Source organism: Pseudocolwellia antarctica, assembly GCF_049933045.1.
In the GTDB taxonomy this organism is placed as follows: Bacteria; Pseudomonadota; Gammaproteobacteria; order Enterobacterales; family Alteromonadaceae; genus Pseudocolwellia.
This window is the reverse complement of record NZ_CP187926.1, coordinates 4,325,357-4,440,699: the sequence shown is the minus strand read 5'-3', so window position 1 is coordinate 4,440,699 and position 115,343 is coordinate 4,325,357. Positions and strand designations below refer to the sequence as shown.

Annotated in this window: 107 protein-coding genes and 1 other RNA gene (1 of these 108 cut by a window edge); 54 read left to right on the top strand and 54 right to left on the bottom strand. The window is 36.2% G+C overall.

Annotated features, from left to right (window positions below; all coding sequences use genetic code 11):
* Positions 1-19: 19 nt before the first annotated feature.
* The 4 genes from ACPUVN_RS19305 to ACPUVN_RS19290 are packed head-to-tail and all read left to right on the top strand — an operon-like array spanning position 20 to position 3,606.
* On the top strand, positions 20-619 hold the full coding sequence (locus tag ACPUVN_RS19305; RefSeq protein WP_426369680.1) for a PepSY-associated TM helix domain-containing protein: 600 nt from the start codon (positions 20-22) through the stop codon (positions 617-619).
* Positions 620-642: 23 nt separating this feature from the next.
* Complete coding sequence (locus ACPUVN_RS19300) at positions 643-1,176, top strand: DUF2271 domain-containing protein (RefSeq protein ID WP_426369679.1); 534 nt, start codon at positions 643-645, stop codon at positions 1,174-1,176.
* 46 nt (positions 1,177-1,222) lie between these two features.
* Entirely contained in the window at positions 1,223-2,056 is an 834-nt protein-coding gene (locus ACPUVN_RS19295; protein WP_426369678.1) for a DUF4198 domain-containing protein, read from the top strand.
* 44 nt (positions 2,057-2,100) lie between these two features.
* Positions 2,101-3,606: a flavodoxin domain-containing protein gene (locus tag ACPUVN_RS19290; protein ID WP_426369677.1), complete on the top strand. Its 1,506-nt coding sequence runs from the start codon at positions 2,101-2,103 to the stop codon at positions 3,604-3,606.
* A 299-nt stretch (positions 3,607-3,905) separates the two neighbouring features.
* Here the strand turns inward: ACPUVN_RS19290 and rnk are convergent, their stop codons facing one another.
* The gene (gene rnk / locus ACPUVN_RS19285; protein WP_426369676.1) at positions 3,906-4,316 is read right to left on the bottom strand and encodes a nucleoside diphosphate kinase regulator; all 411 of its coding nucleotides are present in this window, start codon (positions 4,314-4,316) and stop codon (positions 3,906-3,908) included.
* Between the two features lie 345 nt (positions 4,317-4,661).
* Here rnk and ACPUVN_RS19280 point away from each other — a divergent pair, with 345 nt between their 5' ends.
* On the top strand, positions 4,662-4,871 hold the full coding sequence (locus ACPUVN_RS19280; RefSeq protein WP_426358675.1) for a hypothetical protein: 210 nt from the start codon (positions 4,662-4,664) through the stop codon (positions 4,869-4,871).
* A gap of 87 nt (positions 4,872-4,958) precedes the next feature.
* On the opposite strand, the gene ACPUVN_RS19275 is transcribed toward ACPUVN_RS19280, so the two are convergent.
* Positions 4,959-6,338: an ATP-binding cassette domain-containing protein gene (locus ACPUVN_RS19275; RefSeq protein ID WP_426369675.1), complete on the bottom strand. Its 1,380-nt coding sequence runs from the start codon at positions 6,336-6,338 to the stop codon at positions 4,959-4,961.
* Positions 6,339-6,629: 291 nt separating this feature from the next.
* On the opposite strand from ACPUVN_RS19275, the gene ACPUVN_RS19270 reads away from it, so the two are divergent.
* The 5 genes from ACPUVN_RS19270 (at position 6,630) to yghU (ending at position 11,429) form a co-directional block, all read left to right on the top strand.
* The gene (locus ACPUVN_RS19270) at positions 6,630-7,292 is read left to right on the top strand and encodes a DsbA family oxidoreductase (protein ID WP_426369674.1); all 663 of its coding nucleotides are present in this window, start codon (positions 6,630-6,632) and stop codon (positions 7,290-7,292) included.
* A gap of 48 nt (positions 7,293-7,340) precedes the next feature.
* The gene (locus ACPUVN_RS19265; RefSeq protein WP_426369673.1) at positions 7,341-8,030 is read left to right on the top strand and encodes a haloacid dehalogenase type II; all 690 of its coding nucleotides are present in this window, start codon (positions 7,341-7,343) and stop codon (positions 8,028-8,030) included.
* Complete coding sequence (locus ACPUVN_RS19260) at positions 8,030-9,319, top strand: YbfB/YjiJ family MFS transporter (protein ID WP_426358679.1); 1,290 nt, start codon at positions 8,030-8,032, stop codon at positions 9,317-9,319. Before ACPUVN_RS19265 ends, ACPUVN_RS19260 begins: the two co-directional genes overlap by 1 nt.
* A gap of 549 nt (positions 9,320-9,868) precedes the next feature.
* Positions 9,869-10,543 carry a glutathione S-transferase family protein gene (locus ACPUVN_RS19255; protein WP_426358680.1) on the top strand — a complete coding sequence of 225 codons (675 nt, stop codon included), beginning with the start codon at positions 9,869-9,871 and terminating at the stop codon, positions 10,541-10,543.
* Between the two features lie 28 nt (positions 10,544-10,571).
* Positions 10,572-11,429, top strand: coding sequence for a glutathione-dependent disulfide-bond oxidoreductase (yghU, locus tag ACPUVN_RS19250; RefSeq protein ID WP_426369672.1), 858 nt, complete (start codon positions 10,572-10,574; stop codon positions 11,427-11,429).
* A 597-nt stretch (positions 11,430-12,026) separates the two neighbouring features.
* Here yghU and ACPUVN_RS19245 read toward each other — a convergent pair.
* The gene (locus tag ACPUVN_RS19245) at positions 12,027-12,752 is read right to left on the bottom strand and encodes a DUF1499 domain-containing protein (RefSeq protein WP_426369671.1); all 726 of its coding nucleotides are present in this window, start codon (positions 12,750-12,752) and stop codon (positions 12,027-12,029) included.
* A 590-nt stretch (positions 12,753-13,342) separates the two neighbouring features.
* Between ACPUVN_RS19245 and hppD the strand changes: the two genes are divergently transcribed.
* The 3 genes from hppD (at position 13,343) to fahA (ending at position 16,378) form a co-directional block, all read left to right on the top strand.
* Positions 13,343-14,416: a 4-hydroxyphenylpyruvate dioxygenase gene (gene hppD / locus ACPUVN_RS19240; RefSeq protein ID WP_426369670.1), complete on the top strand. Its 1,074-nt coding sequence runs from the start codon at positions 13,343-13,345 to the stop codon at positions 14,414-14,416.
* A gap of 95 nt (positions 14,417-14,511) precedes the next feature.
* A complete protein-coding gene (locus tag ACPUVN_RS19235) occupies positions 14,512-15,042 on the top strand; it encodes a VOC family protein (RefSeq protein WP_426369669.1) in 531 nt (176 codons plus the stop codon).
* 16 nt (positions 15,043-15,058) lie between these two features.
* The gene (gene fahA, locus ACPUVN_RS19230; RefSeq protein WP_426369668.1) at positions 15,059-16,378 is read left to right on the top strand and encodes a fumarylacetoacetase; all 1,320 of its coding nucleotides are present in this window, start codon (positions 15,059-15,061) and stop codon (positions 16,376-16,378) included.
* A gap of 126 nt (positions 16,379-16,504) precedes the next feature.
* Here fahA and ACPUVN_RS19225 read toward each other — a convergent pair whose 3' ends face one another.
* The 3 genes from ACPUVN_RS19225 to ACPUVN_RS19215 all read right to left on the bottom strand — a co-directional run bounded on the left by ACPUVN_RS19225 (position 16,505) and on the right by ACPUVN_RS19215 (position 19,692).
* On the bottom strand, positions 16,505-16,942 hold the full coding sequence (locus ACPUVN_RS19225) for a MarR family winged helix-turn-helix transcriptional regulator (protein WP_426358686.1): 438 nt from the start codon (positions 16,940-16,942) through the stop codon (positions 16,505-16,507).
* Positions 16,943-17,082: 140 nt separating this feature from the next.
* Positions 17,083-17,832: an IS5 family transposase gene (locus ACPUVN_RS19220; RefSeq protein ID WP_426358621.1), complete on the bottom strand. Its 750-nt coding sequence runs from the start codon at positions 17,830-17,832 to the stop codon at positions 17,083-17,085.
* Positions 17,833-17,976: 144 nt separating this feature from the next.
* The gene (locus tag ACPUVN_RS19215; RefSeq protein WP_426369667.1) at positions 17,977-19,692 is read right to left on the bottom strand and encodes a protein adenylyltransferase SelO; all 1,716 of its coding nucleotides are present in this window, start codon (positions 19,690-19,692) and stop codon (positions 17,977-17,979) included.
* Positions 19,693-20,166: 474 nt separating this feature from the next.
* Here ACPUVN_RS19215 and ACPUVN_RS19210 point away from each other — a divergent pair, with 474 nt between their 5' ends.
* The gene (locus ACPUVN_RS19210) at positions 20,167-22,239 is read left to right on the top strand and encodes a TonB-dependent receptor family protein (RefSeq protein ID WP_426369666.1); all 2,073 of its coding nucleotides are present in this window, start codon (positions 20,167-20,169) and stop codon (positions 22,237-22,239) included.
* Between the two features lie 685 nt (positions 22,240-22,924).
* Here ACPUVN_RS19210 and rnpB read toward each other — a convergent pair.
* Positions 22,925-23,336, bottom strand: an RNA gene (gene rnpB / locus ACPUVN_RS19205) — RNase P RNA component class A.
* A gap of 117 nt (positions 23,337-23,453) precedes the next feature.
* Positions 23,454-24,302 (bottom strand): 16S rRNA (cytidine(1402)-2'-O)-methyltransferase, encoded by an 849-nt coding sequence (gene rsmI / locus ACPUVN_RS19200; RefSeq protein WP_426358701.1) that lies wholly within the window; start codon positions 24,300-24,302, stop codon positions 23,454-23,456.
* A gap of 79 nt (positions 24,303-24,381) precedes the next feature.
* Between rsmI and ACPUVN_RS19195 the strand changes: the two genes are divergently transcribed.
* From ACPUVN_RS19195 to ACPUVN_RS19180, 4 genes are read left to right on the top strand one after another with little or no spacing between them, the layout of a single operon-like run.
* Entirely contained in the window at positions 24,382-26,226 is a 1,845-nt protein-coding gene (locus tag ACPUVN_RS19195) for a penicillin-binding protein activator (RefSeq protein ID WP_426358702.1), read from the top strand.
* Positions 26,195-26,587 (top strand): YraN family protein, encoded by a 393-nt coding sequence (locus ACPUVN_RS19190; protein ID WP_426358703.1) that lies wholly within the window; start codon positions 26,195-26,197, stop codon positions 26,585-26,587. Before ACPUVN_RS19195 ends, ACPUVN_RS19190 begins: the two co-directional genes overlap by 32 nt.
* Positions 26,588-26,610: 23 nt before the next feature.
* Complete coding sequence (locus tag ACPUVN_RS19185; protein WP_426358705.1) at positions 26,611-27,201, top strand: phosphoheptose isomerase; 591 nt, start codon at positions 26,611-26,613, stop codon at positions 27,199-27,201.
* Between the two features lies 1 nt (position 27,202).
* Complete coding sequence (locus ACPUVN_RS19180) at positions 27,203-27,772, top strand: BON domain-containing protein (protein ID WP_426358706.1); 570 nt, start codon at positions 27,203-27,205, stop codon at positions 27,770-27,772.
* 116 nt (positions 27,773-27,888) lie between these two features.
* On the opposite strand, the gene ACPUVN_RS19175 is transcribed toward ACPUVN_RS19180, so the two are convergent.
* The 8 genes from ACPUVN_RS19175 to zapE form a co-directional block, all read right to left on the bottom strand.
* On the bottom strand, positions 27,889-28,347 hold the full coding sequence (locus ACPUVN_RS19175; RefSeq protein ID WP_426358707.1) for a ClpXP protease specificity-enhancing factor: 459 nt from the start codon (positions 28,345-28,347) through the stop codon (positions 27,889-27,891).
* Complete coding sequence (sspA, locus tag ACPUVN_RS19170) at positions 28,347-28,988, bottom strand: stringent starvation protein SspA (protein WP_426358708.1); 642 nt, start codon at positions 28,986-28,988, stop codon at positions 28,347-28,349. The genes ACPUVN_RS19175 and sspA overlap by 1 nt, the downstream gene beginning before the upstream one ends.
* Positions 28,989-29,074: 86 nt before the next feature.
* Positions 29,075-29,773, bottom strand: coding sequence for a cytochrome c1 (locus ACPUVN_RS19165; protein ID WP_426369665.1), 699 nt, complete (start codon positions 29,771-29,773; stop codon positions 29,075-29,077).
* A complete protein-coding gene (locus ACPUVN_RS19160) occupies positions 29,773-31,035 on the bottom strand; it encodes a cytochrome b (protein WP_426358710.1) in 1,263 nt (420 codons plus the stop codon). The genes ACPUVN_RS19165 and ACPUVN_RS19160 overlap by 1 nt, the downstream gene beginning before the upstream one ends.
* Entirely contained in the window at positions 31,035-31,625 is a 591-nt protein-coding gene (petA, locus tag ACPUVN_RS19155; RefSeq protein WP_426358711.1) for a ubiquinol-cytochrome c reductase iron-sulfur subunit, read from the bottom strand. The genes ACPUVN_RS19160 and petA overlap by 1 nt, the downstream gene beginning before the upstream one ends.
* A gap of 555 nt (positions 31,626-32,180) precedes the next feature.
* The gene (rpsI, locus tag ACPUVN_RS19150) at positions 32,181-32,573 is read right to left on the bottom strand and encodes a 30S ribosomal protein S9 (RefSeq protein WP_426358712.1); all 393 of its coding nucleotides are present in this window, start codon (positions 32,571-32,573) and stop codon (positions 32,181-32,183) included.
* 3 nt (positions 32,574-32,576) lie between these two features.
* Entirely contained in the window at positions 32,577-33,005 is a 429-nt protein-coding gene (gene rplM / locus ACPUVN_RS19145) for a 50S ribosomal protein L13 (protein WP_426358713.1), read from the bottom strand.
* A 200-nt stretch (positions 33,006-33,205) separates the two neighbouring features.
* On the bottom strand, positions 33,206-34,321 hold the full coding sequence (gene zapE, locus ACPUVN_RS19140) for a cell division protein ZapE (protein WP_426358714.1): 1,116 nt from the start codon (positions 34,319-34,321) through the stop codon (positions 33,206-33,208).
* 194 nt (positions 34,322-34,515) lie between these two features.
* Here zapE and ACPUVN_RS19135 point away from each other — a divergent pair, with 194 nt between their 5' ends.
* Together ACPUVN_RS19135 and ACPUVN_RS19130 are read left to right on the top strand one after the other, a co-directional pair.
* Entirely contained in the window at positions 34,516-34,992 is a 477-nt protein-coding gene (locus tag ACPUVN_RS19135) for a YhcB family protein (RefSeq protein ID WP_426369664.1), read from the top strand.
* 73 nt (positions 34,993-35,065) lie between these two features.
* Complete coding sequence (locus ACPUVN_RS19130) at positions 35,066-36,421, top strand: Do family serine endopeptidase (protein WP_426358718.1); 1,356 nt, start codon at positions 35,066-35,068, stop codon at positions 36,419-36,421.
* Positions 36,422-36,560: 139 nt separating this feature from the next.
* On the opposite strand, the gene hemE is transcribed toward ACPUVN_RS19130, so the two are convergent.
* The gene (hemE, locus tag ACPUVN_RS19125; RefSeq protein WP_426358720.1) at positions 36,561-37,631 is read right to left on the bottom strand and encodes a uroporphyrinogen decarboxylase; all 1,071 of its coding nucleotides are present in this window, start codon (positions 37,629-37,631) and stop codon (positions 36,561-36,563) included.
* Positions 37,632-38,283: 652 nt separating this feature from the next.
* Here hemE and ACPUVN_RS19120 point away from each other — a divergent pair.
* Positions 38,284-38,769, top strand: coding sequence for an LEA type 2 family protein (locus tag ACPUVN_RS19120; protein WP_426369663.1), 486 nt, complete (start codon positions 38,284-38,286; stop codon positions 38,767-38,769).
* Between the two features lie 302 nt (positions 38,770-39,071).
* On the opposite strand, the gene ACPUVN_RS19115 is transcribed toward ACPUVN_RS19120, so the two are convergent.
* From ACPUVN_RS19115 to ACPUVN_RS19095, 5 genes are all read right to left on the bottom strand, one after another.
* Entirely contained in the window at positions 39,072-41,621 is a 2,550-nt protein-coding gene (locus tag ACPUVN_RS19115) for a glycoside hydrolase family 3 N-terminal domain-containing protein (RefSeq protein WP_426369662.1), read from the bottom strand.
* A 186-nt stretch (positions 41,622-41,807) separates the two neighbouring features.
* A complete protein-coding gene (locus ACPUVN_RS19110; protein WP_426369661.1) occupies positions 41,808-43,328 on the bottom strand; it encodes a tryptophan halogenase family protein in 1,521 nt (506 codons plus the stop codon).
* 87 nt (positions 43,329-43,415) lie between these two features.
* Positions 43,416-46,610 (bottom strand): TonB-dependent receptor, encoded by a 3,195-nt coding sequence (locus ACPUVN_RS19105; RefSeq protein ID WP_426369660.1) that lies wholly within the window; start codon positions 46,608-46,610, stop codon positions 43,416-43,418.
* Between the two features lie 124 nt (positions 46,611-46,734).
* Positions 46,735-47,613, bottom strand: coding sequence for a glycoside hydrolase family 5 protein (locus ACPUVN_RS19100; RefSeq protein ID WP_426369659.1), 879 nt, complete (start codon positions 47,611-47,613; stop codon positions 46,735-46,737).
* Positions 47,573-47,848: a hypothetical protein gene (locus tag ACPUVN_RS19095; protein ID WP_426369658.1), complete on the bottom strand. Its 276-nt coding sequence runs from the start codon at positions 47,846-47,848 to the stop codon at positions 47,573-47,575. Before ACPUVN_RS19095 ends, ACPUVN_RS19100 begins: the two co-directional genes overlap by 41 nt.
* 371 nt (positions 47,849-48,219) lie before the next feature.
* Between ACPUVN_RS19095 and ACPUVN_RS19090 the strand changes: the two genes are divergently transcribed.
* From ACPUVN_RS19090 to ACPUVN_RS19045, 10 genes are all read left to right on the top strand, one after another.
* Complete coding sequence (locus ACPUVN_RS19090) at positions 48,220-49,332, top strand: helix-turn-helix domain-containing protein (protein WP_426358730.1); 1,113 nt, start codon at positions 48,220-48,222, stop codon at positions 49,330-49,332.
* A gap of 622 nt (positions 49,333-49,954) precedes the next feature.
* The gene (locus ACPUVN_RS19085) at positions 49,955-52,948 is read left to right on the top strand and encodes a TonB-dependent receptor (protein ID WP_426369657.1); all 2,994 of its coding nucleotides are present in this window, start codon (positions 49,955-49,957) and stop codon (positions 52,946-52,948) included.
* A 221-nt stretch (positions 52,949-53,169) separates the two neighbouring features.
* On the top strand, positions 53,170-54,645 hold the full coding sequence (locus ACPUVN_RS19080) for a tryptophan halogenase family protein (RefSeq protein ID WP_426369656.1): 1,476 nt from the start codon (positions 53,170-53,172) through the stop codon (positions 54,643-54,645).
* Between the two features lie 146 nt (positions 54,646-54,791).
* Positions 54,792-56,624, top strand: coding sequence for a glycoside hydrolase family 2 protein (locus ACPUVN_RS19075; protein WP_426369655.1), 1,833 nt, complete (start codon positions 54,792-54,794; stop codon positions 56,622-56,624).
* Between the two features lie 154 nt (positions 56,625-56,778).
* A complete protein-coding gene (gene uxaC / locus ACPUVN_RS19070; protein WP_426369654.1) occupies positions 56,779-58,176 on the top strand; it encodes a glucuronate isomerase in 1,398 nt (465 codons plus the stop codon).
* Positions 58,177-58,292: 116 nt separating this feature from the next.
* Positions 58,293-59,732 carry a sugar porter family MFS transporter gene (locus tag ACPUVN_RS19065; RefSeq protein ID WP_426358740.1) on the top strand — a complete coding sequence of 480 codons (1,440 nt, stop codon included), beginning with the start codon at positions 58,293-58,295 and terminating at the stop codon, positions 59,730-59,732.
* A gap of 252 nt (positions 59,733-59,984) precedes the next feature.
* Complete coding sequence (locus tag ACPUVN_RS19060) at positions 59,985-60,980, top strand: TRAP transporter substrate-binding protein (RefSeq protein WP_426358742.1); 996 nt, start codon at positions 59,985-59,987, stop codon at positions 60,978-60,980.
* Positions 60,980-61,477, top strand: coding sequence for a TRAP transporter small permease (locus tag ACPUVN_RS19055; protein WP_426358744.1), 498 nt, complete (start codon positions 60,980-60,982; stop codon positions 61,475-61,477). Before ACPUVN_RS19060 ends, ACPUVN_RS19055 begins: the two co-directional genes overlap by 1 nt.
* On the top strand, positions 61,478-62,776 hold the full coding sequence (locus tag ACPUVN_RS19050) for a TRAP transporter large permease (protein ID WP_426358746.1): 1,299 nt from the start codon (positions 61,478-61,480) through the stop codon (positions 62,774-62,776).
* Positions 62,777-63,028: 252 nt separating this feature from the next.
* Positions 63,029-64,003, top strand: coding sequence for a S1/P1 nuclease (locus tag ACPUVN_RS19045; protein WP_426369653.1), 975 nt, complete (start codon positions 63,029-63,031; stop codon positions 64,001-64,003).
* Between the two features lie 145 nt (positions 64,004-64,148).
* On the opposite strand, the gene fkpA is transcribed toward ACPUVN_RS19045, so the two are convergent.
* Positions 64,149-64,901 (bottom strand): FKBP-type peptidyl-prolyl cis-trans isomerase, encoded by a 753-nt coding sequence (gene fkpA, locus ACPUVN_RS19040; protein ID WP_426358748.1) that lies wholly within the window; start codon positions 64,899-64,901, stop codon positions 64,149-64,151.
* A 164-nt stretch (positions 64,902-65,065) separates the two neighbouring features.
* On the opposite strand from fkpA, the gene ACPUVN_RS19035 reads away from it, so the two are divergent.
* Both ACPUVN_RS19035 and ACPUVN_RS19030 read left to right on the top strand, forming a co-directional pair.
* Positions 65,066-66,007 (top strand): WD40 repeat domain-containing protein, encoded by a 942-nt coding sequence (locus ACPUVN_RS19035; protein ID WP_426358749.1) that lies wholly within the window; start codon positions 65,066-65,068, stop codon positions 66,005-66,007.
* 1 nt (position 66,008) lies between these two features.
* Positions 66,009-66,233, top strand: coding sequence for a SlyX family protein (locus tag ACPUVN_RS19030; protein ID WP_426358750.1), 225 nt, complete (start codon positions 66,009-66,011; stop codon positions 66,231-66,233).
* A gap of 137 nt (positions 66,234-66,370) precedes the next feature.
* On the opposite strand, the gene ACPUVN_RS19025 is transcribed toward ACPUVN_RS19030, so the two are convergent.
* Entirely contained in the window at positions 66,371-66,565 is a 195-nt protein-coding gene (locus ACPUVN_RS19025) for a YheV family putative zinc ribbon protein (RefSeq protein ID WP_426369652.1), read from the bottom strand.
* A 103-nt stretch (positions 66,566-66,668) separates the two neighbouring features.
* On the opposite strand from ACPUVN_RS19025, the gene ACPUVN_RS19020 reads away from it, so the two are divergent.
* From ACPUVN_RS19020 to ACPUVN_RS19000, 5 genes are all read left to right on the top strand, one after another.
* The gene (locus ACPUVN_RS19020; RefSeq protein ID WP_426369651.1) at positions 66,669-68,573 is read left to right on the top strand and encodes an ATP-binding cassette domain-containing protein; all 1,905 of its coding nucleotides are present in this window, start codon (positions 66,669-66,671) and stop codon (positions 68,571-68,573) included.
* Between the two features lie 241 nt (positions 68,574-68,814).
* Positions 68,815-69,555, top strand: coding sequence for a tetratricopeptide repeat protein (locus ACPUVN_RS19015; RefSeq protein WP_426358754.1), 741 nt, complete (start codon positions 68,815-68,817; stop codon positions 69,553-69,555).
* A gap of 340 nt (positions 69,556-69,895) precedes the next feature.
* On the top strand, positions 69,896-70,024 hold the full coding sequence (locus tag ACPUVN_RS19010; RefSeq protein ID WP_369686659.1) for a DUF3149 domain-containing protein: 129 nt from the start codon (positions 69,896-69,898) through the stop codon (positions 70,022-70,024).
* A 130-nt stretch (positions 70,025-70,154) separates the two neighbouring features.
* Positions 70,155-71,126, top strand: coding sequence for a hydrolase (locus tag ACPUVN_RS19005; RefSeq protein WP_426369650.1), 972 nt, complete (start codon positions 70,155-70,157; stop codon positions 71,124-71,126).
* Positions 71,123-71,359, top strand: coding sequence for a YheU family protein (locus ACPUVN_RS19000; RefSeq protein ID WP_426358759.1), 237 nt, complete (start codon positions 71,123-71,125; stop codon positions 71,357-71,359). The genes ACPUVN_RS19005 and ACPUVN_RS19000 overlap by 4 nt, the downstream gene beginning before the upstream one ends.
* Before the next feature lie 72 nt (positions 71,360-71,431).
* Here ACPUVN_RS19000 and cysQ read toward each other — a convergent pair whose 3' ends face one another.
* The 3 genes from cysQ to tnpA all read right to left on the bottom strand — a co-directional run bounded on the left by cysQ (position 71,432) and on the right by tnpA (position 73,447).
* The gene (cysQ, locus tag ACPUVN_RS18995; protein WP_426358761.1) at positions 71,432-72,253 is read right to left on the bottom strand and encodes a 3'(2'),5'-bisphosphate nucleotidase CysQ; all 822 of its coding nucleotides are present in this window, start codon (positions 72,251-72,253) and stop codon (positions 71,432-71,434) included.
* Positions 72,246-72,800, bottom strand: coding sequence for an ADP compounds hydrolase NudE (nudE, locus tag ACPUVN_RS18990; protein WP_426369648.1), 555 nt, complete (start codon positions 72,798-72,800; stop codon positions 72,246-72,248). The genes cysQ and nudE overlap by 8 nt, the downstream gene beginning before the upstream one ends.
* 203 nt (positions 72,801-73,003) lie before the next feature.
* Positions 73,004-73,447, bottom strand: a complete 444-nt coding sequence (tnpA, locus tag ACPUVN_RS18985; protein WP_426357702.1) for an IS200/IS605 family transposase — start codon at positions 73,445-73,447, stop codon at positions 73,004-73,006.
* Between the two features lie 664 nt (positions 73,448-74,111).
* Between tnpA and ACPUVN_RS18980 the strand changes: the two genes are divergently transcribed.
* From ACPUVN_RS18980 to yrfG, 7 genes are all read left to right on the top strand, one after another.
* Positions 74,112-76,958, top strand: coding sequence for a TonB-dependent receptor domain-containing protein (locus ACPUVN_RS18980; protein ID WP_426369647.1), 2,847 nt, complete (start codon positions 74,112-74,114; stop codon positions 76,956-76,958).
* A gap of 135 nt (positions 76,959-77,093) precedes the next feature.
* Positions 77,094-78,275, top strand: coding sequence for a M14-type cytosolic carboxypeptidase (locus ACPUVN_RS18975; RefSeq protein ID WP_426369646.1), 1,182 nt, complete (start codon positions 77,094-77,096; stop codon positions 78,273-78,275).
* Between the two features lie 55 nt (positions 78,276-78,330).
* Positions 78,331-79,524 carry a M14 family metallopeptidase gene (locus ACPUVN_RS18970; protein WP_426369645.1) on the top strand — a complete coding sequence of 398 codons (1,194 nt, stop codon included), beginning with the start codon at positions 78,331-78,333 and terminating at the stop codon, positions 79,522-79,524.
* Between the two features lie 104 nt (positions 79,525-79,628).
* A complete protein-coding gene (locus tag ACPUVN_RS18965; protein WP_426369644.1) occupies positions 79,629-80,171 on the top strand; it encodes an RNA polymerase sigma factor in 543 nt (180 codons plus the stop codon).
* Positions 80,168-81,169 (top strand): FecR family protein, encoded by a 1,002-nt coding sequence (locus tag ACPUVN_RS18960; protein ID WP_426369643.1) that lies wholly within the window; start codon positions 80,168-80,170, stop codon positions 81,167-81,169. The genes ACPUVN_RS18965 and ACPUVN_RS18960 overlap by 4 nt, the downstream gene beginning before the upstream one ends.
* A 12-nt stretch (positions 81,170-81,181) precedes the next feature.
* On the top strand, positions 81,182-84,298 hold the full coding sequence (locus ACPUVN_RS18955; RefSeq protein WP_426369642.1) for a TonB-dependent receptor: 3,117 nt from the start codon (positions 81,182-81,184) through the stop codon (positions 84,296-84,298).
* Between the two features lie 90 nt (positions 84,299-84,388).
* Entirely contained in the window at positions 84,389-85,069 is a 681-nt protein-coding gene (gene yrfG / locus ACPUVN_RS18950; RefSeq protein ID WP_426369641.1) for a GMP/IMP nucleotidase, read from the top strand.
* Between the two features lie 26 nt (positions 85,070-85,095).
* Here the strand turns inward: yrfG and ACPUVN_RS18945 are convergent, their stop codons facing one another.
* The 12 genes from ACPUVN_RS18945 to gspC form a co-directional block, all read right to left on the bottom strand.
* Positions 85,096-85,842: a type II secretion system protein N gene (locus ACPUVN_RS18945; RefSeq protein WP_426358766.1), complete on the bottom strand. Its 747-nt coding sequence runs from the start codon at positions 85,840-85,842 to the stop codon at positions 85,096-85,098.
* A complete protein-coding gene (gspM, locus tag ACPUVN_RS18940) occupies positions 85,842-86,312 on the bottom strand; it encodes a type II secretion system protein GspM (RefSeq protein WP_426358767.1) in 471 nt (156 codons plus the stop codon). The genes ACPUVN_RS18945 and gspM overlap by 1 nt, the downstream gene beginning before the upstream one ends.
* The gene (gene gspL / locus ACPUVN_RS18935) at positions 86,312-87,610 is read right to left on the bottom strand and encodes a type II secretion system protein GspL (protein ID WP_426358768.1); all 1,299 of its coding nucleotides are present in this window, start codon (positions 87,608-87,610) and stop codon (positions 86,312-86,314) included. The genes gspM and gspL overlap by 1 nt, the downstream gene beginning before the upstream one ends.
* Positions 87,610-88,695 carry a type II secretion system minor pseudopilin GspK gene (gspK, locus tag ACPUVN_RS18930; RefSeq protein WP_426358769.1) on the bottom strand — a complete coding sequence of 362 codons (1,086 nt, stop codon included), beginning with the start codon at positions 88,693-88,695 and terminating at the stop codon, positions 87,610-87,612. The genes gspL and gspK overlap by 1 nt, the downstream gene beginning before the upstream one ends.
* Before the next feature lie 7 nt (positions 88,696-88,702).
* A complete protein-coding gene (gene gspJ, locus ACPUVN_RS18925) occupies positions 88,703-89,338 on the bottom strand; it encodes a type II secretion system minor pseudopilin GspJ (protein ID WP_426358770.1) in 636 nt (211 codons plus the stop codon).
* A complete protein-coding gene (gene gspI, locus ACPUVN_RS18920; RefSeq protein WP_426358771.1) occupies positions 89,338-89,730 on the bottom strand; it encodes a type II secretion system minor pseudopilin GspI in 393 nt (130 codons plus the stop codon). Before gspI ends, gspJ begins: the two co-directional genes overlap by 1 nt.
* Complete coding sequence (gspH, locus tag ACPUVN_RS18915) at positions 89,723-90,349, bottom strand: type II secretion system minor pseudopilin GspH (RefSeq protein ID WP_426358772.1); 627 nt, start codon at positions 90,347-90,349, stop codon at positions 89,723-89,725. The genes gspI and gspH overlap by 8 nt, the downstream gene beginning before the upstream one ends.
* Positions 90,350-90,369: 20 nt before the next feature.
* Entirely contained in the window at positions 90,370-90,837 is a 468-nt protein-coding gene (gspG, locus tag ACPUVN_RS18910) for a type II secretion system major pseudopilin GspG (RefSeq protein ID WP_426369640.1), read from the bottom strand.
* 58 nt (positions 90,838-90,895) lie between these two features.
* A complete protein-coding gene (gene gspF, locus ACPUVN_RS18905) occupies positions 90,896-92,119 on the bottom strand; it encodes a type II secretion system inner membrane protein GspF (RefSeq protein WP_426358773.1) in 1,224 nt (407 codons plus the stop codon).
* A gap of 14 nt (positions 92,120-92,133) precedes the next feature.
* Positions 92,134-93,669, bottom strand: a complete 1,536-nt coding sequence (gene gspE / locus ACPUVN_RS18900; RefSeq protein WP_426358774.1) for a type II secretion system ATPase GspE — start codon at positions 93,667-93,669, stop codon at positions 92,134-92,136.
* Positions 93,670-93,674: 5 nt separating this feature from the next.
* Positions 93,675-95,771 carry a type II secretion system secretin GspD gene (gene gspD, locus ACPUVN_RS18895; RefSeq protein WP_426358775.1) on the bottom strand — a complete coding sequence of 699 codons (2,097 nt, stop codon included), beginning with the start codon at positions 95,769-95,771 and terminating at the stop codon, positions 93,675-93,677.
* A 68-nt stretch (positions 95,772-95,839) separates the two neighbouring features.
* Entirely contained in the window at positions 95,840-96,787 is a 948-nt protein-coding gene (gene gspC / locus ACPUVN_RS18890; RefSeq protein WP_426369639.1) for a type II secretion system protein GspC, read from the bottom strand.
* 498 nt (positions 96,788-97,285) lie between these two features.
* On the opposite strand from gspC, the gene hslR reads away from it, so the two are divergent.
* Together hslR and hslO are read left to right on the top strand one after the other, a co-directional pair.
* A complete protein-coding gene (hslR, locus tag ACPUVN_RS18885) occupies positions 97,286-97,693 on the top strand; it encodes a ribosome-associated heat shock protein Hsp15 (protein WP_426369638.1) in 408 nt (135 codons plus the stop codon).
* A gap of 3 nt (positions 97,694-97,696) precedes the next feature.
* The gene (gene hslO, locus ACPUVN_RS18880) at positions 97,697-98,566 is read left to right on the top strand and encodes an Hsp33 family molecular chaperone HslO (RefSeq protein ID WP_426358778.1); all 870 of its coding nucleotides are present in this window, start codon (positions 97,697-97,699) and stop codon (positions 98,564-98,566) included.
* Positions 98,567-98,735: 169 nt separating this feature from the next.
* On the opposite strand, the gene ACPUVN_RS18875 is transcribed toward hslO, so the two are convergent.
* Positions 98,736-99,488 (bottom strand): TIGR04219 family outer membrane beta-barrel protein, encoded by a 753-nt coding sequence (locus ACPUVN_RS18875; protein ID WP_426358779.1) that lies wholly within the window; start codon positions 99,486-99,488, stop codon positions 98,736-98,738.
* Between the two features lie 15 nt (positions 99,489-99,503).
* Positions 99,504-100,496, bottom strand: coding sequence for a DUF2333 family protein (locus ACPUVN_RS18870; protein ID WP_426358780.1), 993 nt, complete (start codon positions 100,494-100,496; stop codon positions 99,504-99,506).
* 157 nt (positions 100,497-100,653) lie between these two features.
* On the opposite strand from ACPUVN_RS18870, the gene ACPUVN_RS18865 reads away from it, so the two are divergent.
* Positions 100,654-101,382: an enoyl-CoA hydratase-related protein gene (locus ACPUVN_RS18865; protein WP_426358781.1), complete on the top strand. Its 729-nt coding sequence runs from the start codon at positions 100,654-100,656 to the stop codon at positions 101,380-101,382.
* Between the two features lie 100 nt (positions 101,383-101,482).
* Here ACPUVN_RS18865 and ACPUVN_RS18860 read toward each other — a convergent pair whose 3' ends face one another.
* From ACPUVN_RS18860 to dusA, 5 genes are all read right to left on the bottom strand, one after another.
* Positions 101,483-101,848, bottom strand: coding sequence for a hypothetical protein (locus ACPUVN_RS18860; RefSeq protein WP_426358782.1), 366 nt, complete (start codon positions 101,846-101,848; stop codon positions 101,483-101,485).
* An 83-nt stretch (positions 101,849-101,931) separates the two neighbouring features.
* Positions 101,932-102,141 (bottom strand): PspC domain-containing protein, encoded by a 210-nt coding sequence (locus tag ACPUVN_RS18855; RefSeq protein ID WP_426358783.1) that lies wholly within the window; start codon positions 102,139-102,141, stop codon positions 101,932-101,934.
* 81 nt (positions 102,142-102,222) lie between these two features.
* The gene (locus tag ACPUVN_RS18850) at positions 102,223-102,762 is read right to left on the bottom strand and encodes a PspA/IM30 family protein (RefSeq protein ID WP_426369637.1); all 540 of its coding nucleotides are present in this window, start codon (positions 102,760-102,762) and stop codon (positions 102,223-102,225) included.
* Positions 102,740-102,886 carry a PspA/IM30 family protein gene (locus ACPUVN_RS18845; RefSeq protein ID WP_426369636.1) on the bottom strand — a complete coding sequence of 49 codons (147 nt, stop codon included), beginning with the start codon at positions 102,884-102,886 and terminating at the stop codon, positions 102,740-102,742. Before ACPUVN_RS18845 ends, ACPUVN_RS18850 begins: the two co-directional genes overlap by 23 nt.
* A 363-nt stretch (positions 102,887-103,249) precedes the next feature.
* The gene (gene dusA / locus ACPUVN_RS18840; RefSeq protein ID WP_426369635.1) at positions 103,250-104,260 is read right to left on the bottom strand and encodes a tRNA dihydrouridine(20/20a) synthase DusA; all 1,011 of its coding nucleotides are present in this window, start codon (positions 104,258-104,260) and stop codon (positions 103,250-103,252) included.
* A gap of 105 nt (positions 104,261-104,365) precedes the next feature.
* Between dusA and ACPUVN_RS18835 the strand changes: the two genes are divergently transcribed.
* Together ACPUVN_RS18835 and ACPUVN_RS18830 are read left to right on the top strand one after the other, a co-directional pair.
* The gene (locus ACPUVN_RS18835; protein ID WP_426369634.1) at positions 104,366-104,536 is read left to right on the top strand and encodes a hypothetical protein; all 171 of its coding nucleotides are present in this window, start codon (positions 104,366-104,368) and stop codon (positions 104,534-104,536) included.
* A gap of 113 nt (positions 104,537-104,649) precedes the next feature.
* The gene (locus tag ACPUVN_RS18830) at positions 104,650-105,108 is read left to right on the top strand and encodes a hypothetical protein (RefSeq protein WP_426369633.1); all 459 of its coding nucleotides are present in this window, start codon (positions 104,650-104,652) and stop codon (positions 105,106-105,108) included.
* A gap of 314 nt (positions 105,109-105,422) precedes the next feature.
* Here the strand turns inward: ACPUVN_RS18830 and ACPUVN_RS18825 are convergent, their stop codons facing one another.
* On the bottom strand, positions 105,423-105,716 hold the full coding sequence (locus ACPUVN_RS18825) for a Txe/YoeB family addiction module toxin (RefSeq protein WP_426369632.1): 294 nt from the start codon (positions 105,714-105,716) through the stop codon (positions 105,423-105,425).
* Positions 105,691-105,966 (bottom strand): type II toxin-antitoxin system Phd/YefM family antitoxin, encoded by a 276-nt coding sequence (locus ACPUVN_RS18820; protein ID WP_426369631.1) that lies wholly within the window; start codon positions 105,964-105,966, stop codon positions 105,691-105,693. Before ACPUVN_RS18820 ends, ACPUVN_RS18825 begins: the two co-directional genes overlap by 26 nt.
* 459 nt (positions 105,967-106,425) lie before the next feature.
* On the opposite strand from ACPUVN_RS18820, the gene ACPUVN_RS18815 reads away from it, so the two are divergent.
* Positions 106,426-106,635 (top strand): hypothetical protein, encoded by a 210-nt coding sequence (locus tag ACPUVN_RS18815; protein WP_426369630.1) that lies wholly within the window; start codon positions 106,426-106,428, stop codon positions 106,633-106,635.
* Between the two features lie 919 nt (positions 106,636-107,554).
* Positions 107,555-108,229, top strand: coding sequence for a DUF1223 domain-containing protein (locus tag ACPUVN_RS18810; RefSeq protein WP_426358793.1), 675 nt, complete (start codon positions 107,555-107,557; stop codon positions 108,227-108,229).
* A gap of 122 nt (positions 108,230-108,351) precedes the next feature.
* Here the strand turns inward: ACPUVN_RS18810 and ACPUVN_RS18805 are convergent, their stop codons facing one another.
* Positions 108,352-109,818: a methyl-accepting chemotaxis protein gene (locus tag ACPUVN_RS18805; RefSeq protein WP_426369629.1), complete on the bottom strand. Its 1,467-nt coding sequence runs from the start codon at positions 109,816-109,818 to the stop codon at positions 108,352-108,354.
* Positions 109,819-109,952: 134 nt separating this feature from the next.
* Positions 109,953-110,843 (bottom strand): LysR family transcriptional regulator, encoded by an 891-nt coding sequence (locus ACPUVN_RS18800; protein ID WP_426358795.1) that lies wholly within the window; start codon positions 110,841-110,843, stop codon positions 109,953-109,955.
* Positions 110,844-110,944: 101 nt separating this feature from the next.
* Between ACPUVN_RS18800 and ACPUVN_RS18795 the strand changes: the two genes are divergently transcribed.
* Positions 110,945-111,556 carry a LysE family translocator gene (locus ACPUVN_RS18795; protein WP_426358796.1) on the top strand — a complete coding sequence of 204 codons (612 nt, stop codon included), beginning with the start codon at positions 110,945-110,947 and terminating at the stop codon, positions 111,554-111,556.
* 16 nt (positions 111,557-111,572) lie between these two features.
* Here ACPUVN_RS18795 and ACPUVN_RS18790 read toward each other — a convergent pair whose 3' ends face one another.
* Both ACPUVN_RS18790 and ACPUVN_RS18785 read right to left on the bottom strand, forming a co-directional pair.
* On the bottom strand, positions 111,573-112,031 hold the full coding sequence (locus ACPUVN_RS18790) for a GNAT family N-acetyltransferase (protein WP_426358797.1): 459 nt from the start codon (positions 112,029-112,031) through the stop codon (positions 111,573-111,575).
* A gap of 6 nt (positions 112,032-112,037) precedes the next feature.
* Positions 112,038-112,457: a rhodanese-like domain-containing protein gene (locus ACPUVN_RS18785; protein WP_426369628.1), complete on the bottom strand. Its 420-nt coding sequence runs from the start codon at positions 112,455-112,457 to the stop codon at positions 112,038-112,040.
* Positions 112,458-112,710: 253 nt separating this feature from the next.
* On the opposite strand from ACPUVN_RS18785, the gene ACPUVN_RS18780 reads away from it, so the two are divergent.
* Positions 112,711-113,580, top strand: coding sequence for a LysR family transcriptional regulator (locus ACPUVN_RS18780; RefSeq protein WP_426358799.1), 870 nt, complete (start codon positions 112,711-112,713; stop codon positions 113,578-113,580).
* A 357-nt stretch (positions 113,581-113,937) separates the two neighbouring features.
* Here the strand turns inward: ACPUVN_RS18780 and ACPUVN_RS18775 are convergent, their stop codons facing one another.
* Both ACPUVN_RS18775 and ACPUVN_RS18770 read right to left on the bottom strand, forming a co-directional pair.
* Entirely contained in the window at positions 113,938-114,624 is a 687-nt protein-coding gene (locus tag ACPUVN_RS18775; protein ID WP_426358800.1) for a choice-of-anchor E domain-containing protein, read from the bottom strand.
* 624 nt (positions 114,625-115,248) lie between these two features.
* Positions 115,249-115,343, bottom strand: the final stretch of a protein-coding gene (locus tag ACPUVN_RS18770) for a choice-of-anchor E domain-containing protein (protein WP_426358801.1). 592 nt of this gene lie beyond the right edge of the window; 95 of the gene's 687 nt are visible here — the last part of the coding sequence; its start codon lies beyond the right edge, outside the window; the stop codon is at positions 115,249-115,251.

Genomic DNA, 115,343 nt, shown 5'->3' with positions numbered 1-115,343 from the left:
AAATGATGGATAATTTAGAATGAAGTTTTCATTAGGCAATGTGCGTCAGTGGCATTGGATCAGCGCAGCTATTTGTATAGTAGGAATGCTTTTTTTTTCATGGACAGGGATCACCCTAAACCATGCCGCAGATATACCTGCAAAAAATGATATTGCCACCATTGAAACCCAATTACCCGACGCTTTAATTCAAACTTGGCTACCTGTTGAGAATGAAAAAAACGCGTTAGAAAAAAATATTATAGAACACTTAGACAAGCAGTTTGGTCTCTCTATTCCAAGTAATGTGCAAGGAGAGTTTAGCGATGGTGAATTCTATTTAGCCATGCCTGAACCTGGTGTTGATGCTTGGCTTTCTATTGATGTTGAAAGCGGCGAACTTATTTATGAGCGCACCGACAGAGGCTGGATTTCATTTTTTAATGATTTACACAAAGGTCGTTATACCAATACCGCGTGGATTTGGTTTATCGATGCCTTTGCTGTTGGCTCTATCATCTTTTGTTTAAGTGGTTTGTGGCTACTGATAAAACAAACGTCTTTTAGGTTATCAACTTGGCCCTATGTCACTTTAGGTGTGCTGATACCCTTCATTATTATTTTAACCAATCTACATTAATTTTATAAATATAAGGACATTCAATGAACCGTAAAATCCTGTTTAGCTTGTCATTATTCTCAGCGCTTGTAGTGAGTAACTTAAGTTATGCTGCTGATAACAATCTAGTAATGGAAGTCGATATCCCTCGCTTTAATGTGGCTGAATACCACAAGCCTTACGTTGCTATTTGGCTAGAAGATAGCAAACGTAAAGCCACACAAGTGGAGCTTTGGTACGACTTAGACATGAAAGATAATGAAGGCGAAAAGTGGCTAAAAGACATCAGACAATGGTGGCGACGTGTTGGCAGAAAAGCTGAACAACCCTTTGATGGTGTAACCTCAGCAACTAAAGGCCCTGGAACCCACAAAGTATCTATGTCTTTAGACTCAAAACAATTCAGTAATTTAGCTGCAGGTGAATACCAATTACGTATCGAAGCTTCAAGAGAAGTTGGCGGTAAAGAAGTGATCAATATTCCACTGACATGGCCACCTAAAGCAACTGATTTTCCTTTAAAAGCTGTAGGGAAAACAGAGTTAGGCAAAATTAATATAGTTCTTGTTAACGATTAACTAGTTAACAATTAATTTTTAAAAAATCATTTATAAGGAGAAGCAAATGAAAATATCTACATCTTTGAAAACGCTATTATCTATCACTATGGTAATGAGCTTAAGTTTTAGCGCCAATGCACACAGAGCTTGGATTTTACCTAGCACAACAAACCTATCGGGCGATGCTCCTTGGGTATCATTTGATGCAGCTGTTTCAAACAGCTTATTTGTGCCTGAGCATGTACCTCTTCGACTTAAAGGTTTAATGATTCAAGATCCAACAGGCAAAAACATTGATGCTGAAAACCCACATACAGGTAAATTCAAAACAACGTTTGATTTGAACTTACTTACACCTGGTACTTATAAAATCGGTTATGCGTCAGGCGGTATACGTGCAACTTGGAAAGATGAAAACGGCAAACGTAAAATGTGGCCAGCACGTGGAAAAGCAGCTAAAGATGGTGAGTTCGAAACGGCAGTTCCAAAAAATGCAGACGCTTTACTTGTGGCTCAAAGCTTTAGACGTTTAGAGACTTTTGTTACCTCGGGCGAGCCAACTGAAAACACATTTAAACCAACAAACTCAGGTTTAGAATTGATCCCAGTTACACATCCAAACGATTTATTCGCTGGCGAAACAGCTAAATTTAAGTTCCTATTTGAAGGTACACCTGCTGCCAATGCTAAGTTAACTGTAGTTGCTGGCAACATGCGCTACCGTAACCAACAAAATCAATTAGATTTAGTTACTGACGCACAAGGTTTTATAGATATTGCTTGGCCTGAAGCAGGTATGTATTTATTAGAAGCTGAGTTTGAAGACGATAAAGCTATAGCGCCTGCAACCGTTCGTAAAGGCAGTTACGGTGCTACTTTTGAAGTATTACCACAGTAGTAAAGTAAAGGTTATACCTTTAGAAAACAGACAGAAGTAGATATATGGAAAGCTTGTACATTATGGTTACAGCTATTGTTGCATGGTTAATATTATGTGTTGTGATGTGGCGTTTACATCGCGCTAAACAACACATAAATATAGCAACTGATGCATCAGTATTAATTGTTTACTCAAGCCAAACGGGTAATGCATTAACAATAGCGAACCGTTGTGCACAAGCTTTAAATTTGTCTGAAATGTCTGATGTTTTACCGCTAAACAATCTAAGCATTGAACACCTAAGCCGCATCAAAAAAGTGCTTTTTGTACTAAGTACATATGGCGATGGTGAAGCACCAGATAACGGTAATTTGTTTAATGACAGACTCACTCAAGCACTCGACGAGTCAATAACATTAGAACAGGTAAATTATTCAGTTATCGCTTTAGGTGATTCAAGTTATCCAGACTTCTGTGCTTTTGGTCATCAAGTTAACAACGGACTTAAAGCATTAAAAGCTCAACCATTAAGTGAGTTAATCACTCTTGATAATTATGACGAAGAAACGACACGTTTCTCTGACATTATTCCCGCTTGGTTAGACCTAAATAATACACAAATAGATAAAACACAGGGCAACTCAAGCTATAATTGGCAGCTGGTTGAACGTGAAGTATTAAACCCAAATTGCGGCGATGAATTACTCGTTAAAATAGGTTTAAAATGCTTAGGAGCTACACCTATTTGGCAAGCTGGCGATCTTATTGATATTCAGCCACGCAATTCCGTTGAAATTGTTGAAAACTGGTTACTTAAGCATGTATTCGATGGTTCACTATGGTTAGCTCATCAAGGTCATCAACAACCTTTATCAGCTTGGCTTCTTGAGCGAGAACTGCCTGAAAAGTGTTATATACCCGTTTCTGATTTACTAACGCAACTCCCTTACTTAGCTAAACGTAGTTATTCAATTGCTTCGGTTACTGAAAATAAACAGCTCGAATTAATTATCCGTTTATTACAAAAGGATGATAAGAGCTTTGGTTTAGCTTCTAGCTTTTTAAGCCACCATTGTAAAATTGGCGAACTGATTGAAGGTAAAATAAGATCGGTAAAAGCCCATCATATTATAAACAATACACAGCCTATTATACTTATAGGTTCAGGTAGTGGTTTAGCTGGGCTTAAAGCACAAATAGCTGCACGTACTTATGCTCAACAAAGTTTGAACCAAGTCACTGGATCTATGTGGCTAATTTATGGTGAACGCAGAAATAATTTACAACTTCCTATCAATCAACATTTATTGGCTTTAAAAGATACCAAAATAGATAAACTCAGCTGTACTTTTTCACAAGGTAATAACTACCCTAAATACGTACAAGATATTCTAGTTTCAGATCAATACATCATAAAAAAATGGTTAGATGATGGCGCTATTATTTATGTTTGTGGCTGTTTATCAGGTATGGGTGAAAGTGTTCATCAAACGTTGATTGATACTTTAGGTCAGAAAACCTTAGATAATTTACAACAAGAGCAACGTTACATTCGAGATGTTTATTAAGCTCTGTCGATAAGCTTTGAGGATAAGTGTTATTTGTGAAGAAACGTTTTAATCACATAGAAGAAAACGTTTTTAGTCGATTTTTCGAAGATTACATAACCTGAACTTGGTTTAAGAGATATTTAACAAATTGAAAAATAAGTAATCATTTTTTAAATATCTCTAGCTTAATAGTTCTTCTTAATTCAAGGAAAATTTCGCGTCAATAGATAGCTATTGCAAGTAAATTTAACGCAGAAGTAAGGAAAAATAGATGCTAGAGAAACATTTGTTAGACCGAGATCAGGTTAAATAATGAATTAAAGTTGGAACTGACCTTCTCGTTCTGGCTGATAAGTCACTTTACTTACTTTAACAAGTAAATCTCCTCCACCTGGTTTTGGCCAAGATATCTCATCTCCTTCACTTAAACCCAGTAAAGCACTACCAACAGGCGCTAAAATAGAAATTTTATCTCCCGCTGTCGTGATATCTTTTGGATAAACAAGTGTTAAAGAAAACTCCTTCTCAGTAGAGGCAACCGTAAACACAATTGTCGAATTCATTGTTACTACGTTGGCTGGAACTTCCTCGGGCGCAACAATATTCGCTCTGTCTAACTCAACTAATAAATCATCTAAATTTGGGAAAGACTTTTCATCAAGTGTATCAAGTAATCGATCTAACCTTTCAGCATCAATCAAGGATATTGTAATGTTTGGTTTTTGCATTATTTATAACTCCATGTGTGTGTATAAATGCAGGGGGAATCTTATCGGACTGATCATCATATCAAGTAAGAATTAGACTAGCTAGCTTAAAAGGATAAGAAAAATAAAACACCCTAATCGCCTATTTTTACTTAGCTGGAAGCGAATACATTAAAAACTCATATGAATTATTTTAAGTATTTAAATTGCCTAATTAAATGATAAAAACTCGCCTAGAAGACTGGAAATTTACCTGTATTCCATTTAAAGTCACTTCCAAATAAGTACAAGTAAATGAGTGCTTTATTACATCTCCTATTAAGTACCGATAAGTTTATTAGCGGTATAAACTTATGAAGTATAAAAATGAATAATATTATCTGGAATCAACTATTGTCAGTTTCTGATGAGTTAAACGATTCTACACAATCAAAAGAAGAAAAAATCAAACTCCTCATAGCTCAACTAGAGTCTATTGAAATTACTCATGAACGTTCATTTGATCCTGCAGAAAACTTTGAAGAGTATGTTGCTGTCGCGCTATGCCAATCAATCAAAAAAGTATTAGAGAAGTAGTAATATAAATAAAGTGTTTGGTAAGAAAGAGTAATGAAATGAGGGAGATAAATATTGTATCTATCTCCCTGTAATGATGGTTTAGCGCTACATCTTAATATGTTGTTTGAAGAGTGGTAAAAACTCGTCTTTTCGATGGCTAACTAACAATACGGTACTGTGTTGCTGTTTTTCTAAATGCTCTAAAAAATTCAGTAATCTGTGTCTGTTTAATTCATCTAAACCTTGAGTTGGCTCATCTAAAATCAATAGATAAGGTGATTTAACTAAGGCTCTAGCGATTAATGCTAAACGTTGTTCACCATAACTTAGGCTTTGGAATGGGCTATGTTGCAGTGTGATTAACCCTACTTTCTCTATCCACTGACGGGCAATAATTACTTGTGATGCCGTTGGCTGTTCATACAAACCAATCGAGTCGTAAAACCCAGAAACAACCACAGTTAATAAATCGCTGTGCACGCGATATTGTCGATGAAATTCTGAACTAACAATACCCATGTGCTTTTTAATTTCCCAAATGCTTTCGCCCGAACCACGCTTGTAACCAAGCACTTCAATATCGTTGCTATAACATTGCGGACAATCACCTGTAATAAGCTGCATTAGGGTAGATTTTCCGCTGCCATTACCACCGGTTATCAGAGTATGTTGTAACGGTTTTATCGAAACGTTTAAGTTTTCGAATACATTCTTGCCGCTATAATGAACCGAGCCATTCACTAATTTAACTAAATAGTCATGTGGATAGTCAGACAACTCACGCATATTTTCAGGCCAGCTGGTGTCATCAGCAACAGGTGCCAGTAAAGCATCTAATTGGTTTTTAGTTTCGGTACTTTCTAACTTCCCAATAACATCAAATTGCCCGCGCTCAATAAAAGCAATATTGTTACACCAGTTAGGAATGTCTTGTCGATTGCTCAACATCAGTACAACACTAATGCCTGTTTTAGATAAACGTTCTAAAGCGATAGATAACGCCTCACAAGATTCAACATCTAAACTGTCAAAAGGGTTATCGCAAACTAACAATTCAATACCGTTAAAAATCGCCTGTAAAATAAGAATCTTTCTACTTTCACCCGTACTTAATTGACGATAGCCCGCTTCAAGGCGATGACTTAAACCAAACTCGCTTATCAGTGGATCATCCCACTTGTCTTCAGGCAGGAAATCTTTTGCTTTAGTACCAATATCATTTTTATTGAGAAAGTCGGAGTTATCTATTTTCAGCTCATGCTCGTAAATTTCTTGCTGAGCTTCGAATGAAATCATTCCCACTTTTTTTGCATTCGGTAATGTAAGTTGTTCTACAGAATCTGCCTGTAATTCACCTGTCAGCAATTGGTCGATGTATTGTTTACCTGAGCCATTACGCCCTAGCACGCACCAACCTTCATTTTTATTAAGTTGCCAATTAGTAATGGTTAATTTTTTATGGGAAAAATTTACAATATTTATCATAGAATTATCAGTATGTTTAAGACATTAAAATGCATTGAGCGGCTATAGAGGTAATATATAATACAACTCCAATTTATTGCTACTGCATTATTAACAATACCCCGTAAATAATTGTAACTTGCCATTAATTAGCTCTCTTTTTTAGAAACCCACAGATAAATTAAGTTATATGTGAAGGCTCACTCAAATAGAACTTGAACGTTTGTTCAAGCAAGTTTATAGTATGATTAATTAAGTGCTATACCTAACCAATTTACTAGCACAACAAAATGCACAAAGAGAAACAATTAAATGAATGATAAAACTGAAAGTAACGACATAATCAAACTAGATATAGTGTCAGATATTGTATGCCCATGGTGCATTGTTGGCTATAAACACCTTGAAGCCGCTATTGACGAACTTGGCTTACAAGACCGAATTGAAATCGAATGGCAACCTTTTGAATTAAACCCTGATATGCCAAAAGCAGGCGAAAACTTACGTGATCATGTATTACGTAAATACGGCGCTAAACGTGAAGATAGCGACAAAGCACGAGAAAACATTAGTGAACGTGGTGCTGAATATGGTTTTACTTTTGATTACTTTGAAGAAATGAAAATGGTAAATACCCGTGATGCTCATATACTGCTTGATTATGCTCATGACGAAGGCTTGCAGCATGAATTAAAACAACGTTTATTCGCGGCTTTTTTTACTGAACATAAAGATGTATCAGACCGCGCTACTTTGTTAGCAGAAGCCAAAACCGTTGGTTTAGATGAGCTAGCTGCAGCATCTGCTTTAGATGACGCTGCACGTCGTCTTCGAGTAGAAAGCCAAGAACTACAATGGCAGCAGCAAGGTATTTCAGGTGTACCAACGGTTATATTTAATCGCTCAAGTGCTTTAACTGGTGCTCATCCTCAAAGTACATATAAAGATGTATTGAAAGAGCTAGCAGGGCTTTAAATACACAAGGTTATTAATACGTAATTGAAATTATAAAAGGTTCATAAAATGAATAATGCACACAATATTGAAGTTCTGCTGTTTGATGTAAACGAGACCCTACTTGATATTACTGTTCTTGAACCTTTATTCTTACGTCTTTTCAATAACCCGCAAGTGCTGCGTCATTGGTTTGCTGAGCTAGTGCTTTATTCACAAGCCATGACAGTGTCTGGCTTATACGAGCCCTTTGGAAACTTGGCAGTGGGTGCTTTAAAAATGGTTGGCAACAATCATAATGTTGACATTAACGATGAAGATATCGCTGAATTTAAAGGTTTGATGGGTAGCTTGCCTCCACATCCTGATGTTTTACCTGCTTTAAAACGTTTACAAGATGCTGGTTTTCGCTTAGCGACACTAACAAATTCAGCGCCTACGTCCTCTCCTACTTTGTTAGAAAAAGCAGGAATTAGTCACTTTTTCGAAGAACAATGTAGTGTAGAAGAAGTGAAACGTTTTAAGCCACATCCTGATACTTACAGACACGCAGCTAAAGCTTTAGGCGTTGAACTCGATAAAATATGTTTAGTGGCTTGCCACCTTTGGGATACTTTAGGCGCACAAGCTGTAGGTTGTTCAGGGGCTTTTATCACACGTCCAAATAACAATCTTTTGATCACAGAAAACTTACCACAACCCAACTTTGTAGCGAAAGATTTAAAGCACTTTGCCGATAAGATTTTAGGCACAACTTAATGCTCAAACGGGTACCTACTGACGATAAGCCTCAAGTATCATCATCCAACAACACTAAGTTACATTATGCGTGGATAGTTGCGCTTACAGGATCGTTAGCTATATTTTGTGGCTTGGGCTTAGGGCGTTTTACCTTTGGTATGCTGTTACCTTCTATGTCGGCTTCATTGGGGTTAGATCACTCACAAGGCGGACTATTAGGCTTGTCTAATATGACAGGTTATCTAGTTGCCGTAATAATCAGCCCTTTTGTTTTATCTCTGCTCGGCACTCGAATCACTATAGCCTCAAGTTTAGTTTTAATATCCGCCACCATGATAGGTATGACCTTAACCACAAACTTCAGCTTACTCTGTGCTCTTTATTTAATTACAGGTATAGGCAGCGGAGGTGTGGTGATGCCGATTATGAGTGTAATGTCGAAATGGTTCACGCCATCACGCAGAGGCATTGCATTAGGTGTAGTGATGTCAGGTCCTGGTTTGGGCATTATATTATCAGGCTTTGTGGTGCCAAAACTTGAACCTGTATTCAGCTTATTATCGTGGCAAACAGGTTGGTTAATTTTTGCTTTAATTAATATATTTGTAGCCATTATCGCCTATAAATTAATGCGCAATCATCCGAGCGAAGTAGGACAACATCCTTTCGGACGAAGAGCAGACACATCGCCACCTATTGCTTCAAAAATTTCTATAAAAGCCAATGAAAAACCGCAAAGTAACAAAGTTAAATTACTTGCCCACTTAGGGCTAATGTTTGCCATTTATGGCGCTACTTATATGGTTTATATCACCTTTATAGTAACCACTATGATTGACAGCTATAAATTAACCGAAGCCTCTGCAGGCAGCCTTTGGGCATGGTTTGGTTTTCTAAGTATATTTTCAGGAATTATATTTGGCTGGATTTCAGATAAAGCTGGAAGACACATAGGTTTAGCCTCTGCTTTTATAACACTTGCTGTGGCTTATTTCTTGGTGGGGCTTACAGATTCAATGCTGGGTCTCTATTTATCCATCATTCTATTTGGTTTAGCTGCTTGGAGTGTTCCGGTGATTATGGGCGCATCAGCAGGTGACTTTTTTGCAACGGCTTCAGCAACAAATGCTCTGGCGATATTAACCTTAGCCTTTTCAGGTGGACAAGCTTTAGGGCCTTTAACAGCAAGCTATATTGCTGAAATAACGAATAGTTTCAGCATAAGTTATACAAGCTCAGGCATAGCGGCAATTTTAGCGGTTGGACTCGCTTTGTTACTTCGACCACAACAAGCTAACGATCATTAAAGACAAATAGCCATTAAAGACAAACACTGACTCTCAAACTAAAAAACTATTTGAACGAACCCTTAAAAACCTTATTGAATGATTGTTCAACATGACTTATAGTGATTTCAATTCAAAAATGTTTTGATTGAATGTTAATACCAAACGGATTAATTTATTGCTCACTTAGCGAGAATTTAAAGGCTTAGAGGCACAGGTTCATAGTTCCAGACTGAGCCTAAGCACCTACATCCATGTAGGCGAGGCATTGATTGAAGAGAATGGTTATTCTCGGTAACTGCTCCTGCGTTACCCTAATGTCCTACATCCATGTAGGAACCTTGTCAAAATCAATAACGCGGCATATGAGCCTTTAAATTCTCGCCCTTCGGGAGCTCATTAGCAAACTGATAACATCACAAAATTAAAAAAATATAGAATAACTATGTTTAATCAATTTTGCTTGTTCTAAGCTTGCTAATGTAGTTCTAAGTTGCTCAATAAACTAATCCGTTTGGTATAGCAGTTCATCATCGACTTTATTTACATTAAATATATTAGGATAAAATTATGCTTAAGTTTTATTTTCACCAAACTCCAAACCCTATGAAAGTAGCCCTTTTTCTAGAAGAAACTGGCTTACCATATGAATTAGTCCCTGTTGATACAATGAAAGGCGAGCAACATACAGCTGAATTTCGTGTTGTTAATCCAAATGCTAAAACACCTGCCATTGAAGACAGTGGTAAGCGCATATTTGATTCAAATGCTATTCTTATGTATCTATCTGAAAAGTCAGGACAGTTAGCAGGCAAAGCTGAAGATCGTGGCGAAATGCTTTCATGGTTAATGTTTGTAGCAACAGGTTTAGGTCCATTTTCAGGACAATCAGTTCACTTTAATCACAAAGCACCAGAGAAATTACCTTATGCGATGAATCGTTACCGTCGTGAAGCTGCTCGTCATTATGAAGTGTTAGAAGCACACATGATTGGTCGTGAATATATTGTGGGTGATGAATATTCTATTGCTGATATTTCAGCTTGGGGTTGGATCGATAAAGCTATGTTCGTGTTAGGCGAACCTGGTTTAGACACTTACCCTAACCTAAAACGTTGGTTCACTAAAATAGACTCACGTCCAGCAGTAGCAAGAGCACGAAACGTAGGTAAAGATATTGAATTTAAATCTGAATTTGATGAAGTAGCAGCGCGCGCACTTTATCCTCAAAATTTTGATAAATAGTCCAATCACTAAATTAGGAGTGATAATAATGGAAAACCAATTTGTACCACCAAAAATTTGGACACACGATGCCGAAAACGGCGGTAAATGGGCAAATATAAATCGCCCTGTTTCGGGTGCAACACATGAAAAAGCATTACCTGTAGGCGAGCATGATCTACAGTTATATTCTTTGGCGACTCCCAATGGCCAGAAAATAACAATTATGCTTGAAGAATTGTTAGCACTAGGAAAAGACGCAGAATACGACGCACACATTGTTCAAATTGGTGAAGCTGTTCAATTCTCATCTGGCTTTGTAGAGGTTAACCCTAACTCTAAAATACCCGCGATGATTGATAAATCGAATGAAGAAACCAATCCTATATTTGAGTCGGCTTCGATCTTAGTTTACCTTGCTGAAAAATTTGATGCTTTCTTACCTAAAAGCGGTACTAAGCGTACTCAAGTAATGAACTGGTTATTCTGGTTACATGGCTCAGCACCTTATTTAGGTGGCGGCTTTGGTCACTTTTATGCTTATGCTCCAGAAAAATTTGAATATCCAATTAATCGTTTCACCATGGAAATTAAACGCCAATTAGATCTGCTTGATAAGCAATTAGCTAAAAATGAGTTTATCGCCGGAGATGAATACAGTATCGCTGATATTGCGACTTGGCCTTGGTACGGTAACTTAGTTTTAGGTGCTTTATACGAAGCAAAAGATTTCTTACAAGTTGACGAATACGCCAATGTTCAACGTTGGGCTAAAGCCATACTCGATCGCCCTGCTGTACGACGTGGTCGTATTGTTAACCGCACTTGGGGTGAGCCGTGGGAACAAGTTGAAAACCGTCACAGTGCTGCAGATATTGATAAAGTATTAGCATTAAAATCTAAATAACCTCAGCTCAGAATAAGCAAAGTTACTCAATAAGCTATTTTTAAGCCTAACATCGTTGTATTTGTTACCAATAGCCAGCTATTGGGTAGACAAATCCGCCTTGCTAGGCGTAAAACTATCAATATTGAGTCATGATATTACATGTAAAGTACTCTGATAGTTCTTTAATCTATTGATAAGTAATTCTTTTTATTTAATTTTATGACATTCATTATCCCGAGTTGAGGTTAAATAACCTGAGTTCTAAATCATTTTTTAGAGAGTTGTAGAGAGTAAAATCAAACACCCAATAACTAAGGTTACTGGGTGTTTTTCGTTTTAAGGTGAGTTATCTGAGTTGAGATTAATCACGATGAAGTGACAGAAAAAGCTAATCTAATTTTAATAAGCTACCTTCAGTAGGCAAATTCTAATCAATCACCTCTAATAAACTCGGTCCAATAAAAAAGCCTCAACATTTCTGTAAAGGCTTATAAAAAAGATTAGCTGACATAAAGTCATAGATTCAAATACAGAACCTATAACCTATAAATCAGGCTAGATAAACATATTTAACTCAATACACTTGGCTCAATACACTTAGCTAAGAAAAACTTATTACTCTGAAAATAAAGAAATAAAAGTTTTTATACGCTCAGCATTTGCACCTAAGTCTGAACCACCAATGCGAGATACAGATCTTAAATCAATTTTACTACCAGTATCAGTCGCTAAAATACGAATAGCGACATCATCCTTAAACGCCCACAACAAAGTCGTATCAACAGCCTCTATCGTGCCTTTGATTGCATCTTTAGCAACAACTTCCCAACCTAATTTTATTGCTGTATCAACCGCTTTACTAAAAGCTTGCTCTGTATTGAGTTCACTCATAATAGGTTGTAATTCTGGGTAAGCTTCTTGTTGTAATGGCTCTAGCTTTTCTCTGTCGTAAGCTAGAGGATTACTATTATCACCACGTAACTCGATAACTTTTTCAAATTTTGGCAAGTTTACTGTGTCTGTACTTACTTGGTGTATAAAAGGTAAAGATTTAGCTTTAGCGCCTGTCATTGATAAACCAACTACAGGTATTGCTAATAATATGGCTACAGAAGTACAGGTTTTAACTACATCTTTTTGCTTTTTGAAAAAACCAATAATACCTACAATTAAAGCTATCGCTAATACAGCAACACTCGCATAAGCAGTAAATTTAATAAGCTGAAAAGAAGTTCCCATATTCCATAACTGTATACGGTAAGCAATTACAGCAAGAGGAAAACCCAATAACAAAGGAATTACTGCGAATTTACATAGATTAGATATTTTTTTAATAGTCATTATGTTGCCTTAAATGTGTTACTGAATAGATCTTAATGAGTTAATGGGCTTATTCTAAAATAAAAAATAACTTTTTAATTAAATAATTAATATTTCATCCTTACCATTACGTTCGAAAACCGAAAAAAGATTAATATTTTTTCAGTTTTAAAGATGACTGCTACAGCATGTGCTTAGTATTTAAATAAGGCAAAGTTTGTAACGCAAACTTTGCCTTGAGTATACAATGACGCCGTATGATTTTTAAACATATACAGTCCATTACTTTAATTAAAATTTAGCCCTGAAAGTTAAACTATCTTCTTAATGTACCATTTAATTTACACATAAAATTGAAGTCTTTAATTTGTGTAAAGTCAGTTATTCCGTACCATATTTGCTTTTTAGTTAGTGTTTTTTGTCCATTCAAGATTGATACATTTTAACAACTCGAAATCAGGTGAAAAGAATACTTTCCACTCTGATTTAACTATTTATTTCACCATTTTGACATCAATAATCATTAACACTAACATCAATAAAAACTAGTAACACTTGTTACCAAAACAATGACAATACATACAAATAATTAATTAGGTACGGAGATAAAAATGACTGATTTATTTGAAAACCCAATGGGATTAGATGGCTTCGAATTTGTAGAATTTACTGCACCAGAAAAAGGTATTTTAGAACCTGCATTTACAGCAATGGGTTTTACTATGGTAGCAACACACAAATCTAAAGACGTAAGCTTATGGCGCCAAGGTGATATCAGCTTAATTACTAACTATGAAAAAAACAGTCATGCTTATCATTACGCTAGAGAACATGGTCCTTCTGCATGTGGTCTTGCTTTTCGTGTTAAAGATGCTCAGTTTGCTTATGCTGAAGCTCTTAGGAAAGGCGCACAAGCTGTAGATATTCCTACAGCCCCAATGGAATTACGCTTACCTGCGATTAAAGGTATTGGTGGCGCTACATTGTACCTAATTGATAGATACGCTGAAGGTCAAACAATTTACGATATCGACTTTAATTGGATCGAAGGTGTAGATAAACATCCTAAAGGTTGTGGTTTCAATACATTAGATCATCTAACACACAATGTTTACCGTGGCAGAATGGAACATTGGGCTAACTATTACGAAAACCTCTTCAACTTTAGAGAAGTTCGTTACTTCGATATTAAAGGTGAATACACAGGTTTATTGTCTAAAGCAATGTCAGCACCTGATGGAAAAATTCGTATTCCATTAAATGAAGAAGCGGTTGGTGGTGGTGGTCAAATAGAAGAATTTTTAATGCAATACAATGGTGAAGGTATTCAACATATTGCATTCTCTTGTGACGATTTGATTGCTTGTTGGGACAGATTGAAAAAATCTGGCGTTAAATTCATGAAAGCTCCTCCTGCTGCATACTACGATATGTTAGAAGAGCGCTTACCTGGTCATGGTGAACCTGTTGAAGAAATGCAAACACGTGGCATTTTATTAGACGGTACAACGGAAGGTGAAACGCCACGCCTATTATTACAAATATTTTCTGAAACCACTTTAGGTCCAGTATTTTTCGAGTTTATTCAACGTAAACAAGATGATGGTTTTGGTGAAGGTAACTTCAAAGCCTTATTCGAATCTATTGAACGCGAGCAACTAGAGCGCGGCGTTATTGGTGCTTAACTAAATACCTAATCTAGAGTTAAGTGCCAAATAAACACAGAGAGGTTAACACCTCTCTAGCACCACTCATTAATTTATTATGGGAACTTATTGTTATGATAAAAGTAGATAGAATCCACCATGTCGCTTATCGCTGTAACGACGCTAAAGAAACAGCACAGTGGTATAAAGATAAGTTAAATATGGACTTAATCTTATCCATTGCAGAAAACGAGGTTCCATCTACCAAAGAACCTGATCCTTATATGCATATTTTTCTTAATGCAGGTAACGAAAATGTTTTAGCTTTTTTCGAAATTCCTAACTCTCCTGATATGGGACGAGATGAAAATACACCAATATGGGTTCAGCATCTGGCATTACGAGTAAACAGTGTTGAAGACTTACTTGAAGCAAAAGCTGATCTTGAAAGTAAAGGAGTTGATGTTTTAGGGCCAACAGATCACACCATTTTCAAGTCTATTTATTTCTTTGATCCTAACGGACATCGTTTAGAGCTTGCTGCAAATACCGGTACTCCAGAGCAATTTAAGCAACTTAATAGTGTTGCTCAAGCAATGATTGATGAATGGGCAGAAACGAAAGTAGCTCCAAATCATGCTGATTGGTTACATAAAAAACATTAATTATGGACATTATATTATGACTTTATTAAATGAAACTCACGACGTTAGCTTGTCTAGCTGGGTAACATCAGCTAATACAAATAGCGACTTCCCTATTCAAAATTTACCATTTGCGACGTTTCGTAAAAATGGTACAAATGAAACAAACAGAGGTGCTGTTGCCATAGGCGATTATGTTATAGATATGGCAGCGGTAGCAAAGCTAAAATTATTCTCAGGTATTGCTCAAAAAGCCGCTGAAGCCGCGGCACAACCGACATTAAATGCTTTAATGGCATTAGGTAAAGACGTGAATTCGGCTTTACGTTTGGCGCTATCAAAAGGCTTACGTGTTGGAGCTTCTGAAGAGTCTGCTCTTAAAGATTGTCTGGTTGCACAAAGCGATGTTACTTATGCGATGCCCTGTCAAATTGGCGACTACACTGATTTTTATACCTCGATTCATCACGCTACCGCTGTGGGTTCTTTATTCCGCCCAGATAACCCGTTACTTCCTAACTATAAATGGGTACCTATTGGTTATCATGGCAGAGCTTCAACTATTGATATTTCTGGGCAAGAATTTCCACGTCCACATGGCCAGCTAAAAGCACTCGATGCTGATGCTCCTGTTTTAGCGCCATGTAAGCGTTTAGATTACGAACTAGAAATGGGTATATTTATTGGTGAAAGTACGCAATTAGGTGAGCGTATTTCTATCGAAAAAGCAGAAGATCATATCTTTGGTTTATGTTTATTCAACGATTGGTCTGCAAGAGATATTCAAGCTTGGGAATACCAGCCACTAGGTCCATTCTTAGCGAAAAACTTTGCTTCAACAATCTCTCCTTGGATAGTAACAACCGAAGCATTAGCACCTTACAGAATTAATTTTACTCGTCCAGAAAGTGATCCACAGCCTTTACCTTATTTAACAAGTGAAGCGAATACTCAATCTGGCGGTTTAGACATTCAACTAGAATGTTTGATTCAAACTGAAAAAATGCGTAATGAGAATAAAGCGGCAGATAAAGTAAGTGACTCTAACTTTAAATATTCTTACTGGACGATAGCGCAATTAGTAACACATCATAGTGTTAATGGTTGTTCAATGAAGGCTGGTGATTTACTCGGTTCAGGTACTCAATCAGGTCCAGTGCACGAACAAGCTGGCTCTATGCTAGAACTATCGCGTGGCGGTAAAGAAAAATTTACCCTAAGTAACGGTGAAGAACGTACTTTCTTAGAAGATGGCGATACCGTGATTATGCGTGGATATTGTCAAAAAGAAGGTGCTGCACGCATCGGTTTTGGTAAAGTAACAGGTACAGTGCTTCCTGCGATACCCTTAGTATAATTAAGGCAGATTAAGCAAGACGAAACTGACTTAAACGATTACCTTGCCCAACCAGTTTGGCGAGCTCTACAAGAGTTACTTGTAGAGTTTTTTTCTATTCTTTAAAGCATACTTATTAGCTTGGCTCTAGCTGCTCACATTATCTAAGTGACTACTTAATTTACGCGTTAATACTTTCAATTGTTCACATTCTTCTGGTGTTAATCCAGCTAATAATCGATCTTCTTGCACTTTAACAAGTGGAATAATTTCCCGATAAAGCTTATTACCTTTAGATGCAAGCGTTAATAAATTTTTGCGTCTATCTTCTGAACTCGTTTGCTGTAATAAAAGTTCTGACTGGATCAATTTATTAATGGCTCTACTCACCTGCATTTTATCAAGATGAGTAAAAGTACAGATATCTCTAGCTGATATTTCAGAATGATAACCTATGGTAGCAACTACTCGCCATTCCATGCGCGTAAGCCCAAAGTTTTCATATATCTCTGCAACAAACTCTGTCACTTGTTGAGCTAAAACCGAAAATTGATAAGGGAAAAAAGTATTCAAATTTAACGACACAGAATCACCTTTAAGGTTTGATTAATAACAGGTAGGCAAAGTTATAATGATAAAGAAGGTATCATACATATTTTTAGAGTGAGTAACAAAAGTGATTAAACGCTGGCTGAGGTTAACTAATACTAGGGGCTGTTGATCTTTCACATTGACAGCCAAATCATTGCGCACGCCAGTGCTAGCATACTCTCGAACTGTAATTTCAATTTATCATACCTTGTAGCTATAGAACGGAAATGTTTTAGCCTTGCAAATGCATTTTCAACTAAGTGCCTATATTTATACAAGCACCAATCAATATCACCATTACCTGTTTTTGAATTTTGCTTTCTCGGTATTATAGGGATTGAGTTGCGCTCTCGAACTTTATTTCTTATAGCTTCACTATCATAGCCTTTGTCTGCGATAACAAAATCACCTTGAGGTAATAATTCAATCAGCTCATTTGCCACTTTACTATCATGAACATCACCACCTGTAATAATAAATTCGATAGGCAAACCATAACTATCAACAGCTAAGTGAATTTTACTCGTATTACCCCCTCGACTTAACGCTATCGCTTGCTCTTGTTTAGATGCAGCACCTGTACTGTGTTGGTGTGCTTTAATATAGCTACCATCAATGAACTCCCACTCTACATCACTATTAGCGGATAACGATTTGAATAACCTCATCAATATTCCCTTTCTCGACCAAAGAAGGAACCTGCGATAAATGGTATTCCATAAACCAAAACACTCTGGTAAGTCACGCCATGGGCAGCCGACACGCAAGCGATATAAAATTCCTTCCATCGTTTGTCTGTGTTCAAGCTTGTTATAAACTCTATCTTCAAGCAAAATAGCTTTTAGCTTCGACCACAACTCATCAGTGAGCATTAATCGGGGCATGGTGATCTCGTAAGGTTTGTTTTTGGCGAAGTAAATTATACGAGATTACCGCTTACGTATAAAATTAAAACAAAGATCAACACCCCCTAGTATGCAGTATCTAAGAATTAGATACTTAAACTTACTTCTATGCGTCTTATCTATTTAAGAAGAACAGCTGTAATGTGACACACCACCTGCATCAAAAAAGACTTGTGGTTTTAAACTGTCGTATTTGTTTTCAATCTCTGTCGATTGCTCATTAAAAGGCTGCGTTAATACCTTTTGTAATTCATGAACAAGTGCAAAGTCACCATGGCTAGCTTGTTGATATGCAGGCACTACTAACCATTCTCGCCAACTGTATTTTGGATTAGTTTGTTGCATTTTTTGTGACTTTTCTTTTGTCTCTTCACTAGTATAACCATTGGTATTCATTAAGTGTCGCCAATTCTGTAACCAGTGGTTCCATTGTTCGCTCAATTCGTCTGTAAGCGAACTATAAAAGCTTCTACTCAGACCCGAAATATCCTCTGGAATTTTAGAAAGTTCACGAAAGAAAATGGTGTAGTCGACAGACGTTTGGGTCATTAACGTGATCAGTTGATCAAACAGTTCAGGATCGAAAGAGTCTAAGCCAAGTTTAGAAGCCCACATTTTTTCCATCTTATCTTCCATTTCTGAATCAAAGCCCTTATTTATATTATTCAATTCTTCTAAGGCAACAGGATCTGACGCAAGCAAAGCTGATAAAGATTTACAAAACATGTTGAAATTCGTTTTTGCGGCAGCACCTTGATTGAAAAATGAGTAATGTTGCCCTCCACCCGTCCAAGGTTGGTAATAAGGTTCAAAGCGTTCAACAAAGCCGAAAGGACCATAGTCGAGTGTATAACCTCCACACGCACAGTTATCACTATTAAAGTTACCTTGGCAATAACCTACGCGGATCCAATGACTGATCAAGCTTGTTAATCGATGACGAAATGCTGATGCTAATTTTAGAATTTTATCTGCAAGTGGTAGCTCGTGATCAACATCATCTTGATATTCACGATCAATTAAATGCAATACAATCATCTCTAACTCTTTTAATGCATCAGGATGAGAATTAAAACGAGCACGGCGTGCAAACAGTTCAAGTTGACCTACTCGTAAAAACGAAGGCGCAACGCGAGTTGAAATAGCCACTGGAGTATAAACAGACATATCAGGATTTGTTGAGTACGAGCCTTCTGAATACCAAGGGCGATTTACTTGCTCTGATTGTGAGACAAACAAACATAGTGAGCGAGAAGTAGGTACACCCAGCGCATGCATATGTTCTTGCACTAAAAACTCTCTAATACTTGATCGCAATACGGCTCTACCATCTCCACCACGGCAATAAGGTGTTGGCCCTGCGCCTTTTAACTGCATCTCCCAGCGCTTTCCATTAATAACAGATTCGTTTACAGAAATCGCACGTCCGTCACCATACCCGTTACCCGTTCGAAAAGGACATTGCTGAATATATTCAGTCCCATATATAGATAGCGCGTAACCAGTAGCCCAACCAACTGGTCGCATAGGCGCTGGTACATCGGAGGTATCACCAGCGAATAGTCGAGCAAAGCCTTCTGTTTGCACTAGGCTTTTATCAAAACCTAATTCAGCAAATAATGTTTCACTGTGAGCGATATATTTAGGGTTAGCAATAGGTGTAGGTTTAACTGGGACATAATGACCAGAGAATACTTGTCTTGGTTCATAATCGTCACCTGTTTTAGTAGCATCAGGATCACAGTTAAGATTATCCAGTAAGGAGTAATCAGTTAACTTAGCCAAATCATCAAGGGTGTATACGCTTACAGGAACATTAGTACTGGGTTGACTAGCCATGTTATTCGATAAACCTTTTTTTAATCTAATTGAAAATATTATACTTCATTTATTTTTGATTCTTAATAGAACAACATAATGATATTTAAACCGTGTCTTTATAGTATCGATGTTTAGCTCTATGTATTCATCTGTAATTTGTAACTCTTCTGTTCTAACCTCGAAAAATAAAAAGAAAATAAAAAGAAAACTCATTACTTCAATAAGTATAAAAGTATGCCGTAACTTAACAGCACCTGTATATAAAACATTTAACGGCATAAGAAAATTAGCCGCCCTTTAATATTAATAAAATAGAGAAGAATACAAGGACCAGAGTTCAACCGAATCTGAGTTTAACCAAGGTTGTTGCTAGTACTAAACCTTATTACTTATAACCAAACTACAAGGCAAATGATATTGATTCGCATTTTTCTTTGTGATTTAATTGCGCCCATTATTATAAGTATATTTAATCTTTAGGGGATATTCATTATGCAGACAACAAGGTCATCGCTATCGCTAGCCATTACGTTAGCCTTAGTATCATTAAATACTGTTGCTGAACAGCAAGCTAGTGGTGAAGAAAACGAAAACCAAACAATTATGCCAGCAATGGAAGTTATCGATGTGTTTGGTAATGCAAACTCGGTAATATTAAATCATACTGGATCGGTTGTAGTGGTAAATCGACAACAAATTGAGAAAATTCAGCCGCTATCTACTGAAGATATTTTACGCCGTATTCCAGGCATAAATACTAAAAGCGAAGAAGAAACCTCAATTGTAGCTAACTTTGGTATTCGTGGTTTATCTGCAAGTGAATCAAAATCTCTTATGTTAGAAGATGGTGTTCCTGTGGCACCAGGCTTATTTATTGGTAATGAACGTTACTACAATCCTCGTATTCAACGTATAGAGCAAGTTGAAGTATTAAAAGGTTCATCTTCACTTCGTTATGGACCATCAACTATCGGTGGCGTAGTAAATTACCAAACAAAAACACCTGATGATGGGGTAATGCTAACGGCCCGAGCTGGCTCTTTTAACATGCAAGAACTCAGCTTAGAGGCTGGTGGAAAAAACGCATCTGGTGATGCTTTTGCTGGTATTGTGGCAACCCATGCTAGCAGTGACGGTTTTATGGATAAAGGCTATGAAATGACTGATGTCATGGCTAAAGCTGGAGTTATTTTAAGTAACGGCCAAAAGATTGGTATTAAAATTTCACGTTATGAAAATGATGCAGATATTTCTTATCGCGGTTTGTTGAAAGATGATTATTTAGCGGGTGCTGATTATAACCCTGGCGCCGATGATAACTTTTTAACAGATCGTACCGCTTTTGATATTAATCATGAGTGGAATATCTCTAGTCGGGCTACATTAAAAACGTTAGTGTATTGGAGTGAAGTAACTCGTGATTATTGGCGTTACGATGTTGATACTGAAGCTTCAAACGCTGCTGGACGATGGGTTTATGAAGACACGTTAACAGGTAATAACCGCTCATTTGATCGCGTAGGTATAGAAACCCGTTTAACACTCGACCATCAGTTATTTGGTATGACTGCAGACAGTGAATTCGGCTTACGCTTTATGCAAGAAGAATCAGATGATTCTCGCATCCGAGCTACACGCGCAGCTGATCGTACGGGCATTAATGACAGACACAGAATTGATTCTGCAGACAGTTTTGCTGCTCATGGTCAAACACGTATTGAAGTAACTGAACAATTTGCGGTTACTCCAGGTTTACGAGTTGAATCATACGAGCAAAAACGTGTGATATTAACCGAAAATAATAGCACAGCTAAAACCACTAATACTGAAGTTTTACCGGGTGTTGGAGTTACTTATAACCTAAGCGATTCTGCACAAGTTTACGGTGGTATATACCGTGCATTTTCACCTGCTTCTAATGGTGTAGCACTTGATGGACTTACTGATCAAGACTTAGATGCTGAACGTTCAACTAATTATGAATTAGGGCTTCGTGGTAATAAGGGAGATATCAATTATGAAATTGCTGCCTTTGCTATGGATTTCAGTAATCAGGTAGTTACGGGTAATAGCGATCCAAACTTATCACAATCTAACGGTGGTGAAACTGAGCATCTAGGTATGGAGTTCGTGTTAGGCTATGTGATAGGCGGTGGTTTTAGTGTCGACACTAATGCTACTTGGGTTCCTACTTCAGAGTTTAAAAGTGGCGAGAACCAAGGTAATAGATTACCGTATGCGCCAAAATTTGTAGCTAATCTTATATTCAACTACCAATATGAAAACTTAAGCACAGCCTTAACGGTTCACCATAGAGGCGAACAATACGGTGATGCTAGTAATACTGAAGAGCTCCCAACAGATGCAGAAGACGGTATTTGGGGTGCTTTACTTCCATCTTATACGTTGCTAGATCTAACGGCACAATATAATGTAGCAACTAATTTACGTTTATTTGGTTCTGTTAAAAACTTGACTGATAAACGCTATATTACTGGTCTACGCCAAGGTATTTATGTTGGTCCAGAGCGCTCATTAGAAGTTGGTGTAAGTTACAAGTTTTAAATAAACAACCTGAACTAAAAAGTATTAATAATAAACTTTTTAGTGTTAAAAAATAAAGCATAGTCTGGGTAACAGGCTATGCTTTTTTGTTAGAGTAAAGTCGGTTACGATTAATCCCATCTTTATTTATCTGCTCTTTAAATAAGATACATATATCATCAAATACTTTACCTCCTGAAATTAACTTATGAAGTAACTCCGTAATTTGCATAACGAGATAATCTAAGCAATCACTTTTGGTGTAGCGGAGAGGGAAATCATACGTCTAGCTTCATTCCCTTTTCACAAACAAAAAAGCCTCAACATTTCTGCTGAGGCTTTCTGTATTTCTTGAATTTAGTGAGCTGACCGATAAGTCGCTGAGTTTAGGTGTAGCGGAGAGGACAATCATTCATCTAGCTTCATTCCCTTTTCACAAACAAAAAAGCCTCAACATTTCTGCTGAGGCTTTCTGTATTCTTTAAATTTAGTGAGCTGAATGTAACTCGCTGAGTTTAGATATAGCGGATAGGACAATCATTCGTCAGCTATATAAGTTTCTTTCTATTTAAATAACTAATCCTCAAAAACAAAAAAGCCTTAACATTGCTGTTAAGGTTTTCTGTATTTCTTAAATTTAGAGAACTGACTGATAAGCCGCTGAGTTTAGGTATAGCGGATAGGACAATCATTCGTCTAATTGAATTTAGTGAGCTGACCGTAAGCCGGGTTTTGTCTAGGACAATCATTCGTCTAGGCCTTAAATCGCTCTAAGGCTCAAGCAACCTACCCGGTTTCCACGCGAACCACGCTTATACTAATTAAACTTGCGCCTAATTAGTCATGAAACCCTATTTGGTCTTGCTCCGGGTGGAGTTTACCCTGCAACCAACTGTTACCAGTGGTCCGGTGCGCTCTTACCGCACCCTTTCAGCCTTACCTGTTCCGCAAGCGGCCATCGGCGGTCTTCTCTCTGCTGCACTTGTCGTGGGCTTGCGCCCCCCAGGCGTTACCTGGCACCCTGTTCATTGGAGCCCGGACTTTCCTCCCCCCTACCCGTATACAAAATGCCGAGGCATTAAATACAACGATAAAGCAGCGATTGTCTGGTCAACTCGCGGCGCATTCTACAGTAAATAGTTGTTTTCACCAATAGTAAAATAAGATGTCTGATTGAAATAGACTATTTAATTAACTGTTTACAAGAATAGACATCGACTTCAATTCAGGTTTATTTACCCTTTAAGCTCTAATGCAATATCGTAAAGTGCGTTTTTCTTCACGCCGTAAATTTCTGCTGTTATTGCACAGGCTGTTTTTGGCTTCATTTCTTTTAACAATAATTTAAGGGTATCGATAATTTTTGGAGAAATAGCATTTGGGTCAACTTTAAAGCCTTCAATAATCAGTACCATTTCACCTTTTAATTGGTTTGGATCTTCATTTAACCAAGTTAATAAGTTTTCAGCTGTATCAGAATAAATGGTTTCAAAAGTTTTAGTTAACTCACGGGCGATAACAACATAACGTTCACCACCTAATACTGTAACAATGTCGGCAACCGTATCTATTGCTCGTCTTGGCGCATCGTAAAACACCATGGTTCTTTCTTCATTAGCAAGATTTAACAAGGTTGCTTGTCGCGCACCTGATTTAGACGGTAAAAAACCTTCAAATGAAAATCTATCTGTAGGTAAACCCGCTGCAGATAAAGCCGCAATGGCAGCACACGCACCTGGAATTGGCGAAACTTTCAAACCTTGTTGACGACAATGTCTCACTAAATGAAAACCAGGATCACTAATCAACGGAGTACCCGCATCAGATACCAGCGCAATGCTTTGACCTTCAGTAAGTAGCTTAGCAATATGCTCTTGTCGTTGACGTTCGTTATGATCATGCATCGACATCGTCTTGTTTTTAATACTATAAGCCGAGAGTAATTTTTGAGTATGACGTGTATCTTCACATGCAATTAGGTCTACTTGACTTAGAACGTCTAAAGCTCTTTGTGAAATATCACCTAGGTTGCCAATGGGTGTGGCTACAATATACAAAGTGCCCGCGTCGATAGATGATTGCATGTAATGTGTTCGCTATAGTTGAGACTGAAGTGGATGACGTTTATTATAAGGGATATTATGACGCATGGATCTATTATAAGTGACCCAAACAACAGTATATTCTTTCAAAAAACGCATATTATCAGTTTTTATCACTATTCTGGTAGTTTCAAGTTGTGCTAGCCCTGATAAAAAGCCAAAAATCATTCAACCGATAACGACTGAAGAAGTTGTTTTAGAAGTTGAAGAAGGGGTAACGGCGAAAGATTATCTACAAGATGCTAAAAAGGCATCGTCTCAAGATGCCATCGCTCTAATGCTAAAAGCAGCGTTAACGTATAATCATGAGAAAAATTATATTAAATCATTATGGTTAGCGGGTGAGTTGATTAAGTTACCTCTTAGTCATAGCCAACTCTTTAGTACTTCACTTATCAGAGCCGAAAGTTTATTCGCTTTAGATAAAAATAAAGAAGCTGAAGCACAATTAAGCTTAGCAAATAACTTTATAGCTGATGAAGAAGCAACACCAGATCATCAATATTATGTTGTTACCGCTATTTCTGAAAAGAAAAAGAACAACAACGTTAGAGCAAACAATGCTGCCCTACTCGCTTTCAGCTTAAACACACATGCTAACGACAGTGACGTAATGACGCTATGGAATGAACTAAGTGCATTATCAAGCTGGGAACTACAACAATTAAAAAGCTTAAAGCCACCTTATTTTGAAGGTTGGTTAGACCTAATATTAGCAGCTAATAAATGGGGCGATAATAAAGTTGTATTCGATCAAAAAATTGCTGAATTCCAATTTAAATATTACAACCACCCAGCTAAATTTATAACGGAACAATTACTCCTTGTTAGCCAAGCAGATACCGCTAACATTAATAACATCGCTATTTTATTACCTCTTTCAGGTCAACATAAAAGCATTGGTGAAATTGTTCAACAAGGTATTTTAGCAGGCTATAACGACCAAACGTTATTAACCTTTATTGATACAAATGAACTTGATTTTACTACGCTAGCGTTGCGTTTCAAAGACGAAGAAGTTGATCATGTTATCGGTCCATTATTAAAGCCTAATGTTGATGCATATATCGCCCAATCAGATATACAGCAGCCGACACTATTATTGAATATACCTACCTTGGGTAACTTAAGTGCTAATCACTTCGCGTTTTCAATGAGAAGAGAAGATGAAGCAATTCAAGCGGCAACCGTGCTTGTTAATAAAAACTATAAACACCCTGTTTTATTTTCAACACAAGACAATGCGAGCCAAAAAATAGCGTCTTCATTCGCAAGCAAATGGCAGCAGTTAACAGGTGATTTGCTTGAAACGATCCAACTTCCACCGAATCAAGAAATGCAAAAAGCACTGAAAACAAGTTTAGACATTGATGTAAGTACAGCGCGTATTCGTAATCTTGAAGCACAAATAAGCGAGAAGATTAAAACTGAAAACCGTAATAGACGTGATATCGACATGATTTTCATTGCTGCACCATCCCAATATACCCGACTTATAAAGCCATTTATTGATGTGAATACAAGTACGTTTTCAAATAGCATTCCTATGTACGCTAGTTCGCTAAGCCATAAAGGCGCTACCGAAGATTCTGAAATAAGAGATTTATCTGGCTTAACTTTTTCAGAAATCCCATGGTTATTAGAAAGCGAATCTCAAAATAAAGTTCAGCAAGCTATCAGTCACGATTTATGGCCAAACAGACCAGAAAGCTTACAGCGAATATTTGCTTTAGGTTACGACAGCTTACAAATTATGCCTAAGCTGGAACTAATGAAAGAGTTACCCTATCTAAGACATTACGGGCAGACTGGCGAGCTCAATATGGACAAAGATAATATTATTTCTCGAAGTATTCTCTGGGGACAATATAACAATGGAACAGTTAAAGAAGTGGATATGGAATAAAAAGCAAACCACTACACAAACAGGCAAAATCACTGAAAAGTTTGCCTGTGAATATTTAATTTTACAAAATCTAACATTTATCGATCAAAATTTTCATAGTAAGTATGGGGAGATTGATCTTATTATGCTGGATGGCGATACCTATGTTTTTATTGAAGTAAAATACAGAAAGAATAATAACTTTGGTGGCAGCTTAGTAGCTGTTAGCCATAGTAAGCAGAAAAAACTACGTCTTAGTACCAAGTTTTATCTGCAAAAAAAGCAATTAAATGAATATAATACACCTTGTAGATTCGATATTGTCGCACTAGAAGGTGACATAGAAAATCCCAATATTAATTGGCTTAAAAATGCCTTTTAACCCCTACGGAACTTAATAACGCTATGTTAGAAAGAATAAAAAGTAACTTTACACAAAGTATCCAAACAAAAATTGCCGCAAGTGAAGTACTTTCTGGTCCTATTGAACAAGCCAGCATGATTATGGTTCAAAGCTTGTTAGCAGGAAATAAAATATTATCTTGTGGTAACGGCGGTTCAGCAGCTGATGCTCAGCACTTTACTGCAGGCTTATTAAATAGATATGAAACAGAGCGTCCACCATTACCTGCTATTGCCTTATCTACTGATACTTCAACGCTAACCTCTATCGCTAACGATTATCACTATGATGAAGTGTTTTCAAAGCAATTAAGAGCCTTAGGTAATAGTGGCGATGTATTATTAGCTATATCAACTAGTGGTAATTCACGTAACGTGATTAAAGCGATAGAAGTTGCCGTATCAAAAGACATTCCTATCATTGCCCTTACAGGTAAAGATGGCGGAGATATAGCAGGTTTACTCGGTGAGAATGACGTAGAGATCCGTGTACCTTCGGCCCGCACTGCACGTATACAAGAAGTCCATCTACTTGTTATACATTGTCTGTGCGACATTATTGATACAACCTTATTTCCTCAAGCGGAAGATTAAAATGCAATTTAAAAAAACATTAGTAGTATTAGCGTGTATTAGTATTTTACAAGGCTGTGCCGCAGCTGCGGTTGTCGCTATTGTTGGCGGAACAAGTGTTGCTACCGACAATAGAACCTTAGGCAAACAAATTGATGATCAACGTATTGAACTTGTTGCTCACAACCAATTAGCTAAAATGCCTGAACTTAGTCAACATACTAACATTCAAGTGATCAGCGTAAACGGCAGTGTATTAGCTGTTGGTCAAGCGCCTAATACACAGTTGCGTGATGTAGTGATGAAAACCTTAAGTAACATCAATGGTGTATTAACGGTACATAACCAAATCAGAATTGGTAACACCATTTCAACAACCACAAAAAGCAATGATTTATGGCTTACTTCTAAAGTAAAAGCTTCTTTATTAGCTGATGAAAACGTAAGTGTAAAAGACGTAAAAGTGGTAACAGAAAATGGCGAAGTATTCTTAATGGGCTTACTTCCTGAAGGTCAGGCAAATACAGCCGTTGATGTCGCTCGTAATATCAGTGGTGTTAGCCGAGTGTATAAACTGTTTGAATACCTATAAGTACGAGTAGGTTTAGCTATTAATTAAACTTTAATCACTAAACTTTAAGCACAAAAAAAGCAAGCCACTAGGCTTGCTTTTTTGTTTCTGCTAAATAGTTATTTACCCTAAATAGCTTACTTAATCACTTTCAGCGTAGCTCCGCCTTTCGGCTTAGCTGATGAAGAAGACTGTGTCTTATTACTATCAACACTCGTTAATGTAGCTCTTGGTGTTAATGTAGCCTTAGGCTCTTCTTCCTGCTCAACAGGATGTTCAATAGGTAATGAGGTGCCAGCACCTGTTTCCTTCGCATATATAGCGCCTATTGCACCGTAAGGTACAACAATGTGCTCAAGCTTACCGCCAAATCTAGCGCTAAACTCAATAGCATCACTTCCTAAAGAAATAACACCAACAGCACCACCTGATACATTTAGAACAATTTGACCATCTGTAACATAAGCCATAGGAACTAATACACCGTAAACATTAACGTCTACCATGATATAAGGTGTTAAATCGTTATCTGAAATCCAATCGTAATAAGCCTTAACTAAATAAGACTTATTGGATGTCATCTTAACATCAGACACTATACTGGATTTCCAAAACGTAATTCACGCTCAGATTCAGTTAATGAAGCTTGGAAAGATTCACGTTCAAAAACTCTTAACATATAAGTTTTTAATTCTTTAGAACCTTGACCATCAAGTTCAATACCTAATACAGGTAATCTCCATAATAACGGAGCTAAGTAACAATCAACTAAGCTAAACTCTTCACTCATAAAGTATGGTGCTTCGTTTAAGATAGGAGCAACACTTAATAAACTTTCTTTAAGTTCTTGGCGTGCTTTAGCAGCAGCATCAGCTGGACCGTTATAAATAACTTTAGCTAAGCTGTACCAATCTTGTTCAACTCTGTGCATCATTAAACGGCTTCTACCACGTGAAACTGGGTAAACAGGCATTAATGGTGGATGAGGAAAACGCTCATCTAAATATTCAATAATGATACTTGCTTCATATAACGCTAATTCTCTATCGATAAGCGTTGGAACAGTACCGTATGGATTTAGGTCTAGTAAGTCTTCCGGCAGGTTTGCCAAATCAACTAGGTGTATGTCTACGCCAACACCCTTTTCTGCTAATACGATGCGTGTTTGATGACTATACATATCATCAGCATGTGAATATAAATTCATAACAGAGCGTTTGTTTGCAGTTACGGCCATTTTGACTCCCAAAATTCTTTAAATAAAAACTAACAAAGGGGGCTCAAAGCCCCCAATCAAGAAAAGATACAATACACAGCTATTAACTAGTGTACATCTCTCCAATATTCTTTCTTCAATAAGTACGCAAAGATCAAGAAGATGAATAGAAAACCGATAACCCAGTAACCTAAGCTCTTACGCTCAAGTTTGTTTGGCTCTGCAGTATATTCTAAAAAGTTGGTTAAATCTCGAACAAAAGTGTCATACTCTTCTTCAGTCATTGAACCACCTTGTGCTTCACCAAGTTCACCGTGTTCATTAGCTGTACGAACACCTTGTAAACCTTGTAATACATGCGGCATACCAACATCAGGGAACACCTTGTTATTTACACCAAACGGACGGTTCTCATCAACATAAAAAGAACGTAAGTAAGTGTAAATATAATCAGGGCTTCTAAAACGAGCTTCTAATGTTAAGTCAGGTGGTGTGCTACCAAACCAAGCAGCAGCATCTTTAGCTGGCATCGTATTTAAAATATGATCACCAGACTTCTCACCTGTAGGCATCCAGTTTTTAACACCTTCAGCTTCTTCAATACCTAAATCTTCAAATGTACGGTTATAACGTTGATATTGAAGTTGATGACAACCTAAACAATAATTTAAGTAAGATTCAAAACCACGTTTAAGTGACTCTTTATCTGTTAAATCATTTTCTGCGCTGTCTAAATGTAAGCTAGGGCCTGAACCAATAGCAAGCATAGGAACAATCGCTAATAAAGCTAAAATTAACTTTTTCATTATCCTGTTACCCTCTCTGGAACTGGCTTAGTTTTCTCACCCTTACTATAGAACCATAAGAATATGAAGAAACCAAAATAGCCTAAAGTTGCAAGTCTACCAATTAGGTTAGCTAGATCTGAAGCTGGCATGGTACCTAAAACACCTAACGCTACAAAACAAACTGCAAATTGCGTTAAGTTTAAAAGATGTAATTTACTACGGTATCTGAATGAACGCACAACACCACGGTCAAACCAAGGTAGAGCGAATAACATACCAATTGCAGCAAACATCGCAATCATACCAAATAACTTATCAGGAATAACACGCAACACAGTGTAGAAAGGACCGAAGTACCAAACTGGAGCAATATGCTCAGGTGTTTTTAAACCATTAGCAGGCGTAAAGTTTGGCGGCTCAAGGAAATAACCACCACCTTCTGGGAAGAAGAACATTACCCAAGAAAATAGAATCAAGAATATAACAACCGCTACTAAATCTTTAACAGTGTAGTAAGGGTGGAACGGTATCGCATCAACAATGTCATACTTTTTAGTATATTGCTCATGGAAAGTAAATTTAGATAATTCTTCAGGTTTCATACTACCTTTAGGCTTCTTAATATTAGAGCCATCAGGGTTGTTAGAACCTACTTCATGTAATGCTAAAATGTGTAAAAACACAAGAATTACAAGAACAAGTGGTAATGCAATAACATGTAATGCAAAGAAACGGTTTAACGTAGCACCAGAGATAACATAATCACCCTTGATCCAAATAGTTAAGTCTTCACCAATAACAGGAATAGCACCAAATAATGAAATAATTACCTGTGCACCCCAGTAACTCATGTTACCCCAAGGTAATAAGTATCCCATGAACGCTTCAGCCATTAATACTAAGTAAATTAGCATACCGAAGATCCATAGTAGTTCGCGTGGTTTCTGGTAAGAACCATACATAACACCGCGGAACATATGTAAATATATTACAATGAAGAATGCTGAAGCACCCGTAGAATGCATATAACGTAGTAACCAACCGTAGTCGACATCACGCATAATATATTCAACAGAAGCAAATGCGCCATCGCCAGATGGTTCATAATTCATTGTTAACCAAACACCTGTAAGGATTTGGTTTACTAAAACTACAGTCGCTAAAATACCGAACACATACCAAAAATTGAAATTTTTAGGTGCAGGATATTGAATAGCATGCTTATTCATGGCATCCATGAAAGGTAAGCGCTTCTCGATCCAAGCCATAAAGCTATTCATTATGCTTCTCCTGGTGAAATACCAATAACAAGGGTATCTTCAGTTGGGAAAGAGTGATCAGGAACTACTAAGTTTAATGGTGCAGGAACGCCTTGGAATACACGGCCAGCCATATCAAATTTAGAACCATGACACGGACAGAAGAAACCATCTTTAACACCCGTAACAAACTCTTCAAAATCACCTTTATGGTGAGTAGGAGCACAACCTAAATGAGTACAAACACCTAACGCTACCATAAACTCAGGTTTAATTGAGCGGTAAGGGTTAGTTGCATATGTAGGTTGCTGAGGTTCAGTTGACTCAGGATCGCGTAACTGTGAATCATGAGCGCTTAACGCATCCACAATAGCGTCAGTACGACGAATTACATATACAGGTTTACCACGCCATTCAGCACGGATCATTTGGCCTGGCTCAATTTTACTTACATTAACTTCAACCGGGGCACCAGCAGCTTTCGCTCTAGCACTTGGGTTCCACGAGCCAATGAAAGGCACAGCTACACCAACTACACCTACGCCACCAACTACAGAAGTAGCAGCAGTCAAAAAGCGTCGTCGGCCGTTATTAACGGGCACATTGCTCATTCAAGATCTCCAATTAGTATTCAATTACCACAATAATAATTTTTATTATTTCAAACAAAATTTTATTACGACGGTTTTATTAAACTAGCGACAAAAAAATTTTTACGATCATAAAGAAATCAGTGTTTTTTTACAAGGTAATTCAGCAGTTATGGCTAATCAATTTGCTTTCTACAGGCCGTTATTGATAATGATTCTTATTCAGTTCATTAAGAGGTTTTATTACCTTGCAAAACGGTAATTATTTGTATGAAAAACAACCACCAGTAATAAATAACAAATACACCCTGCTTATTCTGATTTACCTCTAACCACAGCCTAGACTATTTTATAAGCGTTCGAGCTAAAATAAAAATAACGACAGAAAATTTTGACAGATTTTTTATAAAGAAATATTGATTGAAAACAATAAAATGCGATTTGTAGCAAATTAATTAATCATTTATTCAGGGGAGAATTAAACGCAATAAAAGTATGTAACGATTAAGAAGTGAAATAGCAGACATAAAAAAACCAGCAGAAGCTGGTTTTTTGAATATAACATATTGGTAAATATTAACGTTTTGAAAATTGTGGCTTTTTACGAGCCTTGTGTAGACCAACTTTCTTACGTTCAACTTTACGAGCATCACGAGTAACGAAACCAGCTCTACGTAGTTCACCACGTAAAGTTTCATCGAACTCCATTAATGCACGAGTAATACCGTGACGAATTGCGCCAGCTTGACCAGAAATACCGCCGCCTACAACAGAGATATTGAAATCAAACTTTTCAAGCATTTCTACTAATTCTAATGGTTGACGAACAACCATACGAGCCGTTTCACGACCAAAGTAAACAGAAATATCACGCTTGTTAATTGTAATTGCACCGTTACCAGCTTTCATAAACACACGAGCAGTTGAGCTCTTGCGACGACCAGTACCGTAATATTGATTATCAGCCATTGCTTAAAGCTCCAAAAGTTGTGGTTGTTGTGCAGTATGTTTGTGCTCAGCACCAGCATACACTTTTAGCTTGCGGTACATTTCACGACCTAAAGGACCTTTAGGTAACATGCCTTTAACCGCTAATTCGATAACACGCTCAGGAGCTTTTTCGATTAGCTTTTCAAAACTAATTTGCTTTAAGCCGCCAACATATTCAGTATGCGAGTAGTAAATTTTACCTTTCGCTTTGTTACCAGTTACACGTACTTTCTCAGCATTGATAACAACGATGTAATCGCCAGTGTCAACATGAGGAGTAAATTCTGGTTTGTGCTTTCCGCGTAAACGGCTAGCAATTTCAGTAGCGATACGACCTAAAGTTTTATCTTCGGCGTCCACTAAGAACCATTCGCGTTCAACGCTTTCTGGTTTAGCTACAAAAGTTTTCATTAAGAAACCCAATTATATAAATGTTACTTTAAATAGTGATTAAATTATTTAACCACCCGTTAAAAGACTACGCTGTACCCCTTCGAGTATCGAGTCCGTGCCTGATATTCAAAAACACCAGGCCTTTGTAACGCAGGGAGCGCGGATTATACAGAAGTTTTCTAATAAAAAAAAGCTAATTTTTAAACTTATCAAAGTATTTACGGAATATGCTCACTTGCAAGGTAAGAATGTGATTGCATCTCTTGCAAGCGACTTAAACAACGCTTAAATTCAAAGCTTAATCGTTCACCAATGTATAATTGCTCTAAAGCGACTTCAGCTGAAATAATCAACTTCACATTACGCTCATAAAATTCATCTACAAGCGCGATAAAACGTCTTATTGAATCATCATGTTCAGCATTCATTTGCGTTACATTCGCCATTAGCACCGTATGATACAGCTTACTAATTTCCATATAATCACCTTGGCTACGCGCACTTTCACATAAAACCGAAAATTCAAAGTGCACAACACCTTTAGATTCTTGCACAGAAAGTAAATCGCGATTGTTAATCAGTATGGTTTTATTACTAGTGCCTTCTTCTATCGATAATTGATTGAAGTAAGTATTTAAATTAGTTTTCGCGTCTTCATCTAACGGACAATGATATATCTCAGCTTGCTCAAGGGTTCTTAATCGATAATCAACACCGCTATCAACATTAACAATGTCGCAATGCTTATTAATTAAATGAATAGCAGGCAAAAAGCGCTCACGTTGTAAGCCGTTTCTATAAAGCTCGTTAGGTATAATATTTGAAGTAGCCACTAAAATAACATCACGTGCAAAAAGCTCTTCAAATAAAGTCCCTAGAATCATCGCATCCGTAATGTCTGATACAAAAAACTCATCAAAACAAATAATGCAGGTTTCTTTAGCAAAGCGTTCAGCAATAATTTTAAGAGGATCTGATTGGCCATGAAGTGTTTTTAACTCTTCATGTACACGATGCATAAAGCGATGAAAATGCACGCGTGTTTTGTTTTCAAAAGGTAAGCAATCAAAAAACGTATCAACTAAATAAGTTTTACCGCGCCCTACTCCACCCCAAAAGTATAAACCTTTGATGTTTGACGGCTCTTGCTTAGAGTAAGTTTTTTTCCAACGATTAAGTACTTTTTTAAACCCTGAAACAGGTACAGGTTTATTTTGTAAATCATCAAATAAACGTTGTAAACACTGCACCGCATTTTCTTGCGCAGCGTCGTACTGAAAACCTTCTTGCTTTAAATCTAAATTATACTTTTCAATAGGGGTGATTTTTATCATACAATGGCCATTAGATTATTAAGCAACCTTTTATCTTGGAATGCTTGAAAATTAAATTTTTGTAAACATATTCTATATATAGAGAGAAACATAAGTATAACAAGGCAAAACATTATTTTTAAACTAAATCTCATAACTTTCGTGAAGAGACTCAGGTTTAAATTTTCATTTCATTTATCAAAGGTAGTTTTTGTATGGCACTTATAATAGGTTTAGTTACTTTCGTTGTTGGTTTACTAGTTGGCATTATCGCCAATAAATTTATGGGCAGTACTTCACAAGAAAATCAAGAGCTCACTAACAAACTTGATCAAGGCGAAAAAGCACTAGATGAATACAAAGCAAATGTTGCAGAACATTTAGAAAGTTCAGCTAAGTTGTTGGAGCAAATGCACACAACATGTAAAGACGCTATGTTACAAATGGCTCAAAGCACCAAGTTATTGCAAGAAGCAACACCTGACGATAAATCAGCTATGCCATTCTTCTCTCAAGAAACGCAAGATCAATTAGCACAAACCATCAAGCTAAGAGATGCCAGTGCAGCGAATAAGAAAGATGCAGAAATCACTGAAGCGCCCCTCGATTATTCAGGTAACCCAAGTGGCTTATTTAAAGATGAAACACAAAGTGTTACAAATCCTAAAGGTGAGAAAAAGGAACTTAGTTAAATAATAAAGACTCAGAGCCTGCATATAATATTTATATTTTGTTTATTTATTTAGTTAAGGAGTTAATCCAAATATGAAAAAACTTTCTCTTATTGTAAGTACAGCTTTGCTTTCAAGTTCAATCGCGTTAACCAGTTTACCTGCTAGCGCAAATTTACCTTTTGCCGTTGCAGGTGAATCTTTACCAAGTTTAGCGCCAATGCTAGATGATGTAACACCTGCTGTAGTACTTATATCAGTAAAAGGTACTCACGAAGTTAAAAATAATGTACCTGAAGCATTTAAGTTTTTCTTTGGCAAGCAGCAAAGAAAAGGACAGCAGCAACAAGAAAAAGAATTTAGAGGTTTAGGCTCTGGTGTAATCATTGATTCTGATGAAGGCTATATAGTTACCAATAATCACGTTATAGCAGAAGCAGACGAGATCCTTGTTACCTTAAAAGATGGTCGACAACTAGAAGCTAAAAAAATTGGTTCTGACGAATACAGCGACATCGCTCTACTACAAATAGATCACAAAGACTTAACAGCAATAAAGTTAGCAGATTCAGACAACTTGCGTGTAGGTGATTTTGCTATTGCCATAGGCAGCCCATTCGGACTAGGCCAAACCGTAACATCAGGTATTGTTAGTGCTTTAGGTCGTACCGGTTTAAATATAGAAAACTACGAAGACTTTATTCAAACCGATGCCGCAATCAACAGCGGTAACTCAGGTGGTGCACTTGTAAACCTTCGAGGCGAACTTATTGGTATCAACACCGCAATATTAGGCCCAAGTGGCGGTAACGTAGGTATTGGTTTTGCTATCCCAAGCTCAATGGTTAATAACCTAGTTAGCCAAATTATCGAATTCGGTGAAGTTCGTCGTGGCATGTTAGGCGTACAAGGTAGAAGCGTAACAAGCGATATTGCCAAAGCAATGGAACTTGACACAACTCAAGGTGGTTTTATTGAACAAATCACTCCAGACTCAGCCGCTGAAGAAGCTGGATTAAAAGCTGGCGACGTTATTATCAAAATCAATGGTAAGAAAGTTAAGTCGTTTAATGAAATACGCGGAAAAATAGGCTCTATTGGCGCAGGTAAAAAAGTTAAAATTACCGTTATCAGAGATGGAAAAGAGAAAACGTACAAAGCGACACTGAAAAAGTCTGATATGGCAAATGTTGAAGCTGAAAGTATTCACCGTATGCTAGAAGGTGCATCGTTAGAAAACAATGCAGGCAAAGGTGTTGATGTATCAGAAGTTGCTAAGAATAGTCCCGCAGCTATTGCAGGATTAAGATCAGACGATTTGATCATTGGTGTTAACCGCCAACGTATCAATAACATTGCAGAATTAAGAGCAATATTGAAAGAACAAGATAATGTATTCGCTCTGAATATTGTTAGAGGCAATTCAAGTTTATTCTTGATGATCCGTTAATAACACCAGTGATATCGATTCACTTTTTAAGAAATGTATAAAGTGAAGTCCAACAAAAAAGGAGCCTAGGCTCCTTTTTTTATACTTGATAAATAATGATTATTTATCAAGTGTTATCGATTAGTCTCCCGTTGCAATATTACTTATTATGATAAGGCTTACTTAAACGATGAACCGACTCAATAAAGTGGCCAGCATGCTCAGGATTCACATCTGGGTGAATACCATGGCCTAAGTTAAATACATGACCTGTACCGCCGTCACCAAAGCCAGCTAAAATCTTAGCAACTTCTTGCTCAATACGTTCAACAGGAGCATAAAGCATTGAAGGGTCCATATTACCTTGTAAAGCAACTTTATCACCGATTCTTGCTTTAGCCGCTTCAATATCAATCGTCCAATCTAAACCAACACCATCACAACCTGTTGCTGCAATATCTTCTAACCACATACCACTATTTTTAGTAAATAAAGTTACTGGAACTTGGCGACCATCAGCATGACGCGTTAAACCATCAACTATCTTAGCCATATACTGTAAAGAAAAATCTTTATAGTCACGAGGAGATAAAACACCACCCCATGTATCAAATACCATTACCGACTGAGCACCAGCAGCAATTTGCGCATTTAAATAACTAATAACAGAGTCAGCTAACTTATCTAATAAAATGTGTAATGTTTGTGGGTCTGAAAACATCATCTTTTTGATCTTAGTAAAAGCTTTAGAACTTCCACCTTCAATCATATAAGTTGCTAAAGTCCATGGGCTACCAGAAAAGCCAATTAACGGAACACTACCGTTAAGCTCTTTCTTAATAGTACGAACGGCATTCATCACATAACCTAACTCATCTTCAGGATCAGGCACTGCAATTTTTAATACATCAGCTTTACATGTGATTGGTCTTTCAAATTTAGGACCTTCACCTGTTTCAAAATATAAGCCTAATCCCATAGCGTCAGGGATAGTTAAAATATCACTAAATAAAATAGCTGCATCTAACTTAAATCGTCGTAAAGGTTGAAGAGTTACTTCACACGCTAATTCGGCATTTTTACAAACCGACATAAAATCACCTGCACCTTTACGTACTTCTCTGTACTCAGGTAAATAGCGTCCAGCTTGTCTCATCATCCATACGGGTGTGTAATCTACAGGTTGGCGTAATAATGCACGTAAATAAGTATCGTTTTGTAATTCAGTCATTAAAGGGATCTCAGTTTTTAAGTGCTAATATTCTAACACTACAATTTTATTTCTTCTATATTCGAAATAAAAACAAATATTTTATTACAATTAATCACAAAAGACCGACAAATAAGCGTCTGTATTCATTGAAATATTTTGTTAACATTTAATTAACGGTTAATTTTCATACTCAAGTACGAAAGAAATACTGGTGTATATACTCTATTAAAGTTGTTGCATCCCCTAGATCCCTTTGCTATAAATTGTCCCGAGCTAACGAATAACAACAATAAATAGTCAAAATAAATAATAAGAAGCTTGTTATACAAGACAATACAGCGAGCATTTATGGCCTTACCTTTGGTAAGGCCTTTTTATTTGTAAAAGAATGTAAAAACAATAACAAAGTGTAATACCTCAATTACAAAACACCTCTAGTTCGAACCTTAAAAATAAAACTTATATCCAGAACATATAACTTTAATTGATTGAATTGTTAATTCTATTCACTCTTCATTTTTATAGTTTATGACAAACCGAAAGACCCCAATCCATACCCTCATATAATTCATCTATCTTTCACTTCTTCTAGTCGAATTTTAACAGTCTGCGTGCTACATTAGTTTCTTACAATTTTTAGTAACATTACGTTTATTGAAGGAATCCACCAATGCGTACATGGAGTATGTTTTTCGCTATATTTAGCATGATGTTAGCGAGTTGTGCCAGCATAGCCCCTATCAAAAATCCTGATGTGAGCTTGGTTAGTATTGAGCCTGCAAAAACTAAAGGTTTTACACAGTATTTTACGTTGAATTTAATGGTGTCTAACCCGAACAGTTTCGATTTAGATATTGAGGGAGTTACTTTTAATTTAGGTATTGCCGATCAAAAAGTACTAACGGGTATGTCGAACTCAGTTCCGTTATTAAAAGCTTATAGTGAAACTCCTGTTAGTATAAGTGCAGGTGTAGGCTTGTTTGATTTATTAAAATTACTGACTTATTTTGGTGAGCACCGTAACGAAGAGTTGAAGTATCATTTAGCTACAACGATAGATCCTAATGGTTTTATCCCTATTACTATTGGGCGTGATGGTATTCTGAGTGATGATTTATTATCAGGCTTAAAACAAGGTAAGAAATTTCTTAAATAAGATTTAACATGAAGCTAACCTTTGTCAGCTTCATGTTGTATAAATTCGGTGATATGCGCCTTAAAAGTGATAAATTCTCTTATCACTTCCTCCCCTCTTTGTTCATCTTAACATTCCAATGCTGCGACTCATTAACAAGTATATGTCTGCAGCTATGTTTGGCATTATTACTCGAACCTTAATGCGCTAACGTTTCGTAAATCAGCTTGGTAAGTAAAAGGGCTTCAACATAAAACCCCCTTACATGTTGAGTCATCACTAGTTTTAATAAGATGATTTTATTTGTGAGCAGTTAGACATAATTAATCACAACGAATGAACTTCCTTTTCTTTATAGACGACTCTATAGAAATAGATGAAAAGCTAAAGCTAAACTCACCTTTTGTTTCTATTACTACAGGGGAGTTAACCTGTAAAAGCTCATCTTCTCTTAAGTCAAAACAATGCAGAGGTATAGCAATATCTGTCCATTGGTTAGTAGGGATAGCAGCAATGCTTTTTGTGAGTTCAACAATCTTCCCACAAGACTCGTTACAGCTAAGTTTCATGAAAACAGCATCACTTGGTTTGCTATTTATTAATACGTTAATATTTACATAACTTGATTGAGCATACATAGATAAATCTACAGGTTCAGCTGTTGTAATTGAATAAGCTACATTCTCAACGCCTAAAAAGCTTAACTTACGCGCATCCTCTTGAATGTTTTTATCAATAGCTTCCATGCGAATAAGGTTATTTTCAAATTGATTAGAGTCTATTTGTGAAGTACCTTCTTGATTAACAATTGTTGGATACCACGGTGCAATAAAGTTTTTATCAAACAATACAAATTTGCCTTTAACCGCTTTATCATTAAGGCTGACTGTTTCATCAAAAGAATTTAATCGCGTATTATCTGAATGAGTTAATCCATATCCATATTCGAATAGTGGTGCATAGTTATCATCACCATAATTCAGATCTGTTTGTGCAACCGTTTTAGGCCATGAGAATGATAACTTGCCAGTAAAATCAAATTGAGCATTATCATCTACATCACGTAAAATAACATCCGCAATCCCCTCTCCTTCAGAACCAGGTAACCAAGCAGCAATAAAGGCATCAGATTGATTAAGTTCAGGATTAACCCACATAGGTCTACCTGAAATAAAGATACTTACTACAGGAATATTGTCTGCTTTTAGTTTCTTCAGTAATGCTAAGTCTTTCTTATAACTCGGTTGATACTCTATAGAGTCGCGATCGCCAACGCCTTCGGCGTAAGCTTCTTCACCAAAAACTACGATAGCAACATCAGGCTTTTGGTTATAATTACCGTTGATATCTAATTCAACAGAACCGCCCGCAGCTTTTACTTGTTCGGCTATGCCTTTATAAATAGAAGTCGCGTTTGGAAAATCACTATTTTTATTATCTGCACTCTGCCAACTTATTGTCCAAGCACCTGATTGCTTACCTATATTGTCGGCGGCATCGCCTGCAACTAAAATATGTTGATTAGCAGATAAAGGTAATAATTGGTTATTATTTTTAAGAAGTACTAAGCTTTCACGTACAGCTTGTCGAGCTAACTTTCGGTGACTATCTGTACCTAATAATTCAGGTTGATTAACAAGGCTTCTTTCTATTGGTGCTTTCTTTTCAAATAAACCTGAACGTAGCTTTATTCTCAACATACGTGAAACCGCATCATCTAATCTTTTTTGAGTGATAATACCTGAGTTAACTTGCTCTAAAGTGTTTTGATATAAAGGTTTCCATGAATCACCTGCAACCATATAAACATCGAGACCTGCATTAAAGGCTTGTGGGCAGTTATCATTTGTACAACCTTTAACTTGACCATGACCATTCCAGTCACCAACCACTACGCCATCAAAACCCATGCGTTCTTTTAATACTTTAGTTAGTAGATATTCATTGCCATGATTTTTTTTACCATGCCAGCTATTAAACGACGCCATTACAGTTTGGGCTCCGGCTTTTAAACCAGTAACATACCCCTGAGCATGCTTTTTAAATAATTCTGATTCTGTATCTAGATTATCGCCTTGATCTACGCCAAATTGAGTACCGCCATCTCCTATAAAGTGTTTTAGTGTAGCGATTGATTTACTACCTGGATTTTCATCATTAGCGAGTTCTCCTTGCATACCTTGAATAAAAGCTTTGGCATAAGTACTAATAATTTCTGGATCTTCAGAATAGCCTTCATAAGTTCTGCCCCATCTATCATTACGAGGAGCTGTAACCGTTGGTGCAAATACCCAATCAATACCTGTAACATTCACTTCAATCGCTGTTACCTTAGCAATTTCTTCAATAAGTTTGATGTTATTAGCTGCACCTAAACCAATATTATGAGGAAACACCGTGGCCCCTCTAATTTTGGCATGTCCATGCATCGCATCTGTTGCCCACATAGTAGGAATTGTAGAACCGTCTAAGGTGTCATCTTTCGCAGCTTCAAACATAGCTTGTGAATAATTCACCCAGTCTTGCACTTCGGCTTCTTTATTATTAAGTGGAAATGAACTTGCTCCATTTAAATACGAGCCAAAGCCATACTTGCGCATATCATCAACTGTTATACTTTTAATTTCTGGTTGAATAATTTGAGCAACTTTTTGCTCTACAGTCATGCTAGCTAAAATATCTGTAATTCTTTTTTCAATATCATCATCTTTTGCTATTTTAGATTCAATTTTCGGCCAATATTTTGGTATTGAAGAAAGCTCTTGCTCATCAACCTTTTCATCGACTACTGGCTGTGAATACACGTAAAACAACAAAGAAAACACTGCAATAAATACAGCAAAAAACACCCAAAATTTATATTTATAATTCATAATATACCCAGTAATAATTAACGTTTGTTCGCGAATTTATTAGTTTTAAAATTAAGAAGTTAGTAAAAGCGATTAAGTACTCGACTAACCAGTAAGGTTGATTTAACTCCTAACATTTATTTTTTATATGATCCTTTTCTATAAAGTGACGTAATATCAATATATCGCTACTCACTTGCTGTTAAATTAAGAAGCAGCTTTACAGTTTTTCTGTATAAACTCGGTATGAGTTGGCATTTTCATAACAGATTGCTCAATCACATGTTTTATGTGGTCAACACGTTTTTGAGCTTCTTCTACAGGCATTGCATCAACAAGTGGATGATAATGCTTCGATGTTAGTCCCTGCCCTACCATTACTGCAACCCAGCTCGACTCATGAAACAACTCGTTGTTTTCTCTAAAAACACGACCGTTTGTTTTGAATAAATCAATTTTTTTCTGTACTGACGAAGGTACATCCATATTTCTGCAATAATTCCAAAAAGCAGAATCATCGCGTTCTGTTATTTTGTAATGGGCAATAATAAAATCTCTAACGGCTTCTTGTTCAGCCATAGACTGTCTATTAAACGTATCAATATCTGTCTTATCAAAATCAGTTGACGGAAATAAGCTCATTAAGCGAGAAATACTTGATTGAATTAAATGAATTGAAGTAGATTCTAATGGCTCAATAAAGCCACTAGATAAACCAATAGCTACACAGTTTTTATTCCACTGCTTACGTCTAACACCTGTTTTGAAGTGGATGACTCTAGGTTCAGTTAAAGGCTCACCCGTTACATTTTCTAATAAAATCTTTTTAGCTTCGTCGTCCGACATAAATCGACTCGAATATACATGACCATTGCCTACTCGACTCTGTAGAGGGATTTTCCATTGCCAACCCGCGGTATGAGCAGTAGAGCATGTATAAGGCACCGCTTCTTCTGTTGATGTAGTAGGCATAACAACGGCTCGGTCGCAAGGTAACCAATGGCTCCAACTTTCATATCCTGTATGTAAAGCTTGTTCTATCAACACACCATGAAAGCCTGAACAATCAATAAATAAATCGCCTTCAACAGTTTGACCATTCATTAATTCTATAGAGCGAATAAATCCATTTTTTGCTGAATCTTTATCTTCGATTAAATTCACTTTATTAACCTTAGATATAATATGGTTAACTCCATATTTCATCGAAAACTTGTTAAGGTATTTAGCGTATAAGCCCGCATCAAAATGAAAGGCATATGCAATATCATTAAGCGGTGAATTGGGCACATTAATTGATCGCATCATTTTTTTATTTATCGCTGAAACACTATTAAATGCATAATTATCAAGAGATTCAGCTTTACCTAACTTAGAAAGTTTTAACCAATATTGATAAAAGTCGATGCCATCTAGTGGGATACCTATACTCCCAAATGGATGGATATAGTCATGATTAAGCTGCTTCCAATTTTTAAACATGATCCCATGCTTAAAAGTAGCTTGTGTTTCAATAACAAATTCATTTTCATCTATGCCTAGTAAAGCATTAAATAGTTGAAGTTGAGGTATGGTTGCTTCACCAACCCCCACACTCGGGATCTCTTCAGACTCAACTAAAGTAATGTTTATTTCACTTCGATTTAACAACTTACTTAAGGCAGCTGCGGTCATCCAACCCGCGGTACCACCACCTAAGATCACAATATTATTAATTTGCTTAGTCATAATTCAATCCTATTAATATCTCACTATTTATCTAACAAGTTAGTCATTCAATACGCAGGCTAAACCTACGTATTGAATACATTTTAGTTAGAATGTAGCTCTTAAGATCAAAGAGACTCTTCTATCGTTAACAAACCAAGAACGTCCAGAACGGGTGCCTTCTTCATCTATCTGAATAGACGTTTTAGTCACCGTATCTAATAAGTTAACGCCTTGAATACCAACTCGAATAGAGTCCGAATAGTTATAAAATATTGAAGCATCTAAAAAGCCAGACGCTTCACTGAAAACAGGACGATTCGGTGCAGTTACATCACGGGCAGTGATCATATATTCAGAACGCCAGTTATAAGCAATACGACCTTCTATTTTATCGCCTTGATACATTAAGATCATATTAGCAGTGTGTTTTGACTGTCCTGCCAACGGCAATTCGTCAAATGCAAGCTGACGAGAACCTGTCGCAGGTGAACCATCAGGAGAGGTAGTAAATAAATTACTATTAGGTACGCTTGAAGCATCAACATAGGTATAGTTAGTTTGAATACCTAAGCCATTAAAAGGTGCAGGTAAACCATGAAAAAAGTGCTGTAATGCAATTTCAGCGCCTTTCATACGCCCTGAATCACTGTTCAATGGTGTGGCTAATTCAACGGTTTTGGTAATACCAGTTGTTGGATTCTCTATGTCTTGAGTAAAACCACCTGATACCCAAAAATCTTTCAGTTCTTTATAGAATAACGTTGTGGTGAAAGAGCTATCACTTGCGTAATACCATTCTAATGACCAATCAAACTGGGTAGACAACATAGGTTTTAAATCAGGATTGCCACTATCGCCATTATAAATAGCGACCGCATCAACTAATTTGGGGTTTTCCGGATCTGCAGGTACGGCTTCTTGAATACCTTGAACTTCAGACTTTATACGTTTATAGGCTTTCATATCTCCCGTATTTGGGTAGGCAATCGCTTTAGCCGCAGCAAAACGAGAAATTAAACCATCGCCAAGTTCAAACTTAATATTAAAACTAGGCAATATATAATCGTTTGTAGAACGAGCTGAAATTTCTTGAGCTGCAAAGTTGCCAAAAGATTTGTCATCGTCAGGAAGTAAGTTTCTCGCACTTTCGGGATCTAGTTCACCATTATCTAAATAAACAGGTCGATGATCAGGAAAGCTAATAAAGCCTGATGTATTTCGTTCTAAATGCACATATCGTGCGCCGAAGTTACCCACAAAAGGTAAAAAATCATTATCTGATTCAAAATCTAAACGTACATAAAAAGCTTTATTTACTTCTGAAAACTCAGTAATTTCACTCGGTCTAAAATAACCATCAAACGCTTCAAATATTGGTTCACCTTGAGCATCAACACCCAATTGGGTTGGTTCTCGCTCAGATAACGGTACCCAATCAGTAGCTACATCACTTAAGCGAGACGCCCAATTAGCATAATCTCTAACTAATTCGGTAGCTGGGTGCAGTGTATAACCGTCACCAGGAATTGAAACATTGCCGCCACCAAAATGATTATTCCAATATATATTATCCACGTCATTGGCTAATGATTCATGCTCAGGTAAATCTAACCATGCAGCTTGATATCCATTTCCATCATTATCGGGGCTATATAATGCACCTAACTCATCAAAATTAAAGGCACTATAGCGGACTGTTTGATCGCGTTTGGCATAACGTACGCCTGCTTTTACTGAAACAAAGAAGCCTCTATCAAAGGTGTATTTACTGTCCCATTTAACAGCAACTTCATCGCCTTCACTACGCTCAACATGATCCATTGCAGAACGCCAATAATAAGTATCTTTCGATTGTAAAAAATTCTCGTTATCTTCAGCACCAAATCCATTTTGGCCATTCCATGGATTTAGAAAAGAAACTTCAGGTGCATCACCCGTTAGGTCTAAAAACTGATTAGCAAAAGTACCTAAATTAAGAGTAAGATCTAAATCATCAGTTTTAGCATTAACGGTTTGAATGTCTAATTCATGTGCCCAAGAGTGATTTGGACGAAATTTAAAGTTAAACGAAAGATCATCAACAACTGATTGTTGTTCTTTAATTCGAGTATTTGTTTCAAAGCGATGACCAAATTGTGGAATAGGATTGCTTCCCCACGAGGCAGCTGTTGGTACTCGTGTTTGATCTAAACCATTTGAGCGCCAGCCACCCTGTTCTACATTTGTAATATAACCTGATTGGAAAACACCGTTATCATCAAATTCATACTCAGGAAAACCATCAAGTGGAAAAGACTCATCTTGAATAGTAACGCCGTCGTCATCCCAAATATTGGTGGAATATTTAATGGTATTTTCATTCCATGAAAGCGAAGAGTCTGATCGTAAAAATTGTACTGTTGCAACCATGGTTTCATCTAAACTTTCCCATTGCCCAGCCAACGCATAGCCTTGACGCTCTCGTTCTTGCAACTGTCGACTTAAACCTGCACCATTAGGAGAATACAAAATAGTATCGCCTTGGTCTTCGTATAAATCTGTTCTTGGTAAAATAATTTGTGATTGAATGCCATCTGAACGGCTGGTTAATTCAGAATTTGCAGCATTAACTAAAAAGCCATAAGTACCTGAATCAGTTCGCCACTTGTTACTATAAAGTGCCGAAATTGAAGGTGAATATTCTTTTGCTAAGTCGGTATATGTGGCATCAACTGAAATGGCAAAAACTTGTCCTTCGCTATCAAAGGGTAATTTGGTATTCAGATTTACGGTACCACCAATACCACCTTCAATCATATCGGCAGATTGGTTTTTATAAACTTTTACAGATCCTACCAATTCAGGAGAAACATCCTGAAAACTTAAGCCTCGATTAGAGTTGGCACTAAAAGTATCACGTCCGTTAAACTCACTACGAGTTTGTGTCATACCTCGTATAACCGCTCCACTACCTTCAATACCAAAGTGGTCTGGATCATTAGCTGATGCGAAACGCTCTAAAGAAACACCAGGAATTCTAGACATTGCTTCTAAAACACTTCGGTCAGGTAAAGAACCAATATCTTGAGATGATATAGCATCAACAAAGGTATCAGCTTCACGTTTAATATCTTGAGCTTTAATTAAACTGCCACGAATTCCCGTAACTTCAATAACTTCTACTTGTTCTGCATCTTTTTCTTGTTCCGCTGCATATGTATTATTTACAACACTTAGAATAGTTGCGGCAATAATACTGTGTGCAAACGTTATCTTTTTATTAGAATAACGTCTTTTTACGTGTTGTTGCTTTTTGTTCATAATAACCCCGAAATTTTAGTTATAGTTATTGCTTTCAATAAGATAGTGAAAGCTTTGTAGTTTTATTATCTGGTTTATATTTGTTGTATTTATAATTTTTTCTAAAAAACAAAACGGATCATTGTTATTTACATGCTGAGTTAAATCGAATTTCTGATGACCATTTACATTCGCCATCGATGCAATCAATTAAATTATTGTCAAAAGCATTGGTGTCATGATCAAACACTTTAAACCAGCCGCCATCGTCCCAAACGGCAGTTGGCATTCCTTTACTTGAGGCATATTCGGCATCAAACTTTGAATACCAAAGTCGAATATTATTACAATCCATTATGGCCAACTCGTTTTGCCATGCGGTTCCCCATTCACCAATATATACAGGCATACCATGGCCAATATTTTTAGACCACTCTTCCATTATCTCCATTGATTTAGTCAGATCTTGTTCAGTCCATTTATCCATAAAATCACCTTCACCGTTGCCATGAAAAGCCCATGGTTTATAGTGATGAAATGTTGCCATAATGAAAGGGTCTGTTCCTGAACCGACTTGTTTAATATCAGGCCAAGTTTTAGCCATTTCGTCAGCCGAAAACCATTGATTACCACCAATAACAACAAGACGATTTACATCATTCTTTCTAATGTTGTTGTAAGCCATTTGTGTCATTTTTCTTAAATCGGAAGGTTTCATTGCGGAGCTATCTTTTAAATGAGGTTCATTTAAAATTTCATAAAGTAATCGAGCATTGCGGTTCTTAAACGTTTGGCTAATGTCTTCCCATAAGTTTGCTAATAAAGCGGCATCTGCGTTTTCTTTAAGTTTTTTCTCATGGTGAGCATTAATCACCACAAACATGTCTTTTTTATTTAAGGCGTAATCAATCACTGCTGTTAACGCGATAAAACGGCTGTTATTAGAAAAAATCTTGCCTGATTTTGGATCAGCTAAATAATTATTATATTTTTTTTTCTGTCCAAGTAATAGGGATCCGCACATTTCTAAAACCACGTGCATGGTAAGCATCTATTTTTAATTTGGCGGAGCGTAAACTCGGTTCATGTTGTGCATTTTCAAACATTTGGCCTAAATTGAAGCCCTTTCCCATTTGTTTAGCAGCATCTAATGCTGTAACACAGGTATGTTCAGGAGTATTTTTATGTTCACAAATGTTTTGAGAAAAAGCTTGAAAGGAGGACAGTAATACCGTGAATATAATTATTTTTTTTAGCATGTTTAAAGTTCTCTATTAATCTATTTTTTTCTTTTAAAAAAGATGAGTATTTACAGAGTGATAACTTAAACAAAACATTGTTTTTTTTCGTCCACTTAAAGGAATTTACAACAACTTGTACAATTAAAAAATAAACCACTGAAATTAAAGAACATTTAATTAATGGTTATACTTATAAATTCAAAGGATTATGTACAAATTTATGTAATTATTTTATTTATACTGTTTTTTGTAACTTTTTCTTTTTTAAGTAGGTAGTATATGAAACGATTTTTAATCCAAGGGACTTTGCTTTGAAGACGGTTTTATTTAACTCTTTTGATATTGTATTGTTGATAACAACCTATCAATGCATTCTGTTTGCAATTTTTTTGTTAAATCAAAAGTCTGATAAAAAAAACACAAATATATTACTGTCACTATTTTTATTAACTCAAGCAGCAATCCCATTAGATAACTTGATTAACTTTGGCGCAGCTTTCAGTCAATTTGCTGTATCCATCACCCCAGACCTTACCTATTTATTTGGCTTAGCTTATTGGTTAGAAGCCCCTTTAATGCTGCTATATGTTCGTTCTATGATTTATAAAGATTATAAATTCAAAGCCATTAATATCCTTTACTTCATGCCTTTCATACTCTTTACCATTTACCATAGTGTTACGTGGATCATGCTTGATGATTCTATTCAACGGACCATACTAGCCGTTGATAAAATAGATAATGCTTATTGGTTAGACCGACTACTTTATTTTATTAGACAAAACTTTAGAGTGATATTGAGCTTTGTTGCGCTATATGAACTGATGAGATATCAAGATCTAATTAAAAACGAAGTATCTAATACTTTAGATATAGATTTAAATTGGTTAAAAGTTTTGGTTATTGGTTTCTTGCTGATTCGATTGAATTCACTCGTGATCAGTATATTAATTATTTTCAATTTTGATTTAGATTTAAACTGGGTAGATCACGAAGCAGTAGGTTTAACGTCTAATTTTATTATTATGTTGTTAGTAAGTAGTTTAATTTACTTCGCACTTTCAAAACCAAATTTCTTCAAAGGCATAATCATTGATAGATCTCCGTCCTCGAAAAAAGAAAACTGCGTTGAGTTAAAGGAAATTATTTCTTCCGATAAAATAAAGCATATCGTTTCGTATTTAGAAACTAATAAACCTTTTTTACATCCTCTTCTTACATTAGAGAGTTTAGCAAAACAGCTTGATATGTCTCCTCGTTTACTTTCAAACGTACTGAACAAGCACTTCGAGAAGAATTTTTATGAGTTTATTAATAGTTATAGAATCGAAGAAAGTAAACGCTTAATTAAAGAGAACATTGATAAAAAATTCACCATGCTCGAAATATTAAATGAGTCTGGCTTCAACAGTAAAGCAACTTTCAATACCTTCTTCAAAAAACAAGTTGATATGACGCCTAGAGAATTTAAGAAACACTGTCAAAATCAAATAAGCGGCTAAGTAAGCGTTTAGTAATGAACCTTATTTATTAGCATATTCACTACGATTAAGTCCGTACAGTACACCCTTATATTTTCACTTTATAAAGAAAGAAATGTAATGCCTTAATTAAATTTACTGTCATTATCTTTCTTGCCTCTCTAACTCTCCAACTGTAAATCCCACATAGATTCATTCTTAAAAGTATCAATACATATGTTAATCGTATGAGATAAAGCCCAATCAATAACAATATTTTGTATCAAAAAAACTTATGTTCACTAATTTTTATATAGTGCTTTTAGTTATAAAACTTAAAAAACAACTCATATTTTTATATTAAAGAAAAAATCAAATAATAAATTTTAATAAATATCTTCTGCTTTTTTGTCTAACTAAAGGTAAATCATCAATTAAGACAAAATATAACGTATTGAAAATAAAGTATAAATCACACCTTTATGTCTAAATAAAGAATTGCCGTTTATTTAGACTATCTCGACCTTAGCTAACAGGTAATATCTAAATTGGCCCTACCAAAATAAATATAGGTCTTGCCAGATAGATAAACATAATTAATAAAAAGCCTACGAGAAATTAATACGTAGGATAACTATTAAAAATATTAGAACGGGGAATATAAATGAACAATTTAATAAAAAAACAATACTTTGTTAAAAGCCTTGTTGCTGCAGGAATAGCTATAGCAATAACACCTTCTTATTCTGCAATTGCACAAGACGAAGTAAAAGACATAGAAATTATATCGGTAACAGGTATGAGATCGAGTATTCAAGAATCAACACGATTAAAGCGAGATGCTAGTGGTGTTGTAGATGCTATATCAGCAGAAGACATTGGTAAATTTCCAGACACTAACTTAGCTGAATCTTTACAACGTATAACGGGTGTATCAATTGACCGTGAAAATGGTGAAGGTGCAAGGGTAACTATTCGTGGTTTCGGACCAAGCTTTAATTTAGTGACCTTAAATGGACGTTCAATGCCTACAGCTGCTGGTGGCGGTTCTTCAGCAAGTTCAGGTGAAGGTCGTTCTTTTGATTTCGGTAATCTAGCATCTGAAAGTGTTAAGTCTGTAGAAGTATATAAAACAGGTAAGGCGAATGTTTCTTCTGGCGGTATTGGCGGAACAATTAACATCAATACGTTGAAACCACTTGATCATGAAGGTACTAAGTTTAGTTTTGGTGCAAAAGCTGTTCATGATACAACAAATCGAGTTGGCGACGATGTAACTCCTGAATTATCGGGCTTATTTAGCTGGACAAACGATGAATCGACTTTTGGTATGTCGTTAACCGCAAGTCATCAGGTACGCCATAATGGAACTGTTGGTGCTTATGTTACCGATTGGAGAACATCAGTATGGGATGGGACTGTGCCGAACACACCTCAATCAGCAGCTGACGGTGCACCTATTGTTTTAAATAACGCACCAGAAATTGGGCAATTACATGCATTACCATCAGATATTCGTTACACCATATCTGATAGAGAACGAACAAGAGATAATGCTCAATTAACACTTCAATATAGCCCTACAGATAAATTGGTTGCCACCCTTGATTATACCTATTCTGAAAATGAATATTTTGAAGCCAGAGCAGAGCATTCTATTTGGATGGATTCATTCAAAACTGACTTTACTTTTGATGACGAATCAACAGCAACACCTGTAATTTATAATGAAGACAGACGTCATCAACAACCAAGAGATGTTGCAAACGCACTGAATGAATACAACTATATTAACAAGAATGAATCGCTTGGTATTAACTTAAGTTACGACTTAACTGATGAATTTGTAGTGACATTTGATGCGCATAACTCTACGGCAAAAAGAACACCTAATGCCTCTTATGGTAACTCGCTTACTACAGGTATCAATGCACAAGTAGCAAAAACTCAAGGCGCAGTATATAACGATGGATTGCCTTTAATTGTATTAGGTTTTGATGATTGTGAGCGCACTAATCTTAACTGTAATGGCATTTTAGATGAAACTGACTTTGGTACATCGATGCTAAGACGTTTCCAAGAAACACATGAAACAGAAATAACGCAATTCCGTTTAGACGGTGAATACGAACTTGATGAAGGAAGCATCAACTTTGGTATTGAACGTCGCGAAATGGAAAGCCACGAAATAGAAAAAACATTATTAGAAGAAATGGGCGGCTGGGGTGTAGCTAATCCTGGGGAACTACAAGATGACTTCTTAGAGCCTATCGATTATGCCGATTTATTTGAGGATTATTCAACTCAAGGTTCATGGACACAAGGTTATACAGGAAGTGCTTCAGTAATAGGTGCTTGGGCCGCAAATAAGTACGATTTTGGCTTTGGTAATATTGAAGACGAAAGCGTTAACCGCTTAATAACAGAAGATGTAACATCTCTTTATGCATCTTTAAATTTATCAGGTGAACTAAACTCAATGCCTTACACCATTGTAATGGGCTTGAGATATGAAAGAACAGACACTAATTCAACCGCGAACATTGCTATACCTACCGCAGTAAGATGGGACAGTGATAACGATTTCACTGTTATACCGGGTTCTGACAACAGTAAAGTAGACTTTGCTAAAGGAGGTAGTTATAGCCATTTATTACCTAGTTTTGATTTTAGCTTAAATGTGACTGATGATTTAATTACTCGTGTTTCATACAGCAAGACCATTGCTCGTCCTGATTATGGAAATTTAAGTTCAGCCGTTAGCATTAATAGTGGACCTACAGCCCCTACCCTTGTTGGTGGTCTTCCTGGTGAAGCAAGTGGTGGTAACCCTGAGTTAGTACCTTATGAATCTGATAACTTAGATCTATCAGTAGAATGGTACTTTGACGACACCAGTTATGCTTCAATTGGTTATTATCAAAAAATTGTGAGTAACTTTATTGGTAATGAACCTAGCTTGCAATCGCAGTATGGTTTACGTGATCCGAGTGCAGGCCCTAGAGCATTACAAGCCATAAGTGAATTAGATGCCTTAGGTATTACCGTTACTGATACAACATTATTTTCAATGATGGCTGCTAATCAGTTAGGTGTTGATTATTTCTCTCAAACAGAAGACGAGTTCTTACAAGCAGTAGACATTTTTGCAACTGCAGAAGATCCTCTTATGATGTTTGAAACCAACCAACCCGTTAATAATGAAGAAGCTAAAATTAATGGTTTTGAAATTGCGGTTCAACATTTTTTTGGTGAATCAGGTTTTGGTATTCAAGCTAACTTGACCACAGTTAATGGCGATGTTGAATACGACATAACACTTGACCCTTCTGAGTCACAATTTTCACTAACGGGGCTAAGTGACACCGCTAACCTTGTACTCATGTATGAAAAAGAAGATTGGTCGGCTCGTTTAACATATAACTGGCGTGATGAATTCTTGTCTGATACTCGAGGTCAAGATCCTGTCTTTACTGAAGAATATCAACAAATTGATTTCTCGGTTTCATATACGGTAAATGATAATTTAAGTATTTCGTTTGATGGTTTAAATATTACGGGTGAAAACTACCGTAAATTTGCCAGAAGTAACGTGCAGTTATGGAATTTAGAAGAGTCTGACGCTCGATATGTTTTAGGCGCACGTTATACGTTCTAGCTTTTAAATAGAGAAATATGCCACCTTATATGTTCATTGTGTATTCGTGGCAATTTCATTGTTTTTAAGGCGCTACTTTTAAAGTGTTGATCAGTAACAACGATATAAACACTTCAATTCCTAGCGATGAATATGTACTTAACTTAATAAAGACTAGTGCTAAACAGTTAAGTACGATCCGCCTATTTTCATAATGAAAATAAATGCGTGAGAACAGAATCATGATAAATAAAAAACAAAAAGTAGTGATTGCTGGTGGTGGTTCTGCAGGTTGGATGACAGCCGCTGCATTATCAAAATTACTAGGCCATACATTAGATATTTGCTTAGTTGAGTCTGAAGAAATTGGACGAATAGGCGTTGGTGAAGCAACAATCCCCCCAATAAGAACCTTTAACAAATTACTTGGAATTAATGAAAAAGAATTTGTTACCCGTTGTAAAGCAACGTTTAAATTAGGTATTGAGTTTAAAAATTGGGGAAACATTAACGACAGCTATATTCATTCTTTTGGCACAACGGGTCAAGGTTGTTGGGCTGCCGATTTTCAGCATTTTTGGGTAGCTGCACAACAAAAGTCTATTGGTGGTGATTTTGGTGACTACTGCTTAGAACTTCAAGCAGCAAAAGCTGATAAGTTTGCCGGAGGTGAAAAATCACCTTTAAATTATGCCTATCATCTAGATGCTGGACTTTATGCTAATTTCCTACAAGAACTTGCCATTAAAAATGGCGTTAACCACATCGAAGGAAAAATTATTGATGTGGTATTAGATGATAATTCGGGTGAAATAACCGAATTAATATTAGATAACAATCAAACCGTTGTCGGAGACTTATTCATAGATTGTACTGGATTTGCCTCAAGACTCATGGGCAAAGCACTGAATGTAGGTTATGAAAGTTATCAAGATTACTTGCTGTGCGATGCTGCTGTAGCCGTTCAGTCAGAACTCACTTCTACACCTAAACCTTATACCCAATCAATAGCACATGATTGTGGTTGGCAATGGCGTATTCCTCTTCAACATAGATTCGGTAATGGCTTAGTTTTTTCTAGTAAACATATGTCTGATGGTGAAGCCATTGAACTCCTGATGAATAACCTTGATGGCGGTGCACTCAGTACACCTAAAGTCTTTAAATATAAAACAGGTAGACGCTTAAAAACATGGCATAAGAACTGTGTAGCAATAGGTTTATCAAGTGGTTTTATTGAACCGTTAGAGTCTACGGCTATTCATATAATAATGTCTTCTATTTTGCGTTTAATGCGTTTATTTCCTCATCAACAAAAGTCTGACGCGGCAGTTGATGAATTTAATCAACAAAGCAAAGAAGAAATGGAATTCATACGAGACTTTATTGTACTGCATTATAAAGTAACCAATAGAGAAGATAGTGATTTTTGGAAAAGCTGTAAAAATATGAATGTTCCAGAAACGCTGAATCAAAAAATAAAGCTATTTGAGCAAACGGGTAATGTGAATATTGCAAAACTCGAGTTATTTAAAACAGATTCTTGGACACAAGTAATGATTGGTCAAGGGCTACTGCCACAAGATTATCACAGTATAGTAGAACTAATGAGTGAAAAAGAATTAACAACCTTTCTAGAAAAGATCAGATTATCTGTAAACAATTCTGTAGCTAAACTGCCTAATCATCAGGAGTTTATCGATTTTATCAACCGTTAAATGCATGTTTTATTTCATACCATTTAACCTAATGTACCGTAAATATAGTTAACACTAAATATACGATTTTATTATTTAATTCAACGATATAAAAGGTCTGTTCAAAAAGGCCTAAATTAGCTAAAAAGTTTAAAGGAGTTTTAAACATGAAGAGTAAATTATTTTGTTTTTTATTATGTAGTCTTTCTTTATTGTCCCACGCTGAGGGAACGAATAAGCAAGAAACAGATAAAACAGTTACGCAAAGCTTAATACAAAACCCAAGTGGTCGTGAATCTACCAGTTTAAATGGTCTATGGTCGTATGTTGTAGACCCTTATGAAAATGGTTATTACAACCATAGATACCAACCTCATACCGATGGTTATTTTAAAAACGACAAAGTTAAAAGTCCATCAGACCTTATTGAATACAACTTTGATACGGCCGATAAAATTAATGTTCCTGGTGATTGGAACACTCAAAAGAAAGAATTATATCTTTATGAAGGAACCGTTTGGTACCACAAAGAATTTACCTTTCAAAAACAAAGTAAAAAACGTTATGTAGTTAACTTTGGTGCGGTAAATTATCAAGCCATTGTTTATGTTAATGGCGTTAAAGTAGGACAACACGAAGGCGGTTTTACAAGCTTTCAGTTTGAAATAACAGACCTACTTAAGCAAGGTGATAACTTTATTACCGTTAAAGCGGATAATAGACGTGAGCGTAACCAAGTACCAACGGTTAATACTGACTGGTGGAATTACGGTGGGATCACACGTGAAGTAAGCATTCTAACATTACCTAAATCACATTTAGCTGATTACACCATACAAGTTGCTAAAGACAACACAAACCTAATAACAGGTAAGCTAACTGTAGATGGTAAAAATGAAGGTAAAGTAACGGTTGTCGTGCCTGAGCTTGATATTAAAAAGAAAATTAAACTTTCTAAAAACGGTGAAGCCTCATTCTCTTTTAAAGCAAAACCTACCTTGTGGAGCCCTGAAAACCCTAAGTTATATGCGGTTGAGTTTCATTACAATGGTGAAGTAATAAAAGATACGATCGGTTTTAGAACCATTGAAACAGATGGCGAAGACATTAAGCTAAATGGTAAATCTGTGTATTTACGCGGTATCAGTATTCATGAAGAGTCACCATTAACAAATGGTAGAGCATGGAGTGAAGAAGACGCTCGTTTATTATTAACATGGGCTAAAGAATTAGGCAGTAACTTTGTACGTTTAGCGCATTACCCTCATAACGAAAACATGTTACGTGTTGCAGATGAATTAGGCTTAATGGTTTGGTCTGAAATACCTGTTTATTGGACAGTATTGTTCGATGACGAAAATGTTTATAACAAAGCAGAACTACAGTTAACTGAAATGATAAGCCGTGATAAAAACCGCGCGTCAATCATAATGTGGTCAATGGCTAACGAAACGCCTAACGAAACAGCACGCTTAACGTTCATTACTAACCTGATTAAAAAAACCCGTTCATTAGATGATACCCGTTTAATTACAGCAGCTATGGATACTCAAAGTAACTCTAAAAACGGCATGGTAATCGAAGATCCATTAGCCAGTGTTGTCGATATTATTGGTATTAATAGTTATTGCGGTTGGTATTTTGCCGAGCCTGAAACGTGTTCAGATTTAACATGGGAATCAACTTATAACAAACCTGTCATTATGAGTGAATTAGGCGCAGGCGCATTACAAGGTAAGCATGGCGAAAGTAACGAGCGTTGGACAGAAGAATATCAAGCAAGTGTTTATAAACACAACCTTGCAATGGTTGAAAACATATCGTCTTTAAGAGGCTTAACACCTTGGATATTGAAAGACTTCCGTTCACCAAGACGCCCACTAAAAAACATTCAAGACTTCTGGAACAGAAAAGGTTTACTTTCAGAAACGGGTGTTAAAAAGCAAGCTTGGTTTATTCTTCACGACTTTTACAAAAAAATTGAAGAAGCTAAAAAATAGTCTGTAAATACGTTCATTAAGTAAAGGGTTAACGCAAAATTAGTAAGTGATTTTATTATTAATTAGGTTAACTCTTTACTGCTTTAAACCGTTACAACTAAATATAACACCTTAATTATTAATACATTTATAACATTATATTGAGATCTTAATTATGCTACATCCTGATAGATTATTTTCTTCAGAGCCTATTAAACGAGGTATTGCTAGGGATTTATATTCAGCAATAAAAGACCTACCAATCGTTAGTCCTCATGGGCATACAGATCCTAAGTGGTTTGCACAAAATAAGGCGTTTGATAACCCTGCTGAATTATTAATACAAGCTGATCATTACCTACTTAGAATGTTATATAGCCAAGGTATTTCATTAGAAAGCCTAGGGATAGGTAAAAACCAAGAAAACGTTGAACAAGATACACAAAAAATATGGGCATTATTTTCTAAGTATTATTACCTTTTTCAAGGCACACCTACTCAACTATGGTTAGATTATGTATTTTCTGAAGTTTTTAGTATTAATGAACCTTTAAATGAGAAATCAGCAGACACTTATTACCAACACATTAATAGCTGCCTAAAGACAGATGCTTTCAAACCTAGAGCTTTATTTGATCAGTTTAAAATAGAAACACTAGCGACTACAGAATCAGCACTGGATGATCTTAGTCACCATAAAACGATAAGAGAAAGTGATTGGCAAGGTAATGTAATTACAGCATTTAGACCCGACAATGTAATCGATCCTGAATTTGAAGGTTTTGAGCAAAACTTAGCAGAACTCTCCTCATTAACGAATGAAAACCTACTTACCTTTAATAGCTATTTAAACAGTTTACGAACACGTAGAGCCTTTTTTAAAGAAATGGGGGCGACTTCAACAGATCACGGTCATTTATCGTCAAGAACTTTAGACCTCACCTCCCCAGAAAAAGAAAAGCTTTATCAAACCATTAGATCAGGAAAATTTACCTGCGAAGAAGCTGATTGTTTTCGTGCACAAATGTTAACGGAAATGGCAGAAATGAGCATTAATGATGGCTTAGTAATGCAAATACACCCGGGAGTTCATCGAAATCATAATGACTTCTTATTTAACAACTTTGGTCGAGATAAAGGTGCCGATATTCCAATTGCTACCGAATATGTTCAAAACTTAAAACCCTTGTTAAATAAATTTGGTAATAATCCTGACTTCACTTTAATTATTTTTACATTAGACGAAAGCACCTATGCGAGAGAACTCGCTCCGCTTGCAGGGCATTATCCTGCATTAAAAACAGGCCCTGCATGGTGGTTTAACGATAGTCCTGAAGGAATGAGACGTTACCGTCAACAAGTAACTGAAACTGCCGGTTTTTATAATACAGTAGGATTTAATGACGATACACGCGCCTTTTTATCTATTCCTGCTCGCCACGATCTAGCTCGCCGTATGGACAGCGTAATGCTTGCTGAATTAGTATCAGATCACCGTTTAACGGAAACACAAGCACACACACTTGCATATGACCTTACTTACACTTTAGCTAAGAAGGCATATAAAATTTAATTGAAATAACTTGGTAATTTAAAACCGATTCAATAAATAAGATTAGGTTTAGTGCTTAACTCAAGAACCAATGATCATAGTGATTATTAAAATAATAAAGAAAAAGGTAATAACGAATGAGCCGCTCTACAACATCAAACGACTATAAAAAACATCATCTCGGGGATGATAACGAAACGACATCAATATTATTTGTCGTGTTCATTTCAGCTGTTGCTGCTATTGGAGGATTCTTATTTGGTTTTGATTCCGGAGTCATAAATGGCACGGTAACCGCACTAGGTAATACTTTTAATGCTAACGATATTTCTACTGGGTTCAATGTTGCTTCTGTACTACTAGGTTGTGCTTTAGGTGCCTTAGCTGCTGGACCATTATCTGATCATTTTGGGCGAAGACCTATTATGATTATAACGGCAATAATATTTGCTATTAGCGCTTTTGGTTCAGGAGTATCAGACTCGTCAGCAGAGTTCATTTTTTACCGATTATTTGGTGGTTTAGGTATTGGTGCCGCATCAGTATTGGCGCCAGCATATATTGCTGAAGTAGCCCCTGCAGCATTAAGAGGTCGTTTAGCAACTTTGCAACAATTGGCTATTGTTTTAGGGCTTTTTGCTGCATTTTTAAGTAACTATATTATTGCTTCTTTGGCTGGCGGTGCCGAAGCTATTTTAATGTTAGATATAGCAGCATGGCGTTGGATGTTTTGGGTAGAGCTTATCCCGTCAATTTTATTTTTAGTTGGTGTATTGTTTATTCCTGAATCGCCACGTTATTTAGTTGCGCAAGGTCAAACCGAAAAAGCAAAAGCGGTGTTCAAGCGAATTTCTTCTGGTAATGAGAATGAGCAAATAAAAGCCGTAAAAGAGTCTTTACACGGAGATCAAAAAACAAGTATTCGTGATTTGTTTATTTCAGGTACCGCAAAAATCCATCCTATTGTTTGGGTTGGTATTGCCCTTTCTGTTTTTCAACAATTTGTCGGGATTAATGTTGTTTTTTATTATGGCTCTCAGCTCTGGCAAGCTGCAGGATTTGATGAGTCACAATCGTTATTTATCAATGTACTTATTGGCTCTATCAATATTATTTCAACGTTTATTGCTATCGCTTTAGTCGATAAAATTGGACGTAAACCTTTGTTATTAATAGGCAGTATAGGCATGTTTATTAGCTTAGGTGCACTAACATACGTGTTTGGTACTGCTGGATTAGATGAAGCAGGGAAATTAGCGTTAACGTCAAGCATGGGAACTTTTGCACTAGTAATGGCAAACTTATTTGTTGTTTTCTTTGGTCTTAGTTGGGGACCTATTGTTTGGGTTTTACTTGGCGAGATGTTTAATAACAGGATCCGAGGTACGGCATTAGCGGTTGCAGCAAGCGCCCAGTGGATAGCTAACTTTGCCATTACTATGTCATTCCCTATTATTTTAGGCAGCGTTGGTTTAGCAGGAGCTTACGGTCTTTACACCTTTTCAGCCTTCCTTAGTATTTTCTTTGTCATTAAATATATAAAAGAAACACGCGGCGTAAGTATTGAAGATATGTAGGAATTCATGTTGTTCTTCGCACTTTATTAGACTGTATTTTATCTATTAAAGGCATCTATTAAGAATTATCCACATGGATGTGGAACCGAAACATTTACACATGTCATTTTGTATTCAGCGTAACTTTGGTTTTATAAATACACATTTGAATAAGGTAATGATTTTGAAAGTTATAGTAAGAAACGCTTGCGTGAAAATTATGTTTAAAAATATTATTAACAATAAAACATTAGCACTACAGGAGGCTGCTTTATGACATTGCCTCTGAAAAAAACATCTATGCTGATCGTACTTTTATTGTCACTAATGACCATTTCTTGTCAAAAAAACAATCAACAAATGATATCTATTAGCTTAGCGCATAACTCAGATATTCAGCACCCTATTCACCAAGCATTAATTTATTTTGATGAGCGTTTACAAGTTATTTCTAATAACACCATGTCTCTTAAATTATACCCTGGCGAACAATTAGGATCGGAGCGTGAAATTTTAGAATTGATCCAAATAGGCACGTTAGGCATGACTAAAATTTCAGCCAGCTCGTTAGAAACCTTTGTACCTCAAATGAAGATTTTTAATCTCCCTTACCTTTTCAGAAATAAATCACATTTTTGGCAAGTGCTAAATAGCCCGCTTGGTGAAGAGTTATTGCAAAACGGGGAAAAGTATAGAATCAAAGGATTAGGTTATTTCGATGCTGGTAGCCGAAGTTTTTATACTGTGAACAAAAAAATAGAAAGCCCTAAAGATTTAGCTGGGCTAAAAATTAGAGTCATGGGCAGTAAAAGTGCTGTTGATATGGTTAATACTATGGGAGGAGCTTCTACTCCTGTGTCATGGGGCGAAATTTATACTGCATTGCAACAAGGCATAGTAGAAGGCGCTGAAAATAATCCACCTAGTTTTTTTTATTCTAAACATTATGAAGTCAGTAAGTATTACTTATTAGACGAACATACTTCAATTCCTGACGTTATCGTTGTCGGTACTCATGTATGGAATAAGCTTAATACTGAACAACAAACGTGGCTTAAACAAGCGATGAAAGAAGCAACGGTATACCAACGTAAATTATGGGACGAAGCCACTAAAATGGCACTAACTAAAGTAAAAGAAGCTGGCGTTATGGTTATAGAAGCTGATAAATCGTTATTTGAATCGAGTGTTAGTTCTATCTATAAAAAAATTGAAAATCCAGAGCTATTAACTTTAGTAGATAACGTTCGCTTAATAGGAGATAAATAATGACCTGTTACGCTTTAATTTTAAATAAAATCGACCAACGTTTACAACAAATATTGGTATTGTTACTGGTGTTACTTGTTGTTGATGTTAGCTGGCAAGTATTAACCCGATTTATTTTACCTCAACCCAGTTCTTTCACTGAAGAGCTCGCCCGATTCTTACTGATATGGCTAAGCCTATTAGGCGGGTCTTATGCTTACCGACAAAACTTACATTTAGGTTTTGATCTCGTCATTAAATATTTACCTACGAGTACACGTGCTTGGATACAGCGTTTCAATTGTTTGCTCATTGCAATATTTGCAATCGCAATATTAATTGTAGGTGGTACTAAATTAGTGATCTTAACCTGGATATTAGAACAACATTCCCCCGTATTAAATATTCCAATGGCTGCTGTTTATTTAGTAATCCCCCTCAGCGGCATTTTATTTTTATTGTTTAGCATAGAAAGTTTTTTCTCTGTTAACGACATAGCTATCGACAAGGAAACTTAAATGACAACCGCTATTTTATTCTGCGTTTTTGCATTATTGCTGTTACTCAATCTTCCTGTAGCGTTAGCTATTATTTTTGCAACCTTCATTGCGATGTTAACTTCAATAGATCTTGCCCCCACAGTTACGACTATTGCGCAACGTTTGGCTGCTGGAATCGACAGTTTTTCACTCTTGGCGATTCCATACTTTATACTATCAGGGTTTATTATGGGTCAAGGTGGCATAGCCAGACGCTTAATTAAATTCTCACAAGTATTAGTAGGACGATTACCCGGAGGTTTAGCTTTTGTTAATGTAATTTCTTGCTCTTTATTTGGTTCTATTTCTGGTTCTGCTGTTGCTGCAACGTCCGCTATTGGTGGTGTTATGATCCCTGTAATGAAAAAAGAAGGTTACGATACTCCTTTCAGTACAGCTGTTACGGTTACCGCTTCAACAACAGGCATGCTGATACCTCCGAGTAATATTCTTATTATTTATTCGTTGGCGAGTGGCGGAGTATCAATAGCCGCGCTTTTCATCGCTGGATATTTACCTGGTATATTATTAACCTCAATGTTGATTTTGGCTTGTTTTTATTACGTGAAAAGAAATAAGTTAAAAACACTACCTCAACAAAATCCCGATCCTTTTTGGAAAACACTCTTTGATGCTATACCCAGTTTGTTTATAATCATTTTAATTATTGGTGGCATTATTTCAGGGTTATTTACTCCTACAGAAGCTGGCGCTGTCGCTGTATTATATTCACTGACACTCTCTTTAGTTTTTTATAAAGAGATAAACTTTAAAGACCTGTTTAGTATTTTTCTGCGCTCTGTTAATACAACCGCTATTGTTATGTTGTTAATTGGTGCATCTTCAGCAATGTCTTGGTTAATGTCTTACGAACAAATACCGCAGTCAATTAGCCAAACGTTATTAACGCTATCAGAAAACCCACTAATTATATTATTAATTATTAACATTACGTTATTAATTGTGGGTAGCTTCATGGATATGACGCCTGCTGTACTTATTTTTACACCTATATTTTTACCTATAGCAGAGTCTTTAGGCATTTCGCCTCTACACTTTGGTATTATGATGATTTTAAATTTATCTATTGGTTTATGTACTCCTCCTGTTGGTAGCGTACTCTTTGTAGGCTGTAGTATCGGTAAGGTAAGTATAGGAAGTATTTTAAAGCCTATGTTGCCGTTATATCTAGCAATGATAGCAACATTATTCTTAGTGACTATGTTCCCTCAAATCAGTGAGTTTTTACCACGAGTATTCGGCTTATATACTCCTTAGAGCTAGCGTTCAAACGCCCTTTAAATGTAATGATGACGTGATAAATAGAGAATCTCTTTTCTTTTTATCACATCATTTATTTTATCTCATTAATGTTTTCCCACATCACCTGAACTATTGCTTGTTACTTGCTATCGTATAAGTTTAAATCTATTTTTAAGCGTTAACTTTTACACCGTAAGAGAACCCACTTATACTGCAGTCAATATCCATTTAAGCAGCTAAGATAGAAATTAAAGGAACAACAAACCTATGCATATTCGTTCAAATAACAGTGTTATTGCCCTATTGGCATTTACCCTCATTTTATTTTCATTTTTTACACCTAAGGCTTTTGCTTTAGGTAAAGTTGGGCATCAAGTTATTTGTCAGCTGGCTTTCGATCATTTGCCTGCAAATACCCAAAATAAAGTAAATACGTTATTAGGCGGGTTATCTAACAAGCATAAAAAACTCATCAACAAATATAATCATTCAAGTGTTAAATCTGAGGTTACTTTTGCAGAGTCTTGTACTTGGGCTGATGCGATTAAAAAAGATAAGTCTTTCGATAAATATAAAAGCTGGCATTACCTGAATGTTGATCGAAATGAAACCGAAGTTACTGAAAAAACTTGTGATAAAAACTGCATCACAGTAGCAATACAACTTCATAAGAAAATATTATCAGAACCTTTAACTAATAACGCTTCTCAGAATGATTCTTGGGAAAGGCTTCAAGCTTTAATGTTTTTAGGTCATTGGTTTGGAGATATTCATCAACCTATGCATATCAACTTCGCCAGCGACTTAGGCGGAAATAGAACGAAAATAACCATGCTAAACCCTCAAGCAAAAGGTAAAGAGTTTGTTAAGTGTAACAACATGCATTGGTTATGGGATGAATGTTTACTCTACCCTATGACTGAATCTAAAAGTCATGATCACAGCAATGAAGGTTTATTTACCGTACTGCATGATAAGTTAAACAAGCAGTGGTCGTTTGCACCTATTAGTGAGTGGCAAAAAGATTCTGTGTACACTTGGGCTACGGAGTCGTTAACCATTACTCGTTCGGCTGATCTTTTATATTGTGAGTTAGATAGCAAAAATGCTTGTTTGCCAATAAAAAAACAAATCATCAACTTACCAAGTACTTATCAAGACGAGCATCAAAGCATTTTAGAAACAAGAATGTTGCAAGCTTCAGCTCGTTTAGCTTACACCCTTGAGAACACTTTAAATTAAGCAATTTAAAAACAGATGGTTACATGGTTTTCCGTTAAAACACATTAACTAAAAAACAAGTATAAAAAAGCGAGCATTTGAAGTTACCCTCAACAGCTCGCTTTTTTAATAAGTGCTATTTAAAGCACTTATTATTTAAGAAGAATTACTCACCAACTTGTGCTGGAGCTTCTGCTTTTTGAATTTCTAATAATTCAATTTCAAATTCTAATACTGAATTACCTGGAATACGTGGAGGGCTACCCGCTTCACCGTAAGCTAATTCTGAAGGAATTGTGAATTTGTATTTAGAACCTACAGACATTAACTGTACGCCTTCAGTCCAACCAGGAATTACACGGTTTAGTGGAAATACTGCTGGTTCGCCACGATCATAAGAACTATCAAACGTATCGCCGTTTAAGAATGTACCTTTGTAGTGTACTTTTACAGTATCTACAGCTGATGGCTTGTCGCCTTCTGCTGGAGTCATTACACTGTATTGAATACCCGACTCAGTAACCATAACGCCTTCTTTTTTAGCATTTTCAGCTAAGAAAGCTACGCCTTCAGCTTTACTTGCTTCAGACTCTACAACTGCTAGCTCTTGTTGCTTAGCTTTCATTTGTTGGTCTAAGCCCATTAAAATAGCTTGGATATCTTCTTTCTCTATTTGAGATTTACCCGCTAAACTATCTTTGTAACCTTGAAAAATAATATCATGGTCTAATGCGATACCCATTTTAGCCTGCTCTTCTAGGTTACGCTCCATGTACATACCAATTGAAGCACCTAAGCTATATGCTTGTTTTTGCACATCAGTATCTAATACTAATTCTTTCTCAACAGGTGCCTTTTCTTGACAGCCCATTACAGTTACAAGTGCGATAGCGACTAAAGTCGGTTTAAAAAATCTCATTAATTTCTCCATATCCTTGCTCGGTGGAAGTTTATCCCTCAAGACAGTGTTTTTATTTGTGTAATGTTAACCATTGCGGCTTATACTAACGATAAATACCTGCAGTGAAAAGTATTAATAGTTTGTATAAATGTAACAGATGGTATATCTCCGCATTCTTCATAATGATATTGAGTGCTTGCCAACCAAATTCAAGTACCCCGATTGAACGTTGGCAACATTCCGTTGAAGGCGCTTATGCGGCTGACATTTCAAATAACGGTAAATTTAGCGCTGTATCCTCTATTCATCATGGCATTAGCTTATGGGACTTAGAAAAAAACGCCCGTAAATTCAGCTGGTCGCAAGAACAAAATAGTGCCGATAATTTAGTACTGGCTGTAGATATTGCTGACGATAATAGTTATGTATTAACCGCCAGCAGCCAAAATTTTGCTTTATGGAATATGACCGATGGTGGATCTGAAGGCTATTGGCAGGTTCGCAATTCCACTATTAGAGATATAGCCCTTTCAAATAACGGTGAACATGTACTTATTGGTAAAAGTAACGGTACGGTGGTTCATGTCACTATTGATTCAGGCAGACGCTTAGAGTTTTTAGGCCATCAAGAAAAAATAAATTCAGTTGATTTATTACCTAACGGACGCGTTGCGCTTTCAGGCGGTAATGATTTTGTAGCTTACGTTTGGGACACTTTGTCGGGACAGGTTATTTATCGTTTTAATCACCCAAGTAGAGTGACTAAAGTGGCATTAGATCCAAAAGGTAAATACGCCTTTACTGCCGACAGTAAAAAAGACGCTAACATCTGGGATTTAAAAACCGGTAAGCTTATTAGCCAATTACAATATACCAACCGACAAGAAATATTTAGCTCGATACAATTTTCTGAAGATGGCCAACACCTGCTTACAGGAGCGCCGTCTCGTAAAGTCAATTTATGGGATGTAAAAACAGGTGAACGTTTAGAAAGTTGGTATGTTACGCCAAGAGATGACATTAGACCTGCAGGAGCAGTTGTTTACAGCGTTGCTTTTCGCGATAATGCCCACATAATTACTGAAAGCTCTTCTGGATATGCCGAATTGTGGCAAATAAAATAATATGACCTCTATTACAGTATTAGAACAACGTGTTGAAGCATTGGAATCGCGTAATGCTTTTCAAGATGATGTTATTGAACAACTCAATGATGAAATTACTGTTCATCAATCTCAAATCGCAGAATTACAGCATCAGTTAACATTAATTGCTGCGCGTATTAAAGACTCGTCTTCGGCACCACAATCAGGCGATCAAGATATTGAGCCACCACCACCGCATTATTAACCATGGTAAGTTAACCATAAGAAGTTAATGTCGATAGCTTACCTTAAACAAGTAAGCGTCGTTCAACAGCAGCTCAATCCAAGTTTCATTTAATCTTTTACTTAATTCTTTATTTGATAAGCAAAAGAAAGCTTGAATTAATCTTGCTTGAATACACCAATCACTTGTTCGTAAGGTCGTACTTCTTTAGCTACCTGCTCTTCTGGTTGTGTCATGCTTTCTCCACAAGAAACACACGTTACTTTTTCAACACCATTTTCTTTAATTAAAGATAAGGTGTCCATAGCTTTACATTTTGGACAAACAGCACCAGCGATAAAACGTTTTTTCACAATAAGAAGCTCTTATATTTAGTCAGGACGCGTATTTTACCTTGAATAACCCCCATAGGAAAAGCGACAATACCCATATTGATTATAAAGAAGGAATAATACATTGATTACTGCGAATAACTTGGGCTTAGACCGAGGTACAAAAAACCTTATTTCTGGCTCTAGCTTTACCATTCACCCTAATCACAAAGTAGGATTAGTGGGCGCTAATGGTTGTGGTAAATCTTCTTTATTTGCAGCCTTACTTGGCGAGCTTCAACCTGACACGGGCGATTTGTCTATGCCAAGTAGCTGGAGCATTGCTACCGTAAAGCAAGACACGCCAGCATTAGAGCAGTCGGCCCTTGATTATGTAATGGACGGCGATAAAGAATTTCGTCAGCTTGAAGATAAATTAGAACAAGCTCGTAAAGATGATAACGGTTCGCTTGAAGCCACTATTATAAATCAAATTGATGCAATTCATGGTTACAGCTTACCTGCAAGAGCGGGCGAATTACTACATGGTTTGGGCTTTTTACAGTCGCAGTTGGTTAATCCTGTAAAGGCCTTTTCTGGTGGTTGGCGTATGCGTTTAAACTTAGCGCAAGCCTTGATCAGTCGTGCAGACTTACTACTACTCGATGAACCAACCAACCATTTAGATTTAGATGCAGTTATTTGGCTACAACGTTGGTTGAAACGTTTTATGGGTACGTTAGTGCTTATTTCTCATGACCGTGACTTTTTAGATGACGTTATCGGGCAGATCCTTCACATTGAGCACAAACAAGCCAAGCTTTATTCAGGCAACTACACAGCGTTTGAAAGACAACGTGCAGAGCATTTAGCGCAGCAAGACGCGCAATATCAGAAACAACAAAAAGAAGTGGCTCACCTGACTTCTTTTGTCGATCGTTTCAGAGCAAAGGCCAGTAAAGCGAAACAAGCGCAAAGTCGTTTAAAACGTTTGCAAAAATTACCTGACTTAGCGCCAGCACATGTAGATAGCCAATTTACCTTTAATTTCGAAACACCTGAAAGCTTGCCTTATCCTTTACTGTCACTTACCGACAGTGAGTGTGGCTATAACCCTGAAGCGATTATTTTAAGCTCGGTTAATATGACTTTAGTACCTGGTAGCCGTATTGGTTTATTAGGACGAAACGGTGCAGGTAAATCTACCTTAATAAAATCGTTAGCGGGTGAATTAACCTTAATGCAAGGCGAACGTTACTGTGCTCAAGAACTTAAAGTTGGCTACTTTTCGCAGCATCAATTAGAACAGCTACACATGGCAAGTTCAGCTATTGACCATATTTTACGAGCGAAGCCTGAAAAAACATTATTAGAAGCACGCTCGTTTTTAGGTCGTTTCGGTTTTAGTGGTGATCAAGCTTTAGATTCCGTTGGCACTATGTCGGGGGGTGAAAAAGCGCGTTTAGTTTTAGCGCTAATTGTTTTAGAAAAGCCACAATTACTCTTACTCGATGAACCAACCAACCATTTAGATTTAGAAATGCGTCAAGCGTTAGTCCTTGCCTTACAAGACTTTGAAGGCGCGATTATACTTATTGCCCATGATAGGTTTTTACTAGAGTCGTGTGTTGACGAATTTTATATTGTGGCAAATAACACAGTAAAAGATTTTGATGGTGATATAGATGATTATCAACAATGGTTAAACGACGAGAAAAAGCTGACCTTTAAAAATGCTAAAGCTAATTCTGGTGCTGCTGAAACTGTTGATAAAAAACAACAACGTCGAGAACAAGCAGAACTGAGAAAGAAAGCAGCGCCTTTGAAAAAGCAGGCTGATAAATTTGAAAAGCTAATCGCTAAATACCAAGTTGAGCTTGATGAGGTTGAATCTGTATTAGCCGATCCCGATATATATCAAGCTGAACATAAAGCGCGTTTGTCTGAACTTATAATGAAACAAGCGAAGTTAAAATCAGACATTGAAGAAAATGAAATGGAATGGCTAGATTTAGAAGAACAAATTGAAGCGGTTATGTCTCAAGAGTAATATTTAATAAGCAATACTTGCTAATAAAGATATAAACACAAATATAGTAACAATAATGTTATACGCTAATTAACAACATTATTGCTACACTGTAGAAAAGCCTGTTGTGCTTTAATTTTAATCGTTATCTAAAGTAAAACAGCAAAAATCTAGACCAAACCAGTTGTAAAATGATCGAGTTATTCACTATTTATTTTGACCATTTATCTTGCATAATATGCTGATAAATAAGGAGTCCACAATGAAAATGCGCTCACGAGTATGTATATTTTTAGCTTTAACTACGAGCTTTTCAGCTTTTAGTTTTGATGGTGATTTAGATTTAGGTATTTTTCAATTAAACCGAGGTGAATTTAAAGCAGCCAAGGCAGAGTTTGAACCACTGGTAGAAGAAGGATACGCTCCAGGACAATACCAAATGGCATTAATTTACCAAAATGGTTATGGCGTTAAAAAAGATTTAACAAAAGCATTTGATCTGTTTTCACTTGCTGCTGCAAAGCATTACCCTGATGCACTGTTTAGTTTAGCCCTTATGTATTCTTCTGGTGAAGGTGTTAAGCAAGATTTAAAAACGGCTTTTACGCTTACTGAAAAAGCGGCAAATAAAGACTTAGCCAGCGCTCAGTTTAACTTAGGTGTTATGTATTATAACGGCGAAGGTGTATATCATGATTTCGCAAAAGCCTCGCGCTGGTATGAGCGTGCTGCTGAGCAAAACTATGCGCTAGCACAATTTAACTTAGCCTTAATGTACTCTGAAGGTAAAGGTGTTACGAAGAGCGATGAACTATCGTACTTTTGGAATATTATTGCTTACAGAAATGGTTATGCTGTAGCGAAAAAAAGCTTAGAAATGGATGAACGTGTATTAGGCTCAGCAGATATTAAAAAAATACGAGAAGATGCTGAACGTAAGCGCGAAGAAATTGTAAAGCGTGAAGAATTGAAAGCTAAATTAGCAGACCAAAAGCTTTTCTAAACCTGTCACTGTACAGGCTATGACCAAACAAGTATCAGAACTTACTTAGTGAGTTCTGATACATTACATGTTAAATCACAATTCAGATAATATCTAAGATAACAGCTTAGATAACAGGTCATATCACACTTCATATAACAGGTCAGTTTTCGGCAAATACTTATTGTCGTCACAAGTAATATTACTCCTTCAAACTTACTCTGAACGTCTCCCTATCAAGCACTTCTTTTACACTTTCAAACTTTCTATTGATCCATATCATCATTTTAAATCTCAGTTTAGTTAAACTATTTATAGTCCTTAATATTGGTACTTAACCATTAACTAACGAGAGGTTTATATGAACGTTTTCACTTTACTACTAACAGATCCAGTTGCCATATATTCACTTGTTGGTTTATTGGTTTTATTTGGAATTTGTGGATTTTATGTCTTCTATTTTATGAAAAAAGTCCACGACAACGCCTAACGCTTGCTTTCGGAGAGTAGTACTTTTGATGCTCTCCATTTTTTAGTTTTCATATCTTAGTATGTCCTTCATATACCCAAACGATTTTTTTTATTACAATAAGCTATATTCTTACAACTCTTTGTGAATAATGTTTCAAGCCAGTAACTTCACACCCGCTAAAGGTTTATCAAATCCCCATATGCAAACTATGGTGGCAAAGTGGTTAACCCAAAAAGACTTAATTCCAACAGTTCGCGAAACTCTCGAATTACCTGACGGTGACTTTGTTGATTTAACCTGGACCGAAACCCCAGAAGCTAGCGACACTAAACCTATTGTGGTGCTATTACATGGCTTACAAGGCTGTGAATATAGCCATTATGTTAAGAGTATGTTTAAAGCTGTTGTGCAAAAAGGTTGGATAGGTGTATTAATTCATTTTCGTGGTTGTAGTGGTAAACCTAACCGTTTAGCGCATTCGTATCATTCAGGTTTTACTTACGACATTCGTTATTTTACCGAACAGTTAAAGTCGCGCTATCAGCATTGTAAGTTCGCAGCTATTGGTTATTCGTTAGGTGGTAATGTACTCACTAAATATTTAGCTGAAACACCAGACTCGCCCTATGAATGTGCCACGGTAATTTGTGCCCCTCTACATTTGTCGAGCTGTAGCGCTAAAATTAATAGTGGGTTTTCAAAAATATATCAGAATTATTTACTGAAATTACTGAAACGAGAAACAGAAAAGAAAATTAAGCTAGGTATTATTAAAAGCATCACGTTAAGCGAGCTGAAACACATTAAAACCATGTGGGAATTTGATAATAAGGTCACAGCGCCTTTAAATGGTTTTGATAACGCTGAACACTATTACAGTGAGTCGAGCGGAATTAAGGTATTAAACCAAATAACTAAACCTTGTTTAATTATTCATGCCCAAGATGATCCTTTTTTATCTCACAAAGAAATAACCGCAATAAATACTCTGCCAGATAATGTAACCTTTGAAGTTTCGACAACTGGCGGACATGTAGGATTTTTAACAGGTAACTCTCCTTTCAAACCTCAGTATTGGTTAGCGACTAAGGTTCCACAATTTTTACAGGATTTTTTATGATCATTCCTATTCAGGATATAAACCCAGACACGCTATTTAGCATTCTTAAAGAATTTGTTTTAAGAGAAGGCACAGAATATGGTGCAGAAGATGTTTCTATAGAAGAAAAAGTTGAGCAAGTGCGTAAACAACTAGATTTAGGTACTGCGGTTTTAGTATATTCAGAACTACATGAAACGGTGAATATAATCCCTAAAGATCAATTCGAAGAAGAAAAAGAAGAGCTTGAATAGCTCTTCTGTACAGCTTTAATTTACGAAAACGTTTAGAGAGTGTTAAATCTAATTTCAACTAGATGTTGATTGTTAATCACGTCGAGCTGAATGCGGTTTTATCACTTTCTGCCAAGGAATGTTGGCTGAACCTAACGACATAAAGTCTGGGTTCATTAAGCTTTCACGTTTGTTATAGCTTAGCTGAGTAAATTCGCTGTCGATGATTGAACCACCTGCTTGCTCTAAAATACAATGGCTAGCGCCTGTATCCCATTCACCCGTTGGACCAATACGTACATAACAATCGGCTAAGCCTTCTGCAATTAAACTGTTTTTTAATGAGCAGCTTCCTAAAGGTACGTATTCGTATTCAAATTCAGGATTTAAATACTGCCCCATTAAACTCAGTTCTTGTCTGCGGCTTACCGCGACTTTGATAGGACGATCGTTGTCATACTTAGCTACTTCTAACTTGGTTGTACCTTCAGGTGTTTCTTTAAAAGCACCTAAACCCGTTTGAGCATAATAAGTAATATTCTTATCTGATGCGTGTATTACGCCAATAGAAGGCCAACCATTTTGAACCAGTGCTACGTTTACCGCAAAGTCGCCACTGCCTAATATAAATTCACCTGTGCCATCAATAGGATCAAGTAGCCAGTATTGTTTCCACTTGCCACGCTCTGCCAAAGGTAAAGCGCCAACTTCTTCAGAAATAATAGGAATATCGGGCGTACGTTTTTGTAATTCACTCATTAAAACGTCATTCGCGGCTATGTCTGCACTCGTAACAGGACTATTGTCATGTTTGATTTCAGAGGTGTAGTCACCATTTTGATAGTGCTTAGTAACTTCTACACCTGCTTTTTTAGCGCTTTCTATCGCGATTAAAAGGAGTTCTTCGTTATTCATTAGGTCCACTTAAATAATCTTTAACTAACATAAGTGCTGCTATGCTGCGTGCCTCGTTAAAATCGGGCTGAGCAAGTAACGACTTATATTCACTTAGTTTCCAGGGTATTACGTCGAGCTCTTCTGGCTCATCGCCTTCTAAACGTTCTTCATAAAGGTCGGTTGCTATAAAAATGTTCATGTTAGCAGCAAAAAAACCAGGTGCCATAGCAACGTTTTGAATTTCTTTGAGTTGGTTACTACCAAAACCTATTTCTTCTTTTAGTTCTCTGTTGGCTGCAATATCAGGGCTTTCGCCAGGATCGATTAAACCTTTAGGAAAACCAAGCTCATAAGTATGAGTACCAGCACAATATTCACGAACAAGTAAAACGGTTTCAGGATCAGGCATAGCAACGATCATTACCGCGCCACGAGTCCCTCCTTGCATACGTTCATACTGTCTTTTGACACCATTGCTAAAAGTAAGTTCGATTTCTTCAATTGAAAATAATTTACTTTTTGCGATAACTTTACGGTCATCAATAGTAGGAAGCTTTTTCCCCATTGTGATATGTACCTTACTCGATAGTGCTAATTCATTTAGAATAGCATGATAACTTTATATATAATCCTATAATAAACGCGTTATTAGGGAAAAATCTATGCTTGATTGGTGAAAATTCCAACCGTCACGCACCCATCACAAAAGATGAATCATAATTTTGTATGTTGACGTAAATAAAATTCTCGGCCGCAAGCGACCGAGTTTCAAAACAAGTTCAGTGGATCGCTATTAATTTCTTTACCATCTAATTCGATTAACTGTTCTTGAACATATTTCCTGATAACTTCTTCTGTTGCGTTACCAATCGTTTCAACAAAAAAGCTTTGTGTCCATAATTTACCGCCCCAGAAATACTGCTTTTTAATTTCAGGATAAATTCTAAAAAACTCACGAGCAGTTATACTTTTAATTATTTGCATAACATCGCTTGGCGACTGTTTAGGGATCCCTCTAATAACCATATGAATATGGTCACTCGGAATTTCTAACTCTACGATATCAATATCGTAGTCATATCCTACTTTTTGAATAATTGCTTTCATTGTTGAACGATAAGGTTCAATGAAGACTTTGTGTCGATACTTTGGTATCCACACAAAGTGGTACATTAATCTAAAGACATGATGTGTATTTCTTTGAAGTTCCATATGAAGAATAGCATTTACTGGGGTCCCCCCAGTATACACTATCCAGCACGGGGGCAAGCCCCCGAGATTTACGCTTCGCTAGTTAAATATGAAAAACCAGTAATAACAATACATCGTTTTAACATATTCTAAATAACTTAATATTCTTTCACTATAAATATAATATATTCATCAATGATGAAAATCAGTTTTTCTTTGTAAAAAATCTTTAATAAATTATGAGTAACTAAAGTCTGTCCACGACCACACACTCATATCAATATCATTAGAGATTGTTGAGCTTTCCAAATTTATTTTGCAGCGATTTGTTGGCTATTGATAAAAAATAGAGCTTTTGTCTGTGGTTGTTCCACTTAATAAAGCGATGACGCTGTAAAAAAAATGAGCTTCCCTTAGTATTTCATTATTTTAAATTAAATTTATCTTAACTTTGCCTACTGACTTTCACTTTAAACAATCCCTGTTAGCACTTCCGCATAGTTAACCTCTTCCCTCTTAAACTATAAATTATTGGTTAAAAAAGTTAATTAAAAAATAATTATTCATGTGTTCCCTAAATTATTTCAACGTTTTAAAAATAAGTTGAGGGTGTTTGCTTTTTGAAACGTTTAATACATAGAAAACAATGAAAACAATGAAAACAACATAAGAGACGACGTGTATTATGAGAAATAAATTAATTTTAAGTTTCAAACCAACAAAGTTAAGTATTTGTCTTCTTGCTGCAATATCAACGCAATCTGCACAAGCACAAGACACTCAACAATTAAAAGAAGAAGCTAAAGTAGAACGTATTTCTGTTATTGGTAGTAACATAAAACGAGCAACAGATATTAGCACCTTACCTGTAACGTCACTAACTGCTGAAGATATTGCGAATACTGGGGCAATGTCAGGTGATGATTTAATTCGTTCTATTCCTCAAATGGGGGCGGTAAATTTTGGTGCCTCTACAGGTAATGGTGGTGTTAATGACGCTCGTGGTGATGTTGGATCAGTTAACCTACGTGGTGTTGGCTCAGGTAATACACTAACACTACTTAATGGCCGTCGTTTAGTTAATCATCCTGGTACACAGTCAGAAAATTTTGTTCCTGTTACTACTGTTAATACTAATACGTTACCTGTTTCTGGTTTGCGTTCTTTAGAAGTACTTCGTGATGGTGCAGCTGCAATTTATGGTTCAGATGCTGTTGCAGGTGTAGTTAACTACGCTCTAAATACCGATTATGAAGGTTCTAAAGTCAGCTTAAATTATGGAAAATCTCAAGGTACTTCACTAGACGAATTAACCTTCAGTTATTTAACTGGTTTAGAGTTTAATGAAGGAAAAACACATCTTACAGGCTCATTTACCGCCTACAAACGTAATGGCATGATGGCTTCAGAAAGAGATTATTCAGCTAGTCACGATTTGCGTGAATATTCAACATTACCTGAAGCGTTTATTGGTGATACCCAATTAGATAATAGAACAACGAGTACTCCATGGGGAGAATTCAATTCAGAGAGTTTAGGGACTTTTCATCTGCAACCTGAAAATTTAGATGGCTGTGTAGAATCAGCGCTAAGTGTTGAAGGCGTTTGTGTAGATCAGGGAAGTACAGGTCGAGATACTCGCTTTGATCGCGGTACAACACGCTCTTTAGTTTCTGACGTAAATCGTTTAAACCTTTATGCGCATTTAACTCATGACATTAACGATGATTTAAGCTTTTTCTCTGAAGCTATTTATTATAGTGCAAAAGCTGAACGTACTCGCGAACAAACAGCTAACCTAACCGCACAACGCTTTAGAATTTCAGCTGATGCAGCCTATAATCCTTTTGGTGAAGAGCTATTACTTCGCAGTATTCGTCCGATAAATACGGGTGTACGAAATGTTGAAGTTGATGATACAAGTTATCGTTTATTAGCGGGCCTAAAAGGTTATGTGGGTGATTGGGAATGGGAAACTGCAGCATTTTATAGCGCAGCTGAAACTAATGATGTTGCTAATCGTATTCAAGCCAGCTCTTTTCAAGCCGCGATAAACAGTACGGATGCAACCACTGCTTATAATATTTTTTCTGGTGGTGATATTAATAACCCTAACACTACAGGTAATATTCCACTTGCTTCGCAAGTGACACTTGATCAATTTATGGTTGATGTGCACAGAGACTCCAAAACGAGTCTTGCATCTATTGACTTTAAAGCAAGTAACAGTGATATTTTTGAGGTGCCAGCAGGTAGTGCTGGTCTTGCTATTGGTGCTGAATTTCGTCATGAAGACTTTGAAGATGACCGTGATAGTTTATTAGATGGTAGCACGCCTTTCGTTGATGCTATCACCGGTGTTACATTATCAGATAGTGATGTTCTAGGGAGTAGCCCAACTGAAGATTCTAAAGCCAATCGCAACGTTGCTTCACTTTTTGCCGAATTAATTGTTCCACTTATTGATTCAGGGGATCAGTATGCTGAAATTCAACTTGCCGCACGTTATGAAAATTTTTCTGATGTGGGTAGCACATTAAAACCAAAAGTTGCTTTGTTCTGGCAGCCTATTGAATGGCTAAGTTTACGAGCATCTTATGCTGGTGGATTTAGAGCTCCAGGCTTAGCACAAACGTCAGCAACAGCAGTACGAAGTAATACCTTGTATGACCCGACTCTTGATCGTAGTTACGGTGTGATGGATATCCGTGAACCAAGTAAAAATCTTTCTCCTGAAGATGATGTAAACACGTCGATAGGTTTAATATTCCAGCCTACAGAAAATTTAACCTTTAACGTTGACTTCTGGAAGCTTGAACAAGAAAACTTAGTGGGTATTTTATCTGGCAGCTCGCACTTACTTTATGACTCATTGTTACGAAGCGAAGGTTCAAGTAATCCTTCTGTAATACGTGATGCTGTTACCCAAGAAGTTGTTCAAATAAATAATGTTTATGAAAACCTAGATTCTAGAGAAATTTCAGGTGTCGATATTGGTCTGGTATATGACTTTGAAACTGAAATAGGTAAGTTTGAATTCACGGCTAATGCTGCTCATTTAAGTAAGTTCGAGCAAGTAGCTGACTCAATTTCAGCGAAACTCGTTGCCGCACAAAACGCTGGAAATGCTGCAGTACCTGTAGATCGAACTATTGAAAATGTAGGGGACTTAATAAAGCAAAATGGCAATCCAGAATGGCGAGGGAAAACATCAATTAACTGGCGTCTGAGTAACTGGAGAGCTGGTGTTAGTGCCAATTATATTAGTGAAGTTGAAGATACAAGTACAACAGCCACTGTTGATGGTGAAGTAATTCCATTACCAGTAGACAGTTATACTACTGTAAATATTTACGGTTCTTACCAGTTTACTAAAGGTGATGTTCTTGAAGGCATGAAGCTTAGTTTAGGCGTACGAAACATTGCCGATGAAGAGCCACCATTAGCAGATGAACTTGCCCATGGTTACTTTGGTTCTTTACACAGTAACCGAGGTCGTTATATGTACATGAATATCAGTAAGAATTTCTAATCACTCGTTAATATCTCGAAAGTATACTAAGCGGACGAATGATTCGTTCTGTTTAGTATTAGAATGATGCGACTCAACTAGGTTAGCTTAATTGAGTCGTATTCACTTCACTTATTAAATTATAAAGATGAAACCATGAAAAAATCTCCCCTTATCTATTTCTTATTATTATCAAGTTTCTTTCTAACCTCCTGCAAATCAAATCAAATTGTATCGAATAATAATGTACAAACCTGTAGTACAGGCAATGTTCGTTTAACGGCTGATTTTGATAGTGGGCGGATGGATGAGTGTACATTAGTTGCAGAAAACGAATATTTAATCACCCTTATTCCAGAGAACACACCAATTAATTCAAGCCCTTGGTATGCTTTTAAAGTAGAAGCAGATCAAAGCACAGATATTACTATTACCTTAAAAGTTCGTGGTCATAAACATAGATACATGCCTAAAGTTAGCCTTGATGGTAAAAAATGGCAACGTCAACAATATAAATTAGAAGATGGCCGTTTAACAATGAAGCTAACCGCTTCAACACAACCTGTCACTATTGCCGCACAAGAGATCATCAATAATCAATACTATATAGACTGGGCAAAAAAATTAACGGCTAATAGTAAGGCATCTCATAGCTTACTAGGTAATTCGACTCAAGGGCGCCCTATTTATAAAATAGAACACAGAAATGCAAAAACTAAAGAATGGTTAGTTATATTAGGAAGACAGCATCCACCTGAAATTACAGGTGCATTAGCTTTATTTCCTTTTGTTGAAACCTTATTAGCGAAAAGCGAGTTAAGTAACCATTATTTAAATAACTACAATATTTTAATCATTCCCAACATTAATCCTGATGGTGTGTACGCTGGAAATTGGCGACATAATATTAAAGGCGTTGATTTAAATAGAGACTGGAAAAACTTTAATCAAGTTGAAACTAAACAAATTAATGAATATTTAGAGCAATTAGTGGCGCAAGGGCAAAAAGTTTCTTTTGCTGTTGATTTCCACTCAACTCACAAAGATATTTTTTATACTATGCCTGTAAGTTATGGCCTCGAAAAACCTTACCTCGTCAAACATTGGCTATTATCACTTGATGACGAAACGGCTAATTTTGACGTTATTATGCAACCTGGAAGTAATTCAAATAAAGGGGTCTCAAAACAGTATTTTGCCGATAAATATAATGTGCATGCGATTACCTATGAAATGGGAGATAACACCAATAGAGATGATATTTCACATATAGCTCACAAGGCTGCAACAACATTAATGAGCACAATGTTATCTAAAAAAAATCATAATATTGAATAATGATTTTGATACCCGCTTGCTTTTAAGCCATTACTTTTATTATTTGGAAACTTATATGTTTAAGTCAGTAAAAATTTCTATATTAGCTTTAATTCCTTTGCTAATTGTAGGATGCCATTCAATTAATGAACCTGTAAGTTTCATCTCAAATAATGACTGTGAAACTCATGGTGTAATCATTACCAAAGATTTCGAAGCTGGACGATTTAATACCTGTAAAGTCATTAATGAAAACCATATCGAGTTATCTTTATCGCCTGAAAATATTCCTATTATGGCAACCCCGTGGTATGCATTTAAAGTAGAGTCGACAGAGAAAAAGTCTATAGATGTTACTTTACATTATTTGCATCATAAACATAGATACAGCCCTAAAATATCACAAGATTTACAATCATGGACCTTACTAGATGAAGATAAAGTAAGTATAAGTGAAGATAATAAACAAGTTACATTATCGCTAACATTAAATGATAAGCCTTTATGGATAGCATCCCACTCTATAATAGATAACTCATTTTATAATGATTGGTTAGCAAAGTTTAGTCACACAGCGAGTAACATAAATGTACAAGAAATCGGAAAAAGTGAGCAAAGTAGATCATTAGTTGAGTTATCGTCTTTTGCTGGTGAATTAGAGCCGACTATTATTCTATTAGGCCGACAACATCCGCCAGAAATTACAGGAGTGATAGCGTTACAGTCTTTTGTTGATCGGATTTTTGAAAACGATAAATTAGCACGAATTTTTCGTCAAAACTTTAATGTATTAATTTATCCGAATATCAATCCAGATGGCGTTGCATTAGGTAATTGGAGAAGCAATAGCAAGGGTAAAGACTTAAACAGAGATTGGGGACCTTTTAACGAGAAAGAAACTCAACAAGTTATCAAAGCTATTGAAAACAAAACAAGTACAAGTTCAGTTTGGGGAATGTTAGATTTTCACACTACATGGTCAGATTTACTTTATACTCAAACAGAGCAACAACCGAGTCGTTTCCCTGAATTTACTAAAGATTGGATACACGCATTAAATAATAGTGATGCTCCTATCAAATTTGAGCATAAACAAACCCATAGACCAAGCTCACCTACAACAAAACAATATTTTTATGAGCGATATAAAATACCTGCCATCACTTTTGAGTTGGGAGAAAATAGTGACTTTGAAGATATAAAAATATCATCCACTATTGCAGCAGAAAAATACATGCAACAACTATTAGTACGAAAACAGGCACAATAAAATGTCAAAAATACAAGACTGATTACCAATTATGTCTTTAGGAATTATAGAGTTAATTAAAAGATGAACTCATGTATAGAAGAAATTTAAATACTAGGTGAACTATGTCTGTTGTATATATCACACAATGTAAAGACAGGAAAAACAACTTATTAGAGTCATTAATTGATAAATACGAATCTGATATTATGCGATTTTTACGTGTAAGACTGGCATTAGAAGCAGACAGAGACGATATTATTCAAGATTTAATGATCCGCTTGCTTCGAATTGAAAATTTAGAAGAGAAGCTGATGATGGAAGGTTCAAATGCTAAAAGTTACTTACTGTCTATTGCGGCTAATTTAGTTAAAGATCTTTACCGACGCAAACTAGGTCGCGGTGAACAATCAGATGATGCTTTAGCCAACACAATTCTAGACAATGGAAACCCTGAACAAATTTTGTCTCACCAACAAACATTAACAAAAGTAAGCCAAGTATTAGAGTCTGTAAAACCTATTCAAAAAGAAGCTTTTTTATTGAATAGACTAGAAAATAAATCTTACCGACAAATTAGTGAAGAAATGGGTGTGTCTGTCAGTACCATTGAGCGTCATATTTCTAAAGTGTTATTAGCGCTTAGATTAAAGGTAGTAAAAAAATGAATTTACATAAAAATACGGCTCAAAGGGTTCAAGCTCAAGCAGCCCACTATATCACTAGACTCTATTCTGGAGAGTTGACGGAACAAGAAGAGAATCAAGTATATCAATGGCTTGAGGAGAGTGATGACAACAAAGAAGAATATCAACGTCAACTTGAGCTGTGGGACTCTTCATCTGATTTAATTTTACCTACACAAAAGACAGAACATAAACTTTTTACCATGACATTTTTTAATCGGTACACATCTATTGCTGCAACCGCATTAATTGCCATGACATTATTCATCGTAAGTATTACACAGGTAACACAAGCACCATCAATTGTTTATAAAACAAAAATTGGTGAAATGGAAAATATAACCTTAAGTGATAAATCTGTTATTACCCTCAACACAAACAGTGAAATAAAAGTCACGTTAACGAAAGAAGCAAGAAAAGTAGACCTGATTTCAGGTGAAGCGTTCTTTATTGTAACAAGTAATAAAGAACGACCTTTTATCGTCACTTCGGGCGGACAAGAAATTACCGTGGTTGGAACGCAATTCAACGTGCATAAAATGCAAACTAGTATCGAAGTTGCTGTAATTGAAGGTATCGTTCAGGTAAAGAAAAAACTAAAGATTCACTCTAGAAGCAAGTTAAAACCTATGGCACAAGATAAATACCTATTAGAAAAAGGTAACATAGGTACATTTAATTCTGCAGCAGAAATCATCATGCCGATCAATAACGATAAGTTGGCAAAGAAAACGAGCTGGAGAAATGGTTTACTCATATTTAAAGATGAAAGCTTACAAACCGTCATTAATGAATTAAATCGATATAGACAAAATAAAATCGAGTTAAAAGGAAAAGAGACTCAAGCATTAAAAATTAGTGGGGCATTTGATTTTACACAAAAAGAGCAAGTTATTAGTGGTCTACTTCAAACACTACCAATAAAGATGATAAATGAAGGTGATAAGATTATTTTAACAAGTAACAACAGCGGTAATTAAAGTTAGTTATTAATGATGTGTATTAAAAACAAAGCTATTTCTACTATCAGAATCATTTCATTATTGTTGTTTATTACTTCTATTTTTAGTATGAAGAATGCTTATTCGACCGCTATTTATTCAGCAAAAAATATTGTCGCCGTCGATATTCCAGCCCAATACACTAAAGATGCCTTATTAAATTTAGCCCTAAATCATAATGTACAAATAATTTTTTCACCTAATGTTGTTGGCGAGTTACTCTCGCCAGAAATTAAAGGCTCCATGTCTGTTGATCAAGCAATTAAATTAATTATAGATGAGAACCCTCTAAAATTAATTCGACTGTCGAATACGTCATATATTATTCAACGTAAAAAAAGATTGCTTGCTAAAGCGACTTTTACTGCTCCAAAAATAAAAACTGTAAAAAAAGCCTCTCATATAAAAAAATTAGAACGCATAAATATTGTAGGTAGCCATATTAAAGGAAGTGAATTATCAAAACATGTATCAACTCGCATACTCGATAAAGCATTTGTATTTTCTACAGGTGCTGTTAACGGGGAAGAATTGTTAAGACAAATACCTCAAATAGGTGAAATATCTTTTAATAATGAACGTGCAATTGGTAGCATGAATGACGCTAGAGGTGATGTGTCATCTATAAATTTACGCGGTATTGGTACAGGCTATACATTAACATTACTCAATGGTCGCCGTTTAGTACAACATCCAGGTACACAAACAGAAAACTTTGTTCCAGTAAGTACCGCCAATATAAATACATTACCCATTAAGAGCTTAGATCGCGTTGAAGTATTGTTAGGCGGCGGTACTGCGCTTTATGGTAGCGATGCAGTTGCCGGTGTCGTTAATTATATTATTGATAATAACATACCCCAAAATGAGTTCTCGGTGAACTATGGCGGCGATCAAAATACAAATTTTGATCAATTAAATATCGCTGGGCAGAAAAGCTTCGCATTTAATCAAGACAATTCTCTCGCGAATGTCTCACTTAACTACTATCAACGCAATGGTATTATGGCCGATGAATTACCTAATGCAGAATCAGAAGATAGACGACAGGCAGATCAGATACCCGATGAGTTTCTTTTTGACAGTCAATTAGATAATAGAAGCTCGTATACACCATGGGCTGAATTTCAACACCCGACAGACGGCATTGTACATATTCAACCTATAACACTTGGGAATTGTACGTTAACTATTTCTGAGTCAATTTGCTCTGCTTTAGGGGAGACACCTGCCGACTTAAAGTTTGACCGCACTGCTTACAGAACAATGACATCAGACGTGAAAAGAATTAACTTTCATGGCTATTTTTCTCACTTATTAAGTAATGAAGTTGAATTATTTTCTGATACTTACCTTTACCATGCTAAAACTGAGCGCACACGTGAGCAAGCACCCAATCTCAATATTCAACGTTTTACCATTGCCAAAACCGCAGCTTATAATCCTTTTGATGAAGAATTAATATTACAGCGTTATCGACCAGTAGATACAGGATTGAGAGAGATATCTGTTGTTAATAACAGTAGTAGAGTTTTACTTGGTGCTAAAGGATTGTGGTTTAACTGGGATTGGGAAAGTGCGTTGTTATATTCAAATGCACAAACTATTGATACCGCTAAAAATAGAATTAATGCCACGGCATTTCAACAGGCTATTAATGAGGAAGATCCTTCATTGGCCTATAATTTATTTAATGGCGGTAGTCTTGAGTTTCCTAACTCTATTGATTCAACTATCAACTCTCAGCAGGTTATTGACAAATTCTTGGTCAACATTAATAGAACCTCAAACACATCTTTAATGCAATTAGATACTAAATGGTCAAACCCTGAAGTGTATGCATTAAAAAATGGTTATATAGAGATTGCTACAGGTATCGAATTACGTCGTGAAACATTCTCCGATGACAGAGATGAACTACTAGATGGAAGTACTCCTTTTATTGATAACGTAACAGGTATAACTTTAAGTCAGAGCAATGTATTAGGTAGTAGTTATACTTTAGATTCTAAAGGAGATAGAAATATTGTAAGTACCTACTTTGATTCATATATTCCTTTATTTAAAAATACTTCGGCTCAGTTAGCATTTAGATATGAAAACTATTCAGATATAGGTAATGTTGCTAAAGCAAAAGTCGCTATAACATCAAAAATCAATCAATACTTACTTTTGAGATCTTCTTGGGCGAATGGCTTTAGAGCCCCTAATTTACCCCAGATAGCAGAAGAAGGCGTATCTCGATTTAACTTTATATATGATCCCACTCTTAACTCTACTTATGGCATCAGTGAAATTCGTTTTGGCAATGAGGATCTAAAACCAGAAGACAATGTAAATCTGTCTTTTGGAAGTGATATCTCTCTTTCAAAAAATATAAATTTATCGATCGATTGGTGGAAAATAAAACAAAGAAATGTCATTGGGATTACCCCTGCAAGCACAGTCTTATTATATGATGGCTTATTTAGTGGAACTAAAGGTAAATCAAGTAATATTACACGTGATGAATTTGGAAATGTTGTTTCAATAACGAACCAATATACTAACTTAAGTTCACGAAAAGTGTCTGGTATTGATTATAACGCCACCTTTAAATATGAATCTAACTTGGGACTATTTTCAGCAAATTTAAATATAGCGCAACTTTTAGAGTTCCAACAAGGTGCAGACCCCATTAGTGCTGAGATATTGAAAGAAGTAGAAAAAGAAAACCCTAATATCCCATCAAATACAATCCTCCCTAATATTGGTAACTTGTTAAATAATAATGGTCGACCGTCATTAAGAATAAACCAGACACTTGATTGGCGTCTTAACAATATTGGAGCAGGGTTAACTTACAATTACATCAGTAAATTTAATGATAGAAGTGTTCAAAGTTTAACTGGAGGCTTACTCCCTATCTCTGATTATCATACTTATAGCGCATACATTAGTTATAGTGCTTTTAATAAAATGTTAAACACTAAAACAAAAATAGTTTTGGGTATTAAAAATATAACGAATCAGCTCCCCCCCATTGCAGATGAAAGCTTTGGTTATTTCTCTAGTGTACATTCAAATATAGGGCGCTATGTATACATAGATATGTCTATAAAAATTTAAAGAGCTGAGGTTAATTATTATTAAGGCGTGTTAAATAGTTATATATGGTTGATAATAAACACCTCAACTACGCAATATAACTTTATTTATATGATTAATTGGTCCGAAATAGAAACTGTGCTTCTGGACATGGATGGCACCATACTCGACCTACACTATGACAATCATTTTTGGCTTCATCATCTTCCTCTTAGATATAGCGAATCTGCTCAAATAAGTCTAGATGAAGCACAACAAAAATTAATGGGCCATTACGAAAGAGTATTTGGCACAATTGACTGGTACTGCCTAGATTACTGGGCTGAGCAAACAAAACTGCCGATTACTGATTTAAAAAGAGAAGTGCAACATCTTATTAAATTGCGTGATGACGCTCATCATTTTTTAGTTGCTCTAAAAGAAAGCGGACGAAAAGTGATACTAGTAACGAATGCGCATCCAAATAGTTTGTCATTAAAAATTGAACGTACCCAACTCGATAAATATTTTGATACTTTATATTCAACACATGAGTTTGGTGTTACTAAAGAGTCACAATTATTGTGGGAAAGATTACAAGCTAAAGAAGGTTTTGAATTAGAAAGCACATTATTTGTTGATGATAGCTTGCCAATTTTAGCATCGGCGCAGCAATATGGTATCGGGCATTTACTGGCGATTACAAATCCTGACAGTAAAAAAGCGGACAATGTGATCACACAATATCCTGCTATTTCAAACTATGATGTACTTTTAGAAGAAATAAAAGCACATCCAGTTTTAAGTAACTAGGCTAATTTTAGCTATAGACTTAACCACTAAAAGTTAAGTTTATAGCGACCGCCTTCTGGCTTACCAAGGAAAGGTAAAGCTTCTTTTAATATGGTGGGAAATTTACTACCCGGTTCGATATAACCACTACCTGAAATGCGTTGCGGTGAATAAACGTAAGCACTAAAAGTTAAGCCTAAGTTGTTTTTAGGATCAAAAGAAAATTTAGCGATACCCTTTTCACATGCTAGCTTGCCACTTAACGTTCCTAGGTTAATTTTTTCGTCTAGGGCTTTTATACTCGCTTTTTCCCATTTAACTGTTCCATTTAGCGCTTCACAGGCAGGTTTCCCCATCACAAATGTATCTAATTGAACATCTAAAAACTGTTGCGCTGTGAGCGGAATAGGTAATTCATCTCTTAACAATTGAGCAATATCATTCGCAGGCATAAAGACTTTAGTATTGCTAACTTCAATATCGCCAAGTAGATGACTTAGTGTAGCTTCACCTTCGGGTCCGTCAAATAATGCGCCACCAAACTTAGTATCAACACTCACATTAAGCATCAATAAAGCCAGTAAGTTAACATCAGTTGTTACTTCGTTAATGCTGTAACCATCAATAACAATACGCTTAATTTTTGCTTGCCAAATAGTACCTTTAACACCTTGTAATGAAACATTTTTAGGCAATGATATTTTATTAACTACCCATTGCGCTGGTACTTGCGACACCATAAAAAACAGATAAGCTAAAATAAATATTAGCGCACCTAAAACCCACTTTTTCATTAACTTCTTCCTAATTGCAAACGTCTTACTTTAACAACACCTGCTTGCTCAGCATGGGCAATATCTATAGCTTTTACTTTTACGCCTTCTTTCTGCGATAAATGTTCTAACCAATTTAATAAATTGTCGAAAGGTACTTCATCAATCCATACTTGTATGCTTTCACCTTGTGGTTGCATACGTGCAATTTCAATATTGTTACGTCCAGCAGTTTGATTAACTAAGCTCGATAAACTGGTATTCCGATTATTAGAGGCATTAGCACCTGCTGCACTTTTGTATATGACTGTGCTTTTTTGTATCCAGGTTAATAACTCTTGCTGACGTTCAACTTTTTTAGTTGCCGCTTCAATGTTATTAGTTAGGGGGGCCCAAATAGCGCTATATAAAATGAAAAATAGTACAACACTTCCCATCGCTATCACTAAGCGTTGTTCTCGTATATTAAGCTCTAACCAACGTTCTTTCATTATCGACTCCCTTTAGACGTAATAACAAATGAACCTGATACTTGATCGCCCAAGTTATTTTGCGCACCTTGATTAACATTTAAGGATTGCTTTTCTAAACCTACTTTTAATTTTTCGAACGACTGGTAATCTTTTGATATTGCTTGAATTCTTAATTCACTTCTTTTGGCATCGTATTTCATTGATTCAGGCTTTAATGCGGTAACCTCACTAAAAGCGGGTTGAACATTGTTTAGCATGGTGAGGAAATCAGCTTGAGATGCTGAACCGCCCACTTCTGATAACTTACGATTAAGCTGAGATTTAATGGTTGATATGCGTACGCGTTTGGTTTCAGGAAACGTGTCTTTATATACTTTGATTATTTCAGTTTCGATGGCGGCATTTTGGTTATTTAATTTAATTAACTCTGCACCTTTTAATGCAACATTCATCACTAAAGCAATACCTGCAATACTCGCTACCCATAACCAGTTGCTGTAATTAGCAGAGCGTTTATCTTTAACTTGAAATTCACCTTGAAGTAAATTAAAAAACTTAAGATCAACATGCTGAGCCAGTAAAACTAGCGGTAATTCTTCTGGCATTGCATTAATGGTAATACCTGGAGAGTCTGGTAATTCTGCATAAGCATTTATTGAAGTCGTTGGTAAAGGTGCTAACTCATCACTAGCTGTTTCACTGTCATCTTGATCTTCAGTATCAGAAGCTACTTCAACTTTATTTGCCCACTGATGATTGATTAACGCCCAAACATTAGCTTCAACAACTAACGCTTGCCATGGTCCTTGTCTGAGGAGTATTTGGTTATTTAACGTAACTGCACTCCAAGGCCCTTCACTAACGCTTTTGTTAAAAGGTAAAGCTAAAACGTCAGGAATAAGAATTTTACATTTAATGTCAGCATCTTCTAACCAGAGTAACCAACGTTTTAGTTGCTCTCTATCAACCGCTGCAGCAAAGCAATTATTTTCATCTTGGTCTTTCGCTAAATTAGCGTAAGCAAAAAATAATGACTCTACATCTTGTGCCAGTTCATCTTCTAACATGTAAGGCGCAGCTGCTGTTATAGCGCGCGCCGACTTACCTGGAACCTTCAAGCGTTTTAAGGCAATTTCACTTGCGGGAATAAAGCCGACAACTTTACGCTGAGCTGCTTTTTCAGTTAAGTGAGAGAGATCGCTTGCGTGATTGAGATCACCACTAGCAATAACTTCGTTTTCTTGGTTCGACCATATCAACCATTGAATGGGATCATGAGCTTTGCAGCCCAGTCGAATAAAAAGAGTTTCTAACATTAGTCACGTCCTATGGTGCGGCTAATAATATTAATTTGATTGTTTTGTTCAACTTTCATAATACTGTTTAAAAAGAAATAACTGTCGTTAAATGTGGTTTTAGTTTTTAATTTAAAGTATTCACTATCAACAACAAGCTGATTTTTCATTTCATCTTCTATTTGTATTGCACTTAATTGAGGTAAGGCAAAAACATCATCTATTGTTTGATAACCTTCTTCACCTCGACCAGAAATAATATCGTTTGCAACATCTTCGGTTACATCAAGTAAAGCACTTAATAACGCAGAATGTTCTGTATCTATGGTATTAACGTTAATCTGATTTAAATTTGAGTTAGGTATAACGCATACGTAAGGCTTTAACTCCTCAATAATGTCTCGAGTAAAATGCGCTACTGTACGTAATTCATTTAAGCTTCCTAAGAAACCATTTGCGGCTAAATATGGATATTCTAATGATGAGTAGTCATTGTCTTCAGCGCCACCATTATTGGTGATAATGTCATTATCGTCTAACCAATCGGTTAACGCATCAACCATATCTTTGGCTTCAAAACTGCTGACATTTTCAATTCCAATCGCTAATATTAAGCGCTCTAACGCTGCAGCAGCTATATTATCATTACTGGTTGCTGCTGTAGTGGTTTTTGATGTAGTTGAGTCGCTATCCGAATCGCTGTCTGTATCTGTTAATAACGACGGAGTTGTTGTATTTGCCGAAGAAACCACAGCACTACCGCCTTCAGCTCGCAAAGCGTTTAAATTGAAACACGACTGTAAATCAGTGATCTCACCTGTTATATCGCCATATTCGACTGGATAAGAATTTTCACCTTGTGCCCATAACTGGCCTAAATGAGTAACTGTTTCTTCGCCATCAAACGACAAAGTTAATATGCGCTTTGTAAACGCTTCTGCTCCCATCGCATACCAATAGGCTTGCTGGTTCGATTCAATATTAATACTTCGTTGTAGTTGCAGCTGTAATTTTGCTGTCATTTGCGTAGCAAGAATTGACGCTAAAGCGACAACTAACATAACTGTAATTAACGCCACACCTCGATGACACGATAGTTTTTTCATGTCATCCTCAATTGGTAAGTGCTGTTGCGGATTCAATACCCGTAAGTAAGAATTTACGCTTAATTAAACCGAACTCTTGGGTATCAAGTTCTATCGAGATTGCACTAGGTAAGTCATTACCTTCGTATGCTTTGTTCCACTTTTTATTAAAATAATACTCAAAACTTATGTCGTTAACACCGGTGAGTAACTTTCTTATTTTAGGCTCTTCACTTAAGCTGGCATCAACAAAGTTAAAATGAATACGCTCTAAGGTTTCTTCATTAACTAGATAAGCAACCGACTGCATATCTCCACGAGGTAATAATAACCCTGGATTTGTCCAGCCACTGCGAACAAAACCAATAGATTGCGAGGTAGATTCATAGTTACTGCCATCGGTATGAAGAAAGTTACTTAACGGGCTATCACCGGCTAAACGTAAACTACGTCGAGATATTTGTAAAAAATCGCGTTCGATAATAATAAAAGCACGTTGAATATCATTCATGCTTTCTATTCTTTTAGATGACTTTGCTTCACTGGTAATAACCGTGTCGAATAAGCTAAAGCTCGCCAAGCTTATAATCGCAAATATTGAAATCGCCACGAGTACTTCAAGTAGAGTAAAACCTTTAGTTTTAGTGATAACAGAATGGTTCACTATGAACCTTCCTTAACAACGTATGTAGATAGGCTAGTTAATGAAGACTTTGCTGTTTGATCTAAACGAATTTCGATAGTCACTTGGCTCATGTTCTCATCATTAGTTTTAGCAATTTTTTGTAGCCAAAACCATTCACGACCTGCAAATTCTTCTTTGCCTTTTTTATTATTTTTAAGTGGCCACGTTTTATCTAACGACACTTCCACTAGTTGGTTAGAAGCCACCCAGTTCGCTATCATTTTTGTTTCGAGTAGACTTAGGCTTCTAAAGTGTGTGCTGGTACTCGACACTAAAGCAACACCGGCTATAGCAAAAATAGCCATAGCGAGCATCACTTCTATTAGCGTAAAGCCTTTAGTTTTTATTCGCTTACTCAACGATTTATTCATCAAAAAGTGGGCCTTCAATAGTTAATGGCGTTGTATATAAGCCACTCACCATATAGCTGATGTAAGAGTCAGCATCAAACCTTTCGGTTAATTGAAAACGTAAAGTAAAAGGCGTTAAATCACCACCCGATAAAATATAAACTTGTGGAGTTAGCTTTTCCTCTTCTTCATCAAGTTCAGAGCCCGAAAATTCTAAATCGCTTTCTTCATTCTCTTCATGCAGAACATTGATCAGAGGTATTTCATCTAAAGGTAAGTCGTCTAAGGTTAAAATGATGGTGACGGTTTCAGGTAAGGCATAAGGTGCTAAAAATGGCGTGTCTGATGTTTTTACCCAAGTTTCACCGTCAAAAGCTAAAAACTGATAAGTATTCTCTTGAATCATTAGGCCTAACTCAATGTTATTTAACATTGAGTATTCGGCAGCAGTATTAAATATTGCGCTAAAACGTTGGCTTTCTTTATTCAGTAATTTGTCAGGATCATTACCATTAAAAGTAAATTGCACCGCAGACGCCATTAAGCCAATTAAAACAATCACTACCATAACCTCAATTAAGGTAAAGCCTGTGAGTGACTGTTTTTTAGGAGCTTGCTTGGCCAATGTTCTAAGATGCATGAGCAAAATAACTTAACGACTTATTGGAAGTCAGATAAGTTCCAGTTACCAATATCGTCTTCAGTACCGGCTTCGCCATCTTGACCCATTGAAAACACGTCATATTTACTATTTTCACCTGGGTATAATAATTGGTATTCGTTGCCCCACGGGTCATTTGGAAGACGCTTAACATAGCCTTCTTCAGGAAAACGACGCGGTAAAGGCTCTACATCTGTTTCAACCGTTAAAGCTTCTAAACCTTGCTCTGTAGTTGGGTAATCGTAGTTGTCTAACTTGTACATGCTTAATGACGTTTCTAATGCATTAATGTCTGATACAGCTTTTTGCATATTTGCGCGATCTTGGCTACCTAATAAGTTAGGAACAACCATACTTGCAAGTACACCTAAAATTACGATAACAACCATAACCTCTAACAAGGTAAAACCGCTGGCTTTGTTTAATGATTTAACTGAAGATTTTGATGAGTGTTGGAATGTTTTCATTTTTATTTCCTGATTTATGTCTGTAATAATTTGATTTGAAAAAATGTTACGATATTTTTTAACTACCGATCAATGTGTTTAACTGTAATATGGGTTGTAATATCGCCATTACAATAAATAACACGACCCCTGCCATTGAAACCATTAATGCAGGTTCAAAAGCTTTGAGTGAAATATTCACTAAAGATTCAAACTCTCTATCTTGGTTATCAGCGGCTCTGCCTAACATGTGTTCAAGTTGTCCACTTTTTTCACCACTGGCGATCATATGAAGCATCATCGGCGGAAATAATTTCGTTTGCTCTAAAGAAACGCGAAGACTTGTACCTTCTCTAACTTTATCAGAAGCTTCTTTTACTCTGCGTTTAATATATAAGTTATCAAGTACTTCGCCAGCAATTGTCATACTTTCTAATAAAGGTACGGCACTCGCGGTTAATATACTTAATGTACGAGCAAAACGGGCGGTATTGAGCCCTTTTGAAACTTTACCTATACCTGGAAGCCTTATAATACGTTCGTGAGCTTTAAACCTAAATGCTGGCTTTTGCATTAATCGTGAAAATCCGATTATGGCGCCAACAATTAATATGACAATAAATAAACCATAAGATTGCAAAAAATCACTGCTACTTATTAAAAATCGTGTCGTGCCAGGTAAGTTTGCACCTAAATGCTCGAACTGTCCTACAATTTTAGGTACAACAGCTGTTAATAGAATAGAGATAACACCAACCGCCACAACGGTCATGATCACAGGATAAACTAACGCTTGAATCATTTGAGAACGTAAATGCTGACGTTGTTCAGTGTAATCAGCTAAGCGATTAAGTACTTTGTCTAAATGTCCTGATTTTTCACCTGCGGCAACCATAGCGCGAAATAAGTGGTTAAATACATGAGGAAATTCAGACATACTTTCAGCCAAACCGTAACCTTCAGTTACCTTGGTTCGAACCGCCATCATCATACTTTTCAATGCATTTTTATCACATTGCTCAGCTACAGCCATTAACGCTTCTTCAAGCGGTAAGCCTGACTCTGAAAGAGTCGCCAGTTGTCGTGTTATTAACGCGAGTTCTGATGCGGATATTTTTTTAGCTGCACCAAAGCCACCTTTGGTTGAAGACTTGTTTTTTCTTTGTAAGCTCGGGGTAACTTCAGTGGGCATTAAGCCTTTGTCACGCAGCAAGCTTCGTACTTGTCTGGGAGTATCGCCTTCAATAACACCTTTTTTGGTTTTACCACGGCTGTCAACGGCTTGATAATCAAATGCTGCCATAGAATATTTTTACCTTATCCTTCTCTCGTAACACGTAAAACTTCTTCAAGTGTTGTTAAACCTAACATCACTTTATTAAAGCCGTCACGTCGAATACTACGGGTGCTTTTACGGATAAATTTCTCAATAGCCTGTTCACCTTGGCCATTATGAATAAGCTCGCGCACGGTATCGTCTACATATAATAATTCATGAATACCTGTTCGGCCTTTATAACCTTTCATATTACATTCAATACAACCTACAGCTCTATAAATAGGTTTGGTATTACCTTCAGGTAAATCAAGTAGCTTTTGTTCTTCTTCATTCGGTAAATGGCTTTCACGACAATGAGGACATAAGGTTCTCACTAAGCGCTGCGCTAACACACCCAATAAACTTGATGATAGAAGAAAAGGTTCAACACCCATATCTTCCATACGTGTTATTGCACCAGCTGCTGAGTTTGTATGAAGTGTTGATAAAACTAAGTGACCCGTTAAACTCGCTTGTACTGATATTTGCGCAGTTTCTAAATCTCGAATTTCACCTACCATAACTACATCAGGATCTTGTCGTAAGATAGCACGTAAACCACGAGCAAATGTCATGTCTACTTTAGTATTTACTTGAGTTTGTCCAATGCCTTCAATTGCGAATTCAATTGGATCTTCTACTGTTAGAATATTGCGCTCTTTGCTATCGATTTGCGATAAACCTGCATAAAGCGTGGTACTTTTACCAGAACCTGTAGGGCCTGTTACAAGAATAATTCCGTGAGGTTTTTCGATAAGCGTTGAAAAATGTTCGCGTGTGTCTTCTGCCATACCTAAATCAATAAGATTTAAGCGCGCTGCGTTTTTATCTAATAAACGTAATACAACACGTTCACCATGGCCTGTAGGCATAGTTGATACACGTACATCAACAGCACGGCCACCAATTTTTAATGAAATACGACCATCTTGCGGGATACGCTTCTCGGCGATATCAAGTTTAGCCATAACCTTGATACGAGAAACCAATAAAGACGCTAGCTGTTTATTTGGTTTTAATACTTCGCGTAAAACACCATCAACACGGAAACGTATTTGTAAGGTATTTTCGAAAGTTTCTATATGAATATCCGACGCTCTTTCTTTAATCGCTTCACTTAACATAGCGTTAATGAGTTTGATAATTGGCGCGTCGTCTTCGTTTTCGAGTAAATCTTCGCTTTCTGTTATTTCATCAGCAATTGAGTATAAGTTAACTTCGTTACCTATATCTTCCATCATCTGTTTAGCTTCAGATGAATCTCTTTGATAAGCGATGGTTAACGCAAGTTCAAACTCAGGAGCGCTTTCTACTTTTACTGTAAAAGGCGCTTGAAGTGCTCGGCGCACTTCTAACAAAATATCAGCTTTAACATTTTCTAAACAATGTAGTACGTAACCATCATCATTTTGTGTAATAAGCACGCTATGGCGCTTAGCAAAACCAAAAGGGAGCTGATGAGGTTCAAGTACAAATTCTTCTTCAGCTTCAACAGTAGATGCAGCTAAACCTGCTTGTTCTTCAAGTTCATTCATTACTATTATTCTTTTATCAGTTCTAAAGTGCTTACGTCATCTGTTTTGTTGATGTATTCATCAAAAGAAGGTGGTAACTCAAGCGAGTCATTCCATTTAGGAAGTAATGGTAATTTTTCGTTGTCCATTAAGTCTAAACCGTCTTCTCTTTTACGCATTTCATCAGCACGAATATAGTTGTATTTGTCTTGACTGATTTTATCCATGCTTTCGCCATCACGAATAATCGTCGGCTTTAAAAATACCATTAAGTTACGTTTACGCTTTGTATTACTTGTTGATCTGAATAAGGCACCGATGAATGGAAGATCACCTAACAAGGGTACTTTCTGAACACTTTCTTGTACGTCTTCATCAATTAAGCCACCTAAAACAATGGTTCTACCACTGTCTGCCATAATGGTGGTTTTAATTTCACGTTTGTTGATAGAGATATCTACGCCCGTTGCACCACTTACTGATGAAACTTCTTGCTCGATAGTAAGTTGTACAGCACTACCTTCATTTACTTGCGGTGTTATTTTTAATTTAATACCTACTTCTTGACGGTCAACAGTTTGGAATGGATTACTGTTACCAGAGCCTGTAGCTGAACCTGTAATAATAGGTACTTCTTGCCCAACTAAGAAATAAGCTTCTTCGTTATCGAGTGTAGTAATACTTGGTGTTGCTAGGATATTAGAGTTGGTGTCTGTGCTCGCTGCTTGAAGAATTGCACCAATATCACCTCTTAAAATACCGGTAACCAAACCACTTGCTGAACCTAGCACTTCACTTAAAAGAGTGTAATCACCGTCAACATCATTTTCGTTATATTGATCACTTATAAGATTACCTGTTTCTGATGAATATACGGCAGGAACAACATCACCTTCAGTCGTTTGAGCAGCATAAACACCTGCAGCAACAGAACTTAATGACGCTGAATTATTCGTAAACTGTGTAAAGCCTGCGCTAGGTGAAAACCACTGAATACCTAAGCTAACACCATCTGATTCAAAAACTTCCACGATAATGGCTTCAACATGTACTTGAGCTCTACGGATATCTAATTGACGAATAACCGCTTCAAGTGAGCGAAGCATGTCGGGTTCTGCTGTAATAACAAGGGTGTTGGTATCATCATGAGAATCAATACTGATATCACGCGATGACGTATTACGTGAAGATGTCTTACTTGTAGTTTTACCTTCTGACTCGATTGATTTACTGACACCTTCAAGCACTTTGACTAAGTCTTCTGCTTTAGCATATTTCAAATAATAAACACGAGTATTACCGTTTGTTTCAAGTTCACTATCTAAGCGCGCGATTAATTTAGCAATACGCTTACGCGCTTGTGATTCACCGCTAACAATAACGCTATTAGTTCTATCGTCAGCAACAATTTTTGGAATTAAGAACGTTGGCGTACCCGCTTTACCATCAGTACTTTTGCTCATGGCTTCAATAATTCGCACCATTTCACCTGCTGATGCATATTGAAGTTTAATAATCTGCACATCTTGATCACCGGCTTTATCAACACGTTCAATTACAGTAACTAAACGATTAACCGTTGCCGCAGTACCTGTTAATAAAATTACGTTTGCAGGGTCATAGTTAACTACATTACCACCACCAGATTGATCTGATAGTTGGCGTAATAAAGGTACTAATTCGCGTACCGTTACATTTTTAACTTCAACTACGCGAGTAACCATTTGGTCACCTACGCCTGGGTTTTCATCACCAACCACTGGAATGGAAGAGGTTTTAGCATCTTTGTTACGAATAACTTTGACGATATTATTTTCCATTTCAACCGCAGCAAAACCATAAACTTCTAATACGTTAAGGAAAACTTGATAGTACTGCTCTTCAGTTAAAGCATCGTAACTACGTAGATTAACTTTACCTCTAACATTAGGATCAACCACCATGGTTTTATTAAGGTTTTTACCCACGATGTTAATAAACTCTACTATCTCAGTATTTTTGAAGTTAGGAGAATAGCTAGCAGCCTGAACTTGCGTACAGAATAAAAAGAGATTGAATAAAACAGCTGCGCTAAAGAATGTGAAAGCTTTTTTAAATAAAGGCGTAGTTGAATTCTTACGCATGGAAAATACCTCATTTGTCATTTCTATTTTATCCATCAATTTTGCTGAGCAATTTAATTATCTGAAGATTAGTTAATACTAAAAAGTATTTCCGTAATATCATCATTTCTTTTTACTAAGAGTGAAAGTTCTTGTTCTTGTTTTAATGCTTTTAATGCTTGTGCGGCTTCACTAGGTTGGCTTAAATCGAAACCATTCATTTGAATAGCAACATCACCACTTTTTAAACCTGATGTTTTGAAAAACTCTGGATTTTTCCCTGGCATTAAACGGTACCCGATAATTTGGCCATCTTCACGCTTAGGTGAGATTTTTAAGTAATCAGTAATCTTCCCAGGGTCTTCATTAATATCGTCTCTTAAGTTCTGAGCTTGTGTAGTCAGCGCCTCATTTGATCTATTATCGATACGCGTATTTTCAGCGTTATCTTTTATAGGACCTTCTCTAGCGGCATTTGGTTTCCGCGAAGCGCTATTATTTTTCCTTGTAGAGTCATTATAGTCAAAACCATCAAGCATCAAGGTTTCTAATCTGCCTGAATGTCGAATATGTACTCTATCGTTATAAACTTTCTTAAGAACAGCTCGTGTACCGTTAATGGTTTCATCAATCGCGTAAATTTCTTGTACGCCATTTTTTTGAATAATGGCTGCTGATCTTGCTTCTACATCACTGGCAGCAACACCTGTTAATGTAAGTTTTAAATTAGTTTCCGGTGCATCTTCAATGTCTTCTTCTTTATCAACCGCAGCAGACTGATTATATTCACCAAATAAATTAAGGGATTTCACATCAGATAAATTATAACTTGCGGAAGCATTTTTACTTTGGGAAAAAACAGCGTTTGAAGTGTTTGGATTATGCTGAGGTAAATCATCTAAAAATAACCAAGTAAGTTTTGATAATAGATAGGCGATATAAATTAATATGAATAAGCCAAGAATCTTAGCGATTTTAGCATGAGGTAATTTTAATAAGGTTTCCGCGATAGGCGAAAGACTATGAGATAACTGCATTATATTCTTACACTAGGATAACTGAAACTGCATATTTATGATGATACGTGAGCAAAGTCTTTGCAACAAGCCATCTACACAGATTGTAACTATTAATTATTACTAAATTAAGACAAATACTTAAGAAGACTTAACTCTCGCATTAACCTAACGTAATAAGCCATTGATTTAACAAATATAGCACAAAATATACGGTACATGATAACTGACTCAATTACTTTACTTATCTTTAATTAATTTCTAGGTATTTTACTGAAAAGCGATGGTTTGACTTGATATACGTAAAACACCCTCAATAACATGGATACTTAAACATCATTCTTAAGTCAGTAATGATTGTTTACGCGGCCTTTACACGCTAAAAAGTAGAGAATAAATGAGTGGTATGATACCTTGCGCGCAATTAGAAATAACCCGTTATAAGGTTAAGTAATTGAATTATATAGCAAAATTTCATATATTATTCACTTAGCTAAATTTAAAAGAATTGAGATTATTATGGATCAAAATAATAAAACACAAGAAAATTTATCTGCCCGATTAGATAAATGGCTTTGGGCTGCTCGATTTTACAAAACACGTGCAATAGCTAAACAAATGATCGATGGCGGTAAAGTTTTTTACAACGGCCAAAGAAGCAAATCAAGTAAAGCAGTTAACATTGGCGATCTAATAAGAATTAGACAAGGCTATGAAGACAAAGAAGTACTTGTAATAGCTATTGCAGAAAGACGAAAAGACGCTACTTTTGCTCAAACTTTATATCAAGAAACTGACGCCAGTATAGAAGTGAGAGAGAAAAACAGTTTAGCGCGCCAGCAAGGTATTTTACTCAGCCCTGCAAGCGATACCAAACCCGATAAAAAACAGCGTCGTAAGCTAAGAGAATTTAAAGAGAGGATTTAAACGATGACCATCAAAGCAGACGTTCTTAATCGTTACTTATTTGACAACATGCACGTTCGTGGTGAACTTGTACAATTACACAAAACCTACAAAGACATTATTGCCCTACACGACTACCCAAAAGGTGTGAGTGAATTATTAGGTGAATTAGTCGCAGCAACATGCTTATTAACCGCTACCTTAAAGTTTGATGGTGAAATTGCCGTTCAACTACAAGGCGACGGACCTATTGGCTACTTAGCAGTAAACGGTAATCATAAACAAGAAATGCGCGCTATTGCCCGTTCATTTGACGATGTAACGGGCAGTGGTTTAAAAGAGATTGTGGGTAAAGGTACAATGGTAATTACCATTCGCCCTACTAAAGGCGAACCTTACCAAGGCGTTGTAGCTTTAGAAAAAGACACTTTAGCTGAATGTTTAGCGCATTACTTTGAAGTGTCTGAGCAAATCCCAACAAAAATTTGGTTATTTATCGATGAAGCTAATCAGCAAGTTGCTGGAAGTTTAATTCAATTATTACCTGATGCTGATACCAAAGAAAACCAGTTAGCTGATTACGAACACTTATGTCAGCTAACGAATACGATTAAAGCAGAAGAAATATTTACGTTAAAAGCTGAAGATTTACTGTACCGCTTATATCATCAAGAAGAAGTTAGATTATTTGAACCACAAGCAGTGTCTTATCAATGTAGTTGTGGCCAACAGAAGTGTATAAATGCTATTGCTCAAATAGATCCTGCAGAGCTTAAAAGTATTATTGAAGAGCAAGGTAAAGTGTCTATGACGTGTGATTATTGTAGAACCACTTATGATTTCGACGAAGCTAAACTTGCATTATTCTTAACTGATGACGACCAAAGCCATTAGCTACTAACTATTAGATATTAACTATTAGATATTAACTATTAGATATAAAAGTTTAACGAGTTCATAAATTTAAAAAATAAAAAGGGGCTGAATATTCAGCCCCTTTTTTGTGTCTATTGATTGTTTGTTCACAAGTAACGTAAACAAATAACCGTCAGCGTTATCTCACTTAAAAGTGAACAATTGCGCCAGCAAATACACCTTTAAAATCTAAGTTAGAATGTAAGTTATCTAAGTCATCAATTTCAAGTTGAACAGCGCGGTAACCTAAAGTTAAATCAACATCTACAGCTAGGTTATCAATTAATTCGTAGCTTACACCCACTTGAAAGTCATAAAGGGTGTGATCACCTATTGATAAGAAGTTACCTTCACCGAATACGTTAAAACCTGTAAAAGGTAAGCCAATATTAGTGTAAGCATAAAGCATAGGTACAATACCTGAAGCGCTTAATGTTCCTGAGCTTTTGCCTTCTTGACTTAATGTGATGTCTGTATCGAAATCACGGCCAGTAATACCAAAATCAATTGATACAAGATCGTTATCAAAAATTTCGTAATAAAGCGTGTAATCTGTGTAAGTTAGATCAAACTTAGTTGCTACTTCAGAAGTACTATCATAAGTTTCACCTCTGAAATCAATACTACTTGAAAGCGTAGTAATACCATCGGTATCTAGTGATGTACGCGCAACCTTAATATTTGGAATTAATGGTAACGGATGTTCAAAAGCTACGTAAAAACTACCTTGCTCTTGATCATCTAAATTAAAATCAGCTTGGTTATTACCACTATCACCAAACGTTCCTGATGCTTCCGTTGCCCATATTTGTCCGCCAACGTACAAGCCTAATAACGTATCAGCTTGAACAGAAGTTGATATAGCTGCCGATAAAGCTGTCGCTAAAAGTATTTTTTTCATGTTTTATCCCTTTGTTTAACCTTGACTCAATAAATCGTTTAAATCTATTAGTGCTGCATTCGCACGAGAGATGTAGTTAGCCATTACTAATGAATGATTAGCTAATACCCCAAAACCACTTCCGTTTAAAACCATAGGACTCCATACCGCTTCCTGACTGGCTTCTAATTCTCTTATAATTTGTCTTAAGCTCACTTGAGCATTTTTCTTTTCAAGTACATCATTAAAGTCGATTTCAACAGCTTTTAAAAAGTGTAACAGTGCCCAACAAGCACCACGAGCTTCATAAAACTCATTGTCGATTGTCCACCAGCTAGTTTTTAGCTCAATGTTAGATGCTGAATAAGTAGATTGCTGTGCAACACTATCGCCGGCTAAATCAACATTAACTTGATCACGACCAACACTTGAACTTAAACGCTGTGAATAACTGCCTAAACGCTTAGTTACTTCACCTATCCAATCTCGTAAGTTATCTGCTCTTGCATAAAACTGAGCTGATTGACTGTTTACATCTGTTAACGCAGTGCGGTATTTATAAAGTTCAATTAAAGCTTTTCCGTATTCACCTTCAGCGCTTGGCATTGCCCAACTTTTACTGTCGATATTAAATTGCGGTTGAGCCACTTTTAAATATTCGTTTTCAATAGATTGAGATTGCGAGCGACTAAACTCTTGGCGCATCACTAATGCCATATCTCGAACCATTTCTAACACACCAAATTCCCATGAAGGAATATTATCTAAAAATACCGACGGTGGCAGCGCATCATTGGTTAAATACCCACCTGGTTTAGTAAGTAACGTTTCAGTAACTTTAATTAAGGCTGTTGTGGTTGTGTAACCCACTACTGGAGATACACCCTCAGCTTCAGCAGCTTTAGTTACTTCTGCTTTTATATCAAAAGTGTCTGGTTCAAAACTCCAAAACACACCAATAAGATAGAAGATAAACACAACGCCTACAAATAAGGCACTTAATGTTTTAGTAGAAAATTTCATTATCATGAACAGCTCCCGATGCTGGTATGAATCATAGCGGCACACGTTATAGTATGCTTATGTTACTTAATCATTATTAAAGACAACCATGACAATTGTGGTATACATCTTTAATTTTAAATATTATGGTTATTACACTCTATTGTAACCAAGCTTGAACCAAATGGATAACTTAATTGTAACGCAAAAAGATAATCATATTTTAACCATCACATTAAATCGTTTCGATAAAAAAAATGCACTTACCTCAAGTATGTATCGAAGCCTAGCTAAAGCCCTTACCGATGCCAACACAGCTGACGATATTCGTTGTGTTGTAATACAAGGCGACGAAAACTGTTTTTGTGCTGGTAATGATTTAAAAGACTTTTTAGAACATTCTGAAGAACTTGCTGCACTTGAGTTTATTGATGCTTTAGTATTATTTCAAAAGCCACTTATCGCAGCCGTTGCAGGTCATGCTGTAGGAATAGGTACAACCTTATTACTCCATTGCGATATGGTTTACGCGGCTAATAATAGTAAATTTAAATTACCTTTCACTCAGCTAGGTTTATGTCCAGAAGCTGGCTCAAGTAGATTACTGCCTGCTCAAATAGGTCATACACGTGCTTTTGAATTATTAGTGCTAGGTAAAACGTTTAGCGCCGAACAAGCTCTTAGTTACGGTTTAATCAATGAAGTATGTGAACCAGAAACTTTATTAGCGTTAGCACATGCAACAGCCAAAGCGATTGCTGCTTTACCACTTGATGCCGTATTAACCAGTAAAAAACTCATGAAAAGTGAAGCTACGTCATTAGAAAGCGCGATAAAAGTAGAAGCTGATGAATTTAAACGTTTAATGGCAAGTGATGATTGTAAAAACATACTTTCACAATTCTTCAAATAAGCGATTCACGTAGAATCCAAAGAACATAATAGCCATATTTAATAATATGGCTTTTTTTTGTTAGGTTTTCATAAAATATAAAATAGCTTTCATTTAATACTTATGAATATGCTGCTTTACTTGTATCTCTCACCATCAACCAAATAACGAACCCTACCAACAAAATAGGCCAAAGCGCGCCGATCATAAACATAAGCACCGCACCAAAAATTAAGACCATCACTAAAAAAATCGAACCAAATACACTTAATACTACCGCCAAACCAGCAATAATTAACAGCACACTAATTAAAGCAGAAACACTTATGGCTTGAATCGGTTCCATAATATTACCTTTAATATTGTCTTTAATATTTACCTCAGCTATAGCGTCAATACCAAAAAACTCTAGAAAACTAGCACCTAAAAAATAGGTGAGTAATAACGTAGCCATAATAGCGAGTAATAATGATTTGAAAAAAGACATAAATCCTCTCTGGTTGATTCTCTAATTGATTATCTGATTAACGGTAGTGGAAATATTTACGGGTTAAACTTAGTAACTAATAATTAGTCTTTAGGCATAACTAAAGTCGCAACAACGTAGGCAACACCTACCACTACAGGAAATACAAACATTGAAACTACAACCGCTAACCTTACACCAAACCTAGGCAATCCATAGTAGTTAGCTAAGCCACCACAAACACCTGCTAGCTTTTTATGTACCATGTCTTTCTGAAGTTTTTTATTAATTACATATTCGTGTTGGTATCGCATTACTGTCTCCTACTTAGTATTAAAAGAGCTACTTTTTTATGGTTGTAGCTCTTAGTCTTTATTCAATCAAAAAATATCTGCTTAAGCGTTAGCTACCTGCTTTTTAAACTGCGCCAATTCATCTTCTAAATGCGCTTCAGCTTCTAATGCTCTAAATTCACTTTCTAAGTTTTTCGGCTGAGCAAGATCATAAGCTTCTACTTGCGCTTCAACGCGGTCGATTTTCTGTTCGTAACGTTCAAAACGAGAAATAGCTTCATCAATATTATGCACCGTTGCTTGAGCTCTAACTTTTAATCGAACTTCAGCTGATTGCTGACGTAATACAAAAGAAGCCTGCTTACGTTTAGCTTCAATCAGCTTATCTTGTAATCGACTTGCATCTTCTTGAACAGCAAGTAAATATTCATCTAATCTCGCCATTTCTTGAGTTAACTGAGTTAACTCTTCAGTAAATTTGTACTTTTCTTTTAAAGCAAGTTTAGCTAAATCGTCTCTGCCTTTTTGTACCGAAATTTGTGCTTTGGTATTCCAGCTAGCAATTGTTTTTTCAGTGTTATCAATTTGGCGCTGTAGTGTTTTTTTCTCTGCAATGTATTTAGCCGCCGTAGATTCGAACATCAACTAACGTTTCTTCCATTTCTTGAATGATCAGCTTGATCATTTTTTCTGGATCTTCAGCCTTGTCTAACATGCTATTTATGTTTGCATTAATAATATCGGTGAACCTTGTAAATAAACCCATTCTATTTCTCCTCAAAAATATTTATTAAACGTATGAACCTGAGCAGTAGTTAAGTAAAACGCCAACGACTCACGTTATGTAAATATTCTTATTACAAGTGTTGTGCCAATTAACAAAAATAAAATAAGCAACTGTTAAATAATGACTTATTATAAATACTGATAAATTCACATTAAAAGACATATTATGTCTAAAATCAATTATTAGTAAATAAGACCATATATTTAGTTAAATTGACCAACTACAGAGAGTTACAAAAACAGGAGAAGTGATCGGATATTTGAAAACAAAACAGACATAAAAAAGGCCGCAATAATCGCAGCCTATTTATATATTAAGAAGTGATATTAATAAGAAGAGAAGTTACACGTCGATAGAAACATTCGAATAAGCTTCAAATAAAGACTTACTATCAGCGCCCTGCTTGCCAGAGCAATCACTTAAGTGACGTCTAAACTGTCTAGCACCTGGTAAGCCATTACATAAACCCAACATATGGCGAATAACATGCCAAGCTCTACCACCTTCAGCAACGTAACGGTCAATGTACTCTGCCATATGTTCGAGTACTTCAAGTCGACTCAATATAGGCGCTTCAGATTGCCAAATAGTTTGATCAACATTACTTAAAAAGTAAGGCGATTGGTAAATCTCTCTACCTATCATCACACCATCAACATGTTCTAAATGAGCTTGAGCTTCTTCTAAGGTTTTAATACCACCATTAATGGAAATGGCTAGATCAGAGAAGTCAGATTTAATTTGATACACACGATCGTAATCCAGCGGTGGAACATCTCTGTTTTGCTTAGGACTTAAACCACTTAACCAAGCTTTACGTGCATGAATAATAAAATGCTCACAGCCTGCTTGAGAAACAGTATCGATAAACTGATGTAGAAATTCGTAACTGTCGTGATCATCAATACCAATGCGCGATTTAACCGTAACAGGTATTTTAACTTGCGCTTGCATACTCGAAACACATTCAGCCACTAGCGCTGGTTCACCCATTAAACAAGCACCAAAACGACCATTTTGAACTCGATCTGACGGACAACCTACGTTAATGTTAATTTCGTCGTAACCTAATTGCTCAGCGCGTATAGCACACTCAACCATAGCTTTAGGATCGCTACCACCGAGTTGCAAAACAACAGGATGTTCAGCATCGTTATATGAAAGATAATCACCTTTACCAAAAATAATGGCGCCAGTTGTCACCATTTCAGTATACAACACCGTGTGTTTAGACATAACACGATAGAAATAGCGGCAATGGCGATCAGTCCAATCGAGCATTGGGGCAACAGAAAGTTTATGACCGCCTGTGAATACTGTACTACGTGGCTCTAAAGCCTTCTTAACTTGCATTATATAACAACCTGAATCGTCTTGAATTGCCTGTACTTTCGTCGAACTTCCTTATTAATGTTCCAGAAGTGCTCAACATATAGTAGGACGACTAAGGAAAATACAATGGCATCGGTAACAATTGATAAACGCCAAAAGGCAAACGGTCAATTTAGCTACCGATGCACAGTGCGTGTAAAAAAGAATGGCGTAATTATACATAGAGAATCACTAACATTCAGTAAAAAAGAATTACCTAAAACATGGGATAAAATTAAAAAGATGCCGCAGAACTAAACAGCATAATCAAACAAAATAAAGTTATTAATATTGGTGAATTATTAGGCTTATTTATTAATGACCATGATTTGTGGGCGAATACTGGAATAACTAAACGCTACGTAATAGAAATGATACGTGATTGCCCTATTTCATCAATATTATCTAATGAATTTAAAAGTAGTAACTTAATCACTCATTGCAAAATGCGTAGAGCCGCAACTATTTATCATGACATTGCCTATTTACGTAGTGTTATGAAAATTGCCCTACCTGTATTTGATGTAACAGCAAACTGGAAAATATTCGAAGATGCTGTGCCTGTACTTATTGAAATGAAACTTGTCGGTAAAAGCCAAAAACGCACCAGTAGACCTACAGAAAATGAACTAGAGAAACTAACTAAAGCATTAACTGAAAGACAAAATAAAATCGGTAGTCATATCCCCTATGTAGATATTCTTAACTTTTCAAGTTTAACATGCATGAGAATAGGCGAAATGTTTAGCATTAAGTGGGAAGACCTGAATGAAGAACATAAAACTATCATCGTAAGAGACCGAAAAGATCTAAGAGAAAATAGAAAGTAGAATACTCCCCTATAACTCAAGGTCAGTTACAGCAGGCTTCCAACGTGTTAGAAACGCTTTAGGAATTACAGATTTAAGCTACCATGATTTAAGACGTGAAGGTGCATCAAAACTTTTCGAAAAGGGTTACAAAATTGAAGACGTAGCGCAAGTAACCTGACGCCGAAGCTTGAATATTTCATGGAAAATTTATACTCAATTATTTCCACATAAATTACATGAAAAATTCAAAGAATAATAATTCGAAATCAGAAATAAAAAAACCACTATGAAAGTGGTTTCTATCAAGTAATAATTAAGTAATTCTAGATTAATTAATAATGAAATCGAGCTGCAAAGATGATTAAATCTTTTCCGTCACTCTTATAAACAAGACGGTGTTCCAAATCTATTCTTCTAGAATAATATCCTTTAAGATTACTAGATAGTTTTTCAGGCTTACCAATTCCTGTATGGAGTGATAACTGAGATGCCTCTATCAAACGATTAACCTTCTGGAATTTTACAGGGTCATTCTTAAGCCAATATTGGTAATCTTCCCAACCATTAGCCGTAAAAATAACTTTTTTCTTATCTACTTCATTATTCAGTTTTTTCTTCGTATTCATTGTTGCTATTTATCTCCGCTTTAATAAGGGAGCCTGTTTCATACTGAGCAATTGATTCCATAAGTCGATTTGCATTATTTCGAGAGCTAAGCAAATACATTGTTTCTTGCATACTATCAAAATCCTCTCTAGCTAGCATAACTACATCGGCAGTTTTACTAGTAATTAACAATGGTTCATGTCTATCGGCTACAGATTCAATCGCAGCTTTGAAATTTGCTCGCGTTTCACTATATGTTTGTACATTCATTTTTATTTGCGGTAACGCTTATTAAGCGCGGAATAGCTATACCTATATTGGATTTACTATTCTGAATTTATCAGTCTTTACAAAGTAAAGTTATTGATAAAGTTTACCTTTCTCCTAGTGTTATTGTTTGAAATAGTCACTCACGGTCTATTAATTGACCTCTTGAGTGATTTCTCTTAGGGTGGTTAGCCACCCTAAGAGAAATAGTACAACATATAGTACAACACTGTCAACAGAATAGTACGAAAAGTGGTACAACTCTATTTGTGTTATAAGATTCGCTTGTGAATAAAAAGATTCTAAATATAAAAAAAATTTATCTTTATACCCGTAGTGCTATACGGGTGTCATTTAAAATCAATGAGTTATGTCAGTACTATTTTTATTCAAAAAAATTTTAATAATAAAAAGTCAAGAGACTATAATAATATTTATAATTTAAATACATGGAAGAAAAACATGAAAAAGCATAAGTCGAGTAATCCCTCAGAGTTAAAGACATATCCCCAAATTATTTGTCCAAAAGACGTTAACGAGACAGAGGATGGTTATTTATGTGCTTTAGAACTGCCATTATTTATTACAACGTCAGAACAAGGGCAAGTAATCAATAAAGCTAGGGCTATAGAGAAATCACGTACCGAAACTTATAGCAATAAAGCCCTCTAACACACTTTGTTTATTCAATAACGAGTCAACAATTAACCCATTTTTTATCTATTATTTTATCCTTAATTTATTTTCGCTACGCTCAAAAATAAAGGATAAAATAATTAATTAGAATAGAGTTTGTATCTTCTCGGCTACCAACATGCGAAAAATAAAACGTTATTTGATGGTTCCCTGTACGAATTTCCTTTATTAGTACTAAAAGTTTTTTCAAACCAATTATCATTATCAGAAGATTCACACATAACATAATCATTGAAATCAAAACCTGTAACCAAGACAGTACAATCATTAATTGGTTTTAATTCATAATTGAGTTTGGCTAGATCGTTATAACTAAAGTCTGCTGATGAATTATCAAATTTAACCCTAAACCTATATTGAGTTTTAGGAAAAGCACCGTTACTAAGAATAATCGAAAAAAAAGTTGATTTACTAAGGTATGATGGGAGTTTAGGCTTTAGGGGAGATTGTTTTTTCAATAAATTGATAAGCAAAACTAGCTACCAACCTAAATCTTAGGTGGCAAAAATTATCTCTGAAGATTTACCATCTTCTACAACCATATACCTATGTTCAGCTATAAGTTCGAAATAATTGGGATAACACTTAAAGAGTATCATTCACCCGTGTACGAAAAAAATTAGAGATCAGCGTTGTTGCTCTATGCTAAAAAACAAGGCTAATAGTTACCGCTACCTTTTAACTCTACCCAATCAATGATGCTTTGTACGTCGATAAAACGTGATAATTTTGTGAACTTTTCGTGATTTCATATCAACTCATTTCATTTAAGATGTTATTTAGTATTAACTCACGGGAAGACAACATGTTATTGAAAAGACCCATTAGGTCAATACACCTGATACTTATTGCGTTAAGCATATTGGTCAATGTGAAAAGCGCTGTGGCAGAGCCTGTGACAATTTCAAGTACAAATGAACAGACCTATTTTTTAGAGTTATATACATCTCAAGGTTGTAGCAGCTGCCCGCCTGCAGAAGAATGGATATCACAATTTACAGATCATGAAAAACTATGGAAGAGCATTATTCCACTTAACTTCCACGTTGATTACTGGGATTATTTAGGGTGGAAAGACCCTTTTTCCTCCCCTGAATTTGCTCGACGACAACGAACCTATGCCAAACTTGGTAATAGCAGAACTGTTGCGACACCTGGGTTTATAATCGATGGTAAGGGCTGGCAAGGTTGGTTTAGAGGTAAAGGTTTTCCAGCAGCTAATATTAAATCGCCAAACACGTTAACTGCCACTATTGATGAGACGAAGGTTAAAGTGAACTTTGATCCCGCCTCTGACAACAAGTTAATCGCACATGTTGCCTTATTAGGTTTTGGTATAGAGACGGAAGTAAAAGCAGGTGAAAACAATAGGCGTTTGTTAAATCACGACTTTGTAGTAATTGGTTATCAGCAAAAGGAAATGATTGTAAATAATAAATCATCTAGCGTTATTGATTTGCCTTTCCCTCCTATTGTGAACGTTGATACAGAAAAAACAGCGATGGTTGTCTGGGTGTCGACAAAAGAAGATCCTACGCCAATTCAGGTCGCCGCTGATTGGTATGAATAAATAAAACCATAGAGCTTAAGTACAGCTAAAAGTTTATAACAAATAATAGTCAGCTAGAGTTTTAATTTACACAAAACTCTAGCTTTTATCATTATAGATAAAGTGATTATCCAGCTCAGGCTTTACTTAAAACGAGCCGTACTCGCCTCTAATAAAACGACGGCTTCAGATATCTCGTCTGCTTCTTTAGCTAATACTTCAACTTTTAATGCATCATCTTTACCGAGTGAGCTTAGTCTTTCTGTGCTTTTGGCGATCTCATTCGTTGTAGCTGACTGTTCTTCAACTGCAGCAGCAACAGAATGAGCAATATCACTTGATGAAGAGACTAATTGCGAAGCATTCATAACTTCTTTATTGGCTTTATCTGCCACTAAAATCACCATATCGATAGCACTCAAACATTCACTCATTAGGTGAGTAGAAGATTTAGAATACCCTGCAAGCTTAGTTAATGTATTTCCGATTTGATCTGTACTTGTTTTGGTTCTGTTGGCTAAAGTTCTCACCTCATCAGCAACTACGGCGAAACCTCGGCCATGCTCCCCTGCTCTTGCAGCTTCAATGGCTGCATTTAGTGCAAGTAAGTTGGTTTGATCTGCGATACTGGTTATTTCAGATAGTACATTCGTAATAACATCACTTGAGCTTGCTAGTGCTGAAATTTCATCACTGGTTCTATTCAGAGCATTGGTCAATTCATCATTTTTGGTATTAATTTCTTCAAAATATTGGTTGGTGGTTTGAGTAGATTGGCTTGCTGCTATCATTCGGTCATTTAACGTAGTGGTATCTTTAGCAATTGAAGCCACAGTGACAGCCATTTCTTCAAGGGATGAAGCGATAATTTCAGTTTCATGTTGTCTATTACATGCAGAAGTTTCGAGTTCATTCTTTGCGGTATTTAAATGGCTAGCATTCACCTTAAAATCTTCAACCTGACTTTTTACACCTGTTACCACGTTATCTAGTACGAATAAGAGTTGATTAAAGCCTTCTAAAATCACATTACCATTAGCGTCAGCTCTCAGTTTGAGATCAAGTGAGTTTTCATTTTCAACTAATGTTTCAGTTACTTGCGCTAACTCTTTACCCACTTGACTGTCATCATACAAAGTTTTTGCGATAAACCCCGCTATAACTGCTTCTACGATGGCATATACGGCATGAATGATAACCGTTGAAAATAATAATCGATCTTGATCGAAAACAAAGATGTTCATACCATTTGACTGCATGAAATAAAATGAAAAGTGGTGAATGGCTATTGTAGCGACAGCAGAAAAGTACACTTTCCAGTCACTATAAATAATCAATACGGCTAATAAAATAAAGATTTCAAAATGAACCTCTATTAAACCATTCATTTGATGTATATGAAGAGCAGCGTATATCATCACTGCAATAGCAGATGCATGCCTAGTTAAAGCTGCATCAGGGGCACTTTTCATCATTAATAGAGGAACAAGCATCGCTGGAAGCCCTATAATGAATGCTTCCATATATGTACCATTAACAAAGGCAAGTGCAATAGACTCAACAAATAACAATACGAGAATACTTGAGAAAACTTTATTTATTCTATTCATGATTTTCCTTCTAATTTTTTTTCTGTCTAGAAAATACTCATTTAAATAATATAGTCTAATTAAGTAAATAGTGTACTCATATGTTCGAAAGATTGAAAAGCTATTTGTATTTATCGTTCCTTTTAATGAGAGGATTAACTTGTCTCTGAATCGGTATCAGCGGGTATACATTGCATTAATTCATTTTGTATCCACATTATGAATTTTTGGCTTAACCCATTATCCATAATACTATCTTGTCCTAGTAAAATATAACGATGACCTGAAGGTACAAAACCGAAAGGAGCAATTAAATTTCCTCTTTTTAAATCATCAACCACTAATGGATATGAGCCTAACGCAGCACCCAAACCATCAACTGCCGCTTGAAAACAAAAGTAAAAGTGAGCAAAGTTTTGAGATGGGTTTTTTAATATAGATAAATTATCAGTACTGCCTGCCCAATTTAACCAGGCATTCTGTCGTGTATCACTATGAATTAGTTTTACCTTTTTTAGATCTCCTTTTATCTGTTTCCAATACTCAGGTGAAACAACAGGGCCAATCCATTCATCAACTAAATGTATGCTTTTATAATGTGCTGGAAATTCAAAGTCATCACGTCTAATTGCCATAGATAAATCACTACTATCAAGATTAATTGAACCTCCTGCTGTAGATAACCTTATATCCATATTGAGGTTTTGTTCATAAAAACCAGACATTCTCGGCATTAGCCAGCGCATCGTTAATGTTGGCTCGCAAGAAACATTAAGACTCGTTTGATGTATTTCAGATAATTTATTAACACCTTTATCTAGCATTTGAAATGCCTCAAAAGTGTAACTTTTAAGTAGGTTTCCTTCAGGTGTTAAACGAACATTTCTACCTTGTTTGTAAAACAATTTAAGCGCTAAATAGTCTTCTAATATTTTGATCTGTTTACTCACCGCTCCATGAGTTATGCATAAAGAAAGTGCAGCCTCACTAAAGTTTGATGTTTGTGCTGCAACATTAAAGATATGAAATGCTTTTAAATGCCTCATTCGTTACTTTTTCTCACATATAAATATACTTAAAATCGATTATAGATAGCAAAATTAGTAGATACAATCTAAACATAATTTTAGATAAGATAAGAAGTTTGATGGAAATATTAAGTTTGGCGGTTATTGGTTTATTGATTGTACTAAGCCCTGGTGCAGATTTCGTTCTAGTACTTAAGAATAGTATTAACTCAGGAAGACGAGCAGGCATACTTACAGCGTTTGGGATAAGTTTAGCTATTGGCTTTCATATCACTTATTCAATGTTGGGGATCAGTTACTTAATTTCACAGAACATAGTGCTTTTCAATGTAATAAAGTACGCAGGGGCAGCCTATTTAATTTATATCGGTATAAAAAGCATCATAACGGCAAGTAATAAAGTGGATGAAATAGAGCAAAGCACTTGTACTAAAATGCCTTTGAAGTATTTAATTGAAGGCTTTTTATGTAATGCGCTTAACCCTAAAACGATGTTGTTTTTTATTAGCTTGTTTAGCCAGTTAGTTTCACCTGACTCAAGTAGTAACAGTTTCGCTTTATTGTATGGATTATATATAGCCATACTCCACGGGCTATGGTTTTGTTTAGTATCAATCGCTTTCACCTCTAAAGCATTACAGAAGAAATTGAGCAATATGAAAAAAAGGCTAAGTCAACTTTGTGGCTTGGGTTTATTGTCTTTCGGTTTAGCGATAGTAGTAAAGTCATAAACCAGCAAAGCTTAAGCTATTCCCAGAAAAACCTGAGTTTAGCTTTATGCTGAGCACCTAAATTCTGATAAAAGTTAATAGCTTTGATGTTCTCAACTGGAGTTTGCCACTGTATTTCTAACAATTTATGCTGATGCGAATAACTTTTACAATATTCCATCAGTAACTTCCCTACACCTTCGCCACGTAACTCTGGCAATAAATATAAGCAGTCCATATACAAGTAATAATCCATATCCCATGTAGAAAATTGCTTTAGTAAGCTCATGTAGCCTTTAATTTCAGAGCCTTGAGCAACAACAAAAAGGATAAGTGGCGTATCAGATAAGTTTTTTAACATATTCAACTTATCTGACGCAGCTTGTTCTGTTGATAACAATGAATGCCCTTCATATTCGGCATGTTTTTCGAAAAGCCTTAAAAGCTGATCAGCGTCATGCTTTGTAGCCTCTCGAATAATTGTCGTATTATTCACAACATTCTACACCTGAGCATTGGCTTGATATCGATTAACAGGATAGCGTTCAAAATCTTCCCAGTAATGTATACCGCCAATCATCTCTTTTACGGGAAAACCTAAAGCTGATATTTTTTTAGCCGCTTTAGTTGCACCGTTACATCCTGGGCCCCAACAATAAACAACAAAGACAGTTTGCTTATCAAATTGTGCAAAAGACTCTTGCGTTATATTGGCGTGAGGCATACTTAATGCAGTAATAGCATGGCTTTTCTCGTAAGCTTCTGCAGAGCGAACATCGAATAATATGTAATTGTTATTACCTGATTTAATATCAGCATAAACATCTGAGCAATCAGTTTCAAAGCTTAACTTGTTTGAGAAAAAAGCATTGGCTACATCACTTTGAGCGGGTGTAAATTCAAGAGCATTAGATGATAACATAAGTGTTTCCTTGTATTGTGGTTTACTATTAAAGCAAAGCTTGATTGAGCTCTAGCAAATTAGCTTAATTTTATTAAGATAGATATAAGGTAAAGAAATCAGAAAAACTTAGCCATTCATAAAATATGAAGTCTGTATTCATGATTTATGAATGCTACTGAAAGGCGTTATTCGCTATAGTATAGGCAGTAAATAATTCTCCCTCCCAAAATAGGGTTAATTGACTAGAACCTATTTAAAGAAAGAGTGAATAATGGAATTTTATCATCTGCGTTCGTTTGTAGTCGTAGCCAAAACGGGAAACCTTACCGCTGCCGCTAAACATCTTTGCACAACACCTCCTGCAATAAGTGCTCATATAAAAAGCCTTGAAGAAGAACTTAAAACGCCATTATTCAACCGTTCAAGCAAAGGTATGTCGCTCACCGACAAAGGTAAGTTGTTACTACCTAAAGCTGAGAAAACATTAGATTCAGCCATCGATATGGTTAACTTAGCCGTTGAAAATCAAAGTGAGATAATTGGTGAGTTTAGTCTTTCAATGAATCAATCTCCGAATCAGTTACAGTTGCCTACTTTGTTAAATAATATAAGCGAAAACTGCCAAGGAATTCATCTCAATATAGAATCACTTTCAACGGGCGCAGCGATCCAAGCTTTATTAAACAATACGATTGGTGGCGCTTATATTTACGATGATGTGCCTGATGAATTATTTGCTGTGTTTATTAAACATCAAAAAATCACAACAATTGCACCGATAGACTCTACTTTAGATAAAGACAGTTTGATTACCGAATTAGCTCAAGATGCTTGGATAACGATGGGAAAATATTGCCCTTTTGATGAAAGGTTAAAATCGAGTTTAAAACAATTCAAGAAAGCTAACTTGCAAACAAGTAGTGACGATACGAGGTTACAATTAGTTAAAGCAGGACAAGGATTGAGCTTTTTAGAATTAGAAGAAGCGCAAGCCGCAGAGCAATTGAAACAGGTAAAAATACTGCCTCAGTTAGATTTTGAAATACCTCTGTATTTTGTTATCAACCTCCATAAAAAAGAAGAACCTGTTATTAAAGCAATGTTGCAAGAGATTAAGATATTGTGGTCGTTAAAAGACTAAAAAGCCTCATTAACTAAAAGCTTTTGCATGAAAGACTAAATGAGAAATAAAAATGATCTTGGGACAATACTCAATTTTTACTCAAAAAAAAGCACCATATATTATGGTGCTTCTCATAAAGTCACTATTCAATTTACATTAAATAACACTTCAGATTTATCGTTAGTTAATTGATAACTAACCTGAACTCTGGATAATAAATTTTTAATTTATTGATTCATATGACTTAAAAATAAGACGATATGATTTCACTAAAAAATATCATTTACTTTTCTCCTAATGTTGGGATTTAGCCCGTATAACAAGACGGTTAAATAACAATATTAGGCATAATTGCTTATCCGGTTTTCAGGTTAACTATATTGCTTTTTTAGCTTTGCGGCTTAATGCAAAACCAGCAAGACCTAAACCAAATATAGCTAAAGTACCTGTTTCAGGTACTGTAGATGGGTCTGGAGCGTCATCAAAAGTATAAGTTACTTCAACTTGTCCCCATGAAGCAGAATCAATGATGTTTGTAAATTCTGCACTGCCACCAGGTACGATGTTAGTGAAAGAACTTGAAGCACCAATAACAAACGTAAAATCTACTGCAGATGTAAAGTAAGTAAGGTCAATAACTGAAATAGTACCAGCGTGGTAAGAATCTAAATGACCGTAATCAAAAATCTCATCTGCTTCGTGGTTTAAATCAGTTTCTGTAAATAAATTACCAAAACCTAAAAACTGGTAGTTACCAACTGCTGAAGAAACAGTCCAATCGCTATTCAAGTTAAACTGGAATTGACTTTGTCCGTCTTGACCACTGTTGTTCATTGACTGACCTTCAGTATCAATTTGACTGTAAACATTGATTGAAACACCCGTTAAATTACCTAAAGCAGTATTAAAAGGGTTAATCGTTACAGTTTCATTAAGACCAAAGCCAATTGTAACGTCATCAACACTTCCTTGAGTACCAAATGAAGCTGTTTCTACTGATACACCAGCAAATGCTTGTGAACTAGCAAGTAATAATGCTCCAGCTGTTAAAATATTTTTCATTTTACGTCCTTTATTTTAAAAAAGCAGTTCTCATATGAACTACCAAAATTCAATTATTTTGCTTAATTGCAATTGTCTATGTAGTTATAAATAGTTAATAGAATTTTAATCTTTATCTATAGAGCTAACATATCTCTAACATATTTAGTGATCTGCAAAGAACACGCCAAAAGAACAAATGCATGATTTATAACAAATAAACCAATATGTTAATAATTCGTTAATTTAAAGTGTAAATATTTCCGACACAAAAATACTTTAAAATCATACTCTTGTATACTTAATACAATAAACAGAACTAAATAAAGCAAGCTCAGCATAATGAATACAACATAAAATAAGCACGAATGTACAAACCGACTTACTACTACACAAGAACAGTTTGATAAATTAATGAGAGATAATTTCTTAAAATAATGAAGGGAAAAATTAAGAGCGTCTTATAAGGGATTCGACTAGTGTGCCTGCTAAAGGCGAAGCAATTGTTTAACAATATAAGTGAAATGCAGTGCTAAACAGGATGATAGGACTTAAACAAAAAAAGCACCATAAATTATGGTGCTTTCATAAAAGTATTATTAACTTTCGTTAAATAATATCTTCAACTGCATGGTTAATAGCTAACTATGCAGATTTCTTCGCTTTACGGCTTAATGCAAAACCAGCAAGACCTAAACCAAATATAGCTAAAGAACCTGTTTCAGGTACTGTAGATGGAT

What these genes read in the sequence shown, in the direction of transcription:
- ACPUVN_RS18965 (WP_426369644.1), top strand. Translation starts at nt 79,629, where the DNA reads ATGTCTGTTGTATATATCACACAATGTAAAGACAGGAAAAACAACTTA.
- hppD (WP_426369670.1), top strand. Translation starts at nt 13,343, where the DNA reads ATGACTGATTTATTTGAAAACCCAATGGGATTAGATGGCTTCGAATTT.
- ACPUVN_RS19255 (WP_426358680.1), top strand. Translation starts at nt 9,869, where the DNA reads ATGCTTAAGTTTTATTTTCACCAAACTCCAAACCCTATGAAAGTAGCC.
- gspD (WP_426358775.1), bottom strand. Translation starts at nt 95,771, where the DNA reads ATGCGTAAGAATTCAACTACGCCTTTATTTAAAAAAGCTTTCACATTC.
- ACPUVN_RS19080 (WP_426369656.1), top strand. Translation starts at nt 53,170, where the DNA reads ATGATAAATAAAAAACAAAAAGTAGTGATTGCTGGTGGTGGTTCTGCA.
- ACPUVN_RS18860 (WP_426358782.1), bottom strand. Translation starts at nt 101,848, where the DNA reads ATGTCTTTTTTCAAATCATTATTACTCGCTATTATGGCTACGTTATTA.
- ACPUVN_RS19210 (WP_426369666.1), top strand. Translation starts at nt 20,167, where the DNA reads ATGCAGACAACAAGGTCATCGCTATCGCTAGCCATTACGTTAGCCTTA.
- ACPUVN_RS19280 (WP_426358675.1), top strand. Translation starts at nt 4,662, where the DNA reads ATGAATAATATTATCTGGAATCAACTATTGTCAGTTTCTGATGAGTTA.
- ACPUVN_RS18795 (WP_426358796.1), top strand. Translation starts at nt 110,945, where the DNA reads ATGGAAATATTAAGTTTGGCGGTTATTGGTTTATTGATTGTACTAAGC.
- ACPUVN_RS18865 (WP_426358781.1), top strand. Translation starts at nt 100,654, where the DNA reads ATGGATAACTTAATTGTAACGCAAAAAGATAATCATATTTTAACCATC.
- ACPUVN_RS19275 (WP_426369675.1), bottom strand. Translation starts at nt 6,338, where the DNA reads ATGATAAATATTGTAAATTTTTCCCATAAAAAATTAACCATTACTAAT.
- ACPUVN_RS18875 (WP_426358779.1), bottom strand. Translation starts at nt 99,488, where the DNA reads ATGAAAAAAATACTTTTAGCGACAGCTTTATCGGCAGCTATATCAACT.
- gspE (WP_426358774.1), bottom strand. Translation starts at nt 93,669, where the DNA reads ATGAATGAACTTGAAGAACAAGCAGGTTTAGCTGCATCTACTGTTGAA.
- ACPUVN_RS18785 (WP_426369628.1), bottom strand. Translation starts at nt 112,457, where the DNA reads ATGTTATCATCTAATGCTCTTGAATTTACACCCGCTCAAAGTGATGTA.
- ACPUVN_RS19005 (WP_426369650.1), top strand. Translation starts at nt 70,155, where the DNA reads ATGTTTCAAGCCAGTAACTTCACACCCGCTAAAGGTTTATCAAATCCC.
- gspH (WP_426358772.1), bottom strand. Translation starts at nt 90,349, where the DNA reads ATGCATCTTAGAACATTGGCCAAGCAAGCTCCTAAAAAACAGTCACTC.
- hslR (WP_426369638.1), top strand. Translation starts at nt 97,286, where the DNA reads ATGGATCAAAATAATAAAACACAAGAAAATTTATCTGCCCGATTAGAT.
- ACPUVN_RS19085 (WP_426369657.1), top strand. Translation starts at nt 49,955, where the DNA reads ATGAACAATTTAATAAAAAAACAATACTTTGTTAAAAGCCTTGTTGCT.
- ACPUVN_RS19270 (WP_426369674.1), top strand. Translation starts at nt 6,630, where the DNA reads ATGAATGATAAAACTGAAAGTAACGACATAATCAAACTAGATATAGTG.
- ACPUVN_RS18835 (WP_426369634.1), top strand. Translation starts at nt 104,366, where the DNA reads ATGGCATCGGTAACAATTGATAAACGCCAAAAGGCAAACGGTCAATTT.
- petA (WP_426358711.1), bottom strand. Translation starts at nt 31,625, where the DNA reads ATGAGCAATGTGCCCGTTAATAACGGCCGACGACGCTTTTTGACTGCT.
- ACPUVN_RS19215 (WP_426369667.1), bottom strand. Translation starts at nt 19,692, where the DNA reads ATGGCTAGTCAACCCAGTACTAATGTTCCTGTAAGCGTATACACCCTT.
- ACPUVN_RS19000 (WP_426358759.1), top strand. Translation starts at nt 71,123, where the DNA reads ATGATCATTCCTATTCAGGATATAAACCCAGACACGCTATTTAGCATT.
- ACPUVN_RS19065 (WP_426358740.1), top strand. Translation starts at nt 58,293, where the DNA reads ATGAGCCGCTCTACAACATCAAACGACTATAAAAAACATCATCTCGGG.
- ACPUVN_RS18970 (WP_426369645.1), top strand. Translation starts at nt 78,331, where the DNA reads ATGTTTAAGTCAGTAAAAATTTCTATATTAGCTTTAATTCCTTTGCTA.
- ACPUVN_RS18850 (WP_426369637.1), bottom strand. Translation starts at nt 102,762, where the DNA reads ATGTTCGAATCTACGGCGGCTAAATACATTGCAGAGAAAAAAACACTA.
- yghU (WP_426369672.1), top strand. Translation starts at nt 10,572, where the DNA reads ATGGAAAACCAATTTGTACCACCAAAAATTTGGACACACGATGCCGAA.
- yrfG (WP_426369641.1), top strand. Translation starts at nt 84,389, where the DNA reads ATGATTAATTGGTCCGAAATAGAAACTGTGCTTCTGGACATGGATGGC.
- hslO (WP_426358778.1), top strand. Translation starts at nt 97,697, where the DNA reads ATGACCATCAAAGCAGACGTTCTTAATCGTTACTTATTTGACAACATG.
- rplM (WP_426358713.1), bottom strand. Translation starts at nt 33,005, where the DNA reads ATGAAAACTTTTGTAGCTAAACCAGAAAGCGTTGAACGCGAATGGTTC.
- ACPUVN_RS19130 (WP_426358718.1), top strand. Translation starts at nt 35,066, where the DNA reads ATGAAAAAACTTTCTCTTATTGTAAGTACAGCTTTGCTTTCAAGTTCA.
- ACPUVN_RS18960 (WP_426369643.1), top strand. Translation starts at nt 80,168, where the DNA reads ATGAATTTACATAAAAATACGGCTCAAAGGGTTCAAGCTCAAGCAGCC.
- ACPUVN_RS18980 (WP_426369647.1), top strand. Translation starts at nt 74,112, where the DNA reads ATGAGAAATAAATTAATTTTAAGTTTCAAACCAACAAAGTTAAGTATT.
- ACPUVN_RS19060 (WP_426358742.1), top strand. Translation starts at nt 59,985, where the DNA reads ATGACATTGCCTCTGAAAAAAACATCTATGCTGATCGTACTTTTATTG.
- ACPUVN_RS18815 (WP_426369630.1), top strand. Translation starts at nt 106,426, where the DNA reads ATGAAAAAGCATAAGTCGAGTAATCCCTCAGAGTTAAAGACATATCCC.
- ACPUVN_RS19135 (WP_426369664.1), top strand. Translation starts at nt 34,516, where the DNA reads ATGGCACTTATAATAGGTTTAGTTACTTTCGTTGTTGGTTTACTAGTT.
- ACPUVN_RS19045 (WP_426369653.1), top strand. Translation starts at nt 63,029, where the DNA reads ATGCATATTCGTTCAAATAACAGTGTTATTGCCCTATTGGCATTTACC.
- ACPUVN_RS19185 (WP_426358705.1), top strand. Translation starts at nt 26,611, where the DNA reads ATGTTAGAAAGAATAAAAAGTAACTTTACACAAAGTATCCAAACAAAA.
- gspM (WP_426358767.1), bottom strand. Translation starts at nt 86,312, where the DNA reads ATGAAAGAACGTTGGTTAGAGCTTAATATACGAGAACAACGCTTAGTG.
- ACPUVN_RS18955 (WP_426369642.1), top strand. Translation starts at nt 81,182, where the DNA reads ATGATGTGTATTAAAAACAAAGCTATTTCTACTATCAGAATCATTTCA.
- gspI (WP_426358771.1), bottom strand. Translation starts at nt 89,730, where the DNA reads ATGAATAAATCGTTGAGTAAGCGAATAAAAACTAAAGGCTTTACGCTA.
- ACPUVN_RS19105 (WP_426369660.1), bottom strand. Translation starts at nt 46,610, where the DNA reads ATGAACAAAAAGCAACAACACGTAAAAAGACGTTATTCTAATAAAAAG.
- rsmI (WP_426358701.1), bottom strand. Translation starts at nt 24,302, where the DNA reads ATGCAATCATCTATCGACGCGGGCACTTTGTATATTGTAGCCACACCC.
- ACPUVN_RS19055 (WP_426358744.1), top strand. Translation starts at nt 60,980, where the DNA reads ATGACCTGTTACGCTTTAATTTTAAATAAAATCGACCAACGTTTACAA.
- ACPUVN_RS18775 (WP_426358800.1), bottom strand. Translation starts at nt 114,624, where the DNA reads ATGAAAAATATTTTAACAGCTGGAGCATTATTACTTGCTAGTTCACAA.
- ACPUVN_RS19120 (WP_426369663.1), top strand. Translation starts at nt 38,284, where the DNA reads ATGCGTACATGGAGTATGTTTTTCGCTATATTTAGCATGATGTTAGCG.
- ACPUVN_RS19160 (WP_426358710.1), bottom strand. Translation starts at nt 31,035, where the DNA reads ATGAATAGCTTTATGGCTTGGATCGAGAAGCGCTTACCTTTCATGGAT.
- gspK (WP_426358769.1), bottom strand. Translation starts at nt 88,695, where the DNA reads ATGAAAAAACTATCGTGTCATCGAGGTGTGGCGTTAATTACAGTTATG.
- ACPUVN_RS19300 (WP_426369679.1), top strand. Translation starts at nt 643, where the DNA reads ATGAACCGTAAAATCCTGTTTAGCTTGTCATTATTCTCAGCGCTTGTA.
- ACPUVN_RS19260 (WP_426358679.1), top strand. Translation starts at nt 8,030, where the DNA reads ATGCTCAAACGGGTACCTACTGACGATAAGCCTCAAGTATCATCATCC.
- ACPUVN_RS18820 (WP_426369631.1), bottom strand. Translation starts at nt 105,966, where the DNA reads ATGAATGTACAAACATATAGTGAAACGCGAGCAAATTTCAAAGCTGCG.
- fahA (WP_426369668.1), top strand. Translation starts at nt 15,059, where the DNA reads ATGACTTTATTAAATGAAACTCACGACGTTAGCTTGTCTAGCTGGGTA.
- ACPUVN_RS19115 (WP_426369662.1), bottom strand. Translation starts at nt 41,621, where the DNA reads ATGAATTATAAATATAAATTTTGGGTGTTTTTTGCTGTATTTATTGCA.
- ACPUVN_RS19235 (WP_426369669.1), top strand. Translation starts at nt 14,512, where the DNA reads ATGATAAAAGTAGATAGAATCCACCATGTCGCTTATCGCTGTAACGAC.
- gspF (WP_426358773.1), bottom strand. Translation starts at nt 92,119, where the DNA reads ATGGCAGCATTTGATTATCAAGCCGTTGACAGCCGTGGTAAAACCAAA.
- ACPUVN_RS19050 (WP_426358746.1), top strand. Translation starts at nt 61,478, where the DNA reads ATGACAACCGCTATTTTATTCTGCGTTTTTGCATTATTGCTGTTACTC.
- hemE (WP_426358720.1), bottom strand. Translation starts at nt 37,631, where the DNA reads ATGACTGAATTACAAAACGATACTTATTTACGTGCATTATTACGCCAA.
- uxaC (WP_426369654.1), top strand. Translation starts at nt 56,779, where the DNA reads ATGCTACATCCTGATAGATTATTTTCTTCAGAGCCTATTAAACGAGGT.
- ACPUVN_RS19305 (WP_426369680.1), top strand. Translation starts at nt 20, where the DNA reads ATGAAGTTTTCATTAGGCAATGTGCGTCAGTGGCATTGGATCAGCGCA.
- zapE (WP_426358714.1), bottom strand. Translation starts at nt 34,321, where the DNA reads ATGATAAAAATCACCCCTATTGAAAAGTATAATTTAGATTTAAAGCAA.
- ACPUVN_RS18870 (WP_426358780.1), bottom strand. Translation starts at nt 100,496, where the DNA reads ATGATAATGAAATTTTCTACTAAAACATTAAGTGCCTTATTTGTAGGC.
- dusA (WP_426369635.1), bottom strand. Translation starts at nt 104,260, where the DNA reads ATGCAAGTTAAGAAGGCTTTAGAGCCACGTAGTACAGTATTCACAGGC.
- ACPUVN_RS19180 (WP_426358706.1), top strand. Translation starts at nt 27,203, where the DNA reads ATGCAATTTAAAAAAACATTAGTAGTATTAGCGTGTATTAGTATTTTA.
- ACPUVN_RS19015 (WP_426358754.1), top strand. Translation starts at nt 68,815, where the DNA reads ATGAAAATGCGCTCACGAGTATGTATATTTTTAGCTTTAACTACGAGC.
- ACPUVN_RS19010 (WP_369686659.1), top strand. Translation starts at nt 69,896, where the DNA reads ATGAACGTTTTCACTTTACTACTAACAGATCCAGTTGCCATATATTCA.
- gspL (WP_426358768.1), bottom strand. Translation starts at nt 87,610, where the DNA reads ATGTTAGAAACTCTTTTTATTCGACTGGGCTGCAAAGCTCATGATCCC.
- ACPUVN_RS19030 (WP_426358750.1), top strand. Translation starts at nt 66,009, where the DNA reads ATGACCTCTATTACAGTATTAGAACAACGTGTTGAAGCATTGGAATCG.
- ACPUVN_RS19295 (WP_426369678.1), top strand. Translation starts at nt 1,223, where the DNA reads ATGAAAATATCTACATCTTTGAAAACGCTATTATCTATCACTATGGTA.
- rpsI (WP_426358712.1), bottom strand. Translation starts at nt 32,573, where the DNA reads ATGGCTGATAATCAATATTACGGTACTGGTCGTCGCAAGAGCTCAACT.
- tnpA (WP_426357702.1), bottom strand. Translation starts at nt 73,447, where the DNA reads ATGGAACTTCAAAGAAATACACATCATGTCTTTAGATTAATGTACCAC.
- rnk (WP_426369676.1), bottom strand. Translation starts at nt 4,316, where the DNA reads ATGCAAAAACCAAACATTACAATATCCTTGATTGATGCTGAAAGGTTA.
- ACPUVN_RS19165 (WP_426369665.1), bottom strand. Translation starts at nt 29,773, where the DNA reads ATGAAAAAGTTAATTTTAGCTTTATTAGCGATTGTTCCTATGCTTGCT.
- ACPUVN_RS19245 (WP_426369671.1), bottom strand. Translation starts at nt 12,752, where the DNA reads ATGACTATTAAAAAAATATCTAATCTATGTAAATTCGCAGTAATTCCT.
- ACPUVN_RS19265 (WP_426369673.1), top strand. Translation starts at nt 7,341, where the DNA reads ATGAATAATGCACACAATATTGAAGTTCTGCTGTTTGATGTAAACGAG.
- ACPUVN_RS18830 (WP_426369633.1), top strand. Translation starts at nt 104,650, where the DNA reads ATGATACGTGATTGCCCTATTTCATCAATATTATCTAATGAATTTAAA.
- ACPUVN_RS18945 (WP_426358766.1), bottom strand. Translation starts at nt 85,842, where the DNA reads ATGAAAAAGTGGGTTTTAGGTGCGCTAATATTTATTTTAGCTTATCTG.
- ACPUVN_RS19095 (WP_426369658.1), bottom strand. Translation starts at nt 47,848, where the DNA reads ATGCTAAAAAAAATAATTATATTCACGGTATTACTGTCCTCCTTTCAA.
- ACPUVN_RS18855 (WP_426358783.1), bottom strand. Translation starts at nt 102,141, where the DNA reads ATGCGATACCAACACGAATATGTAATTAATAAAAAACTTCAGAAAGAC.
- gspG (WP_426369640.1), bottom strand. Translation starts at nt 90,837, where the DNA reads ATGAAAACATTCCAACACTCATCAAAATCTTCAGTTAAATCATTAAAC.
- ACPUVN_RS18780 (WP_426358799.1), top strand. Translation starts at nt 112,711, where the DNA reads ATGGAATTTTATCATCTGCGTTCGTTTGTAGTCGTAGCCAAAACGGGA.
- nudE (WP_426369648.1), bottom strand. Translation starts at nt 72,800, where the DNA reads ATGGGGAAAAAGCTTCCTACTATTGATGACCGTAAAGTTATCGCAAAA.
- ACPUVN_RS19075 (WP_426369655.1), top strand. Translation starts at nt 54,792, where the DNA reads ATGAAGAGTAAATTATTTTGTTTTTTATTATGTAGTCTTTCTTTATTG.
- ACPUVN_RS19100 (WP_426369659.1), bottom strand. Translation starts at nt 47,613, where the DNA reads ATGTGCGGATCCCTATTACTTGGACAGAAAAAAAAATATAATAATTAT.
- ACPUVN_RS18975 (WP_426369646.1), top strand. Translation starts at nt 77,094, where the DNA reads ATGAAAAAATCTCCCCTTATCTATTTCTTATTATTATCAAGTTTCTTT.
- ACPUVN_RS18800 (WP_426358795.1), bottom strand. Translation starts at nt 110,843, where the DNA reads ATGAGGCATTTAAAAGCATTTCATATCTTTAATGTTGCAGCACAAACA.
- gspC (WP_426369639.1), bottom strand. Translation starts at nt 96,787, where the DNA reads ATGCAGTTATCTCATAGTCTTTCGCCTATCGCGGAAACCTTATTAAAA.
- ACPUVN_RS19290 (WP_426369677.1), top strand. Translation starts at nt 2,101, where the DNA reads ATGGAAAGCTTGTACATTATGGTTACAGCTATTGTTGCATGGTTAATA.
- ACPUVN_RS19035 (WP_426358749.1), top strand. Translation starts at nt 65,066, where the DNA reads ATGATATTGAGTGCTTGCCAACCAAATTCAAGTACCCCGATTGAACGT.
- cysQ (WP_426358761.1), bottom strand. Translation starts at nt 72,253, where the DNA reads ATGAATAACGAAGAACTCCTTTTAATCGCGATAGAAAGCGCTAAAAAA.
- ACPUVN_RS18845 (WP_426369636.1), bottom strand. Translation starts at nt 102,886, where the DNA reads ATGGGTTTATTTACAAGGTTCACCGATATTATTAATGCAAACATAAAT.
- fkpA (WP_426358748.1), bottom strand. Translation starts at nt 64,901, where the DNA reads ATGAGATTTTTTAAACCGACTTTAGTCGCTATCGCACTTGTAACTGTA.
- ACPUVN_RS18805 (WP_426369629.1), bottom strand. Translation starts at nt 109,818, where the DNA reads ATGAATAGAATAAATAAAGTTTTCTCAAGTATTCTCGTATTGTTATTT.
- ACPUVN_RS18825 (WP_426369632.1), bottom strand. Translation starts at nt 105,716, where the DNA reads ATGAATACGAAGAAAAAACTGAATAATGAAGTAGATAAGAAAAAAGTT.
- ACPUVN_RS19190 (WP_426358703.1), top strand. Translation starts at nt 26,195, where the DNA reads ATGGAACAGTTAAAGAAGTGGATATGGAATAAAAAGCAAACCACTACA.
- ACPUVN_RS19220 (WP_426358621.1), bottom strand. Translation starts at nt 17,832, where the DNA reads ATGCCCCGATTAATGCTCACTGATGAGTTGTGGTCGAAGCTAAAAGCT.
- sspA (WP_426358708.1), bottom strand. Translation starts at nt 28,988, where the DNA reads ATGGCCGTAACTGCAAACAAACGCTCTGTTATGAATTTATATTCACAT.
- ACPUVN_RS19110 (WP_426369661.1), bottom strand. Translation starts at nt 43,328, where the DNA reads ATGACTAAGCAAATTAATAATATTGTGATCTTAGGTGGTGGTACCGCG.